The following is a 113,155-nucleotide window of genomic DNA, read 5'->3' on the forward strand; positions in this document are numbered from 1 at the left end:
GAAGAGCAATCGCCACTGGCGGCGTTCCTCGGCCACGCCTCGCTGGAGGCCGGGGACACCCAGGCCGACGAGCACGAAGACAGCATTCAGTTGATGACCCTGCACAGCGCCAAGGGCCTGGAATTCCCTTACGTGTTCCTGGTGGGCATGGAAGAAGGCCTGTTTCCGCACAAGATGAGCCTGGAAGAACCCGGTCGCCTTGAAGAAGAGCGCCGTCTGGCCTATGTCGGTATCACCCGGGCGATGCAGAACCTGGTGCTGACGTATGCTGAAACCCGACGTTTGTACGGCAGCGAGACCTACAACAAGGTGTCGCGTTTCGTACGTGAAGTGCCGAAAGGCCTGATCCAGGAAGTGCGACTGTCCAACAGTGTCAGCCGTCCGTTCGGCGGAGGCCAGCAGCAGAGTTCCAGCAGCCTGTTCGGCGGCAGCGAGATCCCGGACACCGGGTTCAGCCTCGGCCAGACTGTGCGGCATTCGGTGTTCGGCGACGGTGTGATCCTGAATTTCGAAGGCGCCGGTGCTCAGGCGCGGGTGCAGGTGAACTTCAGCGAAGGCAGCAAGTGGCTGATGCTGGGTTACGCCAAGCTGGAAGCGATCTAAAACCTGCCAGTGATTTAATGTGGGGGCGAGTCTGCTCGCTCCCACAATGTTCTGTGTTTCAGATTGATCTTATGAAAGGCGCGAATACATGGGCTCGGGTTTCTTTTCTTCCTGGACATTCTGGGCCCTGATGTCGGCGGCATTTGCCGCCATGACCGCGATCTTCGCCAAAATCGGCATCGAAAACGTTAACTCGGACTTCGCCACGCTGCTGCGCACGGTGGTGGTTTTGGTCAGCCTGGCCTTGATTTTGTACGCTACGGGCCAATATCAGTCATTAGGATCGATCTCGGCCAGGAGCTACCTGTTCCTACTGCTGTCGGGACTGGCCACTGGTGCCTCGTGGATCTGCTACTTCCGCGCGCTGAAACTGGGGCCGGCCTCGTTGGTCGCTCCGGTGGACAAACTCAGCGTGGTGCTGGTGGCGGTGCTCGGCGTAATCCTGCTGGGCGAAAAACTCGACCTGCGCCAATGGGGCGGAATCGGCCTGATTACGGCCGGTGTCGTCATGCTGGCGCTGCGGCGCTAAGCATTCTTCCTACAGAAGCTGTCCACTCGTCCTACGGACTAACGCTAACAGGCCTTATTGCGCTGACTGAAGCTGAACACAACCTGTCAGGCAAAAGCCCGAAACACTCTGCCGCTAGCCAGTAACACTTCAGCTGTGCAACATGGCGCGCGTGCCATCCACAAATGGGAATTCCCTTTATGAAACGTTTTCTTAGCATCGCCATGGCGTTGTGCATCGGCCTGACGATGAGCCTGGACGCCAACGCCAAGCGCTTTGGTGGCGGCAAAAGCGCCGGTGCGGCGCCGACTCACCAGACCAGCCAAATGGCTCCTTCTTCTCCTGGCGTGGGCGGTGCAGCCGCCACTGCCGGCGCGGCCGGTGCCGCTGGCGCTGCCGCCAAGGCCGGCGGTGCTTCGCGTTGGCTCGGCCCTCTGGCCGGTATCGCGGCCGGTGGCCTGCTGGCTTCCATGTTCATGGGCGGCGGCTTCCAGGGCATGCAGTTCTTCGACATCCTGATCATGGCGGTCATCGCCTTCCTGGTCTTCCGCTTCATTGCCGCTCGTCGTCGCAAGCAGCAGGAGCATCTGGCTCCGGCCGGCGCGCCTTTGCAACGTGAAGTGTTCGAGCAGAAGCCAGCCATGGGGTCGATCTTCGGCGGTTCGGCTGCACCTGTTGCCCGTCCGGTGATCAATGCTCCGGCCTGGTTCAACGAACAGCGCTTCGTTGAAGCCGCGCGCAACCATTTCCAGTCCCTGCAACAGCACTGGGACGCCAACGAAATGGACAAGATCGCCGAGTTCGTGACCCCGCAATTGCTGGAGTTCCTCAAGCGCGAGCGTGCCGACCTGGGCGACGGCTTCCAGTCGACCTACATCGACAACCTCCAGGTACAACTGGACGGCGTTGATGACCGTGCGGACAAGACTATCGCCACCCTGACCTTCAGCGGCGTGTCGAAAAACTCGCGTTTCGACCAGGGCGAAGTGTTCAGCGAAAGCTGGAACATGGAGCGTCCCCAGGGCGAAAACCAGCCTTGGCTGGTAGCGGGTATCCGCCAGAACGGCTGATACCCCCGCGCTTTCGCATGCTGTAATGAAAACCCCGGCTCTGCCGGGGTTTTCTATTTCACGGTTGCATCTATAGCGAGCTACTGTATAAACCGCCCCAACTAAACCGCGCCATCAAGCAAGAGGATCCCGGACGTGGAAGAAATCATCGAACAACTGCGTGAAGCCAACGAACCGGTACCGGTCCCCTTGGAGTTGCCCGACGAAGATCTGCTGGTAGAAATCGAAGAGCAACTGTTCATCGACATTCCATTCGTATTCAGAGAGTTCCTGCTGACCGTTAGCGATGTGGTCTACGGCAGCCTGGAGCCGGTGACCGTCACCGACCCGCAATCCCACACCTACCTGCCGGACGTTGCCGCCAACGCCTGGGACGCTGGTGTTGATCGCAGCCTGATCCCGATCTGCCAGGACGGTGACAACTACTACTGCGTCGAAGAAGACGGCACCGTGGTGTTGTGGCTGGCCGAAGAAGAGTTACTCGCCGAAGAAACCTGGGAATCGGTCTGGCACTGGGCACGGGACGTCTGGCTGGAAAGCTGATTTACCCCTGCACGACTGTCAGTGGCTTGAGGAGTCCTTGTGGTTGTCCAGGGTTTCCAGCAAGGCCACCTGCATCCGCGTATGCACGCGGATGAACCAGCGCCAGAGCAGCGCCGCTACCGCAGCCGCGACCACGACAATCAGCACCAGCAACTTGTTGGTCGGCAGAATACTGGCCGACAAGGCTGCCAGCAGCAGGAAAATCACCAGCAGCGAGAGGATCGGGATCATTTCGGCGATCACCCGCCGCACTCGCTGCGTGTGGCGGCCGGCCATCTCCGGCTTCACCCCCATTTCTGCCAGCAGCATCGACAGCGCCTTGAGCTTGCGATAGGCGGCGATCAGGAACGGCAGCGACAACAGCAACGCCCCACCCCAGATCAACGCTTTCTGCCAGCTCGGGTCGCTGATCCAGTCTTGCAGGTAAACGGACATGCGCTCGGCGAAGAAGGCGCCCGATAAAAAGATCGCAACCACCAGCGCCAGATTGACCCCCACCTGCAACAGAATCCGCCGAATCATCGACGCCAACAGCGCGCCCTCGCCCTGAGGCTGGATGCTGCGCAGCCATTCGCCATACATCCCCAGCACACGAGCCAGGCGCTGCGGCATCACGGTAGCAAGCTTGATCGACAGCGGATCGGCCGCGCGGATCAGATAGGGCGTCAACAGCGTGGTGATCACCGAGACGGCCACAGCCACCGGATAGAGAAAGCTGCTGGTGACCTGCAGCGTCATGCCCAGCGCGGCGATGATGAAAGAGAATTCGCCAATCTGTGAAAGCCCCATTCCCACGCGCAGTGAGGTGCGTCCGTCATTGCCAGCGATAAACGCGCCGAGGCCACAGGACAGCATCTTGCCCAGCACCACGGCGACGGTGATCACCGCGATCGGCCAGGCGTATTGCAACAGGATCATCGGGTCGAGCATCAGGCCGATGGCGACGAAGAAGATCGCACTGAACAGGTCGCGAACCGGCTCGATCAACTGCTCGATCTTTAGCAGTTGGCGTGATTCGGCCATGATCGCGCCGATCAGGAACGCGCCGAGAACCATGCTGTATTCAAGCTTGACCACCAGCAGGCAGAAACCGAAACACAGGCCCAGCACGGTAATCAGCAACATCTCGTTGCTTTCGAATTTCGCCACATAGGCGAGTAGTCGCGGCACCAGCAGAATGCCGATGACCAGTGCGACAATCATGAACAGTGAAAGCTTGCCGACGGTGGAAAAGACCTCGCCGGAGCTGACTGTGCCGCTGACCGCGATGCTCGACAGCAAGGCGATGATGCCGATACCGAGGATGTCCTCGACGATCAGTACGCCGAAGATCAACTGCGCAAAACGCTCGTTCTTCATCTTCAGGTCGTTGAGCGCCTTGACGATGATGGTGGTCGAGGAAATCGCCAGGATCGCGCCGAGGAACAGCGAATCCATGGTATTCCAGTCGAACCAGCGGCCGATTTCGTAGCCGATCCAGATCATCAGGACGATTTCCAGGAAGGCCGCGATAAACGCCGTGGCGCCGACCTTGAACAGCTTGCGCAGGCTGAACTCCAGCCCCAGGCAGAACATCAGGAAAATCACCCCTAGCTCGGCGAGGGTCTTGATGGTTTCTTCGTCGTGGATCAGGCCGAAGGGTGGCGTATGCGGGCCGATAATGAAACCGGCGACGATGTAGCCGAGCACCACCGGTTGTTTGAGACGATGAAAGAGCACGGTCACCACGCCCGCGATCAACATGATCACTGCCAGATCCTGAATGAAACTGATGGCATGCATGGTGTGTGGCTCCTTCGGGGGTGGGCTTTTGAAGGGTAACACCACGACTTCCGGCGCAAAGACGGTGCAATATATGGAAACAGATCGCTTCGGGCGTGACGGCACCTCCCCGCCCGGCGTCCCGATAACTGTTGGTTTGAAAAACACCGACAAGCACCCACAGAGGTGTAACCCCCAAACCCTGCCTTGAACCCGTGAGTACGTTATGGAACCCGGAAACGCCCAGCTGTCGATGACGGTATTGATGACCCCCGACATGGCCAACTTCTCTGGCAATGTCCACGGCGGCACCCTGCTCAAATACCTCGATGAAGTGGCCTACGCTTGCGCCAGCCGGTATGCCGGTCGTTACGTAGTGACCTTGTCGGTGGATCAGGTGATCTTCCGCGAGCCGATTCATGTCGGTGAGCTGGTGACCTTTCTGGCCTCGGTCAACTACACCGGTAATACCTCGATGGAAGTGGGCATCAAGGTCGTGACCGAGAACATTCGCGAGCGCTCGGTGCGCCACACCAACAGCTGCTTCTTCACCATGGTCGCGGTGGATGACCAGCGTAAACCGGCCTCCGTCCCGCCACTGCAACCGCAGAACAGCGAAGACAAGCGTCGGTACATGCAGGCCCAGCAGCGCCGGCAGATACGTCAGGAACTGGAAAAGCGCTATCAGGAAATCAAGGGCGACGCTTAAAGCAAAAGATCGCAGCCTGCGGCAGCGCCCACAGACGCGCGGGAGCTGCCGAAGGCTGCGATCTTTTCTACCGCCACACCATTACAAACTGATCGCTACCGCCTCGAACCGCACCCGGGGATGGGCGATCCGGTCCTGCGCCCGCACCAGTTCCAGCTCATAGCTGGCACACGCCTGGGTTTCCAGCAGCACTTCATGCACCGCCGCCGCGGTGAATTCGAAGGCGCTCAGCAGACTGTCACCCAGCAGCACACGCGCCAGGAACAGCCCGGAAGTCAGATCACCAACGCCCACCGGCTGACGCGGGAACGCCAGCAACGGCCGACGCAAGTGCCAGCTGCCTTCAGCGGTCACCAGTAACATCTCGAAGCCATCCGCCAGTTTGCCGGGATAGTCGAGATGCTTGACCAACACCGCCTTCGGACCGCGCGCCAGCAGCGCCCGCGCCATGGCCAGGCAATCGAACAGTGACTGCGCCTTGCGCCCCGAGAAGCTGTTCAGCTCCAGCTGATTCGGGCACATGAAGTCGGCTAACGCCGCCGCCTCTTCCAGCAGGAAATCGCTGACTTCGGCTGGAACGCTGCAGCCCTTCTCCGGATGGCCCATCACCGGATCGCAGAGGTACAAGGCTTTGGGATTGATCGATTTGATTCGCTCCACTCCCGCCAGAATCGCCCGCCCCTGGGCCGCGCTGCCGAGGTAGCCGGACAACACGGCATCGCAGTTGCCCAGTTCGCCAATCGCCGCGATGCCTTCCACCAATTCCGGAATCTGATGCGGGGCCAGCACTTCCCCGGCCCACTGGCCATATTGCGTGTGGTTGGAGAACTGCACGGTATTGAGTGGCCAGACGTTCACCCCGACCCGCTGCATCGGGAAAACCGCGGCGCTGTTGCCAGCGTGGCCGAACACCACATGGGACTGGATGGCGAGCAGATGGGGCGTACGTTTCATGCGGTGAGTTTTCCATAAACCGATTGAAATTCGAGCCGCGCAGTATGCGACTAAACGCAGCCTGTACGACAGACCAGAGACGCAGTTAAGCTGGCACTATCTTGTTGGAGCACTCTGTTGATGCTGACCTTAGGAAATATCTTTGTGCTGATGCTGCTCGCCACCGGTGGCGCGTGGCTGTGGCACAACCACGGCTTGCGCGAACGTGCGCTGGAGCGGGTTCAGCAGCATTGCGCCAAGCTGCGGATCGAGCTGCTGGACGGCAACGTAGCCTTGAAAAAGATCGCTTTCATTAAAGACGCCAACGGCCGTCGGCGCCTGGCCCGTGTGTATAACTTCGAGTTCACCGTGACCGGCGAAACCCGCCACAACGGCACCATCACTCAGTTCGGCGCCCATAGCGCACAGATCGAGCTCGCACCCTACCCAATGCCGTTCGATGACACGCCACCGGTGGTCGAAGTCGCAAAACCCAGCGCCGAGGTGATTGAATTGAGCCAGTGGCGGCAAGAACACACCAAGTGGCGTCCCTGAAGATCAAAAGATCGCAGCCTGCGATTTTTTGATCTTCAAACCGACCGGCAATCGGCCAGATCTCTTTGCAGCGACTCAACATCCTGCACCTCACTGAAAATCAGCTCGATGCGCGAATCCCGTCTCCATTCGCTGGGTTGCCAATCCAGTAACGAGTTATCCAGTGCGTTGGCCGACACCCAACCCTCGACGCTGTGGATAACCAGCTTCGCCCGCAACCATTCAAGGCTCTCAAGCCACTTTCCGACAAGCACGGCATCGAACGTCTGACTCGGATGCCAGCGCCAGCCGACGCTCCAGCCACCCTCTTGCGCCTGACTCAAGCAAATCGGCTGCGCAGGGTCAGTCCAGATGGCCGGCATCTGTGCCAGCCCCTTGGGCACGATAAAGTTATCCACACCCACGACAGCCTGAGCCTTGAGGCCCGGTAACTCGCTCAACGGCAAGACAGCTTGCTGCGTCCAGTACAAAGGACGCGACGGCAACTGTGCGACAACTCGCTGGCGATCACTGTCGTCGAGGCTTTCCGCCTTGTTCAGCAACAGCAACCCGGCACTGTCCAAGGCTTGCTGTTGCGCCGCTGGCAGCGGTTTTCCGGCCGCGAGTGCCCGGGCGTCCAGTACCAGCACGCAAGGCTGCACCGCCAGGACGCCTTGCCACGGCGCCTCGCTCAATTGCCTGAGCAACTGAGCCGGATGCCCCAGTCCGGAGGGCTCGATGAACAGTCGATCCGGTCGTGCCTTGCGCAGCAACCGTCCGAGGCCGACCTGAAACGGCGCACCATTGACGCAACACAAACACCCCCCGGCCACTTCCCCCAGTGCGATACCATCGACGTCCTGGGTCAGCAGCGCAGCATCCAGGCCGATCTGGCCGAATTCGTTGATCAGCACCGCCCAGCGCTCACCGGCCGGCCGTTGCGCCAGCAGGTGCTTGATCAGGCTGGTCTTGCCGGCACCCAGCGGGCCGGCGATGACGTGGGTGGGAATGTTCTGCAACATGGTCGAGGTTTTCTGAGGAGGTAAAGGATGCGGTTGATGGGATGGTCGTTGCTTCTGGCGCTTATGTCGGGTGAAGCGCTGGCCCAGGCCTGCGTGGTACATAGTACGGCTGCGCGGCTCGACGTGAAGGTCTGCCAGCAGAACCGCAACATCCCGGAAAAACTGTTCGCCGACGGCTTCTGCCAGCCGAATCTGGCCGGGCAGAAAGTCGAGGTGCAGTACGTCGACCAATGCCCCACCGGCGCGTTCGGGGTGTGCAGCAACGCTCAAGTCGCCAATATGCCTTACCGGCAGGATATTCACTATTACGGCGTGGCCACCGATGCGGCGTATTTGCAGCCGTTTTGCGAAGCCCAGAGCCAGGGAACCTGGCTCAAACCTTGAGCCGCTAGCTCAGCCAATCGAGGGTCAGGATCAAACGACGCTCCCCCGGTGCCGGCTGCGGCGAACGGTGAATCAGACCGAAACCTTCGTTGCCGTGCCACTTCTCTCCTTTGAGCATCGCCACTTCGCCACTGGTGATTTGCTGGATCAGCGAATCATCCTGCGGTTCGGCGTCAGGTTTGCCTAATTGGCGGCGATCCATCGCCCCTTCTTTCAGCCATTGGCTGCCGGCCCCTGCGTAGGTGGTGATCAACCGCACTGGAACATGATCGACGTGGAAACGCGGGCACATGGCTTTGTCCAGAACCCGCAGGCGCAGGCCGATGCGTTGGGCGCCCAACAGGCAGGCGAACGCGCTGACCAGCCAGGAAACGTCGGCGATAAAGCCTTCGTAACCTTCAAGGTCGCTGAAGCCTGAGGCTAAACCGTGGAGGTTGGGTTCAGCGTCATCATTGGCCATTTCCAGGGACAGCGACTCAGCCAGCGGCTCGTTCAGGGACAACAGCAAGCGACCGAAATCGGCAATGTGCGCCGGCAGTTGGCGCTGCCAAAGGGCAAGGTTCACACCGTCGTCCAGAATCCCGGTCAGCACTTTTGGCGTATCACCTTGAACCTGAGCAATGACCGGTCGCAACTTCAGACTGGGCGCCGACATCAGGCCGCCGCCTCTTCGTGCCAGGGACCGAACGGATCAGACAACAACCGCCAACCCTCGACACCCAAGGCCATTTCAACATCCGTCAGCAGGCAGTTATCGAGTTCGGCGGTGAGTTGCGCAAAGTCGATGTTCTGGCCGATAAACACCAGTTCCTGCCGACAATCGCCGGTGGCGGCCGTCCAGTTTTCCATGATCCCCGCGGTGCTTTCTTCGTCTTGCGGCCACTGGTTTTTCGGCACGAAACGCCACCAGCGCCCGGCAAATCCATGGCGCATCAAGCCGCCGGCCTGGGACCAACTGCCGGCGTCCATATGTTTACTGGCCAGCCAGAAAAAGCCCTTGGAACGCAGCAGTTTGCCATTCACCCACGGGCGGTCGATGAAGCTAAAGAAGCGTTGTGGATGAAACGGACGCCGCGCCCGATAAGCCGTGGAGGCAATGCCGTACTCCTCGGTTTCCGGTACGTGTTCACCGCGCAGTTCCTGTAACCATCCCGGCGCCTGAGCGGCCTTCTCGAAGTCGAAACGCCCGGTATTGAGAATTTTCTTGAGCGGTACTTCACCCATGACCATCGGAATGATTTCGGCCTGGGAATTGAGCCGTTCGAGGATCGCGATCAACTCCTGGCGCTCGCGACTGCTGATCAAATCGATCTTGCTGATCAGGATCACGTCGGCAAATTCGATCTGCTCGATCAACAGGTCAGTGATCGAGCGTTCATCCTCCTCGCCCAGGGTTTCACCACGGGAAGCGAGGCTTTCGGCGGCCTGGTAGTCGAGCAGGAAGTTCATGCCGTCGACCACGGTGACCATGGTGTCGAGCCGCGCAATGTCGGCCAGGCTCTGCCCTTCTTCATCGCGAAACGTGAAGGTTTCCGCCACGGGCAGCGGCTCGGAAATGCCGGTGGACTCGATCAACAGGTAATCGAAACGACCGTCCTTGGCGAGTTTGCTGACTTCTTCGAGCAGGTCTTCGCGCAACGTACAGCAAATGCAGCCGTTGCTCATTTCCACGAGTTTTTCTTCGGCACGGTTCAGGCTGACATCGCGTTGAACTTCACTGCCATCAATATTGATCTCGCTCATGTCGTTGACGATCACCGCGACCCGCAGATTATCGCGATTACGTAGTACGTAATTAAGCAGTGTACTTTTTCCGGCGCCGAGAAAGCCCGACAGGACGGTCACAGGGAGACGATTGGGCATCAGGTATTCCTCACAGGGATGCCCGGTCGCAATGTCGGGCTTAATTTATGTTATAGTATAACAACACAATCAAGCCACTCCCCCCTTGCTCGTCACGATAAAGGGCACAATGCTTTAACCCGTCCGCCCCTTGAGAAATGCCATGGGAAACGCCCTGAGATTCTCGCTGTTGAGCCTTTCGCTGCTGATCGCGGTCAACGCCTGGGGACAGATCCCCAGCCTGGCCAAATGCACCCGCAGCGCCAATCTGCTGGCCTGCGTGGATGCCGACGGCAATGCCTACAGCGTTAACACCGTCGGTAGCACGATCTACTTGCGTGGCTTTGAAGTGGCCGGTAAACGCCATTGGGCGCAGACCAATAGCCGCTACGGGCAACTGACGTTCTTTACCGGCATCGCGTCCGATGGCGAAGCCTGGGTTGGCTACAACCGTCGGGTTGGCTGGACAACCATCAATCGGTTCTCCAGTTCCGGGGGCAGCAGCGCGAAGTTCACCTGTAGCCGGATGACGGGTTGCTAGGCCTGTGCCTTTTTCTGCTCCTGCTGCCACGCGATGTAGCTGTTCATCGGCGGATTCTTCTGGAAATAACGCTGCAAGCCTTCGAATAAACCATCCGCCACCGCCTGCTGATGCCGCGCCGTCACCAGTCGCTGGCTGTCGCGGGCGTTCGAGATAAAGCCGGTTTCCACCAGAATCGATGGCACATCCGGCGACTTCAACACGGCGAAACCCGCCTGTTCCACACGCTTCTGATGCAGCGTGGTAATGCCCGCCAGACTGCCGAGCACCGTGTTGCCCAACTGCAAACTGGCGGCGATGGTGGCGTTCATCGACATGTCGAGAATCACCCCGGCGAGCATCGGATCCTTGTCCTTGAGATTGAGCAGGCTGGTGGCGCCCAACAGGTCCGCGCCGTTCTCACGTTGCGCCATGAAGCGCGCCGTGGCCGAGGTCGCGCCGCCTTCGGACAGGCAGTACACCGACGCACCTGAAGCAGTGAGACGCGGCGCTGCGTCCGCATGGACCGAGATGAACATGTCGGCCTTGTGCTTGCGGGCGATCTCCACGCGTTTGCGCAGCGGGACGAAGAAGTCATCGTTACGCACCAGTTTCACGTCGAAGCCCTTTTCACGCTTCAGCCTCTTGGCCAACAGCTGGGCGATCGATAGCACCACGTCTTTCTCCCGCTCACCTTTGGCGCCGACCGCGCCCGGGTCTTTGCCGCCGTGACCAGGGTCGACCACCACAATGATGTCGCGCTTGGGATGAGCCTTGTCGATGATGGGCTCACGTTTGTCCGACGGCGCCGCCGCGATCTGTAGCGGAGCAATGGCCTTCAGATCGAGCACCAATCGATGCCCCTGCCCATCCTGTGGCGGCAACAGGAAGCTGTTGAGCTGCACCGGACCGCTGAGGTCGAGGACGATCCGTGTATCGCCCTGACCGAAATGCCCGGAACGGATCGCACGAATCACCGAGTTGTCGAGTGCCAGCTGACTGAAGTCGCCACTGAAGTTTGCGCCACTCAGATCGATGATCAGCCGCTCCGGAGCACTCAGGGAAAAAGTTTTGTACTGCACCGGCCCGCTCAGATCGAACACCAGTCGCAGCTTGTCGTCCGAACGCCACAGTCGTGCATTGCGAATTTGCGTGGCCGACACACCAAAAGGTAACGCGAAGGCCGCGCTGGCCAGAATCAGGTTGAGCAAGTGACGTCTGTGCATGATGAAAGCTCGTTCACGAAAAAGGCATCGTCGATTTGATTGTTATAATATAACATGCCAAATCAACTCCCACGATGGACCTGCTCATGAATGCGCTGACTCTGCCGGATATCGCCGCGCAGGCCTCACGCCAAGCCCTGCCACTCGATTGGGTGGGCATGTGCGGCATTGCTCTTCCTGTTTTATTCGATGGCCAGCGATTGAGCGCAAAGGCCGACGCTGGCGTTAGCCTCGACGATGGAGAGGCGCGTGGTATCCACATGTCGCGGCTGTATCTGGCGCTGGAAATGCTTGAGCAGGAAAACCTTTCACCCGCGTTGTTGCGGCGAGTCTTGCGGAGTTTTCTCGAGACTCATGAAGGACTTTCCAGCAACGCTTACCTAAAAATTCATACCGATCTACTGCTCAAAAGACCCGCGCTCGTCAGTCCGTTGGCCGGTTGGAAAACTTATCCGGTGAGCGTCGAAGCGAGTCTGAAAAACGCGATGTTCCACGTGGAACTAAAAATCGACGTGCCTTATTCCTCAACCTGTCCTTGCTCAGCAGCCCTTTCGAGGCAGTTGATTCAGCAGCAATTCGTTGACGACTTCGCCAATCGGCCATTGCAACACGCTGACGTTCTGGCTTGGCTCGGCTCCACGAAAGGCATCGTCGCGACGCCGCATAGCCAACGCAGCAATGCGCAATTGCGGCTGCGTCTGGATGATTATCTGGATGACCTGCCGCTGATCGCCGCGATCAACGACGCGGAAGCGGCCCTCGGCACCGCTGTGCAAACCGCCGTGAAACGCGCCGACGAACAAGCTTTCGCCCTCGCCAATGGTCAGAACCTGATGTTCTGCGAAGACGCCGCGCGACGCTTGAACCTGGCACTGAAACGCTCCCCGGGCATCAACGCCTTTCACGTGCGAGTCGTCCACGCCGAAAGTCTTCACGCCCACGATGCTGTCGCCGAAAGCCGCTGGAACTGGGAGGCCGCATGATCCGATGCCAAGCCTTGCGCTGGGGCGCACCCGGTCAGCCGCTCACTCCAGCGGTTGATTTCGAATTACCCAAGGGGAGTCTGACCGCCGTCATCGGCGCCAACGGGTCGGGCAAAAGCAGCCTGCTGAAAGTCATCGCCGGCCTGCAAAAGCCACTGGCCGGCAACATCGTCATTGATGTTCCACGCAAGGGCGGCCTTTCGTTCCTGCCTCAGCAACAACACCTGGACCGACAATTCCCCATCAGTCTGCAAGAGTTAGTGGCTGCCGGTTTCTGGGGCAACAAACAAGCGCCAGAGATACGCAGCCAGCGCCTCAAGTCTGCACTGGAAGACTGGTGCCTGACCGGTCTGGAGCACCGCCCGTTGATGGCCCTCTCCGGAGGTGAATTACAGCGTGCCCTACTCGCCCGATTGAGCCTCGCCGAAGCGCCCTTGCTGCTGCTCGACGAACCCCACGCCGCACTCGACGAACTCGGCCAGGCGCTGCTCTGGAAACACATCCACGCCTGGCATGCCGAAGGCCGAACCCTGGTCGTGGTGTGTCATGACTTGGCCGCCGTGCGCCAACAGATTCCACAAGCGCTACTGATCAAAAGCAGCGGCTGCGTCCTCGGTCCCAGTACCGAGCTGATTCGCCAACAACCTCAGACGCAGGTGGCTTGATGATCGCCGCTGCTCACCTTTGGCAACCGTTTCACGAATTCGTATTCATGCGTCGGGCACTGCTGGGTGGCCTTGTTCTGGCCTGCAGCACGGCGCCGCTTGGGGTGTTTCTGATTCTGCGGCGAATGAGTCTGATCGGCGATGCAGTGGCTCACGGCATCTTGCCCGGCGCCGCATTGGGCTTCTGGTACGCAGGGTTGAGCCTGCCCGCGCTGACTATTGGCGGCCTCGGTGCCGGCCTGAGCATGGCCGGACTGGCCGCCTGGATTACCCGTCGCACCGGCTTGCGGGAGGACGCGAGCCTGGCCGCGATTTACCCGATATCGCTGGCCAGCGGCGTGCTGATCCTCGGCATCGCCGGCAAGCGGCTGGACCTGTTGCACCTGTTATTCGGTTCGGCGCTGGCGGTCGATGGCCCGACCTTGACCGGCATGCTGTGGGTCTCGGGCTTCAGCCTGATCGCCATGGCCCTGATCTACAAACCACTGTTGCTGGACACCCTCGACCCGCTCTTTCTGCAAACCGTCAGCCGTCTCGGGCCGCTGGCTCACGGGGTATTTCTGACGTTGGTGGTGCTGAACCTGGTGATCGGTTTCCAGGCTATCGGCGCGCTGATGGTGGTCGGTTTGATGATGCTGCCGGCCGCCGCTTCTCGCTTCTGGAGTCGTCGTTTGCCGGTGCTGATCATCATCGCCGCGTTGCTCGCCAGCCTCTCGGTCTGGCTCGGATTGTTGCTGTCGTTCTACTACTCGCTGCCCAGCGGCCCGGCAATCGTGCTGGTGGCTGGCGGTTGGTATCTGCTGTCCGTGGTGTTCGGTCCGGTACACGGTTTGCTGCGCCGCCCGCCTTTGCTCACATCCCAATGAGGTGTAACCCGATGCGCGCTTTACTCGTGCTGTTCAGTCTGATGCTGTCGATGTCGCTGTCTGCCGCGGAAAAACTCCAGGTAGTCACCAGCTTCAGCATCCTCGCCGACATGACCCATCAGGTCGGCGGCGACCATATTCAGATCACCAACATGGTCGGTCCGGACGCCGATGCCCACACCTACGAACCGACGCCGGACGATGCAAAGGCATTGCTCAACACCAGACTGATCATCAAGAACGGGCTGGGTTTCGAGCCATGGCTGGACCGCCTGGTGACCAGCACCGGAACCAAAGCCCCGGTCATCAGCGCCAGCCACGGTGTCATTCCGCGCTCGCTGGATGAAGACGGCGAAACCATTCCCGACCCGCACGCCTGGCACAACCTGGCGAACACCGAGTTGTACATCAGCAACATCACCAAAGCGCTGATCGCCGCCGACCCTGCAAACAAAGCCGACTATGAACACAACAGCCAGGCCTATCTGAAAAAGATCTACGCCTTGCTCGCCGAGGCTAAAGCCAAGCTCGGTTCGCTGCCGCCGGGTAATCGCAAAATCGTCACCTCCCATGATGCCTTCGGCTATCTCGGTCAGGCTTACGGCATCAACTTCATGGCGCCGCAAGGTCTGTCCACAGAACGCGAACCTTCGGCCGCCGAAGTCGCTGCGCTGATCACACAGATCCGTCAGGCCAAGGTCAAAGCGGTGTTCATGGAAAACATCAAGGACACGCGCCTGCTCAAGCAAATCGCTGATGAAAGCGGCGCGCATATCGGTGGCACGTTGTACTCCGATGCCCTCGCTGCAACTGGCCCGGCCAGCACCTTCACCGGGCTGTTCGAATACAACCTCAACACCTTGTACGAGGCATTGAGCAAGCCATGATCCGCAAGAATCCTTCAGGTGATCTGCCGTTGATTGCAGAGTCGGCGTACGTGGATAAAACCGCAATCATCTGCGGCAAAGTGGTGATCGGCGAGAACGTCTTCGTCGGCCCCTACGCGGTGATTCGCGCCGATGAAGTGGACGACTCGGGCGAGATGGAAGCAATCACCATCGGTGCCAATTCGAACATCCAGGACGGCGTGGTGATCCACTCCAAGTCCGGCGCGGCGGTGACCATCGGCGAGTTCAGCTCCATCGCCCACCGCTCCATCGTCCATGGCCCCTGCAGCGTCGGTAATCGCGTGTTCATCGGTTTCAACAGCGTGCTGTTCAACTGCGCGGTGGGCGACGGTTGCGTGGTGCGGCACAACTCGGTAGTCGATGGTCGTGACTTGCCTGACGCCTTCTACGTGCCCTCCACCACACGCATCGGCCCCAACACCGACCTGTCGCAGTTCCCACCCGTCAGCGTCAGCGCCTCGGAGTTTTCCGAAGACGTGGCGCGCACCAACGTTGATTTAGTCCGCGGCTACAAAGCCCTGCAGAACGAGTTCTGACCATGAGCAGCGTACTGATTCGCAACGCCCGGCTGGTGAACGAAGGTCGGGAATTCGACGGTGATCTGCTGGTAAGCCACGGTCGCATCGTCAAGATCGCCAGCAGCATCGAAGGCGAAAAAGCCGCCGTGGAAATCGATGCCGACGGCCAATGGCTACTGCCAGGCATGATCGACGACCAAGTGCATTTCCGTGATCCCGGAGCACCGGACAAGGGCAGCTTCCATACCGAATCCCGGGCGGCGGTGGCGGGCGGCATCACCAGTTTCATGGACATGCCCAATACCTCTCCTGCCACCCTGAGCCTCGCCGCATTGGCTGACAAGAAGCGTCGAGCAGCAACCCATTCAGTGGCCAACTACGGCTTTCATTTCGGTGTGAGCAACGACAATCTCGACACCGTCGCCGCCCTCAATCCTTGTGAAGTGGCCGGGGTCAAAGTGTTCATGGGCGCCTCCACGGGCAACATGCTGGTGGACGATCCACGAATTCTTGAGCGACTCTTCGCCGAGGTGCCAACCCTTTTGTTGGCCCACTGCGAACACACGCCCAGCATTGAAGCCAACGCGGCGAACCTGCGAGAACTGTTCGGTGAGCACCTTCCACCCGCTGCTCACCCGCTGATCCGCAATGCCGAAGCGTGCTTTCGATCCTCCTCAATGGCCGTCGATCTGGCCAAGCGATATGGCACCCGTCTGCACGTTTTGCACCTGACTACCGCCCGCGAACTGGCACTGTTCGAAGACAAGCCGCTGGCACAGAAACGCATCACTGCCGAGGTCTGCCTGCATCACTTGCTGTTCGACGACCGCGACTACCCGAACCTCGGCAACCTGATCAAATGCAACCCGGCGATCAAGACCCAGGCCGACCGCGATGCCTTGCGCAAAGCACTGTCGAGCAATCGACTGGACGTGATCGGCAGCGATCACGCGCCTCACACCTGGGCCGAAAAACAGCGGCCCTATAACCAGGCGCCGTCCGGTTTGCCATTGGTGCAACACGCCCTGCCCGCGCTGCTGGAACTGGTGGCTGATGAGATCCTGCCGATCACCACCCTTGTGGCCAAAACCAGTCACCGGGTCGCCGATCTATTTGCCATCCCCGACCGCGGCTACCTGCGCGAAGGGTATTGGGCCGACCTGGTGTTGATCAAACACGAGCCTGATGGCATTGCCGTTTCCAGGCAACCGGTCCTCTCGAAATGCGGCTGGACCCCCTTCGCCCGGCATCGCTTTCGCCACAGCGTCAGCACCACCGTCGTGTCGGGGCAAATTGCCTGGCACGCCAATCGTCTACATGACAGCTGCCAGGGTTTACCCCTGCGGTTCATGCGCTAGCGCACGTCTAGAAGCCCTCGAGAACACCGATATGATCCACATCACCCTGCCCGATGGCTCCTTGCGTGAATACGATCAGCCGCTGTCTGTGTATGAGGTTGCCGCGAGTATCAGCCTCGGCCTGGCTAATGCGGCGGTCGCGGGTCGGGTGGACGGCGTGCTGGTGGACTGTGGATTCCTGATCGAGTGCGATGCACGGGTCAGTATCGTTACGTCCCAGGAACCCGACGGTCTGGAGGTCCTTCGGCGTTCCTGTGCGCTGATGCTGGCCATGGCCGTCAAACAGCTGCATCCCAATGCGCAGTTGCGGGCCGGATCGGTGCTGGGTGACGGTTTCTTTTATGAGTTTGCTTTCCAGCGATCCCTAACCCTGGCCGCGCTGCCAGTGATCGAAGCGCGCATGCGTGCACTGGCAGCGACCAACCATTCGATCCGCCGGCGGGAGCAAACGCCAACCGAACGGCTATCGCTGTATCGCCTGGGGGACTTCGAGGGTTTCGCGGCAGGCCCGCACGCTCCCACCACCAAGGTATTGCAGGCCTTCGCACTGGACCACATCACCGGTACGTTACAGCAACGAATCTATGGCACGTGCTGGTCCAGCCAACAAGAACTGGAGAGCTGGCGAGTGCCGCCCCAGATCGTGGTTGTGAATATCGATGAGCGTCAGAGCGACTATGCGCACTCGGTGACCGAAGCGCTGCGCCGTCGCGGACTGCGCGCCAACTCGGATCTGCGTCACGAGAATATCAGCCGCAAGATTCGCCAGCACTGCCAGAAAGTGCCGTATCTGTTGGTGGTCGGAGAGAAGGAAAAGGACGGTGGGTTTGTCAGCATGCGCAGTGGCAGCGGAGAGGATTTCGGGGAGAAAGGGATTGAGGCGGTGTGTGATTTGTTGGGTCCGCCAAAGACTGGAGGCGTCTGAGCGGGCGCCTTCGCGGCAAGCCCGCTCCCACAGGGATCACATATGACCTGGTGGGAACGAGCCTACCCGCAAAGCTTTTAAGCCCGCGGTTTAACGGTCCCGCAATCCTGGCCCAACCACACAGCGCGGGTATCGAGGCTACCCTTCTGCTGAATGCCGGTGGCGTTGAAGGTGCCGTTGACCTTGGTGGTGAACTCACGATCACTCATAAAAGTGGCCACTCCGCTGCCCTGGGCTTTCGGACAGCTGAATCGGAATTTCCACTGGTTACCGGTACGCTCGGTGATTTCCTGCTTGCAGCCCGATTGCGGGTCCGTCAGCGGAATGTTGTCGGTCTTCACCTGTTCAGGCGTCAGGCACGCCCGAATCCCTTTGCCGCCCATGGTGATGCCTTGCTTCTCCAGCATGGCCCGTTGTTGGGGGGTAATCTGGTTTTGTAGCTGGCCGAGGATCAATTGCAGATCGGGCATGTTCTGGTCATCGACCTTCATGTTACTTGAGGTCAACTCCCACAAGCCCGGTTGCAGCATCTGTGCCTGAGCGGCCACAGGAAGTGCCAAACCAAATGCCATGGCCAAACCCAGCAGACGAACGTTCATCGAGTAACTCCTGATCATTAGTGGCCGTTAGACGTCGGCCACGGGCTTCGGTTCATGGGCCAATTAAATAGCGACATTCTGCCCGGAACATGGTCTGTTAAGCATTGAATCTTCAAGGAGCAAGGCTGCCCCATGGATTATTTCGGACCGCATGTATTCGGTTATCTGATCGCACTGTTGCACACACTGGGCTCGATCGCCGCCATCCATGCCGTGTTGACCGTTCGGACCGCTCAGGGCTCGATCGCCTGGGCCCTGTCACTGCTGTTCATTCCCTACCTCACGCTGATCCCTTATCTGGTCTTCGGCCGCAGCACCTTCGATGGTTACATCAAGGCCAGGCGACAAGCCAACGAGGAAATGCGCAAGGCCATCTCCGAACTGAACTGGCGCCCCTGGGTAGAAGAGGCACTGGCTGCGCGTGCCTCCAGCGCTTACGCGTCTTTGCGGGCCATGCCGAAGCTGGGGCGCATGCCATGCCTGGCAAACAACGATGTGCGCTTGTTGATCGACGGCCAAGCCACGTTCGATGCAATTTTCGACGCCATCAGCAACGCCCGTAAAGCGGTGCTTATCCAGTTTTTCATTATCCACGATGACCGCCTCGGCCAACGCCTGCACACCCTGCTGACGAAGAAAGCCGCCGAGGGCGTGGCGATTTACTTGCTCTACGACCGCATCGGCAGCCACTCCCTGCCCCACGATTACGTGCAACCGTTGCGTGATGCCGGCGTCGAGGTCAAAGCCTTCGCCACCCGCAGCGGCTGGCTCAACCGCTTCCAGGTGAATTTCCGTAACCACCGCAAGATCGTCGTGGTCGACGGGCTTGTCGGTTTTGTCGGCGGGCACAACGTCGGCGACGAATACATGGGCGAGAAACCACCCCTGGCGCCTTGGCGCGATACCCATGTGCAAGTTCGCGGGCCGGTGGTGGCCTGCATGCAGGAGTCCTTCGCCGAAGACTGGTTCTGGGCAGCCCGCTCGCTGCCCCCGCTGATCCTGCCAGACGTTTATCCAGATGACGGCGTGCTCTGCCAATTACTGGCCAGCGGCCCGGCGGATTCCTACGAAACCTGTTCGCTATTCTTCGTCGAAGCCATCCATGCGGCGACGGAAAGGGTGTGGATCACCAGCCCTTACTTCATCCCCGATGAAGCCGTATTCGCTGCATTACGGCTGGCAGTGTTGCGCGGCATGGATGTACGGATCCTGTTGCCGTCGCGGCCGGATCATCGGATCGTCTACGCCGCGTCCAGCCTTTATGCCTTCGAAGCCGTACGCGCCGGGGTACGCGTGTTCCGTTATCAACCCGGCTTCCTGCATCAGAAAGTGGTACTGATCGACGACGAGATCAGCGCCATCGGCAGTGCCAACATGGACAACCGTTCGTTCCGGCTGAATTTCGAAGTGATGCTGCTGACGGTCGACAGCGGGTTTGCCGCCGAAGTGGAGCAGATGCTCAACAACGACTTCGCCCAGGCTCACGAAATCGCCAAAGAAGAAAGCCGGGAGACCCACCGCCTGCAACAGGTCGGCATGCGGATCGCCCGGCTTATTTCGCCGATTCTCTAGTTGTAGATGTCGTCGCGGGTCCACGGCAGTTCATGGCTGCCATCGGGATGGGCTTTCACCGCGAGGATTTGATGCAGGTTGATCCAGCCTCTGGCGAAGGCATAGGCGCATCCCGCCAGGTACAACCGCCAGATCCGTAGTGCCTGCTCCGGCACCAGTTTGGCGGCGGCTTCCAGATTGTCTTCCAGGCGTTCGCTCCAGTGGTCCAGGGTCCGCGCGTAATGCAGGCGCAGGCTCTCGACGTCGACAATCTCCAGCCCCGCTTCACTGATCTCGGCGGAGATCATCGACAGGTGCGGCAGCTCGCCGTTGGGAAACACATACTTCTCGATGAACTCACCAGCACCGCGCCCGACCGGACGACCGTCGGTGTGTTTGGCGGTAATCCCGTGGTTCATCACCAGCCCGCCCTCTTTCACCGCGCCGAACAAGGTTTGGCAGTATTCGGCAAGATTGGCGTGGCCGACGTGTTCGAACATGCCGACGCTGACCACCTTGTCGAAACGCCCGTCCTGAGGCAGATCGCGGTAGTCGAGCAGTTGCAGTTCGATCTGATCTTCCAGGCCTTCGGCTTTCACCCGCTCACGAGCCAAATCCAATTGCGCTTGACTGAGCGTGATCCCGAACACCTTCGCGCCGAACTCCCGCGCGGCATACCGCGCCAACCCGCCCCAGCCGCAACCGACATCCAGCAGATACTCCCCTGGCTGCAAGCGCAACTTGCGGCACAGGTGGCGAAACTTGGCTTGTTGAGCCTGCTCGAGGGTTTCACTGCCGGTCTCGAAGTAGGCGCAGGAATACGCCATGTCGCTGTCGAGCCACAGCTGATAAAACTCGTTGGAAAGGTCGTAGTGGTAGGAGATAGCTTTGGCGTCGGTTTCCTTGTCGTGAACCAGGCGCACCGGTTGCGCATCGTCGTCTTCGTTGAGCAGCGCCTGACTCCATTCATCGCAGACACGAATCACGTCGCTGATGGAGCCTTCCAGCTCCAGTTTGCCTTCGACGAACGCCGCCCCCAGCGCGTCCAGGCTCGGATGGGTGAACTGGGTAACCATGTGCGGGTCCTTGACCACAATGGTGACGCTGGGCGTCGGCCCCAGGTTGAACTCATGGCCGTCCCAGAGTCGCAAGCGAAGCGGTAACTGCAGATTCTGTAAGGCCGGTGGAAGTTGCGCGAGCATGGATAATCCCCCTGATTTTCAGACGTCTGATTTGAGGGTAGTCCATCCTTGAAAAATAGCCGGCTATCGATTTAATAGCTGCTCTCTATGATTCGAGGCTGCAACCAACCGTCCTGAACCCACTGTTTCAGCCATGTAACAGCCTGAAGGGGTGCATCCTCACCACAGATGACTGCTAATTCGGAGCACAGTTCAGCGAAATCCCAGTCGCCCTGAAACAAGCCGTTTAGAGCTGCCGCCTCCGCAGGTTCCAGGCTGCGGTAATGACAAACCAGCCCCGCCCTCCAGATCACCAATACTTGGGGCGCCCCTAACGCTGCACTACCGGGGAACCCGGTTTCATCCTTCACTGCCCGCCACAACGCAACACTGTTGAAAGCACACTCAAGCCATTGCACAGAGGGGCTGGGGCTGACCCGCAACGTCGGCCAGTCTTCAGGCTTCAGGGCGGCCATGTCCTGTATCGTCAGCGGCGCGCCTTCAGGCGCGTCGAACGCCAGCGTGAATGCCCACTCAAGTGCCGCCAACTCCCCCAGCGCTGCACTTTGCTCTGGTACTAAATGCTGTCGAATAAACGACTCGAACCCTTCACCCAGCCACCTCAGGCTGTAATGAGCAGACGGACACTGGCGAATGTAAGCCGCCGCGAGCAGCTCGAATTCATCGTCACCCAGCCAATGCCAAATGACCGGATAGTCGCCGCGCAGGACTTCCTGAAGCCTTGCCTGATAGGCGTTGTGATAGATCGCCAGCCCGGTGCTCACATCCAGTGTCGGCCCCCCCATAAGACTCGCGCCTAGCGCGGTATCGGCTGCTGTCTGCTCACCCAGCAGATACGTTTCAAAGGCCAGCTGCCAGTCGTTCAGGCGCATCTCAGTCTCCGGGTCAACACGCTAGCACCCAATGCCCGGGCCTTTTGCAACTCGGTAAGTAGCTCTTCAAAAGGCGGGAAATGATCATCGCGTTCCAGCAGTGTCGCGACTGGCCCGAGGTGTTCCAGGGTTTGTTGATAGAGCGCCCAGACCGGATCACTCACCGGCTGGTCATGGGTGTCGATCACGTAATCGCCGTGGTCGCTGTGGCCGGCCAGGTGCAACTGTCGAACCTTTTCGGCCGGCAGCCCTTGAATGAATGTCCACGGATCGAAGCCATGATTGCGGGAGCTGACATAGACGTTGTTGATGTCCAGCAACAGCTCGCAGTCGCTCAACCGGCTGAGCGCATCAAGAAACTCCCATTCGCTGAATTCGTCGCCAGCGCTGCGCACGTAACTGGAGACGTTTTCCAGTACCAGCGGACGCTGCAAGACGTCCTGAACCTGCCGCACTCGGCCGGCCACGTAATAAAGACTTTCTTCGGTGTAGGGCAGCGGCAACAAATCATGGAGTTGATGGGCGTTGCCACGGCTCCAGCACAAGTGATCGGAGATCCATGCCGGTTCAACTCGCTCCGCCAGAAGTTTCAGCTGTTGCAGATACTGCGGATCGAGGGCATGAGGACCGCCAATAGACAGCGATACGCCATGCATCACCACGGGATACCGTTCGGCAATGGCGTCCAGGTAGTACAGGGCCTTGCCGCCCTGGACCATGAAATTTTCCGAGACCACTTCAAACCAGTCCACGGCTGGCGACTGTTCAAGAATCTGTTGGTAGTAGGCACTGCGCAAACCCAGGCCGTAGCCCAGACAAGAAAGGGAAGCAGACATTTTGCGGACTCCTCGCAAAGTGCCGCAGTGGCAAGAGAGCCACCGCGACGGCATTCGGCAGTCAGTTATTCGCCGACTTTTCCATCTGCCTTCATGCATTCGGCCTGAGTCATTGCCTTGAAGCCATGCCCTTTGCAGACAGCCTGACCTTTGCAGGCGTTTTCGGCTGTCTTGCAGTCATTCATGCCTTTGCACGATGTCACGCCGTAGCAGTGAACTTGTGCAGCGTCGGCGGCCTGAGCCTGAGTGGCAACACCTGCGAACATTGTTGCAGCGGCGAAGGCGAGAGCGGCACCGGCGGTGGCGTTTTTGAAGTTCATTTGTATATCCTCAGTAATCGTCAGGGGTGTCGGCTGGAAGGTTGTTCAGTCCCGACACAGCACTAGAGAGCGCTGCCCTGACGGCGTTACAGAGGCGATGAAAAAACTTTTCGCCTCGCTCAAACCTCATCTTTGAGCTTGAGCAAAGGCTCCTGAAAACGCAGCAAACGCCCGGCATTACCGAGCACCAATAACGTACTCAAGTTGTGCAACAGTGCGGCAATCATCGCCCCTGCCACGCCAAGCCAGCCGAATGCGGCGAAGGCGACAATCGCCAGGGTCCAGCCCAGACCGATGATTACGTTCACCTGTAAAGTCTGCCGGCATTGGCGACTCAGGCGCACACAGGTTCCGAGCCGGCGCAGGTCGCTGCCGATCAGTACGATATCGGCCGAGGCCAGCGCGATGTCCGCGCCGCCCGCGCCCATGGCCACGCCGACCACACCGGCCTTCAGCGCCAGGGAATCGTTGATGCCGTCTCCCACCACCATCGGCCGGAAACCGCTGTCGATTTCTTTCAACACGCGATTGAGTTTGTCCTCGGGCAAGGCCTGGGCTTCGACATCGCTGATGCCCACATCCCGGGCCAGCGTATGAGCCACGCTTTGTCGATCCCCGGTCAACAACAACTGACGACCCAGGCCGAGTTCACGCAACTCGCCCAGGGCAAACCGCGCCTCGGGTTTGACGCTGTCGGCGAGCAACAGCCAAGCGAGAAATTCACCGTTGAGTGCCAGCCCCGCAATCGGGCCATCGTGTTCGGGAACAGCTGAGGTGACGATGCCCAATTGCGCGAACAGCTCCGGACGACCGAGGGCCGCTTCGCCCTGCTCGGTCATCGCCACGACACCCAGCCCCTGACGCTCGCGGATGTCAGAGAGCAGCAGGAAATGTTCCTGGGTGACCAACCCGGCCAACGCGCGGCTGACCGGGTGGCTGCTGGCAGAGCCAAGGCTGGCGGCGAGTTTCAGTACGTGACTGCGATCTTTCAGCGGACTGTCGATCGATTGCAGGCGCAAGGTGCCGAACGTCAGGGTTCCGGTCTTGTCGACCACCAACGACGTCAGGTCAGCCAATTCTTCGAGGAACGCCGAGCTGCGAATCAGAATCCCGTGCCGGGCCGCCACCGCCACCCCGGCAATCGCCGTGGCCGGTGCCGACAACACCAGCGCGCAAGGACAGGCCGCCACCAATACCGCAAGCATCGCCTGGGCATCGTTGGTGACGAACCAGGTTACGGCCGCCAGCAGCAACACCAGCACCATGTAGCTACCGGCGTAGCGTTCGAGCAAACGCGTGATCGGTGGCTTGGAGCGTTCGGCGTTTTGCATCAGCGCGATGACTTTACCCAGTGTCGACTCGTGACCGGTGCGGGTCACTTCAATGCGCAACAGGCCATCGAGGTTGATCGCCCCGCCGAACACCGGCATGCCCACAACGGCCTCTATGGGCACCGACTCACCGGTGATCGATGCCGTGTCGAGGCTTGCCTGACCGGACAACACCCGGCCATCGGCCGGCACGCGATCACCGGCGCGCACTTCAACGAGGTCGCCAGACTTGAGTGTGCTGTTATCGACTTCGACGATCGCGCCGTCAGCCTGAATCTTGCGCGCATGGCTGCGCGTCAGTTTGCCGAGGGCATGAATCGCTTCCTGGGAGCCGATCACGCTGCGCTCTTCCAGCACATGGCCGAAGATCATGATGATCGGCAGCAGTGCCGCAGTAAGCAGATCGCCAGTAGCCCAAGCGCCGAGCATGGCCAGGGCGATCAACTGATCGGTGATCCCGTGCAGGCTCGGATAACGCAGGCTGTACCACGCCGAGCGCATGACCGGCACGGCCACCAGCAGCGAGGCAAAACCCAGCAGCAATTGGCTGACCCCGGTCTGCTCCGGCAACGACCAGCGCCAGATCAGGCCGAGCGCAAGCAACCCGAGCGCAAGCATGGCCAGGGTCAACTGGCGCGCGGCGCTACGTTGTTCAGCCGAGGACAACATGCTCGGCGCGGCGGCGGTTTGGGCAGTCATTGCGCAGCTCCCTGAATGATCAGGCGGGAATCGTCTTTCGGATCGACCGTCGTCACCGAGCCGGCCTGCCCGAGAATTTTCGGCATCCGCTCACGGTAAATACGCAGCAGCATTTGCGGGTCGGTGCCCTGCTGTTGCGCCTTGGCCAAACTCAACACCGTGGCGGTGTCGGTGGAGGCTTTGGCCAGGCGTTCGCTGGCCTGGGCGTGAGCCACTTGCAGCGTGCGGTCGGCTTGTTCGTTGGCGGACTGAGTCAGCTTCTCGGCTTCCGTGCGCGCATTGGCCACGGCCTTGTCAGCTTGCTGGCTGGCGGTTAACACGGCGTTGAACGCGCTCACCGCCGGGCCGGGCAGACTCGATTGCACATCGACCCGCGCCACTTCAATACCCAAGTCCTGCCCGGTCGCTGTCAGCTCGGCCAAGCGTTGATTGATGCCCCGCACCAAATCGCCGCGTAGACGTTCGCGACGTTCGGCTGCCTGATTATCGGCGCCGATCAGTTCCGGTCGAGCCACCAGAATGGTGTCCAGGTCTCGCGCCGCGGTGAGTGCCACGGCACTGCGCGTCACCAGTCGATCCAGAGCCGGCAACACATGCTCACCCTGAAGAACGAAGGCATAGGGCTCAGTGACTTTGTAGAACACCCGCACATCCAGCTGCACCACGCCCGCGTCACCGGTCAGCAGATAACCGGAGCCGGCGAGCGCATCGCTGATAGGTGTGGCGAAGCTCGCCACCCGGTCGGCCTGCAATGCGGCATCGGTGCGCAGCAGATTTTCCACCCGACGCTCGATCACCCGGTCCGCAGCCGGCAACAAAATCACCTGCTCAAACGGTCGCGGCCACGCCAACAGCAAACCGGCATTTTGAATGCGATCCACAGCGCCGAAGTGCAGCACCACGGCACGATTCTGCGGGTCGATCTGCCGCACATTGGAAAATGCCCACGCCAAAGCAGCCAGCACGGTCACCGCGTAAAGCGCGAGAAAAGCCAAGCGCCCGGCCTGAATCCAGGGGCTGCTCAATTCATTTGTTCCACGTGGAACCAAACTCATGGCTGCGACCCGGACTTGTTTTCGAGCGTCGGTGGGCCGTCAACCAACACCCGGAACGGCGCCGCATCGGTGCGCAAAATCAGTTTGGTGCCCGGTGCAACGATGGTGCCCAAGGTGTCGAGCGAACGCAGCAAATTGTAGAGCTGCGGTGAGCCTGCGTAAGCCCGGCCGTAAATCTGCGCGGCTTCGACGCGGGATTGGGCTTCGATGTCTGCAGCTTTCACCGTCGCATCGGCTTGCACGATTCGCGCGTCACGCTCAGCCGCGGAGCGGATTTGCGCGGCTTCGCGTTTACCGATGGCCGTGCGTTCAGTGGCGATTGTTTCACGCTCGGCGCGCATACGATCGACCGTCGCGGTGAGAGTCACCGACGGCAGGGTCAAACGCTCGATGCCGACTTGCAGCACTCGCACGCCATAGGTGGTGAGCAACTGCTGATCGATCTGCTGACGCAGCTGCGCTTCGAAATCGGCGATGTGCACCTGGTTGGCGTCGGTGTTCACCAGGTTGGCCAGGTCGAAACTGCTGGCAGTGGTTTCCAGCGCCGAGCCGACAAAGGTACGAATCTGCCGCGCGGCTTCATCGGGTTGATTCTGTACAGCGCGCATAAAGCGTTGCACGTTGTCCGGGTCGCCCTGTACCTGCCAGGCCACGTAGGCTTGCACGATGATGCGCAGACCGTCGCGCGTGCCCACATCCTGCAAACCGCTGGAGGTGGTGCGCAGCCGCAGATCCACCGGGATCGCCGCCTCGAATGGCGCCGGCCAACGCCAGCCAAGCCCCGGCTCCAGCAACACCCGCGATGGATTGCCGAAGCGCGTAATCACCGTGGCCTCCCCCGAGCGCACTTGCACAAGGCTTGCCGCCGCAACGGCAAAGGCCATCAGCAGCGCCGCCCAGCCCATTCGCCGCCATGGAAAAGGGCCAGCTTCGTGCGGATCACCATGGTGGTGATGGTGATGATGACCGTGGTGATGCCCGCCATGGCCGTGATCGTGGCCGGCGTGGTCATCATGGTCGTGATGATCGTGAGTAGACGTCGACTGGCTCAATGGGCGGCTCCTGGCTGAGCGGTATTACGCGGCGGCGCAGGGTCAGCCGGCAGCGTGAATGTACGTAGGTCGATGGTCGGCGCATTGCTGCTGCCGCCCAGGCGATGATCGAGAACCAGCAGCTTGGCATTAGCCAAACCCTGGGTCAGTTGGCTGAGGTATTGCTCCAGTACAAAAGCCTGGCCGGCGCTGGCATAAGCCTTTCGCTCGGCGGCAAATTTCAGGTCGGCGGCCTGAGCGCTCGAGTTGATTTCATGCGCACTGGCCGTGGCTTGATCGCGAGCAATGCTGGCCTGCAATTGCGCCTGGTTGGTCGCCTCTGCCGCTGCACCGCGCTCACGGGAGATCAATGCCTGGGCGCCAATCTGCGCTGCTTGCACGCCGTGATAGGCATTGGCCGCCCCTGCTGGCGGATGAATGGCCTCAACCACCGTGGCGAGAATTTCCACGCCGCTGTCGAGTTTTTGCAGATCCGCTTGCACAGCGCGGCCGATTTCTTCGGCGAGCCCTACCCTGTCTTCACCGAGCAAACCGTCGAGGGTACGCGAGGCGAAGTCATGAACCAGAATCCGGCTAGCGGTGCTGCGAATCAGCGTCGGCACGTCGGCGCTGTTGTACGTCGCGGCCAGAGCCGCTTGATCGCTCAGGCCGATGCGATAGACGAAGCGCACGTCCATGTTGACGATCTGAAAGCTCTGCTTGTCGGCACGGCTGCTGGCAATAACCTGGGACTTGTCATTCACATGGCTGGCGTCCCACAAGCGATTGGCAATGGCCGGTGCCGGGCCTTCGGCAGGTTCGGCTGCGACCGGGGCCGATGCTTCGCCCACACTGGTGGCCAACTCATGGACCACGCCGTTCTCGACGCTCAGCACGCGACCCAGCGGCCACGGCAAACCGGCGTGCAAACCGGGCCCAAACACTTCCACCGGTTTGCCGAAACGTTCGTAGATGCCCCGCCCCTGTAGCGGTATTTCATGAATGCCGGTGAGCGACCAACCGACGATTGCCACCACCGCCAGCACCGGCAAAAACGCCCGGCGCATGTAGGTGAAGGCCCAGATTTGTCGCAGGTCGATACCGAAGCGATTGTGCAACTCGTGCTGCAATGCGAGCAGGGGCTGTGGCGGCCAGCGCAACATATCGGCGACGAAGCTTCGTGCCAGCAAGGTCGGTTCAAGCTGTTCACGACGGGGGCTGAACAGTGACAACACGGCGCGCAGCAACAACTCGATGGCGACCAGCCCCGGCAACAAGCCGATCAGCACCGCCAGACGCACCGGCCAGACGGCTGTTTCGCTACCGAACAACAGACACAAGGCGCTGAGCACCAGGCCAATAATCGCGACCCGCGTCAGCTGCGCCAACGACCCGGCTTCAGGCCATTGGGCGACATTTTCCTGCGCCAGTTGCCGCTCCAGCACCAGCAAACCGAACGCCAGCAGCAACGACAACGCCGCGCCGACACTGGCCGATAATCCCAACGCAGCGGGTGGCAAAGCGAGGTTCCAGACCTGCTCGATGCTGTACAAACTCAACAACGCCCAGCCGCCAAGCCAGAGCGTCGGTGCACCGATCTGCCCCAGCAAGCGCAGCCAACGCTGACTGATGCCGTCCAGCAACCGCTCGTACCAGCCTTCGGCGACAACGACTTCTTCGGTGATAGCCACCGGCACCAACTCGGCCGGATTCATCGCTCGTGCACGCCACTGCGTTACCCACCAGGCCGACTGCAGACCGGCGACCAACACCAGCAAACCGGCACTCTGATTGGCCAGCAACGCGGGCCAGAGCGACTGCGGTGCAAACAGCCCGACAAAAAACGCCAGCACCAGCCCTGCGGCCGCCAAGGCACCCAAACCGATTGCCCATTGGCGCAATCGACGTCCTTGAACGACCGCCTGCTGGAAGCGCGGCAGCCCTGCTATCTGTGCTCCATCGCCATCGAGATCGACTTGCATACCACCCCAGCCATTGCTCACATCACAATTCGTTACGATATAACGAAAATGGTGAAATTTTCGTCCTGAATCGTTCTATCTAAAAGCGCTGAACCTGTCGCCAAGCTGAAGCCTTGACCGAAATGGTGAGAAACGCACATATTACGTTCGTAATTTTTTATTGAAGACTACTTTTTATCGATCCCGCCTCTCTCAATCCAGGAGTTGCACCATGAGCACTTATGACGTCGTGATTCTGGGCGCCGGCCCCGGCGGTTATAACGCAGCGATCCGCGCCGGGCAGTTGGGCTTGAAAGCGGCATGCGTGGAAGGCCGCGCCACCCTCGGCGGGACCTGCCTGAATATCGGTTGCATGCCGTCCAAGGCATTGCTGCATGCCTCCGAGCTCTACGACGCGGCCATGGGGGCGGAATTCGCCAACCTCGGGATCGAGGTCAAACCTGTGCTCAACCTGGCTCAGATGATGAAACAGAAGGATGAAAGCGTCACAGGCCTGACCAAGGGCGTCGAGTTTCTGTTTCGCAAAAACAAGGTCGACTGGATCAAGGGATGGGGCCACATCGACGGGCCGGGCAGCGTCACGGTGACCGACGATCAGGGTGGCAAGACCCGGCTGAGCGCCAAAGACATCATCATCGCCACCGGTTCCGAACCCACTCCCCTGCCGGGCGTGGACATCGACAACCAACGCATCCTCGACTCCACGGGCGCGCTGTCGCTGACTGAAGTGCCGAAGCACCTGGTGGTGATCGGCGCTGGGGTGATCGGCCTGGAACTGGGTTCGGTATGGCGGCGCCTGGGTGCTCAGGTGACGGTCGTCGAATTTCTCGACCGGATCTGCCCGGGTGTGGATGCTGAAGCCGGTAAAACCCTTCAGCGCTCATTGAGCAAGCAAGGCATCCGCTTCAAGTTGAGCTCGAAAGTCACCAGCGCCACCTCCTCGGCGAGCGGTGTTCAACTCAGTGTCGAACCGGCCGCAGGTGGCACCGCCGAGCTGCTGGAAGCCGACTACGTGCTGGTGGCTATCGGTCGTCGTCCTTACACCCAAGGCCTGGGCCTGGAGAACGTCGGCCTCGCCACCGACAAACGCGGCATGCTCGCCAACAAGGGCCACCGCACCGAAGCCGCGGGGGTCTGGGTGATCGGTGACGTCACCTCAGGACCGATGCTCGCCCACAAGGCCGAAGACGAAGCAATGGCCTGCATCGAGCAGATCGTCGGCAAGGCTGGCGAGGTCAATTACGAGCTGATCCCCAGCGTGATCTACACCAAACCGGAGCTGGCCAGCGTCGGCAAGACCGAAGAACAGCTGAAGGCCGAAGGTCGCGCCTACAAGGTCGGCAAATTCCCCTTCACCGCCAACAGCCGGGCGAAGATCAACCACGAAACCGAAGGCTTCGCCAAGGTACTGGCCGATGAGCGCACCGACGAAGTCCTCGGCGTGCACCTTGTGGGCCCGAGCGTCAGCGAAATGATTGGCGAATATTGCGTAGCCATGGAGTTCAGCGCCTCGGCCGAAGACATCGCCCTGACCTGCCATCCACACCCGACCCGCTCCGAGGCCTTGCGCCAGGCGGCGATGAATGTGGAAGGGATGGCGACGCAGATTTAGAAAGACCAAAGACCAAAGACCAAGATCAAAAGATCGCAGCCTTCGGCAGCTCCTACGCGCCTGTGAGCGCTGCGATCTTTTCGCTTTTTCAGCCAGGCAAATGCCCTAACGGCAGCGCCCCCGGCGTCTTCACCGTGTGAATCGCAAAATTGCTGCGGATATCGCTCACACCGGGCAATTTCAGCAATCGCCCTGTAAGGAAACGGTCATAGGCGCGCAAATCCGGCACCACCACTTGCAGTAAAAAGTCCGACTCCCCTGACACCAGAAACGCAGAAATCACCTCAGGCAATGCCGTCACGGCCAGGCGAAACGCTTCGGCTTGTTCATCGTTATGCCGTTCGACCTTGACCCCGACAAACACCGTCAGCCCAAGTCCCACTTCATCTCGATCGAGGTTGGCCTGATAACCGCGAATCACACCGGCCTCTTCCAGCATCCGCACCCGACGCAAACAGGGCGAGGCCGACAAGCCGATCTCATCGGCCAGTTGTACGTTACTCAGGCGCCCGTCCCGTTGCAGCGCCGTGAGGATTTTGCGGTCGTAGGCGTCCAGTTTCATGCTTTGGCAGATCCTGATGGTTCGATCATCATAAACTGGCAGGTTATGCCAAATATCGAAGCTTTAGAAGCTGACTACGCAACCACCTGCCCTGCCCCTCGGCCGTAGACTGACCCCACCAAATCGACAACGAATGGGGGCAACATGACAGAACTCTGGCTGTTTTTCATGGCATTGACAGTGGTGTACCTGTTGCCGGGCCCGGACATGATTCTGCTGTTGCAGACCGGCGCTCGTCAGGGCAAAGGCGCGGCGCTGGCCACGGCATTGGGGCTGGGCGTGGCGCGCGGTTGTCATGTGGCATTGGCGGCATTGGGTTTGGCGACGCTGTTCAGGACTGCGCCCTGGACCTTCGACGTGGTGCGCCTGGCCGGCGCCGCGTACCTGCTCTGGATCGGCATTCAGTGCCTGCGCACCACGATGCTGCCGAGCTTGAACGGTGCAGACGCAACGACTGCTAAACCACGGTGGCCGGAGGCGATCCAGCGCGGTTTGCTGACTAACCTGCTCAACCCCAAGGCGCTGCTGTTTTGCTCGGTGCTGCTGCCGCAGTTCATCAACCCTCAAGCCGGACCGGTGCTCGCGCAATTTGCGACCCTGGGCATGATGCTGGTCGGCGTCGGCTTGCTGTTCGACAGCGCCTACGCGCTGGTCGGCGCGGCGCTGGGCCGTTGGCTGCAACGCAGTCCGTCGGCCCAGCGGGTACAGCAGTGGTTGTTTGGCAGCCTGTTGATTGGTTTTGCAGTGCGGCTGACCTTTGTTCAACAAGCCTGATGACTATCGTGCATTGCGCCGGCGTCGGTTGATCAACACCAGCGCAATCGCGGTAAACACCACCACGCTGCCCATCTGCAGCCACTTTTTATATGGTCGCAATGCCGAGCGGACCGGGCTCAACACCTGAGTAACGTAACGCTTATCTGCATTCTGGAAATCCGGATAAGGACATCGGTGACCGAAGTTCACCGCCCAATCCACGTACGGCCCTTCCTTCACATAGCGTTGATAGAAGGCGCTTTCTTCTTCAAGGCTGGTGTTCCACCCCGCCGCCGCACACAGAACGGCCGCAAAAGCCTGACTGGTATGGGGCAAATTATCGGCAGCGCGGCTGGCCAACGCCGTGGCGACATAACGATAGTGGTAACGCTGATCGGGCTGTGCAGCGCTGGCCTGCTGACGTTTTACTTCATCTTCAGCCACTAATGGCCCCACCTTGAGCTCGCTGCTCTCAAGGCTGTAATTACCGCCGAACGTGGCGTAATCCGGCGCCATTTCGTAGCCGAGAATTTCCATCCCCCACTCGCGCGTCAGCCAACCCGCGTTAAATAGAGCAGCAGCACGCTTGGTCGGCCACCAGGCAGCATCCGCCTCCTGACGCAATTGCCCATACGCCTTGGCCTTGTTCTGCAAATCGACGTTGTCGAAGTAAGCCGGAGCCTCATCGTAGCGCTCTTCACGCAACAAACGCCGCCCGAGCAGATTGCGCAGGCTCGCGGCCACCGGCAATGGCACATAATTGTCGCGATCCTGCTGGCTGAGCGGTGGCGGTGCCGGCACCTGGGTGTCGACGTACTGCTTGAGTTCATCGAGGGTCAGCACCCGCTCGGCCACGGTGGCCGCGTCGAACCAGTAGATGCCCTGGCTGCGATAGAGCTGATCGAAGGCCTGCAGGTAATCCCCGCGTTGCAGGGCCAGAATCGCGCTTTCACCCTCGACCCGGCACTTGGGCTGGAGTGTTTCGTAATCCCAGTCGGGCGTGCGCCGCTCGCCCCAGGATTCGTTCTGCGGGAAGGCCTGGGCGGCTTTGGCATAGGCCGCTGCGGCGGCGTTTTTGTCGCCATCACGCACCGCCAGCTTCGCCCGCAACCACCACGCAAGGCCACCGTCACCAGCCTGTTCGAGGAAGGCTTTGGCGCTGGCGTAATCGCCCTGTTGATAATTCATCGCCGCCAGGCGATCGGCATTATCCAGACTGCCACGGGTGCTGCTTTGCAGCAGTTTGATCAGTTTCTGTTCGTTCGGCGGTTGATCACCGAATGACCAGCCCAGCCGACTGATCAACGACGCCGTCACCAGTTGCTGCACCGTTTTGCCCTTGAGCAACCCGGCCAGTTGCTCGTCGGGCATCGCGGCCAGATCAGCCATCAACAGCTTCAGCGAGGTGTAGCCCACCGCCGAGCCGTGAAGGTTCTGCGTGGCGTAGAGTTGGATGGCGTTGTCCCAGTCACCCGCAGTGCGGGCCACTCGCGCTTCTTCGCCGAGGCTGGCGACACCCAGTTCCAATGGGTCGCTGAAGCCGTCGATGCTCAATTGACGGGTCTGCTCGAAGGCCTTGCGGGACTGAGCCAACAGGTCAGGGGTCGCGCCTGCTTCTGAACTCATGGCAAACAGCGACCGGCCCAACGAGTACGCCGCCCAGGTGCTACGCAACGGGCGTTGTTCCGCCGGCAACGCCAGCACTTTCTGGAAGTAGTCGGCGGCCAGGCCATGGTCACCGGCGTTGAACGCCACGGCGCCAGCCAGATAGAGCCTGTGCTCGGGCGGCAGATTCGCGCCTTGCTCTTCAACCTGACGGGCATCGGTCAGGCTGCGCAGCTGTTTCACCAGCGCTTGCTGTTCAGGCGTCAGACCGGCCTGCTCAGCGGTATCGCGCTGATGGATGTAATCAGGCGCATCGCCGTAACCGTCCCCCGGAATGTTGGTGGCGGCGGTGACATTTTTCAGTCCCGCGATGGCATGCCCGAGGCGGTTGATCTCAAGGTTGAAGTTGCCTTCCGGCAGTTCCGCCAGCGACTGGCCACGGTTGTCCAGCAGACGCATGGGGAAGTCCGGCCCGCAGGCCAGCGCCGAACCCAATGGCAGGCTGAGGCTCAGGCAAAGCACATGGCGGGGCCAGTTACGGGTAAACATTCGAACCTCCTTGATCAATGTGTGCGCAGCGAGCCCAACCGATAGCGCGCTGCCCGCCGGCCGGGATTCGACCGTCACGCAGGCGGGTGAAGGTAAGCAGATCCGGGCGCTGTTGCAACGCATAACCGGCCAGCGCATCGGCGCCCTCGCAGCCCTGCACCGCCAGCGTCAGGCGTTCGGGCCAGGCGCTGTCGAGGTTGCCTTGGTTGCTGAGGCTGATGTCGTAGAGGCCGTCCTGCGCCGAGAGTTTCAACCCCACATGACTGTCGAGCGTATCGCCGCGCGCCACAGCGCCCAGCGTCGTCAGGCTCCAGGCCCTGCGATCATTGGCCAGGGGCAGGCGAAACCAGATCAACCCGGCCAGATGGGCCGGTGGATCGGCGCGCAACTCGGCGCCGAGCTTACTCAACTGCTGCGGGTCCGCCAGCAACTCCCGACGTTCGCCGCCTCGCTCGATGGGCACTTCGCTTTCCACGACCGGCGCGCCCCCGGCCCCCGGCAACAGCGCCACGCCATAAGCCGGCAGCGCCAGATAAAACGGTTTCGATGTGTTGCGACTCCAGGCCCTGGCCCACTGCCGTGCCTGAGCCGGATCGAACAGCCCACGCCGCGGATCGCTCACCGCGTGCACCTGCAACACGCTGCTGTCGACCGTCGCCAGCAACGCCGGCAACTCAGGGCTGTCGAGCCAGGCCGGCAACGCGGTGATGCTCAGCGGTAGGTACGCCGGTAGAACGCCACGCAAATGGGTGAGGAACTCGCGGTAGGCCGGTAACCGGGCGTTGCCCGCATCGTGGTCGATTTCCACGCCGGACAGGGTCAGCCCCTGCCCTCGCCAATCGCTGAGCACCTGCTGGATCTGCGCCGTGACCTCGTCCCGGTCCAGCCCATTGAGCTGGCCATCCAGACGAACCACCGCAATCAGCGGTCGGCCATCACGCTTGAGCAGCGCCGGATCGATCCGCGCCCGGCTCCAGCCAGACTGTGGAAATGCCTGCAAGGCCAGCACGCGCAAGGTCGAGAAATCTGTGCGGCTGTCGCGCAGCGCGGCGTCATGGGCCGGCGTCCATTGCCGTTGCCAGACATAGAGTTGCTGATCGAGCGGCGGCGCGTCCGGTTGCTTGCAACCGTTGAGCAACATCAATGCGCCAAGCAAGGCCGACAAGCGAATGAAAAACACAATGCCCACCCTCATCCTCTGTGGCGAGGGAGCTTGCTCCCGCTCGACTGCGCAGCAGTCGCAAAATGCAGCCCATGTGGTGTGTCTGATGATATGAAGGGGCTGCTTCGCAGCCCAGCGGGAGCAAGCTCCCTCGCCACAATTGATCGGTTACGAATTCCCGGCAGCCTACTCAGCTATCGGCTTGCGGGCAATGATCACCTGATTTTTCGCCACTACCGCTCCCACATCAAATCAGCTGTGTGGCGCAGGTTTTGGTATGGCGACGTTATCCAGCATCCGGTTCACCGCCAGTTCCGCCAGCATGACGATCTGTTGAATCGCCATCGCCGTATGCCGGTGCGGCCCTTGCAGATACCCCGCAAAATCACTCGCCATCACACTGGCCTGGGCCAACGATTCACAGGTGTGGGCCAACAGGTCTTCGTCTTTGATATCCGGCGCAACCATAAACATCGTGCTCGGCTTGCGGGCGACCGGTGCTTTGAGGGCCGAGGGGTTGAGGTAGTGATCGAGCGCGCGCTCGGCGGCTTCGTTGAGCTTTTTTGAATTGGGGGATTCGTAAGGGGAAGTGCTGTCCGCTTCGGGCGGATTTGGTGTCGGCTTAAACATGGCAAAGATCCTTAAAGAGATGGAGCTGCCATTTTTCGTTTTCCAGACGAAAGGGGTGGCAGCTGTACGCGGACTGGAAAAACCGGTGAAGGATCAAACCCGGCAGACCCGAAGGTCTCCCACGCACAGCCGCCATAACTGCAGAGCTGAAAAAGCGCCGCATTATGTCACCTGCTGTGATCCTATACTTCGGGTTTTCCAGGCCCGATCGCTGGATTGCCAGCGACCCCCAAAGCCTATCCACCCCATTTCCGACCGACAACCGTCAAAACTTGTCGGAAACATTCCCCCCAAAATCATCGTCTGTAGGACTGCCTGAAGATCAAAAGATCGCCGCCTTCGGCAGCACCTACGCAGGATTCGTTTGCACCCTGTAGGAACTGCCGAAGGCAGCGATCTTTTTCTAAAGGTCGAGCACCAACGGCTGCGAACCCTGCGCCGGCACCGCACAACAAATCAGCACCTCACCCGCATCGGGAACCTCCGCCGGAGGCTGTGGATAATTCACCTCTCCGCTGATCAACCGGGTTTTGCAGGTCCCGCAGGAACCGCCGCGGCAACTGAATTCCGGGCGCAAGCCACGGCTCTCCGCCAACTCCAGCAAACTGCCGCCGTCCGGCTGCCAACGCGCTTCTTTGGCAGAGCGCTGGAACACGACGGGCACCGAAACGGTGGCGGCCGGCAATTGCTCGATGACCACCGCGTCCGGGTCCGGCTTGCGACGCAGCGTCGACGGGCCAAAGGTTTCGGCATGAATCCTTGAATCAGGGACATCCAGATCCCGCAGGCTGTCGTACAGCCCCTGGGTAAAACTTCCCGGACCGCACAGGACAAAATCCACTTGGTCGTAGTCCTCCACCTCAAGAGTGGTCTTGAGCAAGTCGGCTTCGATGCGCCCTGTCAGGTCGTAATCTTCACCCTCACGGGCATCGGACTCCGGCTGACTGAGCAAACGCAGCACCCGCACCTCATCACCGAGGCCGTCGAGCAGGCGATCCAGCTCAGGGCGAAACGGTTGATCGGCCAATGTCCGCGAGCTCTGGAAGAACCACACAGGACGGATGCGCCGCGTGCGCAGGCCTTGATAAACCACCTCCCGCAGCATCGACAGCAGCGGCGTGATCCCCACGCCGGCAGCCAATAGCACCAGCGGCCGACGCTCATTCGGCGCCACGGTGAAATGCCCTTGAGGCGAGCGGGCTTCAAGCACATCGCCGACACGAATCTGCTCATGCAGGTGCGAGGACACCAGGCCTTCACGCTTCACGCTGATGCGGAAAAAGTCATCGGATGGCGCGCTCGACAGGCTGTACGTGCGGATGTGCACATCGCCTGCGATGTTGAACCGCAAGGGCAAATGTTGCCCGGCTTGAAACACCGGCAACCCGGCGCCATCGGCAGGCTCCAGATAGATCGAACGGATGTTGTGGCTCTCCCGCTCGATGCGCGTCACTCGCAGCGGCCGCCAGCGATTCCCCAGCGCCTGGGCTTGCAGGCGTGCATTCGCCTGCGCCCAGGTGCCGGTCAGCAGACTGGTGGGCGACACGCCGTCAAAGCGCCAGCGCAAGGCCAGCGCCGCGGGCCGACGCACCGCGTGCTCCACCTCGAATGTCCACAGCCGCTCAGCCCCTTGAAAGGCTTCGATCTGCGGGCCTTCAAGGATGACTTGCGTGCGACCGCTGAGGTGCAGCAAATCGCCCGAATCGAAATCGATGAACAGCAAACCGGCCCGAGGGTTGATCAGCAGGTTGCCCAAGGTATTGAAGAACAGGTTGCCGGCGAAGTCCGGGATGGTCAGGCGATTGCCTTCTATCTGGACGAAACCGGCCTGGCCACCCCGATGAGAAACGTCCACCGAGCGTTGGCCATCGACGTCCACATAGCTGGCGACAAAGAATGTATCGGCGCTGGTAATCAAGGCTTTGGCCGCGTCATCCAGCCCATTGAGATGCTGCGCGATACGGGTCTCCGGATCCGCCAATGGCACCGAGCGAAACTGGCGCAATTGAATGTATTGCGGGCAATTGCCGAAGGATTGCTCCACCGTCACCTCGAAGCCGCTCGCCGTTACAGCGCCGACTCGACCATTGAGACGATTGCGACGCCGGGTGTGCAGCTCGATACCGAGCAGACCGATCGCCGCCCCGTCTTGCAGTTGTGCAGGGTCGTCGCGACCGGGCAGGCTGCCGAACTGCAACAGCCTGGGCTCGGGAGACTTCGCAAAGCCCGGCGCCCCTTCAAGAATGCTCGCCCAAGGGTTGCCGTCGGCATCCACCGCGCCGTACAGCATGAACGGCAGTTGCTGATAGAACGTGCGGTGCTGGTCCGGCATCTCGCCGCGAATCACCCTACGGCCCAATGCGTCCATTCGATCGACGACACCCACATGGGCCTGCAATTTTTTCTCGCCTGCGTGCCAAGGTGAACGTTCCATAACGGCTTCTCCCCTGCGCTCATTGCGCAACAAGAACGGCCCGACTGAATAGGGCCGTGAACATCAGGCAGTTTTTTGCAAACCGGCGATGGTGCGCGGCATGCCGACAAACCCTGGCAAGGCTTCAACGCGCGCCAGCCAGGCCCGGATGTTGGCGTAGTCGTCCAGCGACACATTGCCTTCCGGAGCATGGGCGATGTAGCTGTAGGCGGCGATGTCGGCGATGGTCGGCTCGCTACCGGCCAGATAGGCCGTCGCGCCCAGTTCCTGATCGATCACTTTGAGCCAGGTGTGAGAATAGGCGATCACCTCTTCAGCGTTGTAAGGCGCACCGAATACAGTGATCAGCCTTGCCCTGCCGGGACCAAAGGCAATCGGCCCGGCGGCGACCGACAACCAGCGCTGAACCTTGGCTGCACCGACCGGATCGGTTGGCAGCCAGCGACCGTTGCCATATTTTTGCGCAAGGTAGACCAGGATCGCGTTGGAGTCGGCCAGCACCATGCCTTGATCCTCAATTACCGGGACCTGGCCAAACGGGTTGAGCGCAAGAAAATCCGCTTGTTTGTGTGCGCCCTTGGCCAGATCGACGAAGATCAGCTCGGTCGGCAGTTGCAACAACGACAGCATCAGCTCTACACGGTGAGCATGGCCGGAACGGGGGAAGTTGTAGAGTTTGATGGCTTGCATGGTCGACTCCGCTGGGTGGTGGCGCCGCTCAGGAAGGATCAGCGCCGATGGAGCGCTATCTTCCATCCACAACCAAAGCAACAGAATAACCAGCAAACGCAATCCATTATTTCATCCAGTGCAATAAACCTTCAGCCGTGCAGGGCCGGGTGTTCGCGCAGCCCCTTCACCGCAAAGTCCACAAAACTGCGAACCCGCGTCGGGGCCTTGCGCCCACCCTGGTAGACCACATGAATGGGCAATGGCGGCAGTTCGAAGTCAGCCAGGACGATTTCCAGCTCACCGGCGGCGATCTTGCTCGCCACTTGATAGGACAGGACTCGGGTCAGTCCCAGGCCCATGGCGGCGGCAGTGATCGCCGCTTGATTGGCCGAGACCACCAGACGTGGCTCCGGACGAACACTGATCGGCTCTCCCGCTTCAAGGAACGGCCAGCTTCTGGGCTGCCCGATGGACGAGGTGGCGATGATTGGGGCGCGGCTCAAGTCTGCCGGATGCCGAGGCCGACCATGATCAGTCAGGAATCCAGGGGAAGCGCAGATCACTCGCCGCACTTCGCCCACTCGAATTGCGTGCTGATTGCTGTCAGGCAATTCACCGATACGCACGGCCACATCGATGCCCTCCTCGACCATGCTCACCACCCGGTCGACCAGCACAGCGTTGATGCTGACTTCAGGAAATTGAGTCAAGTAACCGACCATGAGCGGCGTGACGAACAAATCGCCGAACAATACCGGTGCCGTGATCGTCAGTTGCCCACGGGGCTGGGCATGGCTCCCGGCGGCCGAATCCTCGGCTTCCTGCACCTCGGCGAGAATTCTCCGACAGTCCTCCAGATAACGCTGGCCCGCCTCGCTCAAATGCACGCTACGGGTGGTGCGCGTCAGCAACTGAGTGCCAATGCGCTGCTCAAGCGCCGCCACTGCCCGGGTAACGCTGGCTGCCGACATCCCCAAACGCCGCGCCGCCGCCGAGAAACCCTGGTCCTGGGCGACAGCGGCGAAGACCTGCATTTCCTGGAATCGGTCCATGGGTTAACTCCTGAGCACTGAATAACGCGAGGCCGACAGTTCCCGATTGGGCCTGGATATCGCTGGAAGAGGATGAGCCGTGCAGTTTTACTGGCATTCTGATTATTGTGACGTATAACCCTGATCGTTCACGCTTTCAATTGCTGAGACCGTATCCAGATGCCCTCCATCTACCAACTTAAACCCGCCTTCCAGAATCTGCTGCGACCGTTGGTTCAGCGATTGTTCGATAACGGCACCACCGCCAATCAAATCACCGTGCTGGCCGGCGTCATTTCGGTCGTGACAGGCGTCGGGATTGCCTGTTTCGCCAATCACCTATGGGTATTTCTGCTGATTCCCGTGTGGATGATCCTGCGGATGGCGCTGAACGCCATCGACGGCATGCTGGCCCGGGAATTCGGCCAGCAGTCGCGCCTCGGCGCCTACCTGAATGAACTGTGCGATATCGTTGCCGACAGCGCGCTGATCCTGCCTTTTGCCTTGATTCCCGACGTAAGCGTGTTGATTGTGCTGTTGGTCACGCTGCTGGCGTTGTTCAGCGAGTACAGTGGCGTCCTTGGGCCAATGATCGGCGCGTCGCGGCGTTATGACGGCCCGATGGGCAAGAGCGATCGCGCGTTTGTACTGGGTGTCTTGGCCACCGGCATTGCCATCGACTGGATCAACGCGTTGTGGATTAGCATTGTGTTTGGGGTGGTCGCCGTCCTGCTGGCTTACACCTTGGTCAACCGGGTCCGTCTGGGCCTGAAAGAAGTGCAGGAAAACGCTCCCTCGGCATAAAGCTCCCAAGCATAAGGAAAGTGCAATGCGTGAAACTCAAAATCAGACCTTCACTACCCACGATGGCGTTGAGCTGTTCTACCGTCATTGGCCGGCCACGGCGGGTAATCCGGGCGAACCGCGCAAGGCTGTGCTGCTGTTTCATCGCGGCCATGAACACTCAGGGCGTATCGCCCACCTGGTGGATGAACTGGACCTGCCAGCGTTCGACTTCTTTGCCTGGGACGCGCGCGGCCATGGTCAGTCGCCAGGCGCTCGCGGCGACAGCCCGAGTTTCGCCACCAGCGTGCGCGACGTACAGACCTTTTGCGATCACCTGAACGCGACCCACCAGATCGACGAAGAGAACATGGCCGTGATCGCCCAAAGCGTCGGCGCGGTGATTGCCTCGACCTGGGTCCACGACTATGCACCGCGCATCCGCTCGCTGGTGCTCGCGTCGCCCGCATTCAAGGTCAAGCTCTACGTACCTTTCGCCCGTCCGGGCCTGGCGCTGATGCGCAAGTTTCGCGGCAACTTTTTCGTCAACAGCTACGTCAAGGCCAAGTTCCTCAGCCACGACCCGGAACGCGTCGCCTCCTACGACAGCGATCCGCTGATCACCAAGGCGATTTCGGTGAATGTGCTGCTCGGCTTGTATGAAGCCGCCGACCGTGTGGTGGCCGATGCGCAGGCGATTCAAGCGCCGACCCAGTTGCTGATTTCCGGCTCGGATTTCGTGGTCCACCGCAAACCCCAGGAACAGTTTTTCGAACGCCTGGGCAGCCTGAAAAAGGAAAAACACATTCTCCCGGGCTTCTTCCACGACACGCTTGGGGAACGTGATCGCGCCGTGGCCGTAGCCAGCGCCAAACGCTTTATCCTGCAAAACTTTGAATACCCGCTGGACCGGGCCTCATTGCTTGATGCCGACAAGATCGGCCTGACCTGCGCCGAATCCGAATCCCTCGCCGCTCCGCTGCCGAACAACTCGTTGCGCGACCTGTACTGGCGCATGACCCGCGCCAGCATGCGCCTGGGCAGCCAGCTGTCAGACGGGGTGAAGCTGGGCTTCGATACCGGGTTCGATTCCGGCAGCACCCTGGACTATGTGTACCGCAACCAGTCCACCGGCAAGGGCGGGCTCGGGCGGATGATTGATCAGAACTACCTGAATTCCATCGGCTGGCGCGGCATCCGCCAACGCAAACTCAACGTCGAAGAACTGCTGCGCCTGACCATGGCCAAACTGCGCGAAGAAGGCCGACCGGTGCGCATCGTCGACATTGCCGCCGGTCACGGCCGCTACATTCTCGAAGCCTTGCAAGGCGTCAGCCCGCTACCGGAGTCGATACTGTTGCGCGATTACAGCGACATCAATGTGCGTGACGGTGGTGCGCTGATTCGCGATAAAGGCCTTGGAGACATCGCGCAGTTCGTGAAAGGTGACGCGTTCGACCGCGCCGACCTGGCGGCACTGGACCCAAAACCGACACTGGCGGTGGTGTCCGGGTTGTATGAACTGTTTGCCGACAATGCACTGGTCGGCGGCTCTCTGGCGGGCTTGGCCGAGGCCGTGGAGCCCGGTGGTTATCTGGTCTACACCGGTCAGCCCTGGCACCCGCAGCTGGAACTGATCGCCCGCGCCCTCACCAGTCATCGCCAAGGCCAGGCTTGGGTGATGCGTCGGCGCAGCCAGGCGGAAATGGATCAACTGGTGGAAGCAGCAGGTTTTCGCAAAATCACCCAACGAGTGGATGAATGGGGGATCTTCACCGTGTCCCTCGCGCAACGGGTGCAATGATGGGGGCAGCCTCGAGAGAGCCGGGTTTGCTCAAACCCGCCGTGCTCTGGTTGCTGGTGCTGGCGCCTCTGTTTTTCGCCAGCTACGGCTTTGCCACGTGGGTCACGGCCCAGCGCAGCGATGTCGACACCTTCGTTTTCGATTGGGAAACCGCCATGCCCTTCTGGGCCTGGACCATTGTCCCCTACTGGACGATTGATCTGCTGTACGGTTTTTCGCTGCTACTGCCCGATAGTCGCCATGAGCTCAAGCGCCACGCCTTGCGCCTGCTGAGTGCTCAAGTGATCTCTGTTAGTTGTTTCCTGTTATGGCCACTGCGCTTCACGTTCGAACGGCCTGAACTGGACGGAGTGTTCGGCTGGCTGTTCGCGGTGCTGGCCGGGTTCGACAAACCGTTCAATCAGGCGCCATCGCTGCACATCGCCCTGCTGGTGATTTTGTGGGTGATGTACCAACGGCACACGCAAGGCCTGTGGCGCTGGCTGGTGCATGGCTGGTTCGCATTGATAGGGATTTCGGTACTGACCACTTATCAACATCACTTTATTGACTTACCCACAGGCGCCCTCGCCGGCTGGCTGTGCGTATGGTTGTGGCCGCTGGATCGGCCCAGCCCCTTGAATAGCCTGCGGTTGGCCAAGGACCCGAAACGCTGGCGCCTGGCTCTGCGTTATGTCATCGGTGCGGCAATATTCGCCATTCCAGCTTTCGGCCTGGGTGGCGGATGGCTGTGGCTGATTTGGCCCGCCGTGGCGTTGCTGTTGGTGGCGCTCAACTACACGCTGCTGGACGCCGCCGGGTTTCAGAAACGCGTCGACGGCCGCCTTAGCCCGGCCGCCCGTTGGTTATTCGCGCCTTACGTGGCAGCGGCGTGGATCAATTCACGGCTTTGGACCCGCAAACATCCGCAGCCCAATGAGGTTGTGGATAACGTTTGGCTCGGCAGGCTTCCCGACGCTGATCAGTTGGCGCCGTTCAAAGCTGTGGTTGATCTATGCGCTGAGCTGCCGCTCAACCCGAGAGGCCGCGCCTATCAAAGCATTCCGATACTCGACCTGACCGCGCCCAGCGCTGAGCAATGCCTCGCCGCTGCCCAAGCCATTGAACACCTGCGCCAGCAAGGCCCACTGCTGGTCTGCTGCGCTTTGGGCTATTCGCGCAGCGCCACCGCTATCGCGGCCTGGTTGCTGCACAGCAGTCGAGCGGCCACTGTCGATGCCGCCGTGGCGATGATCCAAGCCGCACGCCCGCAAGTGGTGCTGCATCCGGCCCATCGCCAAGCCCTGGAGAACGCCTATGCCGGTTGATATGGAACCGCACGTGGTCGCCAGCCTGCTGCACCGGGGCCGCACCCTCGATCAGTTATCCACAGGGCTGACCTTGATGGGTGTGTTGTTCGGCCTGCTGCAACTGCTGCTGATCACCCCGACTGCGCCGTTCTTGATCCTCAGCGCCTGGCTAATCATCCTCGGGCTATGGCAAAAATACTGGGCGCTGCGGGTGGCCTTCGACGCTGACCTGTTTACCCTGATGGCCCGCGACGCCGACGCTTTGTCAGACCGCACTCAAGCCCTCGATCAGGCCCTGCAAAACCTCGGCCTGCAACCGGCCAACCGTGCCGGCCGGCCCTGGGCCGAACGTCAGCGTGGGGGACTTAAACTGCTGCGCAAACAGGCCGTCCTGCTGGCTGCCCAGGTGCTGCCACCCTTGGCTGTCATACTGGCGAGCCCTTGGCTGCCCTTCGCTGGATAAGGAAATCGTTATGTTCGAACCTGTGATCGCCATCCTCATCACCTCCATGGCCCGAACCGTTACTGGCGCCCGCAGCCTGTGGATGGGTTGCGCGCCGGAACCCGTGCAACGCATTTATTTTGCCAACCACAGCAGCCACGGCGACTTCGTGCTGCTGTGGGCCTCGCTTCCTTCCTCCCTGCGCAAACTTACGCGACCGGTGGCCGGCAGCGACTACTGGAACAAGAGCGCCTTGCGCCGTTACATCATCAGCCGAGTGTTCAACGGCGTGCTGATCGACCGCGAGCGCAAGGACCCTGTGGGTAACCCGTTGCAGCCCATGCTCGACGCCCTGGAGAAGGGTAATTCGTTGATCATCTTTCCCGAAGGCACGCGCAATCCGGAAGATGGTTTACTGCCGTTCAAAAGCGGCCTGTATCACTTGGCAAAAAGTTACCCACAGGCCCAGGTGATTCCGGTGTGGATCGCCAACCTCAACCGGGTCATGCCCAAGGGCCGAGTGGTGCCACTGCCGCTGCTGTGTACCACCAGTTTCGGTGCGCCCCTGCAACTGACTGAAGGCGAGAGCAAAGAGCAGTTCCTTTCACGCAGCCGCGACGCACTGCTGGCCCTCGCCCCGGAGCATTCCTGACATGGATAGACAAACCCTGATGCTGTTCGGCGGGATCGGCATGATCCTGGTGCTCGCCTCACTGATTGGCCTGATCCTCAAACTGCGCACCCGGGGCACGCCCAATGCGGTGGTCGAAAACCTCAACGCCCGCATCAACGCCTGGTGGGTGATGGTGGTGGTGATCGGCGTCGCTTTTTGGCTGGGCACCGGCGCGGTGATCCTGCTGTTTTACGCGGTATCGTTTTATGCGCTACGCGAATTCCTCACCCTCACGCCCACCCGACGCAGCGACTACCCGGCGCTGGTGGCAGCGTTTTACCTGGCATTGCCGCTGCAATACCTGCTGATCTATTCCGATTGGTACGGACTGTTCTCGATCTTCATTCCGGTGTACGTGTTTTTGCTGCTGCCGATCCTTGCGTCTCTGGGCGGCGACAGCACGCACTTTCTCGAGCGGGCGTCGAAAGTGCAATGGGGCTTGATGATCGCGGTGTTCTGCGTATCGTTCGTGCCCGCCCTGCTGACTCTGGACATCGTCGGCTATGAAGGCCGCAACCTGTTACTGATCGCGTATCTGGTGATCGTGGTGCAGCTGTCGGACGTGCTGCAGTACGTATGCGGCAAGTTGTTCGGCAAACACAAAATCGCGCCCAATCTGTCACCGTCGAAAACCGTCGAAGGCTTTGTCGGCGGCGTTCTGCTGTCCTCGCTGATTGGTGCAGCCTTGTGGTGGACCACGCCGTTCAACCCGTGGCAGTCGTTCTTTATTGCACTGCTGATCAACCTGCTGGGGTTTGCCGGTGGCATCGTGATGTCGGCAATCAAGCGTGATCGGGGCGTGAAGGATTGGGGGCATATGATCGAAGGCCACGGCGGGATGCTGGATCGACTGGATTCAGTGTGTTTTGCGGCGCCTATCTTCTTTCATCTTGTGCGGTATTGGTGGACTTGAAATAGCTGACCTTTTTCCAGACAAAAAAAGACCGCAGCCAACACTGCGGTCTTTTCGTTTTCATTGCTTGTGAAGAACTTATTCCACAGTCACCGACTTCGCCAAGTTACGTGGCTGGTCAACGTCAGTACCTTTCAACACCGCCACGTAGTACGACAACAACTGCAACGGAATGGTGTAGAGGATCGGCGACAGGATGTCGTGGATATGCGGCATGTGCACAACATGGGTGCCTTCACCGTTGGTCATGCCGGCCTGCTCGTCGGCGAAGACGATCAGTTCACCGCCGCGGGCGCGGACTTCCTGGAGGTTGGACTTCAACTTCTCCAGCAATTCGTTGTTCGGTGCCACGGTGACCACAGGCATGTCGTTATCCACAAGCGCCAGCGGGCCATGTTTCAGCTCGCCCGCCGGGTAGGCTTCGGCGTGGATGTAGGAGATTTCCTTGAGCTTGAGCGCCCCTTCCATCGCCACCGGGAATTGCGCACCGCGACCGAGGAACAGGGTGTGGTTCTTCTCGGCGAACAGCTCGGCGATTTTTTCCACAGTGCTGTCCATGGCCAGGGCTTCGCCCAGACGGGTCGGCAGGCGACGCAGTTCTTCCACCAGTGTGGCTTCGACGCCTGCGGCCAATGTGCCGCGAACCTGACCCAGGGCCAGGGTCAGCAACAGCAGGCCCACCAATTGAGTGGTGAAGGCTTTGGTCGAGGCCACGCCAATTTCGCGACCGGCCTGAGTCAGCAGCGTCAGGTCCGATTCACGCACCAGGGAGCTGATGCCGACGTTGCAGATTGCCAGGCTGGAAAGGAAGCCCAGTTCCTTGGCGTTGCGCAGCGCGGCCAACGTGTCGGCGGTTTCACCTGACTGGGAGATGCTCACGAACAGGGTGTCGGGCTGCACCACTACTTTGCGATAACGGAATTCGCTGGCGACTTCGACCTGGCACGGGATGCCGGCCAGTTCTTCGAGCCAGTAACGGGCAACCATGCCGGCGTGATAGCTGGTGCCGCAGGCAACGATCTGTACATTACGCACCTTGGCGAACAGCTCGGCCGCTTGTGGACCAAACGCCTGTACCAGCACCTGATTCTGACTCAGGCGACCTTCAAGCGTGCGTTGCACCACGGCCGGTTGCTCGTGAATTTCCTTGAGCATGTAATGCCGGAACTCGCCTTTGTCAGCGGCTTCGGCACCGTCACGGTACTGAATGCTTTCACGCTCGACGAGCGCGCCATTGATGTCCCAGATCTGCACGCTGTCGCGGCGAATTTCGGCGATATCGCCTTCTTCCAGGTACATGAAGCGGTCAGTGACCTGGCGCAGGGCCAACTGGTCGGAGGCAAGAAAGTTTTCACCCAGGCCCAGACCGATCACCAATGGGCTGCCACTGCGGGCTGCTACCAAGCGATCCGGTTGCCGAGCACTGATCACTGCCAGACCGTATGCGCCGTGCAGTTCTTTGACGGTCGCTTTCAGGGCCGCGGTCAGGTCGGGCTGCTCTTTGAGCTTTTCGTTGAGCAGATGGGCGATGACTTCAGTGTCTGTGTCCGAGGTGAACACATGGCCAAGGGCCTTGAGTTGCTCGCGCAGGGCTTCGTGGTTCTCGATGATGCCGTTGTGCACCACCGCCAGATCGCCCGAAAAATGCGGGTGAGCGTTGCGTTCGCATGGCGCGCCGTGGGTCGCCCAGCGGGTGTGGGCAATGCCCAGACGACCGACCAGAGGCTCTTCGATCAGCGCCTGTTCCAGTTCGCTGACCTTGCCCGGCCGACGCAGGCGCAAGAGTTTTTCATCGTTGGTGTACACCGCCACACCGGCGCTGTCATAACCACGGTATTCCAGACGCTTGAGGCCTTCGAGCAGGATGGCGGTAATGTTCCGTTCTGCGACTGCACCGACAATTCCACACATGCTATTTCTCCTGACTGACAGCGGCGCAAATCACATTGATGCCGCGGGCCTGAATCTGATCGCGGGCCTCAAGCGGCAGGCGATCATCGGTAATAAGGGTATGGATGCTGCTCCAAGGCAGCTCCAGATTGGGAATCTTGCGGCCGATCTTGTCGGCCTCGACCATCACGATCACTTCGCGGGCGACCTCGGCCATGACACGGCTCAGTCCCAGCAATTCATTGAAGGTGGTGGTCCCGCGCACCAGGTCGATGCCATCGGCGCCAATAAATAACTGATCGAAGTCATATGAGCGTAGTACCTGCTCTGCCACCTGACCCTGGAAGGATTCGGAATGCGGATCCCAGGTACCACCGGTCATCAACAGCACCGGTTCGTGCTCGAGTTCTGTCAACGCGTTGGCGACATGCAGGGAGTTGGTCATCACCACCAGGCCCGGTTGCTGGCCGAGTTCCGGGATCATCGCGGCGGTGGTGCTGCCGCTGTCGATGATGATGCGCGCATGCTCGCGAATCCGCGTGACGGCGGCGCGGGCAATGGCCTGCTTGTATTTCGAAACCGGTTGGCCAATGTCGGCGACCAGCTCCTGCGGCATGGTGACCGCGCCGCCATAACGACGCAGCAACAGACCGTTGCTTTCAAGCGCGGCCAGATCCTTGCGAATCGTAACTTCCGAGGTTTCGAAGCGTTTGGCCAGCTCGTCCACACTGACTTCACCCTGCTCATTGAGCAAGGCGAGGATATTGTGGCGGCGTTGGGGCGTGTTGCGCTTTGACATGATTTGGTAAGTTTCGATTCGAAAGATAACGTAATCAATCAAAACCTATCAGCGAAACTTCGTCAAGCCAACGTCAGAAAAAAGATGTGTGGATAACTCAAAAAAAGATCGCAGCCTCCGGCAGCTCCTACAGAGTGAACACGAATTCCCTGTAGGAACTGCCGAAGGCTGCGATCTTTTGATCTGTGGATAACTTAACTCTTCTTGATCTTCTCAGGCCGCTTCCAGCCGTCGATGTTCTTCTGACGAGCCCGGCCTACGGCCAACTGAGCGTTATCCACATTCTGGGTAATAGTCGAACCGGCCGCCGTGGTCGCACCGGAGGAGATATCCACAGGCGCCACCAACGAATTGTTGGAGCCGATGAACACATCTTCACCCAGCACGGTTTTCCACTTGTTGGCACCGTCGTAGTTGCAGGTGATGGTGCCGGCGCCAATGTTGGTGCGCGCACCGATCTCGGCATCGCCCAGATACGTCAAGTGACCGGCCTTGGCACCTTCGCCCATGTGAGCGTTCTTCAGTTCGACGAAGTTACCCACATGCGCGCGGGCTTCCAGCACTGTGCCGGGACGCAAACGAGCGAACGGGCCGGCATCGCTGCCTTCGCCGAGAATCGCGCCTTCGATATGACTGTTGGCCTTGATCACCACGCCTTTGCGCAGGGTGCTGTCCTTGATCACGCAGTTCGGGCCGATCACCACGTCGTCCTCGATGATCACTTTGCCCTCGAGAATCACGTTGATGTCGATCAGGATGTCGCGACCAACGGTAACCTCACCGCGCACATCGAAACGTGTCGGGTCGCGCAGGGTTACGCCTTGAGCCATCAAACGACGAGCGGCGCGCAGTTGATAATGACGCTCCAGCTCGGCCAGTTGTTTGCGATCGTTGGCGCCCTGCACTTCCATGGTGTCATGGGGTTGTTCGGTGGCCACCACCAGACCATCACTGACCGCCATGGCAATCACGTCGGTCAGGTAGTACTCGCCCTGGGCATTGTTGTTGGAGAGGCGCCCCAGCCAATCGCCCAAACGCTGGGAAGGCACCGCCAAAATGCCGGTATTGCCTTCGGTGATCGCACGCTCAACCGTGTTGGCATCTTTCTGCTCGACGATGGCAGTCACTTTGCCGGCGGCATCACGGACAATGCGGCCGTAGCCAGTCGGGTCATCCAGCTCGACAGTCAGCAGACCCAATTGCTGCGGTGCAGCCTGCTTGAGCAGACGTTGCAGGGTCTCGACTTCGATCAACGGCACGTCACCGTAGAGAATCAGCACGGTATCGGACTCGATGAACGGCACAGCCTGGGCCACCGCATGACCGGTACCCAGCTGTTGGTCCTGCAGGACGAAATTCAGGTCATCGGCGGCCAGACGCTCGCGCACCGCTTCGGCACCATGGCCGATCACCACGTGGATGCGCTGTGGATCAAGTTGCCGGGCGCTGTGGATAACATGGCCGAGCATTGAATTACCGGCAATCGGATGCAGAACTTTCGGCAAGGCCGAACGCATGCGAGTGCCTTGGCCGGCAGCGAGGATAACGATTTCAAGGGACATGACTGGCTACCAATCCTGGGTGGTCAGCAACTGCGACCAGATGATGAATATCGAAAAAGAAAAAAGGGTAGCCGAGGCTACCCTTTTTAATCAATCGCGCAACAAGTCGATGGCCGATTAGTGGCCGAACTTCTTGCGGATCTGCTGGACGGTGCGCAGCTGAGCTGCAGCCTCGGCCAGACGTGCGGCAGCAGAACCGTAATCGAATTCCGCGCCTCGCTCATGCAAGGCTTTCTCGGCAGCCTTAACGGCTTCCAGAGCTGCGGCTTCGTCCAGGTCGGCAGCGCGTTGCACGGTGTCGGCAAGAACCTTGACCATGTTCGGCTGAACCTCGAGGAAACCACCGGAGATGTAATACACCTCCTCTTCCCCGCCCTGCTTGACCAGGCGGATCGGACCTGGCTTCAGATTAGTGATCAGCGGCGCGTGACCCAGGGCGATACCAAGATCACCCAGTGCACCGTGCGCAATCACCATCTCGACCAGACCGGAAAAGATTTCTCCTTCCGCGCTGACGATATCGCAATGGACTGTCATAGCCATCTGATTGCCTCAACCTAAATTAGCGCCCGTTGCCGGGCGCCGGGATTACAGTTTCTTGGCTTTCTCGATCGCTTCTTCGATGCCGCCAACCATGTAGAACGCTTGTTCTGGCAGGTGGTCGTAGTCACCGTTGAGGATGCCTTTGAAGCCAGCAATGGTGTCTTTCAGGGAAACGTATTTACCCGATGCACCGGTGAAGACTTCAGCCACGAAGAACGGCTGCGACAAGAAGCGCTGGATCTTACGAGCACGGTTTACCAACTGCTTGTCGGCTTCCGACAGCTCGTCCATACCCAGGATCGCAATGATGTCCTTCAGTTCTTTGTAACGCTGCAGCACGTACTGGACGCCGCGAGCGGTGTCGTAGTGGTCCTGGCCGATTACGTTCGGGTCCAGCTGGCGCGAAGTCGAGTCGAGTGGATCGACCGCTGGGTAGATACCCAGGGAAGCGATGTCACGGGACAGAACGACGGTAGCGTCCAAGTGGGCGAAGGTGGTCGCTGGCGACGGGTCGGTCAAGTCATCCGCAGGTACGTATACCGCTTGGATCGAAGTGATCGAACCTTCCTTGGTCGAAGTGATACGTTCTTGCAGAACGCCCATCTCTTCAGCCAGGGTCGGCTGGTAACCTACTGCCGAAGGCATACGGCCCAGCAGTGCGGATACTTCAGTACCGGCCAGGGTGTAACGGTAGATGTTGTCGACGAACAGCAGAACGTCGTTACCTTCGTCACGGAACTTCTCGGCCATGGTCAGGCCGGTCAGTGCTACGCGCAGACGGTTACCCGGCGGCTCGTTCATCTGACCGTAAACCAGTGCCACTTTGTCCAGAACGTTGGAATCCTTCATCTCGTGGTAGAAGTCGTTACCCTCACGAGTACGCTCACCCACACCGGCGAACACGGAATAACCGCTGTGCTCGATGGCGATGTTACGGATCAGTTCCATCATGTTTACGGTCTTGCCTACACCGGCACCACCGAACAGACCGACTTTACCGCCTTTGGCAAACGGGCAAACCAGGTCGATAACCTTGATGCCGGTTTCCAGCAGGTCGTTGCCGCCTGCCTGTTCAGCGAACGAAGGTGCTGGGCGGTGAATGCCCCAACGCTCTTCGGTGTCGATCGGACCAGCTTCGTCGATCGGGTTACCGAGGACGTCCATGATCCGGCCCAGGGTCGCTTTACCGACCGGTACGGAGATGGCTGCGCCAGAATCGGTAACTTCCAGACCGCGTTTCAGGCCCTCTGTGGAACCCATCGCAATGGTGCGAACCACGCCGTCGCCCAGCTGTTGCTGAACTTCCAGAGTGGTTTCAGCCGCGCTCACTACTTTCAGCGCGTTGTAGATGCTCGGTACGCTGTCGCGTGGAAATTCCACGTCGATAACGGCGCCGATGATTTGAACGATACGTCCGCTACTCATAGCTGGATCCTCTGAATATTTGAACCGTTAAACCGCGGCAGCGCCGCCGACGATTTCCGAGATCTCTTGGGTGATCGCAGCCTGACGCGCCTTGTTGTAGACCAGCTGCAAATCGCTGATCAAATCACCGGCGTTGTCGGTAGCGTTCTTCATCGCGATCATCCGCGCAGCTTGTTCAGCCGCGTTGTTCTCGACCACCGCCTGGTAGACCTGCGACTCCACGTAACGGACCATCAAGCCGTCAAGCAGCTCTTTGGCGTCCGGTTCGTAGAGATAGTCCCAGTGGTGCTTGAGTTCTTGATCCGGGGTTGCCACCAGTGGAATCAACTGCTCCACGGTAGGCTGTTGCGTCATGGTGTTGATGAACTTGTTGGACACCACGGACAGGCGGTCAATACGGCCGTCCAGATAGGCATCCAGCATCACCTTGACGCTGCCAATCAGATCATTGATCGACGGCTCTTCACCCAGGTGGCTGATAGCTGCAACGACGTTACCGCCGAAGTTGCGGAAAAAGGCCGCACCCTTGCTACCAACGACACACAGATCAATCTCGACGCCGTTTTCGCGGTTTACCGCCATGTCCTTGACCAGGGCCTTGAACAGGTTGGTGTTCAAGCCACCACACAGACCACGGTCACTGCTCACTACGACATAACCAACGCGCTTTACTTCACGGTCGATCATGAACGGGTGGCGATATTCCGGGTTAGCGTTGGCCAGATGGCCAATAACCTGGCGGATGCGCTCCGCATAAGGACGGCTAGCAGCCATGCGCATTTGTGCCTTGCGCATTTTGCTGACCGCCACTTTTTCCATGGCGCTGGTAATCTTTTGCGTGCTTTTGATGCTCGCAATCTTACTGCGAATCTCTTTTGCGCCTGCCATGTAACACCTATCAGGTTAGCAAGCGGGAGCCTTGCGGCTCCCGCTGCGGCTTACCAGGTTTGGGTGGCCTTGAACTTCTCGATACCGGCTTTCATGCCAGCGTCGATTTCGTCATTGAAGTCACCTTTCACGTTGATCTTCGCCATCAAGTCGGCGTGATCGCGGTTGAAGAAAGCAATCAGCGCTTGTTCGAAGCTGCCGATCTTGGCGATTTCAACGTCAGTCAGGAACCCACGCTCAGCGGCATACAGCGACAGCGCCATGTCAGCGATCGACATTGGTGCGTATTGCTTCTGCTTCATCAGCTCGGTAACGCGCTGACCATGCTCAAGTTGCTTACGGGTCGCTTCGTCCAGGTCAGAAGCGAACTGGGCGAATGCCGCCAGTTCACGGTACTGAGCCAGAGCGGTACGGATACCACCGGACAGCTTCTTGATGATCTTGGTCTGAGCGGCACCACCCACACGGGATACCGAAACACCGGCGTTCACTGCAGGGCGGATGCCCGAGTTGAACATGGCCGATTCCAGGAAGATCTGACCGTCGGTGATGGAAATCACGTTGGTCGGAACGAACGCGGAAACGTCGCCAGCCTGGGTTTCGATGATCGGCAGTGCGGTCAGGGAACCGGTTTTGCCGGTCACTGCGCCGTTGGTGAACTTCTCTACGTACTCTTCCGAAACGCGGGATGCGCGCTCCAGCAGACGGGAGTGGAGATAGAACACGTCGCCTGGGTAAGCTTCACGGCCTGGTGGACGGCGCAGCAGCAGGGAAATCTGGCGGTAAGCCACTGCTTGCTTGGACAGATCGTCATAAACGATCAGCGCGTCTTCACCGCGGTCGCGGAAGAATTCACCCATGGTGCAACCGGAGTACGGTGCCAGGAATTGCAGCGCAGGAGATTCCGAAGCACTGGCAGCCACGATGATCGTGTTGGCCAGGGCGCCGTTTTCTTCCAGCTTGCGAACCACGTTGGCGATGGTCGATTGCTTCTGACCGATTGCTACGTAGACGCAGAAAATGCCGCTGTCTTTCTGGTTGATGATCGCGTCGATCGCCAGAGCGGTTTTACCGATCTGACGGTCACCGATGATCAGCTCACGCTGGCCACGGCCGACAGGGATCATGGCATCGACAGCCTTGTAGCCAGTCTGTACAGGCTGGTCTACCGACTTACGCCAGATCACGCCTGGAGCAACTTTCTCGACCGCGTCGGTCTCGGTGTTGCCCAGTGGACCTTTGCCGTCAACAGGGTTACCCAGTGCGTCGACTACGCGACCCAGCAGTTCCTTACCAACCGGAACTTCGAGGATGCGGCCAGTGCACTTGGCGCTCATGCCTTCAGCCAGAGACTGGTATGCGCCCAATACAACGGCACCTACGGAGTCTTGCTCCAGGTTGAGGGCCATACCGAAGACGCCGCCCGGAAACTCGATCATCTCGCCGTACATTACGTCGGCCAGACCGTGAATCCGCACGATACCGTCAGATACGCTGACGACAGTGCCTTCGTTACGGGCTTGGGAGGTCACATCGAGCTTGTCGATGCGGCCCTTGATAATTTCACTTATTTCGGAAGGATTGAGTTGCTGCATTGCTCTGCTGCCCCTTCAAACTCAAGATTTCAATGCTTCGGCAAGTTTCGCGATTTTGCCGCGAATCGAGCCATCGATAACCAGGTCGCCGGCGCGGATGACGACACCACCAATAAGGGCAGCGTCCTCCGCAACTTGCAGGCGCACTTCCCGGTTGAGTCGTGCACTGAGAACCTTGGCGAGTTTGTCTTGCTGTTCTTGGTTCAATGCAAAAGCACTGGTTACTTCCACGTCTACCGATTTCTCTTGTTCGGCCTTGTACAGGTCAAACAGAGCGGCGATCTCCGGCAGAAGCGGGAGACGGTCGTTTTCGGCAACGACGTGAATGAAGTTCTGTGCCTTGGCATCAAACTTGTCGCCGCACACGTCAATAAACGTGGCGGCCTTTTCTGCGCTCGTCAGTCGCGGGGCCTTGAGCACGCGCTGCATGGTGTCGTCTTCCGACACCAGTGCTGCCAGGCCGAGCATGGCTGACCAATTGGCCAGTTGCTGGTGGGCCTGAGCGTGCTCGAAGGCCGCCTTAGCGTAAGGTCGGGCCAACGTGGTCAGTTCTGCCATGATCGCCCTCGCTTAGATTTCAGCAGCCAGTTGGTTAACCAGCTCTGCGTGCGCGTTTTGATCGATTGTGGCACCCAGGATCTTCTCGGCGCCGCCGACTGCCAGCAAGCCCACTTGGGCACGCAGCGCGTCTTTGACACTGTTCAGTTCCTGTTCGATCTCGGCCTGAGCCTGAACCTTCACACGGTCAGCGTCGATACGGGCTTTTTCAACAGCCTCTTCGACAATCTGATTACCGCGTTTCTTGGCTTGCTCGATGATTTCAGCTGCCTGAGCTTTCGCTTCGCGCAGTTGCTGACCCGCTTTCTCTTGGGCCAACTCCAGGTCGCGAGCTGCTCGGCTGGCAGCGTCCAGACCATCAGCGATCTTCTTTTGACGTTCGTGCAGAGCCGCAATGACCGGAGGCCATACGAACTTCATGCAGAACAGTACAAAAATCAGGAACGCAACGGACTGGCCAATCAGGGTCGCATTAATGTTCACGCCAACACCTCGCAGTTACGTTGTCCATCACACCAAATTACCCGGAAGATCCGAGTAATTAGCCAGCGATCTGACCAACGAACGGGTTCGCAAAGGTGAAGAACAGAGCGATACCAACACCGATCATGGTTACGGCGTCGAGCAGACCGGCAACGATGAACATTTTAACTTGCAGCATTGGAACCATTTCTGGCTGACGCGCTGCGCCTTCCAGGAACTTGCCGCCCAGCAGGCCGAAACCAATTGCGGTACCCAGTGCGCCCAGGCCGATCAACAGTGCAACAGCGATAGCGGTTAGACCAACTACAGTTTCCATCTTTCCTCCCGACTTTTACGTCGTATGGTTTAGGTTTTTTAGATTTTAAAGCGGTAAAACAAATCGTTTCATAGCCCTGTTAGGGCACCCACCCGTTTGACCGGGTGGGACATCAGACCAGTCGAGACTGGTCTTAATGGTTCTCTTCGTGCGCCATCGACAGGTAAACGATGGTCAGCATCATGAAGATAAATGCCTGCAGGGTGATGATCAGGATGTGGAACACAGCCCACGCCCACTGCAGAACTACGCCCAGGCCGCTAAGCCAGAGCAGACCGCTGCCGAACATCACAGCGATCAGAATGAACACCAACTCACCGGCATACATGTTGCCGAACAGACGCAGAGCCAGGGAGATCGGCTTGGCGATCAGGGTCACGAATTCCAGCAGGAAGTTCACCGGAATCAGCAGCGCCTGAACAAAGATGTTCTTGCTGCCGAACGGGTGCAGGGTCAGCTCGCCAATGAAGCCGCCGAGGCCCTTGATCTTGATGCTGTAGAAAATGATCAGCGCGAATACCGTGAAGGCCATGGCCAGAGTCGCGTTCGGGTCGGTGGTCGACACGGCGCGGAACGGGATGTGGTGGTCGCCGGAGATCAGGATGGCCAGCTGAGGAATCCAGTCGACCGGTACCAGGTCGATGGCGTTCATCAGGAACACCCAGACGAAGATGGTCAGTGCCAGTGGTGCAACCACCGGGCTACGGCCATGGAAGCTGTCTTTCACGCTGCCATCGACGAATTCGACCAATACTTCAACGAAGTTCTGCAAAGCACCAGGTACACCGGTAGTCGCCTTCTTTGCCGCCATGCGGAAAAGAAGAACGAAGATCAGACCCAATGCGACCGACCAGCCGAGGGTATCGACGTGGAAAGCCCAGAAGCCCATTTCCTTGGCTTCTGCTGCGGAGTGGGCAAAGCCCCAGCCGCCGTTGGGTAGCTGACCGAAGGTCAGGTTCTGCAAGTGGTGCTGGATATAGCCCGAAGCGGTTGTTTCTGCCATGGTTGCCTCAAACGCCCTAAGGTCTCGAAAGTCTTGTTCTCATAAGCAGGGGAGCGAACCAGCTGACCAGTTGGGTCAGCACGAAGACGCCGAATACTGCTAACGGCGCCAATGGCTTCACACCTGCAAACGTCAATGCAAACAGCACTGCCGTCAAAATCAGTTTGCCCGCCTCGCCGGCATAAAAAGACCGGACGATGGCTTGAGCTGCTCGGGCGCCGGAAAACCGAAATGCCCTGTGAGCGAAATAAATATTGGGAAGCAAGGCTATCAGGCCTCCGCAAAGTCCTGAGTACCCGGCAACGACTCCATACCATCGCCAGAGCGCCAAAGCGGCAATCAGCAAAACGACAAGTTGAGCCATTAACACCGGAAAAACAGCCAATCGATGGAAAGGCAAGCGGTCTGGCGTGCGGTTTTCCATCACTTTTGCTCCCCAATGGTCGGCTGCCGAAATTCAATAACTTGGCATAATTTGTGCCGACAAAATGCGCGCAGAGTATAGGGGCGGTTCTGCCCCTATTCAACTGTCAGGTAGTGATTTCCGACTTCACGCTACAAGAGGAATTGTTTCAGCGGATGTGTGCGAGCACACCTTGAAGTTCATCAAGAGAGTTGTAGCCGATCACCAACTGCCCCTTACCCTTCTTTCCGTGGCGGATCTGCACCGCAGAGCCTAGGCGCTCGGCCAGGCGCTGCTCGAGCCGGGCGATATCCGGGTCCGGTTTTGCCGGTTCCACAGGCTCCGGTTTGCCACTCAACCACTGGCGAACCAGTGCTTCAGTCTGGCGCACAGTCAGCCCCCGTGCGACAACATGTCGCGCCCCTTCAACCTGTTGGTTTTCCGGTAAACCCAGCAAGGCACGGGCATGACCCATTTCCAGGTCGCCGTGAGACAGCATGGTCTTGATGACTTCCGGCAACGAAATCAGGCGCAACAGGTTGGCCACGGTGACGCGGGACTTACCCACAGCCTCGGCCACTTGTTGCTGAGTCAGCTGGAATTCCTGCTGCAAACGCTGCAAGGCCACCGCTTCTTCGATTGGATTGAGGTCTTCGCGCTGGATGTTCTCGATCAGCGCCATGGCGATGGCGGTTTCATCCGGCACATCGCGAACCATCGCCGGGATGGTTTCCTGGCCAGCCTGCTGGCTGGCGCGCCAGCGGCGTTCGCCGGCGATGATTTCGAAGCGGCCGCTGCCAATCGGGCGAACCACGATCGGCTGCATCACGCCCTGGGCCTTGATCGACTGCGCCAGCTCTTCCAGCGCCTGAGGATCCATGTCCCGACGTGGCTGGTACTTGCCACGCTGGATCAGGTCCAGGGGCAGGTGCTGCAGCTCACGCTGGTCGGCTTGCACCGCTTGTTCTTCCAGCGAGCTGACAGTCGGACCACTCAGCAGTGCATCCAGTCCACGTCCGAGACCTCGTTTCTTGACGGCCATGGGGATTCCTTAAGTTGCCTGGGCAGCGGCGGTGCGTGAATTTTTGCGTTGACGGCGAACCATCTCACCGGCCAATGCCAGGTAGGCAATCGCGCCGCGCGATGATTTATCGTACGCCAGCGCCGGCATGCCATAGCTTGGCGCTTCGGCCAGACGGATGTTGCGCGGAATCACGGTGTCGTAGAGCTGATCGCCAAAGTGTTCCTTGAGCTGCGCCGAGACGTCGTTCATCAGGCTCAGGCGCGGGTCGTACATGGTCCGCAACAGGCCTTCGACTTTCAGGTTCGGGTTCAGCAGTTCGGCAATGCGCTTGATGTTATCCACAAGGTCGCTCAACCCTTCGAGCGCGAAGTACTCACACTGCATGGGGATAATGACCCCGTCGGCGGCAACCAACGCATTGAGCGTGAGCATCGACAGCGATGGCGGGCAGTCGATCAAAATGTAATCGTAGTTTTCACGGATCGGCGCCAACGCGCTGCGCAGGCGGCTTTCCTTCATCTGCATTTCCAGCAGAACGACTTCGGCCGCGGTCAGATCGCGGTTGGCCGGCAACAACTGGTAACCACCGTGTTCGGAATAGTGCATGGCCTGGGCCAGATCACATTCACCGATCAACAGATCGTAGACCGAGTTTTCCAGGCCGTGTTTATCCACACCGCTACCCATGGTGGCGTTGCCCTGTGGATCAAGATCGATCAACAGCACCCGACGCTTGGTAGCGACCAGGGAAGCTGCGAGGTTGATGCAGGTGGTGGTCTTGCCCACACCACCCTTTTGGTTCGCTATCGCGAATACCTTAGCCATTCTTGCTTGTGTTCCCAATCATGCCGTGCGGCGCAGTATCAGCAGATGGCGTTGGCCTTGGCAACCGGGTACGGCCAGGGCGTGTTCGCTATCGAGGTGGAAGTCTGCCGGCAATGCTACCAGCTCATCGGCGGGATGAACGCCCTTCATTGCCAGCCAGCGTGTATCGGCGTCGCCCAAATGGCGAGTCCAGTTGCTGAAGTTCTCCATGCTGCTGAACGCCCGGGAAATGATCCCGTTGAATGGCAGTTCAGGCTGGAAGGCTTCGACGCGACTGTGGATAACTTGCAGGTTATCCAGTTTGAGTTCGAGTTTGACCTGGGTCAGGAAGCGGGTTTTCTTGCCGTTGCTGTCCAGACAGGTCACCTGGGACTCTGGAAACAGGATCGCCAAAGGAATACCCGGCATACCGCCGCCGCTGCCAACGTCGAGCCAGCGACCGTTTTCGACGAACGACATCACGCTCAAGCTATCGAGCAGGTGACGGGAGACCATTTCGTCCGGATCGCGCACGGCGGTCAGGTTGTAAGCCTTGTTCCATTTGATCAACAAGGCCAGATAACCCAGCAGCTGAGCGTGCTGGGCTTCCGTCAGTGTGACACCGAGCTGGCGAGCACCTGTGGATAACTCTTCTGCATGTTGCGAGGTAACCAACGAACTCAAGCGCTTTGCTCCAACTGACGGCCCGCGCCGCGTTTTTTCAAATGAATCATCAACAGCGAAATCGCCGCAGGGGTCACGCCCGGAATCCGCGACGCCTGGCCCAAAGTCTCTGGACGGGTCGCACCGAGCTTGCTCTGGATCTCCTTGGAGAGACCGGAGATGTTCGTGTAATCGATATCCACAGGCAGTTTGGTGTCTTCGCTGGCCCGCAGGCGTGCGATTTCATCCTGTTGACGGTCGATGTAACCGGCGTATTTGGTCTTGATTTCGACCTGTTCGGCGACCTGTGGATCTTCTGCGCCCCCGCCAGTCACGGCGATCAGACCAGCGTAGTCGATTTCCGGACGGCTCAGCAGGTTGAGCAAATTGTATTCGTGGGTCAGCGGCGTGCCGAACTTCTCGGCAATCGCATCGCCCTGTTCGGTGCCCGGGCGGACCCAGGTACTTTTCAGGCGTTGTTCTTCCAGATCGATGCTTTCGCGTTTTTTGCAGAAAGCCGCCCAACGCACGTCATCCACCAGACCCAGTTCGCGACCTTTTTCGGTCAGGCGCAGGTCGGCGTTGTCTTCGCGCAGAATCAAGCGGTATTCGGCGCGGGATGTGAACATCCGATACGGTTCCTGGGTACCGAGGGTAATCAGGTCGTCAACCAAAACGCCGATGTACGCTTCATCGCGACGCGGGCACCAGGCTTCTTTGCCCTGGGCTCGCAGTGCGGCGTTGGCTCCGGCCAGCAAACCCTGGGCGCCGGCTTCTTCGTAACCGGTGGTGCCGTTGATCTGCCCGGCGAAGAACAAACCGGCGATCACTTTGGTTTCCAGGCTGTATTTCAGGTCACGCGGGTCGAAGTAGTCGTACTCGATGGCGTAGCCCGGACGCACGATGTGCGCGTTTTCCATGCCGCGGATCGATTGCACGATCTGCAATTGCACGTCGAACGGCAAGGATGTGGATATCCCGTTCGGGTACAGCTCGTGAGTGGTCAAACCTTCCGGTTCGATGAAGACCTGGTGGCTTTCCTTGTCGGCAAAGCGGTGGATCTTGTCTTCGATCGATGGGCAATAACGTGGGCCGATGCCTTCGATCAACCCGGCATCGGAATACATCGGCGAACGGTCGAGGTTGGCGGCAATGATTTCGTGGGTCCGGGCGTTGGTGTGGGTGATCCAGCAGCTGACCTGTTTCGGGTGCTGTTCTTTGGAGCCCATGAACGACATTACCGGGATCGGCGTATCACCGGCTTGCTCGGTCATGACCGAGAAATCCACAGACCGACCGTCGATACGCGGCGGAGTACCGGTTTTCAGGCGACCGACACGCAACGGCAGTTCACGCAGACGATGAGACAGGGCAATCGAAGGCGGATCACCGGCGCGACCGCCGGAATAATTCTGCATGCCGATGTGGATAAGTCCACCGAGGAAGGTGCCCGTCGTCAGCACCACGGAGTCGGCGAAGAAACGCAGGCCCATTTGGGTGACAACGCCGCGCACTTGTTCCTGTTCGACGATCAGGTCGTCCGCGGCCTGTTGAAATATCCACAGGTTCGGCTGGTTTTCCAAAGCTTCGCGGACAGCGGCCTTGTACAGCACTCGATCTGCCTGGGCGCGAGTGGCACGCACGGCTGGGCCTTTGCGGCTGTTCAATACGCGAAATTGAATACCGCCTTTATCGGTAGCCATGGCCATCGCGCCGCCCAGGGCATCGATTTCCTTGACCAGATGGCTTTTGCCGATCCCACCAATGGCGGGGTTGCAGCTCATGGCACCGAGGGTTTCCACGTTATGCGTCAGCAACAGGGTTTTTGCCCCCATACGTGCTGATGCAAGTGCTGCCTCGGTACCGGCATGACCGCCGCCGATGACGATCACTTCAAAACGGGAAGGGAAATCCACCACGCACCTCGTGCCTGCTTTAGTCAGGTAATCCGGAATAGTTTGAGCTCAGGTTCTTGGACCTGGTCGGCAAGTATAGGGACTTCGCCCTTCCTAAAGAACCCTTTGCACAAAATTTAACCAGCTGTGGAGAAGTCGGGGTTATAGAAATTAAAAAGAGAGAAATTTATTAAATCTTTGTTTTTATGTTTATTTCTACTGACCCACCTTTCTGTGGATAGATTCATACAGGCCTTTATTTTCAATGTGTACAGAGATTCAAAACCCTGTGGTCATGTGCCGAGGAGGCCCTTGGATAACCGGTGTAAGCCTGTGGATGAAAGGGGTTGTTATCCACAGCGGCGGTTATCTTCAGTTTTGAGGCCTTGTTATCAACTGCCCTTAGCGGCAGTTATTCACAGGGCTTAATCCACAGAAAAGGGCTGACCGGGCAAATCCCGGGCACGGAAAATCCGCGCGAACAGAAAAATCTGCTCGGGAGCGGAGGGCTATTTCAGAAGAAGGGGAGCAGACAGGCCAGAACGGCCTGTCTGTGGGTAACGCAGAAGGATTATTTACCGATGCAGAAGCTGGAGAAGATCCTGCCCAGCAGATCATCGGAGCTGAATGCCCCGGTGATCTCGCCCAAGGACTGCTGGGCTTGCCGCAAATCTTCGGCCAGCAGTTCACCGGCACCCGCTAACGTCAGCTGTGCGCGGCCGTGTTCGAGGGACGCACTCGCATGGCGCAGTGCCTCCAAGTGACGCCTGCGAGCACTGAAGCTGCTTTCAGAGGTCTGCTCGTAACCCATGCAAGCCTTGAGATGCTCGCGCAACAACTCCAGGCCTTCGCCGGCGGACCTGGCACTGAGACTGATCGTTACGTGGCCATCGTTACTGACTTCCAGGGCAATTGCTTCGCCCGTCAGGTCTGCCTTGTTACGAATCAGCGTCACTTTTGCAGGATCCGGGCGGGTTTCAAGGAATTCAGGCCACAAGGCAAATGGATCAAGGGCCTCGGGAGCGGTGGCATCGACCACCAGCAACACCCGATCCGCTTCGCCGATGGCTTTCAATGCCCGTTCAACGCCGATTTTTTCCACCTGATCATCGGTATCCCGCAGCCCGGCAGTGTCGACCACATGTAACGGCATGCCATCGATGTGGATATGTTCGCGAAGAATGTCCCGGGTCGTGCCGGCAATCTCGGTCACGATCGCGGCTTCACGTCCGGCCAAGGCATTCAGAAGGCTGGACTTGCCGGCATTCGGCCGACCGGCGATGACTACCGTCATGCCGTCACGCAGCAAGGCCCCCTGCCCGGCTTCCCGAAGCACTGTGGATAATTCGTCGCGCACTTTATCCAGCATACTCAGTACATGGCCATCGGCGAGGAAGTCGATTTCTTCTTCAGGGAAGTCGATGGCCGCTTCGACGTAAATGCGCAGGCCTATCAGTTGCTCGGTAAGGTTATGCACACGCTGGGAAAACGCTCCTTGCAACGAACGCAGCGCATTTCGTGCTGCCTGTGCAGAACTCGCCTCGATCAGGTCGGCAATAGCTTCGGCCTGAGCCAGGTCAAGCTTGTCATTGAGGAAGGCGCGTTCGCTGAATTCACCCGGCCGGGCCAGACGGCAGCCCAGTTCCAGGCAGCGTTTGAGCAACATATCCAGGACGATTGGTCCGCCGTGGCCCTGCAGCTCCAGCACATCTTCGCCGGTGAACGAATTCGGTCCCGGGAAATACAGCGCGATGCCTTCGTCCAGCACCTCTTCATTTTCACTGAGGAACGGGCCGTAATGGGCGAACCGCGGTTTCAGTTCGCGGCCGCTGATGGCTTTGGCCGCCACACTCGCCAGCGGCCCGGAAATACGGACGATGCCCACACCGCCGCGACCTTGAGCGGTGGCGACGGCTGCGATGGTTTCACGAGGAACGCTCATAAACCGGTATCCAGACAAAAGTGACAGATAGCAAAACGCCCCACTAGGGGGCGTTTTGAGTGGTTATCCACAGTGTAAATCAGGCAGCTGCTTTGGTAGCCGCTTCGATCTTACGAGTGATGTACCACTGTTGGGCGATCGACAGGCAGTTGTTCACTACCCAGTACAGTACCAGACCGGCCGGGAACCACAGGAAGAAGAAGGTGAAGATGATTGGCATCAGCTTCATCACCTTGGCCTGCATCGGATCCGGAGGCGTCGGGTTCAACTGCTGCTGGATGAACATGGTTGCGCCCATGATGATCGGCAGAATGAAGAACGGATCCTTGATCGACAGGTCAGTAATCCACAGCATGAATGGCGCCTGGCGCATTTCCACGCTTTCCAGCAGAACCCAGTACAGCGAAAGGAAAACCGGCATCTGCACCAGGATTGGCAAGCAGCCACCCAGTGGATTGATCTTCTCTTTCTTGTACAGCTCCATCATGGCTTGCGACATTTTCTGCCGGTCTTCGCCATGTTGCTCTTTCAGCGCGGCCAGTTTCGGTGCCACTGCACGCATGCGTGCCATGGATTTGTAGCTGGCGGCCGACAGCGGGAAGAAAATCCCCTTGATCAGCATGGTCAGGAAGATGATCGAGAAGCCCCAATTACCAACCAGCGCGTGGATATGTTGCAGCAACCAGAAGATTGGCTGGGCAATGAACCACAGAATGCCGTAGTCGACGGTCAGTTCCAGGCCTGGGGACAACTGTTTCAGCACAGCCTGGCTTTTTGGACCTGCGTACAGAACGGCGCTGGTTTCAACCTTGGCACCTGGCGCAGCGGTCAGAGAAGGACCGGTGTAGCCAATGATGTAGTTGCCTTTGCTGTCTTTACGGGTCTGGACGACGTTGTTTTCGCCCTTGGCCGGAATCCACGCGGTCACGAAGTAATGCTGCAACCAGGCAACCCAGCCACCGCTGACGGTTTCTTTCAGCTGAGCCTTGTCCATGTCCTTCATCGACACTTTCTTGTACGGCTCGTTACTTGTCCACAGGGCGGCGCCCAGGTAAGTCGCGGTGCCGGTGGCAGTGCTGGAAGAAGGATCGGAACTGGCATCACGCTTCAGTTGCGCGAACATTGCACCGGACCAGGGCTGAGCGCTCTGGTTGTCGATCAGGTAGGAAACGGTTACGTCATACAGGCCACGTTTCAGGGTGAAACGCTTGATGTAGTTGACGCCGTCCTTGCTGAACTTCAGGTCCACGACCAATTGGTCCTGACCGTCAGCCAGTTGATAAATCTTCTTCTCGGAGGAGTAAACCGGACGACCGGCAGGACTTGCGTCCGGACCGTTGGTGCCGATCAGGCCGCTCTGAGCCAGATAAGTCCGCTCGTTGCCGTTATCGAACAGCTGGAATGGAATTTCCGGATGGTCCTGGCGACGTGGATACAGCGGCAGCGTCAACTGGGCAACATCACCACCTTGTGGATCGATAGCCAGGTTGAGCACATCCGTTTTGATCTGGATGAGGTCTTTGCTTGCAGCCACTGGCGTTTCAGCAGGTGCAGTTGCACTGGTATCGCTTGCGGCGCGCGGGATGTCGTCACTGGCGGAAGCATTATTGCCAGTCGCCGTATCCGGTAGACCCGGTGCGGTAGTACTGGAAGCAACATTCTGAGTCGGCAGGGCAGCCTGGCCATAGTCCTGGTTCCATTTAAGAACCATAACGTAGGACACGATTGCCAGGGCGACGATCAGGATCGTGCGTTTGATATCCATGATTACTCGGCCATCGAAGAAGAACGGGAGGTAGGGATAGGTGGAACCGGGTCATAACCACCGGGATTCCACGGATGACAGCGACCTAAACGACGAAAGGTCAGCCAGCCACCGCGCAGAAGGCCATGATTTTCTATGGCTTCTAACGCGTAGCAGGAACAACTGGGGTAGAAACGACAGTGATTGGCCATCAGGGGACTAATGGCATAGCGATAAAACTGGATCGGAACGAGTGCCAGTTTACGCATCGGGACTGTCTACCCCTACAGTTTCGGCTTTGACTGCTGGTACCGGCTTGCTGCGTGCCAGACGTTTCCAGAGTTTGCCGAAATGCTGAATCAATTCGGGGTTTTCTACGTCACCCAAACCTTTGCGCGCGACGATAACAATGTCCCAACCGACCAGTGAATCCTGGTTCAGGCGAAACGATTCGCGCATCAGACGTTTGAGGCGATTGCGCTCGACGGAGAGCTTTACGCTCTTTTTCCCGATAACCAGCCCGAGACGGGGGTGATCAAGATCGTTATTGCGCGCAAGGAGCAGGAGATTTTTCCCCGGAACCTTGCCGGTAGGGGAGTCAAAGACTGCCTTGAAATGCCGGGGAGTAAGCAGACGCTTATCCCGACTGAAGTCCTGACTCACCTCCAGTGCCGGATTATCAAACTGCCAGACGCGCACGACCTTTGGCGCGACGACGCGACAGGACGGCACGACCGTTCTTGGTAGCCATGCGAGCACGGAAACCGTGGGTACGAGCGCGTTTGATAGTGCTTGGTTGGAAAGTACGTTTCATTGTCGTGTTACCTGGTTCGTCCACAACGGGCCGGAATGGCCCCCGTTTTAAGAGACCGGGGATTCTAGAGAAAGCAAGCCTCTAGGTCAATTTCCAACCAACGTTTCCTTATAAATAGATCTCCAGAGGATTTGCTCGTCCGCAGGTCGTTCGCTAGATATAGAAATAAAGAAGGGAATTATTTAAAGCTTTTCTGTAAAGCTTGTAAAAGCTAGGCACGCGATCATCTGTGGATAACTGCCTTAAGCCCTTAAAAACCGTGATGTACAGAGAATGACAACTACAGTGGAAAACGGTGATCAGCCTGTGCTGTGCTATCGGATAAGCTGTGTGTGGAAAGATCAGTTATCCACAGGCAGGTTATCCACCGAGTTTCGCCTCCACTTGTCCAGTGCCCTCATGGGCGGTTATCCACAGAGCTTATGCACATACCGTTGGTCTTCTTTTTGAGGGTTAACGCGTTGATAATTCATGCCCTGCGCGCAACCTGCATGTGGATAAGTGGGCGTCTGGCCGCTACAATGACCGCTTGTTTTTGCCTCACCGGCTTTCAACTTAGGGGATATCCGTGTCAGTGGAACTTTGGCAGCAGTGCGTGGAGCTTTTGCGCGATGAGCTGCCTGCCCAACAATTCAACACTTGGATCCGCCCGCTACAGGTCGAAGCCGAAGGCGACGAGTTGCGTGTCTACGCACCGAATCGTTTTGTTCTCGACTGGGTAAACGAAAAGTACCTGGGCCGCGTCCTTGAACTGCTGGATGAGCACGGCAATGGCATGGCGCCGGCGCTTTCCTTATTAATAGGCAGCAAACGCAGTTCGGCACCGCGTGCGGCACCCAATGCCCCGTTGGCCGCTGCGGCGTCCCAGGCTCAGGCGGCGGCCGCACCGGTCAGCGCTCCTGCTCCGGCACCGGCACCGACCAAGCGTTCGACGCAAAAAGTTGCCGAGGTCAGTGAAGAGCCGTCCCGCGACAGCTTCGACCCTATGGCCGGCGCCAGTTCGCAACAGGCCCCGGTTCGTTCCGAGCAGCGCACGGTGCAGGTCGAAGGTGCGCTCAAGCACACCAGCTACCTGAACCGCACATTCACCTTCGAGAACTTCGTCGAAGGTAAGTCCAACCAACTGGCACGGGCTGCGGCCTGGCAGGTGGCGGACAACCCTAAACACGGTTACAACCCACTCTTCCTTTATGGCGGCGTCGGTTTGGGTAAAACCCACTTGATGCACGCTGTGGGTAACCACCTATTAAAGAAGAACCCGAATGCCAAGGTCGTGTACCTGCATTCGGAGCGTTTCGTGGCCGACATGGTCAAGGCGCTGCAGCTGAACGCGATCAACGAGTTCAAGCGCTTCTACCGTTCGGTGGATGCGTTGCTGATCGATGACATTCAGTTCTTCGCTCGCAAGGAACGTTCGCAGGAAGAGTTTTTCCACACCTTCAACGCCCTGCTCGAAGGTGGCCAGCAGGTCATTCTCACCAGTGACCGCTATCCGAAAGAAATCGAAGGCCTTGAAGAACGCCTCAAATCCCGCTTTGGCTGGGGCCTGACGGTTGCCGTCGAGCCGCCGGAGCTGGAAACCCGCGTAGCGATCCTGATGAAAAAGGCCGACCAGGCCAAAGTCGATCTGCCACACGACGCGGCATTCTTCATTGCCCAGCGTATTCGCTCCAACGTCCGTGAGCTGGAAGGCGCGCTTAAACGCGTGATCGCCCACTCGCACTTCATGGGCCGCGACATCACCATCGAGTTGATTCGCGAATCCCTGAAAGACTTGTTGGCGTTGCAAGATAAACTGGTCTCTGTGGATAACATTCAGCGCACCGTCGCTGAGTATTACAAGATCAAGATCTCCGACCTGCTGTCCAAGCGTCGTTCACGCTCGGTAGCACGTCCGCGTCAGGTCGCTATGGCGTTGTCCAAGGAATTGACCAACCACAGCCTGCCGGAAATCGGCGATGTGTTTGGCGGCCGCGACCACACGACTGTTTTGCACGCCTGCCGCAAGATCAACGAGCTTAAGGAATCCGACGCGGACATCCGCGAGGACTACAAGAACCTGCTGCGTACACTGACCACTTGATGAACACCAGCGCAGCTTATTAAGGCAAGGGACTAGACCATGCATTTCACCATTCAACGCGAAGCCCTGTTGAAACCCCTGCAACTGGTCGCAGGCGTCGTCGAGCGCCGACAGACCTTGCCGGTGCTTTCCAACGTGCTGCTGGTTGTCGAAGGCCAGCAACTGTCGCTGACCGGTACCGACCTGGAAGTCGAGCTGGTCGGTCGTGTGCAACTCGAAGAGCCTGCAGACCCGGGTTCCATCACTGTGCCTGCGCGCAAGCTGATGGACATCTGCAAGAGCTTGCCGAACGATGCGCTGATCGACATCAAGGTCGACGAGCAGAAGCTTGTGGTGAAGGCCGGCCGTAGCCGCTTCACCCTGTCGACCCTGCCGGCCAATGACTTCCCGACGGTGGAAGAAGGCCCGGGTTCGCTGACCTGCAGCCTGGAGCAAAGCAAACTGCGTCGCCTGATCGAACGCACCAGCTTCGCCATGGCGCAGCAGGACGTGCGTTACTACCTCAACGGCATGCTGCTGGAAGTCTCGGCCGGGATCATCCGCGCCGTGGCGACCGACGGTCACCGTCTGGCCATGTGCTCGATGCAGGCCGATATCGGTCAGCCGGATCGTCATCAGGTCATCGTGCCACGCAAAGGTATTCTGGAACTGGCGCGTCTGCTGACCGAGCCGGATGGCAACGTCAGCATCGTGCTGGGCCAGCACCACATCCGTGCCACCACCGGCGAGTTCACCTTCACCTCGAAACTGGTCGACGGTAAATTCCCTGACTACGAGCGCGTTCTGCCTAAAGGTGGCGACAAGCTGGTACTCGGCGATCGCCAAGCCTTGCGTGAAGCGTTCAGCCGTACCGCGATTCTGTCCAACGAGAAGTACCGCGGCATCCGTCTGCAACTGGCCAACGGTCAGCTGAAGATCCAGGCGAACAACCCGGAGCAGGAGGAAGCGGAAGAAGAAGTGGGCGTTGAGTACAACGGCGGCTCTCTGGAAATCGGCTTCAACGTGAGCTACCTGCTCGACGTATTGGGCGTGATGACCACCGAGCAGGTTCGCCTGATCCTGTCCGACTCCAACAGCAGTGCGCTGGTGCAAGAGTCCGACAACGACGACTCGGCTTACGTTGTCATGCCGATGCGTCTGTAATCATGCTCAGCAGAAGCTAGATGTCCTTAAGTCGCGTCTCGGTCACCGCGGTGCGCAATCTGCACCCGGTGACCTTCTCCCCCTCCCCCCGAATCAACATTCTTTACGGCGCCAACGGCAGCGGCAAAACCAGTGTTCTGGAAGCCATTCATCTGCTGGGGCTTGCCCGTTCGTTTCGTAGCACCCGCCTGTTGCCGGTCATTCAGTACGAGCAATTGGCGTGCACGGTATTTGGCCAGGTCGAGTTGGCCGAGGGCGGGCACAGCGCATTGGGGATATCTCGCGATCGTCAGGGAGAGTTCCAGATCCGTATCGACGGGCAGAACGCCCGTAGTGCGGCACAACTGGCGGAGATCCTGCCGCTGCAGTTGATCAACCCGGACAGCTTCCGCCTGCTGGAAGGCGCGCCGAAGATTCGCCGGCAGTTTCTCGACTGGGGTGTGTTCCACGTGGAACCGCGATTTATGTCTACGTGGCAGCGCTTGCAGAAGGCCTTGCGCCAGAGAAACTCTTGGCTGCGGCATGGTACACTTGACGCCGTTTCGCAAGCGGTTTGGGACAGGGAACTGTGCCAGGCCAGCGATGAAATAGATGAATACCGCCGCGCTTACATCAAAGCCTTGAAACCAGTCTTTGAACAGACCTTGAGCGAACTGGTTGAGCTTGAGGGCTTGACGCTCAGCTATTACCGAGGCTGGGACAAAGACCGTGAGTTGAGTGCAGTGCTCGCTGGATCCCTTCAGCGGGATCAGCAAATGGGTCATACCCAGGCCGGACCACAACGGGCTGATTTGCGTCTCCGATTAGGCGCACATAACGCCGCGGACATCTTGTCCCGTGGTCAGCAGAAGTTGGTGGTCTGTGCATTGCGGATTGCCCAAGGGCACTTGGTCAGCCAGGCCCGACGCGGCCAGTGTATTTATCTGGTGGATGACTTGCCGTCCGAACTGGACGAGCACCACCGTCGCGCGCTTTGTCGCTTGCTGGAAGACTTACGCTGCCAGGTTTTTATCACCTGTGTAGATCACGAATTATTGAGGGAAGGCTGGCAGACGGAAACGCCAGTCGCTTTGTTCCACGTGGAACAGGGCCGTATCACCCAGACCCACGACCATCGGGAGTGAAGGCATTGAGCGAAGAAAATACGTACGACTCAACGAGCATTAAAGTGCTGAAAGGCCTGGATGCCGTACGCAAACGTCCCGGTATGTACATTGGTGACACCGACGATGGCAGCGGTCTGCACCATATGGTGTTCGAGGTGGTCGATAACTCGATCGACGAAGCTTTGGCCGGCCACTGCGACGACATCAGCATCATTATCCACCCGGATGAATCCATCACCGTTCGCGACAACGGTCGTGGCATCCCGGTAGACGTGCACAAAGAAGAAGGCGTCTCGGCGGCCGAGGTCATCATGACCGTACTGCACGCCGGCGGTAAGTTCGACGACAACTCCTACAAAGTATCCGGCGGTCTGCACGGTGTAGGTGTATCGGTGGTTAACGCCCTGTCCGAAGAACTGGTCCTGACCGTTCGCCGCAGCGGCAAGATCTGGGAACAGACTTACGTCCACGGTGTTCCGCAAGAACCGATGAAAATCGTTGGCGACAGCGAGTCCACCGGTACCCAGATTCACTTCAAGCCTTCGGCTGACACCTTCAAGAACATCCACTTCAGCTGGGACATCCTGGCCAAGCGGATTCGCGAACTGTCCTTCCTCAACTCCGGTGTCGGCATCGTCCTCAAGGACGAGCGCAGCGGCAAGGAAGAGTTGTTCAAGTACGAAGGTGGTCTGCGTGCGTTCGTTGAATACCTGAACACCAACAAGACTGCGGTCAACCAGGTGTTCCACTTCAACATCCAGCGTGAAGACGGCATCGGCGTGGAAATCGCCCTGCAGTGGAACGACAGCTTCAACGAGAACCTGTTGTGCTTCACCAACAACATTCCGCAGCGCGATGGCGGTACTCACCTGGTGGGTTTCCGTTCGGCACTGACGCGTAACCTGAACACCTACATCGAAGCGGAAGGCCTGGCGAAGAAGCATAAAGTCGCCACCACCGGTGACGATGCCCGCGAAGGCCTGACGGCGATCATTTCGGTGAAAGTGCCGGATCCGAAGTTCAGCTCCCAGACCAAAGACAAGCTGGTGTCTTCCGAAGTGAAGACCGCGGTCGAACAGGAAATGGGCAAGTACTTCTCCGACTTCCTGCTGGAAAACCCGAACGAAGCCAAACTGGTCGTTGGCAAGATGATCGATGCGGCGCGTGCCCGTGAAGCGGCGCGTAAGGCTCGTGAGATGACCCGCCGCAAAGGTGCGCTGGACATCGCCGGCCTGCCGGGCAAACTGGCGGACTGCCAGGAAAAAGACCCTGCTCTTTCCGAACTGTACCTCGTGGAAGGTGACTCTGCTGGCGGCTCCGCCAAGCAGGGACGTAACCGCAAGACCCAGGCCATCCTGCCATTGAAGGGCAAGATCCTGAACGTCGAGAAGGCGCGCTTCGACAAGATGATCTCTTCGCAAGAAGTGGGCACCTTGATCACCGCGCTAGGCTGCGGCATCGGTCGCGACGAGTACAACATCGACAAGCTGCGTTATCACAACATCATCATCATGACCGATGCTGACGTCGACGGTTCGCACATCCGTACCCTGCTGCTGACCTTCTTCTTCCGTCAGCTGCCGGAGCTGATCGAGCGTGGCTACATCTACATCGCTCAGCCGCCGCTGTACAAAGTGAAGAAAGGCAAGCAAGAGCAATACATCAAAGACGACGACGCCATGGAAGAGTACATGACGCAGTCGGCCCTGGAAGATGCGAGCCTGCACCTGAACGAAGAAGCCCCGGGTATCTCCGGTGAAGCCCTCGAGCGTCTGGTGAATGACTTCCGTCTGGTGATGAAGACCCTCAAGCGCCTGTCGCGCCTGTACCCGCAGGAACTGACCGAGCACTTCATCTACCTGCCAGCCGTGAGCATGGAGCAACTGTCCGATCACGCAGCGATGCAGGATTGGCTGGCTCAGTACGAAGTTCGCCTGCGCACCGTCGAGAAGTCCGGCCTGGTCTACAAGGCCAGCTTGCGCGAAGACCGTGAACGTAACGTCTGGCTGCCAGAGGTCGAACTGATCTCCCACGGCCTGTCGAACTACGTCACCTTCAACCGCGACTTCTTCGGCAGCAACGATTATAAGACCGTCGTCTCCCTGGGCGCTCAACTGAGCACCCTGCTGGACGATGGCGCTTATATCCAGCGTGGTGAACGCAAGAAAGCCGTCACCGAGTTCAAGGAAGCCCTTGAATGGTTGATGGCCGAAAGCACCAAGCGTCATACCATCCAGCGATACAAAGGTCTGGGTGAGATGAACCCAGATCAGCTGTGGGAAACCACCATGGATCCGGGCTCGCGCCGCATGCTCAAAGTGACCATCGAAGACGCCATCGGCGCCGACCAGATCTTCAACACCCTGATGGGTGATGCGGTCGAACCTCGCCGTGACTTCATCGAAAGCAACGCCCTGGCGGTGTCCAACCTGGACTTCTGATCCCGCAGGACCGCTACAACGAAAAAGGCCAACGCTAAGCGTTGGCCTTTTTTATTGATCGAAGGAATGTAACAGCTGTTCACTCGCTGGCAGTCGCTACGCTCTCAAGCCGATACCCATACCCGTAAATCGTCAGCAGTTGCCAACCGCGATCAGCCGTCAGCCCCAGTTTGTTGCGCAGGCGATAAATATGAGTATCCAGGGGCCGGGAGGACACGATTTCTTCATGGGTCCAAAAGCGCTCATACAAGTATTCACGGGATAAAGGTCGACCCAGATTGGCGAACAGGCAGCGGGCGAGACGGTATTCCCGTTCGGTCAGGCTGATGGGGGTGGAGGCACGGGTGACAGTGAGTTCGGCGTCGTCGAATTCGAGGTCATTGAATGTGAGTATTTCGGTGGCTGCCGCGCGTTGCAGTCCATGCCGACGAAGCACGGCGCTCACCCGAGCCATCAGCTCGTTAGGACGAAACGGTTTGCTCACGTAATCGTCGGCTCCGGCGTTCAAGGCCTGGACGATATCGCTTTCAGTATCGCGACTGGTGAGCATGATCGCGGCCGGTGGTGAGTCCATGTGTTCCCGGGTCCAGCGCAACAACGACAGACCGCTGATGTCGGGCAATTGCCAGTCGAGGATCAGCAGATCGAAAGTTTCCCGGCGAAGTTGCCGTAACAGGTCCTCTCCCCGCTCGAAACTGTGCAACGTCCACGTCTGCTCCCCCGTGACGGGGATCTGTCGCAGTGTCTGTTCCACCCGGCGGAGTTCGGCGGGTTCGTCATCCAGTATTGCGACACGCATGCCGAGTGCTTCCTTCATCTCGTAAGTGCAACGGTTAAGAAAATTCCTGCGGGAGTTTAGGCTGATTGATTGAATCTGAACAATTGTGGCGAATTGCTGTGAACTTCCCAAGTGTGGATACGCTGATATCACTTAGCCGGTAGGCGATGAATTGTCGGCAGAATGCTCCAGAGGGACTGTGGGAAAAAAATGCGTCTAAAGATTATCTTTAACGGGTTTACAAGATTAACAGCGTTGATGTTGGCCGCGGGTCTCGGATTGGGATGCACCACGGTCCAGTCAATATCTGTCATCGAGCAGAATGTTGCACCGCGTTACTTCGGCCCGGCAGAGACGAACACGGTGATGGGCGACTCGCCAGGCTTTGCCCCGGTGCACTCCGCACAGGTGGAAGCCGCCCAGCTCGACATTCGCTCGGCGCGACAACGTTGGGTGTTTTAGGCGCCTTCAGTCAATTCTGAACAAATATTGAGAATGACCGCGCAAGGTCGCTTATGCCGGTAAATTCGTTTTCGCTGAGCGGCACAGGGGCATTGGGATGTGCTCCGACGCAGGGAGCGTCAATGCCAAACTGCAGGACCGTCGATCGCCGGTTTTCGGCGGGTCTGCAGTTCAGGGGAAAAACACATGGAGTGCCTGCTCGGTTCCGACACAGGGATGTGTCATCTCATTTCCTTTGCGCCCATGGCTATCTGCCAGAGCATCCGGTCAGGTATCGTGCGTCAGCGCGGGCGTTTCCCGGCATGATTTGTATAAGAGCATAAAAGCCAATCCATGAACCTCATGACCTTATTGCTCCCACGCCGTTCTGGCGTTTGTCTTTTACTGGTTGCCGGGTTGATGGAATTGTTCACCCAGAGTGCATCGGCGGCTGCCGCCTCGGCAAAACGTCTGCCTTATATCGATGATAATCAACAATGTCGCGGCCAACCGCTGCCCGCGACTGTCGAGCACCTGACCGGCGAAGCCTGGAAGCTGGATGCCAAAGGTAAACAGACGCCACTGCAGGAAGGCATGCCGATCGACGAGCAGGATGGCATCAAGACCTCGCCTTCGGCGTTTGTCAGCCTGTCCCTGGGAGATGGCTCGCGGGTAGTGCTGCCCTCCAGCTCCCACATCACGCTGCACCTCAATGAAGAACATTCGATCCCTCAGGTTATCCTCGAGCAGGGCCAGGTCGAGTCGTATGTGATCAAGCGTGCCAGCGACCATGATCGTTTTCAGATCGTCACGCCGGTCGGTGTACTGGGCGTACGGGGTACGCACTTCCGGGTGCGCAACGATGATGGTGGCCAGGCATTACTGGAAGTGCTGAACGGGCAAGTGGCGGTCAATCGTGATGAGGAACTGTCGCGCCCCCGCTCTGCCCGCTCCACTGCCAAACGGACTCAGGGCCCTGAGGATGATGAAGTCCAGGTCATGGCCCGTCAGGGTTTGCGTATTCAGAAACAAGGCACATTGACGCCAATCGACTTGTTACCTGCCCCACGTTTGTTGGGGCAGGCCGGTCAAACGGGTAATGTGCCTGTCTGGCAATTGATCATGAAGCCCATCGAAGGCGCCACGCGTTATCGGGCGCAAGTGGCCACCGACGCGGCCTTTCTGGACATCAAGCAAGAGCAGTTTTCCAGCACGCCCGAGGTCAAATTCAGCGGGTTGAAAGCGTTGTTCTACCATGTTCGCCTGTCGGCGTATGACGCTCAGGGGTTAGAAGGAGAGACCGGGGTGTATGACATTTTCTATTACCCCAGGACCACGCGTGTCCAATAGCGCCCTGGCCGACGACCGATGAAGGGCCGCCCAAGGAAGGACGGTCGCGAGCCGACCCAGGCTCAGCGGCTGTTTCGGCGAATGGTCCGCGAGTGGCTGTGGGTCAGCCTGATCCTGTTGCCGTTGACGGCAGTGCTGTCCATGACCCATGGCCTGGTCTTGAGCAATCTGCTGTACGACAACCTGCGTCGGCTGAGCCCGCTGCCGGTGGACCCACGAATACTCATCGTCACGATCGATGACTATAGCTTGCAGCAGCTAGGCAAATGGCCTTGGTCGCGGGCCATGCACGCGCAGTTGCTTGATCGGCTAGGCGCTGCGAACGCCAAAGGCATTCTGTTCGACGTGATTTTCAGCGAGCCCGATAGCCATCCCGGCAACGATCAGCTTCTGGCCCAGGCGGCCTGCCGTGCCGGAAATGTCTTCGTGCCGTTGCTGCGTGAAGGCGTGGCGCGTTATGGACAGCCTTTGGGGGAAATTGAACCGGTGGCGCCACTGAGCCATTGCGTCAAAGGCATCGGGCACATCAATGCCCAAGCGGATGCCGACGGGATCGTTCGCAGTGTGTACTTAAGCGAAGGACCGGCACAACAAACACGCGCGCAACTGGCCTGGATGCTGTACGAACAGACCCTTGCCGACAAGGTAAATGTACCGATGCCCGGGACCCCGGCCCTGCCGTCGACGCAAGGCTGGCAGCGAGCCCACAAAATACGGATTCCTTTCATCCGTTCCGATGCGGGTTTTCCCAGTGTGCCCTACGTCAGCGTCTTGCGCGGTGAAGTCCCGCCCGAATTGCTGCGCGATCGCTTGATCCTGATCGGCTCCACCGCTCCAGGTTTGGGGGACCGTTACGTGACACCGCAATCGGCGAGCATGGGCACCACCCCGGGCATCGAAATTCAGGCAAATATCCTCAATGGGTTGCTGCAACAGCGCAACATTGTGGCTCTCGATGAACGTTTGGCGGCGTTGTTATCGGTGGTGATTGTCGGTGAGTTGCTGGGCCTGATGTTGGTGCGTCCGCGTCGCGCGTTATGGCTGACCCTGGGGGCAATGGCGGTCGCACTGCTGGGTTCGAGCCTGCTGTTACGTCTTGGCTGGTGGTGGTCACCGGCCGCGAGTCTGCTGGGTATGCTGTTGGGTTACCTGATCTGGAATTGGCGAAGGCTGAATGCGGTGCTCGCCTATTTCGGCTGGGAACTGGCGCGTCTGGACAGCGAGCCGAAAGTGTTTCCCGAACGCCGCCGTACCCCGGCCCCGGCTGGCGATGTGCTGCAAGGGCAAATCGTCGCGCTGGAACAGGCCATGAGCCGGACACGTGACACCCGGCGTTTCATTGCTGATGGCCTTGAGTACTTGCCGGTGGCGACGCTGATCAGCGATCCGAACGGGCGCATTCTGTTGGCCAACCGTAAGGCTCGGGAGATATTTTCCAGCAGCCTTGTGGGCGAGGAGATGCTCGAGCAACTGAGCGAGTTGGGTTACCCGGTGCCGTCCGATGGAACGCTGCCGGCGTTGTCGACCCTGGAGCTGCTGGAGTTTCGTGACACTCAGGCACGCAGCCTGCGTCTGGACCTGGCGCCGCTGTTGCCGGCCGAGGGCGACTCGGTGATTGGCTGGTTACTGAGCCTCACTGACTTGAGCGTCGAACGGGACGCCGAGGAGCAGCGGGCCGTGTTGCTGCGTTTTCTGTCTCATGACCTGAGGGCCCCCCACTCGGCGATTCTGGCTTTGCTCGACGTTCAGCGGCATCAGGTGTCTGGCGACACTCAAGTGTTCAGTCAGATCGAGTTACAAGTGCGCAAGGCGCTGAACCTGACCGAGGCCTTTGTACAGTTGGCAAAGGCTGAATCCGAGGCCTATCAGTTTCAGCCGAGTATGTTCGCGATGTTGCTGCTCGATACCTTCGACCAGGCCTCGAGCATCGCTCATCTGAAGAACATTCAGTTGCTGCATGACCTCGACGAAGATGCTGAAGCGCTGGTCCTGGCCGATCAGTCGTTACTGACACGGGCACTGTTCAACCTGCTGGAAAACGCCATCAAGTACAGTCCGGCGGGTTCGCGGATCACCGTGCGGGTGAGTTGTACCGAGGGTTGGTTAACGTGCGAGATCGCCGACCAGGGCCGAGGGATTGCCGTCGAAGAGCTTCCCGAGCTGTTCAGTCAGTATCGACGCTTTGCATCGGCTCACGGCAGTGACGGCCTGGGGTTGGGGTTGTCCATGGTCAAGGCGGTGGTGGATCGTCACGGCGGGCGGATTTCCTGTCATAGCGTGGTAGGACAAGGCACGACGTTCAGTGTCCAGCTACCCCTTTTGAGCGAGTGAGCCTGATCATTTTTACAGGCATAAAAAAACCGGCTATATCAGCCGGTTTTTTTACGTCCGAAAAAAACTTATGCACGTTTTCCGAAGTTTTATTTGCTTAAGAAATATGTATAAAAATCAAAAGCTTAAAAACTAAATACAGCGATTTTCAACGAAACGGTACACAGGTTATCCACAGAACTTCAGACAGTCACTTGGTCGGTCGCACTCGGTGCTGCCGGGGCTGCTGGCAGCGAACCCATTTCGCGCTGCATCTGTTCGTTCCAGGCCTGCACCCGGTCATTCAGGTCGGCGATGGCCCGTGGCCCGCTACCCTCGGCGTACATCGGCGCGCCGATGATCACGGTGATCACGCCCTGCTTTTTGGCCCAACCGGTTTTTGGCCAGAACTTGCCGGCATTGTGTGCAATTGGCAGCACGGGCAATGACGCATTGACGGCCAACGCGGTGCCGCCTCGGGAGAACTTGCCGATGGTGCCGTAGGGAACGCGAGTCCCTTCCGGGAAAATCAGCACCCAGACATTGTCCTTGAGCAGTTCATCGCCCTTTTTCGCCACATGCTTGAGCGCGGCTTTCGGGTTGTCACGGTCGATGGCGATCGGCCGCAGCATGGCCATGGCCCAGCCGAAGAACGGCACGTAGAGCAGTTCGCGCTTGAGCACCTGGCTCAACGGTTCGAAGTAGGCCGAGAGAAAGAACGTCTCCCAGGTGCTCTGGTGGTTCGACTGAATCACGCAGGGCTGCTCAGGCACGTTCTCGGCGCCCTTCACTTCGTAGCGAATACCCAGAAAGACTTTGCTCAGCCACAAGGCGCAGCGGCACCAATACACGTTGATAAAGCGATAACGCGCCTTGAACGGCAGAAACGGCGCGATAAAAAAGCTCAGGGTGCACCAGAGCAACGAACTGGTGCCCAGCAGCAGGTAAAAGAGGAAAGTTCTGATGGCCTGCAGTATCGACATGGCGACATTTACCGTTGCGGGCACTGCCCGCCTATTCAAGCGCACTCCTGATCAGTCCTTGGCCAGGATGTCAGAAGAGCCTTAGTTGTGGATAAGTTCTGCGGCAATCGCCGCCAGATCGTCAAAAATCAAGGTGCCTGCCGGTAGGGTCTTGCCCTGAGTCTTTTCGCCTTTCCCGGTCTTTACCAAAACTGGCTGACAGTCGACGGCTTTGGCGGCCTCCAGGTCACCGAGAGTATCGCCGACGAACCATAGATTCGTCAGCGAAACGTTGTAGTGTGCGGCGATGGTTTTCAACATCCCGGGTTTTGGCTTGCGGCAATCGCAGCCATCGTCTGGCCCGTGCGGGCAATAGACGATCAGCCCGACTTCGCCGCCCTGCTCCGCCACCAACTCGCGCAAGCGAGCATGCATGGCCTCCAGGGTGGCGATGTCGTAATAGCCGCGAGCGATGCCCGACTGGTTGGTGGCGACCGCCACCGTCCAGCCGGCCTTGCTCAACTGCGCGATCGCTTCGATCGAACCGGGGAGTGGAATCCACTCCTCCACCGACTTGATGTACGCGTCGGAGTCGTAATTGATTACCCCGTCCCGATCGAGAATCAGCAGTTTCAACAGCAGCTCCTCAGCCCAGCAACGAAATATCGGCGACGCCGAGGAACAACCCACGCAGACGCGCCAGCAGCGCATAGCGGTTAGCTCGCACCTTGGCGTCTTCGGCGTTGACCATCACGGCTTCGAAGAACGCATCCACCGGTTCGCGCAATGCGGCCAGACGCGCCAGCGATTCGCTGTACTGACGGGCAGCGGCCATTGGCTGCACAGCCTGGTCCGCCTGCTGGATCGCCGAATACAGTGAGAACTCGTTGGCGTTGTCGAAGTACTTGGCTTCAACGACCGTCGGCACGGAGCCTTCGACCTTGCTCAGCAGGTTCGACACGCGCTTGTTCACGGCGGCCAGAGCAGCGGCTTCCGGCAATTTGCGGAACGCTTCTACCGCTTGTACGCGCTGGTCGAAGTCCAGGGCCGAACCCGGCTTCAGGGCACGTACCGACAGGTAGGTTGCGACATCCACGCCTTCGTCTTCGTAACGGGCACGCAGACGGTCGAAGATGAACTCCAGCACGGCGTCATTAAGGCCGGCAGCCTTGACCTTGGCACCGAACGCATTCACGGCGAAGGCCACGGCGTCGTTCAGGTCGAGGTCGAGCTTCTTGTCGATCAGGATCCGCAACACACCCAGCGCGGCACGGCGCAGGGCATACGGGTCTTTGCTACCGGTCGGCAGCATGCCGATACCGAAAATGCCCACCAGGGTGTCGAGCTTGTCGGCGATGGCCACGGCCGCACCGGTCAGGGTGGTCGGCAGTTCAGCGCCGGCACCGCGCGGCATGTACTGCTCGTTCAGCGCCAGGGCGACGTCTTCCGGCTCGCCGTCGTTGAGGGCGTAGTAGTAACCGGCGACACCTTGCATCTCCGGGAACTCACCGACCATCTCGGTCGCCAGGTCGCACTTGGACAGCAGGCCGGCACGCGCCGCCCAGGAAGCATTGCCGCCGATGCGAGCGGCGATGTAGGCCGCCAGCTTCGACACGCGCTCGGCCTTGTCGTAGACGCTGCCGAGTTTTTCCTGGAACACCACGTTCTGCAGACGCAGATTGAATTCTTCGAGTTTTTGCTTCTTGTCTTGCTTGAAGAAGAACTCGGCGTCGGTCAGGCGTGGGCGAACCACTTTCTCGTTACCGGCGATGATCTGCTGTGGATCCTTGCTTTCGATGTTGGCCACGGTAATGAAACGAGGCAGCAACTTGCCGTCGGCATCCAGCAGGCAGAAGTACTTCTGGTTGTCCTGCATGGTGGTGATCAGCGCTTCTTGCGGCACGTCGAGGAAACGTTCTTCGAACGAGCACACCAGCGGCACCGGCCATTCAACCAGCGCGGTCACTTCGTCGAGCAGGTTTGGCGGCACGATGGCCGTACCTTCCTGCATCGTCGCCAGTTCTTCGGTGCGCTTGCTGATCAGCTCGCGACGCTCGTTGGCGTCGGCCAGTACATAAGCAGCACGCAGATCGTTCAGGTAGTTGGCCGGCGAGGTGATGCGCACGCTTTCCGGATGGTGGAAGCGGTGACCACGGGAATCGCGGCCGGCCTTCTGGGCGAGGATGGTGCAGTCGATGACGTGGTCACCGAGCAGCATCACCAACCATTGGGTCGGACGAACGAATTCTTCCTTGCGAGCACCCCAGCGCATGCGCTTGGGGATCGGCAGGTCGTTCAGGGAATCTTCGACGATGGTCGGCATCAAGCTCGCGGTCGGCTTGCCGGCGATGCTTTGGCTGTAGCGCAGCTTCGGGCCGCTCTGATCGATTTCGCTCAGCTCGACGCCGCACTTCTTGGCAAAGCCCAGGGCTGCTTGAGTCGGGTTGCCTTCGGCATCGAACGCGGCCTGACGTGGCGGGCCATCGAGGTTGATGCTGCGATCCGGCTGCTGGGTCGCCAGCGCGGTGATCAGCACGGCCAGACGACGCGGCGCGGCGTAGACGGTTTTGCTCTCGTAGCTCAGGCCAGCGGCTTGCAGGCCTTTGTCGATACCGGCCAGGAATGCTTCGGCCAGGGTGTTCAGGGCTTTGGGTGGCAGTTCTTCGGTGCCCAGTTCAACCAGAAAATCTTGAGCACTCATTGTGCAGCCTCCAGCTTGGCCAGTACTTCATCACGCAGGTCCGGGGTCGCCATCGGGAAGCCGAGCTTGGCGCGAGCCAGCAGGTAGGCTTGCGCGACGGAACGCGCCAGGGTGCGTACACGCAGAATGTATTGCTGACGCGCGGTCACCGAGATCGCCCGGCGCGCATCCAGCAGGTTGAAGGTGTGGGAAGCCTTCAACACCATTTCATAGCTCGGCAACGGCAGCGGCTGGTCGAGTTCGATCAGGCGCTTGGCTTCGCTTTCATAGAAGTCGAACAGTTCGAACAGCTTCTCGACGTTGGCGTGTTCGAAGTTGTAGGTCGACTGCTCCACTTCGTTCTGGTGGAACACGTCGCCGTAGGTCACCTTGCCGAACGGACCGTCAGCCCAGACCAGGTCGTAGACCGAGTCCACGCCTTGCAGGTACATGGCCAGACGCTCCAGACCGTAAGTGATCTCGCCGGTCACCGGGTAGCACTCGATGCCGCCCGCTTGCTGGAAGTAAGTGAACTGCGTCACTTCCATGCCGTTGAGCCAGACTTCCCAGCCCAGACCCCAGGCACCCAGCGTTGGCGACTCCCAGTTGTCTTCGACGAAACGGATGTCATGCACCAGCGGGTCCAGACCCACGTGCTTGAGGGAGCCCAGGTACAGTTCCTGGAAGTTGTCCGGGTTCGGCTTCAGCACTACCTGGAACTGATAGTAGTGCTGCAGACGGTTCGGGTTTTCACCGTAGCGGCCGTCAGTCGGGCGACGACTGGGCTGCACATAAGCGGCGTTCCAGGTTTCCGGGCCGATGGCGCGCAGGAACGTGGCAGTGTGGAAAGTGCCGGCGCCTACTTCCATATCGTAGGGCTGAAGTACCACACAACCTTGCTCGGCCCAGTATTGCTGGAGGGCGAGGATCAAGTCTTGGAAGGTACGCACGGCTGGCGTAGGCTGGCTCACGAAATTCACCTGTTTCTTGGGCTGCGATTTAAAGAGCGGGAGTATACCCGATTCGGTCCTGCGCACGCCCCCTGGAGCCTTATGCCACGCTGCTTTTGGTGTACCGAAGATCCGCTGTACATGGCTTATCACGATCAGGAGTGGGGCACGCCGCTACGCGATGCGCAGGGATTGTTCGAGTTGCTTTTGCTCGAAGGGTTCCAGGCCGGGCTTTCCTGGATCACTGTATTGCGCAAGCGGGAGCGTTATCGCGAGGTGCTGTTCGGCTTCGACGTGCAGCGCGTGGCGCAGATGAGCGACGCGGAAATCGATGAACTGATGCTCGATCCGGGGATCATCCGCAATCGTCTCAAACTCAACGCCGCCCGGCGCAATGCCCAGGCCTGGCTGGAGCTGGAAGACCCGGTGGCGTTTCTCTGGTCGTTCGTCGGCGGTACGCCGGTGATCAATCATTTCAAGGATCGCAGTGAAGTCCCGGCGGTGACACCGGCCGCCATCGAGATGAGCAAAGGCCTGAAAAAAGCCGGCTTCACGTTCGTCGGCCCGACCATTTGTTACGCGCTGATGCAGGCTTCAGGCATGGTCATGGACCACACTCTGGATTGCGATCGCTACGCCACCTTGGCGAACGGCGGTTAGAATAGCCGCCTCGCGCACAGCACAAGATCAGGAGTGACCTGTGGATAAGTTTAAAGGCGCCTTGCTGGTAGGCGCTCTGCGGCTGTTTGCCCTACTGCCATGGCGGGCAGTGCAGGCGGTGGGTTCGGCGATTGGCTGGATCATGTGGAAAACCCCCAACCGTTCCCGCGACGTGGTGCGGATCAACCTCGCCAAGTGCTTCCCGCAGATGGACCCGGCCGAGCGTGAGCGTCTGGTGGGTCAAAGCCTGAAAGACATCGGCAAGTCTCTGACTGAAAGCGCCTGCGCGTGGATCTGGCCGGCCCAGCGTTCCATTGAACTGGTGCGCGAAGTCGAAGGCCTCGACGTTTTGAAAGAGGCGTTGGCGTCCGGCAAAGGTGTGGTTGGCATCACCAGCCACCTGGGCAACTGGGAAGTGTTGAACCACTTCTATTGCAGCCAGTGCAAACCGATCATTTTCTACCGCCCGCCAAAACTGAAAGCGGTGGATGAGTTGCTGCGCAAGCAGCGAGTGCAATTGGGGAACCGGGTGGCCGCTTCCACCAAGGAAGGCATCCTCAGCGTGATCAAGGAAGTGCGCAAGGGTGGCGCGGTGGGCATTCCGGCTGACCCGGAACCGGCCGAATCCGCCGGGATCTTCGTGCCGTTCTTCGCCACTCAGGCCCTGACCAGCAAATTCGTGCCGAACATGCTCGCCGGTGGCAAAGCGGTCGGCGTGTTCCTGCATGCCCTGCGCCTGCCGGACGGTTCGGGTTACAAAGTGATTCTCGAAGCCGCGCCAGAGGCCATGTACAGCACCGATACCGAAACCTCCTGCGCGGCCATGAGCCAGGTAGTCGAGCGCTACGTGCGGGCTTATCCGAGCCAGTACATGTGGAGCATGAAGCGCTTCAAGAAGCGTCCACCGGGTGAAGAACGCTGGTATTGAGGTTGCTGTGGATAACTCCGCAGGCTGCGATCTATTGATCTTGGCCTGCGTTACCGCTGATCAGTGCGCCTGACGCTCAAGCTTTTTCAGAAACACAGTCATTTCCTTCTCCGCCTGCTTGTCGCCATGGGCGCGGGCAGCTTCCAGACCCTGCTCCCAGGCCTGCCGCGCCGCCGCGTAATCCGCCAGCGCCAGATGGGCCTTGCCCAAGAGCTTCCAGGCCGCCGAATACTTCGGATCGAACTCGACGCAGCGCTGGAAATGCTCTGCGGCCTTGGCGTTTTCCCCAAGATCCAGATAACCCTTGCCCAGGCCGAAGCGCAGCAATGAGTTATCCACACCCTTGGCGAGCATTTTTTCCAGGGACTCGATCATCGGCGGACTCCTTTAACGCGATTGAAGCGAAGATCAAAAGATCGCAGCCTACGGCAGCTCCTACGCCGATCTCTGTAGGAGCTGCCGAAGGCTGCGATCTTGGCGATTGATGCCGCAGCATGTATTGCTGATCAGAAGAAGCTGAGCCCCACATGGAACAGCTTCTCCACATCCCGAATATGCTTCTTATCCACAAGGAACAGAATCACATGGTCGCCGGTTTCGATCACGGTGTCGTCGTGGGCGATAATCACTTCTTCGTCGCGGATGATCGCGCCGATGGTGGTGCCCGGTGGCAGGCCGATGTTTTCGATGGCCTTGCCGATCACTTTGCTCGACTTCGCATCGCCGTGGGCAATCGCCTCGATGGCTTCCGCCGCGCCCCGGCGCAATGAGTGCACGCTGACGATGTCCCCGCGCCGGACGTGGGCCAGCAAGGTGCCGATGGTCGCCAGTTGCGGACTGATGGCGATGTCGATGTCGCCGCCCTGGATAAGGTCGACGTAGGCCGGGTTGTTGATGATCGTCATCACTTTCTTCGCGCCCAGGCGCTTGGCCAGCAGCGAAGACATGATGTTGGCTTCGTCATCGTTGGTCAGGGCCAGGAAAATATCGGCGTCGGCGATGTTCTCTTCCAGCAGCAGATCCCGATCCGAAGCACTGCCCTGCAACACCACGGTGCTGTCGAGGTTGTCCGAGAGGTAGCGGCAGCGGGCCGGGTTCATCTCGATGATCTTCACCTGGTAACGGCTTTCGATGGCCTCGGCCAGGCGTTCACCGATCTGCCCGCCACCGGCGATGACGATGCGTTTGTAGCTTTCATCGAGGCGGCGCATTTCGCTCATCACTGCACGAATGTTCGCTTTGGCGGCGATGAAAAACACTTCGTCGTCAGCCTCGATCACTGTATCGCCCTGGGGCAGGATCGGCCGGTCACGACGGAAAATCGCCGCGACGCGGGTTTCGACATTCGGCATGTGTTCGCGTAACTGGCGCAATTGCTGGCCCACCAGCGGCCCGCCGTAGTACGCCTTGACCGCTACCAGCTGCGCTTTGCCTTCGGCGAAGTCGATCACCTGCAATGCGCCCGGATGCTGGATCAGGCGCTTGATGTAATTGGTGACTACCTGTTCCGGACTGATCAGCACGTCGACCGGAATCGCTTCATTGTCGAACAGTTCGGTACGGGTCAGGTACGCGGCTTCGCGGACCCGGGCGATCTTGGTGGGGGTGTGGAACAGGGTGTGGGCGACCTGGCAGGCGACCATGTTGGTTTCGTCACTGTTGGTCACGGCCACCAGCATGTCGGCGTCGTCGGCACCGGCCTGCCGCAGCACGGTCGGCAGCGAACCGCGGCCCTGAACGGTGCGGATGTCCAGTCGATCGCCGAGGTCGCGCAGGCGTTCGCCATCGGTGTCGACCACGGTGATGTCGTTGGCCTCGCTGGCCAAGTGTTCTGCCAGCGAACCGCCGACCTGCCCTGCGCCGAGGATGATGATCTTCATCCAGTCACTCCCTTAAACCCGGTTAACCGCGCGCGGCGGCAATCTTGATCAGCTTGGCGTAGTAGAACCCGTCGTGGCCGCCTTCCTGGGCCAGCAACTGGCGACCGTGGGGCTGTTTGATACCGGCCGCCGTGGCGAGGTCCAGTTCACGGGCGCCCGGCGTGCGGGCGAGGAACGCTTCGATGACTTCGGTGTTTTCGGTCGGCAGCGTGGAACAGGTGGCGTAAAGCAGAATGCCGCCCACTTCCAGAGTTATCCACATGGCGTCGAGCAGTTCGCCCTGAAGCACCGCCAGTGCGGCGATGTCGTCGGGTTGGCGGGTCAGTTTGATATCCGGGTGACGGCGGATCACCCCGGTGGCCGAGCATGGCGCGTCGAGCAGAATGCGCTGGAACGGTTTGCCGTCCCACCAGGTGGCGGTGTCGCGACCGTCGGCGGCAATCAATTCTGCGCTCAGGCCCAGGCGTGCGAGGTTTTCCCGCACCCGCACCAGACGCTTGGCTTCCAGATCCACAGCCACCACGCCGGCCAGTTTGGGCTCGGCCTCAAGGATGTGGCAGGTCTTGCCGCCCGGTGCGCAGCAGGCGTCCAGCACCCGTTGGCCCGGCGCGAGGTCCAGCAGATCGGCGGCCAATTGAGCGGCTTCGTCCTGCACGCTGATCCAGCCTTCAGCGAACCCAGGCAGGCTGCGTACGTCGGCGGCGGCGTCGAGAATGATGCCGTCGCGACTATAAATACAGGGCTTGGCGGCCACGCCAGCGTCACTCAGCAAGCCAAGGTAAGCGTCGCGAGTGTGATGACGACGGTTGACCCGCAGAATCATCGGCGGGTGCGCGTTGTTCGCTGCGCAAATGGCTTCCCATTGTTCAGGCCAGAAGGCCTTGAGGGATTTTTGCAGCCAGCGCGGGTGGGCGGTGCGCACCACCGGGTCGCGTTCCAGCTCGGCCAGCAGCGCTTCGCTTTCCCGTTGGGCGCGGCGCAGTACGGCGTTGAGCAAGGCTTTGGCCCACGGCTTTTTCAGTTTGTCGGCGCAACCGACGGTTTCGCCGATGGCGGCGTGAGCCGGGACGCGGGTATAGAGCAGTTGATAAAGCCCCACCAGCAACAGCGCCTCGACATCGGCATCAGCCGCCTTGAACGGCTTTTGCAGCAGCTTGGCCGCCAACGCCGACAAGCGCGGCTGCCAGCGAGCCGTGCCGAACGCCAGGTCCTGGGTGAAGCCGCGATCGCGGTCTTCGACCTTGTCCATTTGTGTCGGCAGAGAACTGTTGAGTGAGGCTTTTCCGTTAAGAACTGCAGCAAGTGCCTTGGCGGCGGCCAGACGTGGGTTCATTGAGCGTCTGCCGTTTGACCGAGGACGGTGCCGACGGCGAACTTCTCACGACGGCTGTTGAACAAGTCGCTGAAGTTCAGTGCCTTGCCGCCAGGTAATTGCAGACGGGTCAGGCACAGCGCCTGTTCACCGCAGGCAACGATCAAGCCGTCTTTGCTGGCGCTGAGGATTTCTCCCGGTGCGCCCTGCCCTTCGGCCAGGCTTGCGGCCAACACTTTCAGCGCTTCGCCGTTCAGCGTGCTGTGGCAGATCGGCCATGGATTGAAGGCGCGAACCAGACGCTCCAGCTCAACCGCCGGGCGGTTCCAGTCGATGCGCGCTTCGTCCTTGTTCAATTTGTGTGCATAGGTGGCGAGGCTATCGTCCTGCACTTCGCCTTGCAGTGTTCCCGCAGCCAGGCCGGCAATTGCCTGAATCACGGCTGGTGGGCCCATCTCTGCGAGGCGATCGTGAAGGCTGCCGCCAGTGTCTTCGGCGCTGATTGGCGTGGTGACCTTGAGCAGCATCGGCCCGGTATCGAGGCCGGCTTCCATGCGCATCACGGTCACGCCGCTTTCGCTGTCGCCCGCTTCAACGGCACGCTGGATCGGCGCCGCACCGCGCCAGCGTGGCAGCAAGGAGGCGTGGCTGTTGATGCAACCCAGGCGTGGGATATCCAGCACCACTTGCGGCAGGATCAGGCCATAGGCGACCACCACCATCAGATCCGGTTTCAGCGCCGCCAGTTCCGCCTGAGCGTCTTCGTTGCGCAGGGTTGGCGGTTGCAACACCTGGATGTTGTGCTCCAGCGCCAGCTGCTTGACCGGGCTTGGCATCAGCTTCTGCCCACGGCCCGCCGGACGGTCCGGTTGGGTGTAGACCGCAACGATCTCGTAAGGACTGCCCAGCAGGGCCTTGAGGTGTTCGGCGGCGAATTCCGGGGTGCCGGCAAAGACAATGCGCAGTGGCTCAGTCATGGAAGCTCTCAATTGCAAAGCATCTTGAAAAGAAAAAGGCTTGCCGCGGCAAGCCTTTGAAAGAAGGGCATCAAGCGTTCTGGCGGTGGAGCTTTTCCAGTTTCTTCTTGATCCGGTCGCGTTTGAGCGTGGACAGGTAATCGACGAACAACTTGCCGTTGAGGTGGTCGCATTCATGCTGGATGCACACGGCGAGCAGGCCTTCGGCGATCAGTTCGTAAGGCTGGCCGTCGCGGTCCAGGGCCTTGATCTTGACCTTTTGCGGGCGATCGACGTTTTCGTAGAAGCCCGGCACCGAGAGGCAGCCTTCCTGGTACTGGCCCATCTCGTCGGTCAGGGTTTCGAACTCGGGGTTGATGAACACCCGCGGTTCGCTGCGGTCTTCGGAGAGGTCCATCACGACGATACGTTTGTGCACGTTGACCTGGGTAGCGGCGAGGCCGATGCCTGGCGCTTCATACATTGTTTCAAACATGTCATCGACCAACTGACGCACTTCGTCGTCCACTACGGCCACTGGTTTGGCGATAGTGCGCAGGCGCGAATCGGGGAATTCGAGGATGTCTAAAATGGCCATAAGCTTAATTGCTGCACGTGTGAGGTAAAGTCGGGTCGATGGCCTGGCGAGTCCGAAGATGCAGGCTACCGTTGTGAACGTAGCTTCCGGCTTTTCAATAATGAGCCGGAGGCGAGCCACGAGGGCTCTGGCGTTTCACGCGAACGTACATAATAAAGGGATTCACCGCATGAGGAAATCACTACTCGCCTTGCTCCTTCTGGCCTCGGCCGGTTTTGCGCATGGGCAAGTGCAACTCAGGGAAGGTTTTCCACAGCAATACACCGTGGTGGCAGGGGACACACTCTGGGACATTTCCGGCAAATACCTGCGTGAGCCGTGGCAGTGGCCGCAGCTTTGGCAAGCCAATCCACAGATTGAAAACCCCAATCTCATCTATCCCGGCGATACGCTGTCGCTGGTCTACGTCAACGGTCAGCCACGCCTGACCCTCAACCGCGGCGCTTCCCGGGGCACCATCAAGCTGTCGCCACGAGTCCGCAGTTCACCGGTGGCCGACGCCATCCCGAGCATTCCGCTGAAGTCGATCAACAGTTTTCTGTTGAGCAATCGCATCGTCGACAAGGTCGAGGATTTCGACAAGGCGCCCTACATCGTTGCCGGAGATGCCGAACGGGTGCTCAGCGGCACCGGCGATCGAATCTTCGCGCGTGGCCATTTCGATCCGGCACAACCGGTCTACGGCATCTTTCGTCAGGGCAAGGTCTACACCGATCCGCAGAGCAAGGAGTTCCTGGGGATCAACGCAGACGACATCGGTGGCGGCGAAATCATTGCCACTGAAGGTGACGTCGCCACCCTGGCCCTGCAACGCACCACTCAGGAGGTGCGACTCGGCGACCGGTTGTTCAGTGGCGAAGAACGCTCGATCAATTCGACCTTCATGCCCAGTGCGCCCACCACCGATATCAATGGCCTGATTATCGATGTACCGCGTGGGGTCACCCAGATTGGCGCGCTGGATGTCGTCACGCTGAACAAAGGACAGCGCGATGGCCTGGCCGAAGGCAATGTGCTGGTGGTGATGAAAACCGGTGAAACCGTGCGTGACCGGATCACCGGTCAGCCTTTGAAAATCCCCGACGAACGGGCCGGTCTGCTGATGGTATTCCGCACCTACGACAAGCTCAGCTACGGGCTGGTGCTTAACGCATCGCGCTCTCTGGCGGTGATGGACAAGGTGCGAAATCCGTAAGCCTGCTCACAAGTTACCAACAGAGTTATCCACAGCTTATTCCCGATTCGACGGGACCTTATAACGATCAAGGATGATCCATGCCGCTGTCTGCCTGTACGTCCGTTTCCCCTGCGGAACTGGAAGCCCGTTTACGCCTGCACCTTTTGCCCGAGCTCGGTCCGGCACGTTTCAAGAAGTTGCTGGAGGCTTTCAGTTCTGCCTCCAAAGCCATCAGCGCACCGGCCAGTGCCTGGCGCGCGTTGGGCCTGCCCCTCGCTTGCGCGGAGGCCCGGCGCTGCAGTGAAATTCGTGATGGCGCCAGCCACGCATTGGCCTGGCTAGAGCGTTCTGGCCAGCATTTACTGATGTGGGACCAACCTGACTACCCCGCGCTGCTGGCGCAAATCAGCGATGCGCCACCGCTGTTATTCGTCGCGGGCGATCCGGGCATTCTGGAAAAGCCGCAGTTGGCGATGGTCGGCAGCCGTCGCGCATCGCGACCGGGCATGGATACCGCCAGTGCGTTTTCCCGCAGTCTGGCCGGCGCCGGTTTTGTCATCACCAGCGGTCTGGCCCTGGGCATTGATGCCGCCGCGCATCAGGCGGCTCTGGACGTTGGCGGGCAAACGGTCGGGGTGCTTGGCACGGGGCTGGAAAATTTTTATCCACAGCGCAATCGTCGACTGGCGGACGCCATGATCGCCTCGGGAAGCGCGGTCCTTTCGGAGTTCCCGCTGAACGCCGGCCCTTTCCCCAGTAATTTCCCACGGCGCAATCGAATCATCAGCGGTTTGTCCCTCGGCGTGCTGGTGGTCGAGGCGAGTATCGCCAGCGGTTCATTGATCACCGCGAGGCTCGCGGCGGAACAGGGGCGTGAGGTGTATGCGATTCCAGGGTCGATCCATCACCCCGGCGCAAAGGGTTGCCATCAACTTATCCGCGACGGTGCGGTGCTGGTGGAAACCATCGAACACATCCTTGAGGCCTTGCGCGGCTGGCAACGGCTGCCGTTATCCACAGAAACGCCGCAAAAGACGGTAACTCATCCACTGCTCATGTTGCTCCACGCGGCGCCTCATACCAGCGAAGCCTTGTCGGTCACCAGCGGCTGGGCCTTGTCGAAAGTGCTGGCAGCGCTGACGGAGCTGGAGATGGATGGCCGGGCTGTCTGTGAGAGCGGTCGATGGTTTGCGCGGGTAAACTAGGTTTTATAAGGAAGATCGGTAAACTGCGCAGAGCCTTATTCCGGAGAGTTTTTTCATGGTTAACAGTTGGCGTGTGCAACAAGCCGCACGAGAAATTCGCGCCGGGGCGGTCATTGCCTACCCAACGGAAGCCGTCTGGGGACTGGGTTGCGACCCGTGGAACGAAGAGGCGGTGGATCGTCTGCTGATGATCAAGGGCCGATCTGTGGATAAGGGCCTGATTCTGGTGGCCGACAATATTCGTCAGTTCGACTTCCTGTTCGAAGACTTCCCGGAGTTGTGGATGGACCGCATGGCCAGCACCTGGCCGGGCCCCAACACCTGGCTGGTGCCGCATCAGAATCTGTTGCCCCAGTGGATTACCGGTGTGCATGAAACGGTGGCGTTGCGGGTCAGCGACCACCCTCTGGTGCGGGACTTGTGTGCGGTGGTCGGCCCGCTGGTGTCGACCTCGGCTAACCCTCAAGGGCGACCGGCGGCACGGACGCGGATTCGCGTGGAGCAGTATTTCCGGGGGCAGGTTGATTATGTACTCGGTGGCAATCTGGGCGGGCGCAAGAATCCGAGCGTGATTCGCGATCTGGCGACGGGGCATGTGGTGCGCCCGGATTAATGTGGCGAGGGGGCTTGCCCCCGTTCGGGTGCGAAGCGCCCGCCAATGAGCGATTCGTTCTAACTGGCAGACCGCATCATCTGGTTGGGGACTGCTGCGCAGTCCAACGGGGCGGTGCGGCGTTCCGACAAGCCCCCTCACCACAGTCTGGTGTCAGGGCAACAGAATCGTCGAACCAGTCGTACGCCGCGCCGACAACTCGGTCTGCGCCTTCGCTGCATCAGCCAGTGGATACCGCTGGCTGATGTCCACCTTCAGCTCGCCGCTGATGATCATCTCGAACAGTTCATCAGCCATGCGTTGCAGGTTTTCAGCATTGTTGGCGTAGGTCGCCAGCGTCGGCCGGGTCACGTACAGCGAACCCTTGGCCGCGAGAATCCCCAGATTCACCCCGTCGACTGCGCCTGAAGCATTACCAAAGCTCACCACCAGCCCTCGCGGCGCAACGCTGTCGAGCGATGTCAGCCAGGTATCCTTGCCTACACCGTCGTACACCACCGGGACTTTTTTACCGTCAGTCAATTCCAGCACGCGTTGTGCGACGTTTTCATGGCTGTAATCGATGGTCGCCCAGGCACCATGGGCTTTCGCCAGGGCGGCCTTTTCCGCTGAACTGACCGTGCCGATCAGCTTCACCCCCAAGGCCTTGGCCCATTGGCAGGCCAGAGACCCGACGCCGCCGGCCGCAGCGTGAAACAGAATGGTTTCGCCGCCCTTGAGTTCATACGTCTGACGCAGCAGGTATTGCACGGTCAGGCCTTTGAGCATCACGCCGGCGGCTTGTTCGAAGCTGATGGCGTCCGGCAGGTGCACCAGGTTGGCTTCCGGCAAGACATGCACGTCGCTGTAGGCGCCCAACGGGCCACTGCCATAAGCCACGCGATCGCCAACCTTGAAGCGGGTGACTTCGCTACCGACTGCGTCGACCACGCCCGCGCCTTCGGCGCCCAGGCCCGATGGCAGGGCTGGCGGCGCATAAAGGCCGCTGCGGTAATAGGTGTCGATGAAGTTCAGGCCGATGGCCTTGTTGGTCACGCGTACCTGTTGCGGGCCGGGCTCGGCGGGTTGGTAATCCACGTATTCGAGCACTTCGGGGCCGCCATGGACGCGGAACTGGATACGCTTTGCCATCTGCTCTCTCCTTAGGTCTTTGGCTTCTAGAGTCGTAGCGCCAAGCGCCCTATCGAACTCCCAAGCTTGATCTTCGTCAACTGCGGCAGGCTCGCCTGCGATGTTATGCTACGGACCCATTTGCGCCGGCCCCCCGCTCTGATGGAGCGCCGCGTAGCTTTGCCCGATTCAAGGTGATGCCATGACTACCCGCACCGAGGCCGTAAAAGCCTACCTGCTCGACCTGCAAGACCGTATTTGCGCTGCCCTGGAAGCCGAAGACGGCGGCGCGCGTTTCGTCGAAGACGCCTGGACCCGGCCTGCCGGCGGCGGTGGTCGCACCCGGGTGATTGAGAACGGCGCAGTCATCGAAAAGGGCGGCGTCAACTATTCCCACGTGTTTGGCAGCGGTCTCCCACCGTCCGCCAGTGCTCATAGGCCGGAATTGGCCGGTCGAGGCTTCGAAGCCTTGGGCGTGTCGTTGGTGATTCACCCGCATAACCCCCATGTGCCAACGTCCCACGCCAATGTGCGCTTTTTCATCGCTGAAAAAGAAGGTGAAGAGCCGGTCTGGTGGTTCGGTGGCGGCTTTGACCTGACCCCTTATTACGGCAATGAAGAAGACTGCGTGCACTGGCACCACGTCGCCGAACAGGCCTGCGCACCGTTCGGCCCGGACGTTTACCCGCGCTATAAGGCCTGGTGCGACAGTTACTTCCACATCAAGCATCGTCACGAGCCACGGGGCATCGGTGGCCTGTTTTTCGATGACTTGAACGAGTGGGATTTCGACACCAGCTTCGCCTTCATGCGCGCCATCGGCGATGCGTTCATCGACGCGTACCTGCCGATCGTGCAACGCCGCAAAAATGATGCATTCACCGCCAAACAGCGTGAGTTCCAGGAGTTTCGCCGTGGTCGTTACGTTGAATTCAACCTGGTCTATGACCGCGGCACGCTGTTCGGCCTGCAATCGGGCGGGCGTACCGAGTCGATTCTGATGTCGCTGCCGCCGCAAGTACGCTGGGCCTACGACTGGAAGGCCGAGCCGGGCAGTGAAGAAGCGCGCCTGACCGAATACTTCCTGCAAGACCGCGATTGGTTGGCCAAGGCCTGAACGAGGAATTCTGATGGACCGTTATGTCGTATTCGGTAACCCGATCGGCCACAGCAAGTCGCCGCTGATCCACCGTCTGTTCGCCGAGCAGACCGGGCAGAAACTGGACTACAGCACCTTGCTGGCGCCCCTCGACGATTTTTCCGGCTGTGCGCTGGAATTTTTCCGCGAAGGCCGTGGGGCGAATGTGACAGTGCCGTTCAAGGAAGACGCCTATCGCCTGGCGAACAGCTTGACCCAACGGGCGCAGCGGGCCGGCGCGGTGAATACCCTGAGCAAACTGGCCGATGGCAGTCTGCTGGGCGACAACACCGATGGTGCCGGGCTGGTACGGGATCTGACGGTCAACGCCGGATTCAGCCTCGCGGGCAAACGCATCCTGCTGCTGGGGGCCGGTGGCGCGGTGCGCGGCGCGCTGGAGCCGCTGCTGGCGGAGCAACCGGCGTCGGTGATCATTGCCAACCGCACCGTGGAAAAAGCCGAATTGCTGGCGCAATTGTTTGCCGATCTGGGGCCGGTGTCGGCCAGCGGTTTCGATTGGCTGCGCGAGCCAGTGGACCTGATCATCAACGCCACGTCCGCCAGTCTGTCAGGCGATGTACCGCCGATTGCCGGCAGTTTGATCGAGCCGGGCAAGACGGTTTGCTACGACATGATGTACGGCAAGGACCCAACCTCGTTCTGCCGTTGGGCCAGTGAGCATGGGGCTGGCGTGTCGATGGATGGCTTGGGCATGTTGGCCGAGCAGGCGGCGGAAGCTTTCTATCTGTGGCGCGGTGTGCGCCCGGATACGGCGCCGGTGCTGGCCGAACTTCGCCGGCAACTGGCGCTGTAGTTCTTTGTGGCGAGGGAGCTTGCTCCCGCTGGGTTGCGAAGCAGCCCCAAAATCTGCGGGCGCTTCGCACCCGAACGGGAGCAAGCTCCCTCGCCACAGGTTATCTGTTTGTCATAGCAGTGGCGTTTAGTCCTCAAACCGGATCGGGCATTTCTCCGCGCCTTCCAGCTTTCTCAATTCCTCCACCACCTGCGGCCGTGCCTGCCGCAGAGTCAGGCTGCGATCCTGACGCAGCAGCCGTCGTGCTTCCTGGTGCAGCATTTCCACGCCCGAGTAGTCGATGAAGTTGATCTGTTGTGCCTCGATCACCACTCGCGGGCCTTGCATCCGTTGCAGGCGCACTTGCAGGTAATGGCTGGCGCCGAAAAAGATCGAGCCGCCGACCCTCAGGATGTCTTCGTCACCATTGCGCCAGTGCTGCACCCGTGGCTGTGAGGTGCGTTTGAGGTAGAAGAACAGTGACGCCAGCACCCCGGCGTAGATCGCCGTCTGCAACTCGAGCAACAGGGTGGCGACACAGGTCAGCGTCATGACCAGGAATTCGGCATGGCTGACCCGCAACAAGGCACGAATGCCGCGATGATCCACCAATCCCCAAGCGATCAAAAGGATGCTGCCAGCCATGGCCGGGATCGGGATGTGCGCAATCAATGCCGCACCGAATATCGCGAACAGTGCCACCCACAGCGCCGAAAAAAACCCGGCCAGCGGTGAACAGGCGCCGGCATCGTAGCTCAGGCCCGAGCGAGTGAAGGAACCGGCGGACAGCGAACCGGAAAAAAACGCCCCGACCATGTTCGAGAAACCCTGGGCGCGAACTTCCTGATTGGCATCGAGCAACTGCTGCGAGCGGGCCGACAGGGAGCGGGCAATCGACAGGCTCGTCACCAGCCCGAGCATGCCGACCGCCACCGCACTGGGCAGCAGGCGCAATATCAGGTCCAGATCCAGCGGCAGCGGGCTGAAGGGCGGCAGCCGCCCGACAAACGCGCTGACCAGCTTCACATGACCGAACATCGCTGGCCACAGCCATACCAGCAATCCGCTCAGGGCCAGAGCGATCAACAGCGTCGGCCAGCGCGGCACCAGCAGTTTCAGCACGATGCCAACCGCGACCGTGGCCAGGCCCAGCAGCAGCGAGGGTTTGTCCACTTCGCCGAGATGATTGAGCAGCATCATCAAGCTGTTGAGCGCCGTGGCCTGGTTGGGCACATCCAGCCCCAGCAGGTTCGGCAGCTGCCCGATGGCAATTACCACTGCCGCGCCAAGGGTGAAGCCCAGCACCACCGAGTGAGAGACGAAATTCACCAGGGCGCCGAACCGCAGCAGCCCCAGCAACCACTGGAAAATGCCCGCAAGGAGCGTAAGAAGCAGGATCAGCGTGACGTAGTCCTGAGACTCTGGGACGGCCAGAGGACTGACGCTGGCGTACAGGACGATGGAAATGGCCGCCGTAGGGCCGCAGATCAAATGCCACGACGAACCCCAGAGACAGGCAATCAGCACCGGGATGATGGCGGCGTACAGACCATATTCCGGTGGGAGACCGGCGATCAGGGCGTAGGCAATCGATTGTGGCAACGCGAGAATCGCGCCGCTCAGGCCGACGATCAGGTCACGACCGACGCTGGCGCGGGTTTGCCGGGGCAACCAGGTCAGGAAGGGAAAGAGTGAATGGCGGCTGGGGAAGGCCATGGGTCCTCTCGGTACGGGGTAAATCATCAGGGTAAAGCATTGGCTCGTAGTGGGCAGATCATTGTGGCGAGGGAGCTTGCTCCCGCTCGGCTGCGCAGCAGTCGCAAATCCGGACAACTCGGTGAGGCTGATAAACCGGGTTTGCCGAAATGGGAGTGCTACGCCCTCCAGCGGGAGCAAGCTCCCTCGCCACAGGGAAACCTTACAACTTGGCTTTGACCGCCGGCAGAGCATCCTTGCCGTCCACGGTCTTCACGCCCTCCAGCCATTTATCCAGCACCACCGGGTTGGCCTTGATCCACGCTTTGGCCGCGTCGGCATTGCTGACCTTTTTGTTCACCACTTCGGCCATGATGCTGTTCTCCATTTCCTGGGTAAAACTCAGGTTGGTGAGCAGTTTGCCCACGTTCGGGCAGGCCTGTGCATAACCTTTGCGGGTCAGTGTATAAACGCTGCCGGTGTCACCGAAGTACTTCTCGCCGCCCTTCAGATAATGCATTTTCAACTGCACGTTCATCGGGTGTGGCGTCCAGCCGAGGAAGGTCACGAATTTCTGTTTCTTCACCGCGCGGGACACTTCGGCCAGCATTGCTTGCTCGCTGGATTCGATCAGTTTCCATTGACCCATGTCGAAGTCGTTCTTCTTGATGATCTCTTGCAGCGAAATGTTCGCCGGGGCGCCGGAGCCGATGCCATAGATCTTCTTGTCGAACTTGTCAGAGAATTTGTTCAAGTCGTTAAAGTTATGCACACCTGCGTCCCAGACGTAATCCGGGACCGCCAGGGTGAACTCGGTGCCGTCGAGGTTCTTCGCCAGCTGCGTGACATCGCCGTTGGCCACGAACTTGTCGTAAAAACCTTGCTGCGCCGGCATCCAGTTGCCGAGGAAGACGTCCACCTGGCCATCCTTCAGACCTCCAAAGGTGATCGGCACCGCCAGCGTGTCGACCTTGGCCTTGTAGCCCATGCCGTCCAGTAGAATCCCGGTGATGGCGTTGGTGGCGGCGATGTCGCTCCAGCCAGGGTCGGCCATCTTCACCGTTTCGCAGCTTTGCTCGGCGTAGGCCGAGGTGCTGCCCAGAGCCAGAAGCCCGACTGTCAGTACTGTGGATAACTGTTGCATGGACGTCCCCTTAACATTATTGGTTTTGGCAGGGTTGTGGATAACGGGCTTTACGCTCCAGATCGTCGAGGTCGATGTGGTTGCGCATGTACTGCTGACTGGCATCTACCAGCGGCTGGTGGTCCCAGCTCTTCAGCTTGCCGATGGTCAGGGCGTCGGCGACGAAACGCCGGCGTCGCTGACTGGCGAGCACCTGTTGGTGGATCGCCGGGATATTCCATTTGGCCCGTGCTTCGGCGAGAAAATCCTCGAACAGCTGATGATGTTGCGGCGAATGGCTGAGTTCTTCCTGTTCACGCGGGTCGTTATGCACATCGAAGAGCAGGCAAGGGTCGTCTTCGCTGTAGATGAATTTGTAGGCGCCGCGACGAATCATCATCAACGGGCTGATGGTGCCTTCGGCCATGTATTCACCGAACACCTCGTCGTGACCGCCCTGCCCTTGCAGGTGTGAAACCAGCGAGCGGCCGTCCAGCGGCAGGCCTGGCTCCAATGAGCCGCCGGCCAGTTCCACAAAGGTCGGCAGCAGATCGGCGGTGGATACCGCCGCGCTGACCCGTCCGGCGCCGAATTGCCCCGGCGCGCTGATCAGCAGCGGTACGCGGGCGGCCATTTCGTACCAGTGCATCTTGTACCAGAGGCCGCGCTCGCCGAGCATGTCGCCGTGGTCACCAGAGAACACGATGATGGTGTCATCGATCAGCCCGGTTTCCTCGAGTGTTTGCAGGAGTTTACCGACGTTGCTGTCGATATAGCTGCACGCACCAAAGTAGGCACGGCGCGCGTCGCGAATCTTATCCACAGGCAGCGGCTTGTCCCACAGGTCATAGACTTTGAGCAGGCGCTGGGAGTGAGGATCGAGTTCATCCTGTGCGGGTGTTTCCGGCAAAGGGATGTCGGCGTCGTCGTACAGATCCCAGAACGCCTTGGGAATCGTGTACGGGTCGTGTGGGTGAGTCATCGACACGGTCAGGCAGAACGGCTGATCGCCATCTTCGCGGATGTGATCGAACAGGTATTGTTGGGCCTTGAACACCACCTCTTCGTCGAAATCCAGCTGATTGGTGCGCACGCAGGGCCCGGCTTGCAGCACCGACGACATGTTGTGGTACCAAGTCGGCCGCACGTCCGGCTCGTCCCAGTTCACCGCCCAACCGTAGTCGGCCGGGTAGATGTCACTGGTGAGACGTTCTTCATAGCCGTGCAACTGGTCCGGGCCGCAGAAGTGCATCTTTCCCGACAGCGCGGTGCGGTAACCGAGGCGCCGCAGGTAGTGGGCATAGGTCGGAACGTCGGCGGGGAAATCGGCCGCGTTGTCGTAGGCGCCGATCTTGCTCGGCAACTGACCGCTGACCAGGGTGAAACGTGACGGCGCGCAGAGCGGACTGTTGCAGTACGCGGCGTCGAACACCACACCTTCGGCGGCGAGGCGGCTCAGATTCGGCAGTTTGATGGGCGAAGGGCCGTAGAACGGCAACATTGGCGCGGCCATTTGATCGGCCATGATGAAAAGAATATTTTTGCGCTTCATGTGATCGCGGCATTCCATAGTGGATATTTATGCGAGAGTGCTGTGATCGAGCATGCAACCCATGGAATTTGTGGTAAAGCCCACGCCAGGCAATGACTAGGATAAGCACAGCTTATGTATGAAGCCCTCGGTGATTTGTCTCTGGACCTGTTGCGCGCCTTTGAAGCCGCGGCCCGCCAGCGCAGTTTCACTGCCGCTGCAGTGGAGCTCGGCACCACGCAACCGGCCATCAGTCAGCAGATCAAGCGATTGGAAGAGCAGCTCGCTACACGATTGTTTGATCGCATTTATCGCGGTATCGAACTGACCGAGGCTGGCGCGATTCTGTTTGAGCAAGTTCAGCTCGGTTTACAGAATATCGACGCCGGATTGAGCGCGATCAGTGCACAGCAGCAACACGAAGTGTTGCAGGTGGCCACCGACTTCGCCTTCGCCGCGTACTGGCTGATGCCGCGTCTGCACCGCTTCCATACCGCCAATCCTCAAGTGGACGTCAGCCTGGTCACCAGCGAACGCAGCCACAACATGCTGCGCACGGATATAGATGTGGCGGTGCTGTTCGGCGATGGCCGGTTCAAGCAAGGCGAGAGCCATTGGTTGTTCAGTGAAGAAGTGTTTCCGGTGTGCAGCCCGCTGCTCTTGAAGGATCGTCCCCTGCCCTTGCCGGCTCAGTCATTGCTGGAGTTTCCGCTTTTGCATCTGCGTGGCGAACACAGCAGCAACTGGTTCGACTGGAGCGGCGTGTTTCGCGAACTGGGGATCACGTCGGCGCCAGCGCCGGGGCAACTGCGCTTCGACAATTACACCTTGCTGATTCAAGCGGCGATTGGCGGCCAGGGCGTTGCGATCGGTTGGCGGCACCTTGTGGATAACTTGCTGGCGCAAGGTCTGTTGTGTCGACCGATTGCCGAGACAGTGATTTCCAGGCTGGGTTATTACGTGGTCCTGCCCCAGCGCAAACGGCGCGGGGCGTTGATTCAAACATTTGTGGATTGGTTGATGGCGGAACAGGCCAGCAGTGCGCAATCGCTTAATGGCCTTCCTTTGCCATCGATTGCGGTATGAGGGCTTTACGGTTCCGAAGTCGGGACAAAATTCACATGCTGACCGACATGCAAATTCAGCCATAACTCATCGGCAATCCCGATGGCAACTCGGTTCAGCCGTTCCAGCGGTTCGGCCAGGCCAGGTTCCAGGCTCGTGCTGACGTGACTGAAATGCTCGATGGACAGTCCCGGTACGCCGCGTGGGGCATTCACCAGGGTCCAGTGCAATGGACTGCTTTGCAGCGCCTCGCGGATTTCTTCGGCGGCGTGGCGTTGCAAAGGGTCGTCTATCTCCGGATCGTCCAGCACATCGAAATCACCCACCAGAAACAGCCGGGAGATGCCCGCGGCCTGCATGCCGTCAATCAGCGCATCCACTGCCAGCACTTGCTCGACCGGGCCAGGTACGATGGATTTTTCGATGTGTTCGCTGTTCATCGGCAACCCCGGTGCATCCAGCAGGCAGATCACCGCCGAACAGCCGGCCACGCTCTGCTTGACCCGCTGGGCATCGAACAGGTCGCCGGCCTTGGTGCGCAATCCGGGGCGTGGTGCGAGCGCCGTCAGGTCATCGAGAATCGCGATCACTTCATGTTGGCGCCGCAGCATCTCAGCCATCAGCGCACTGCCCAGGCTACTCATGGCACCATAAAGCACTACCTTCACTACCGGGGTTTCGGCATTTTTCATGGCTGTGCTCCGAACGTCCTGCCTATATAACGTAAGACCTGTGGGGAACGGTGTGGGTTCGACCAGGTTCAAAGGGGTTTCAGATGCAACAGATCAAGGGCTACCACGCCCATGTCTATTTCGACGCCAACACCCTCCCGCAGGCCCGGGCCTTGTGCGAGCAGGCCGCGCAATTGTTTCCACTGAAGATGGGCCGCGTGCATGAACGCCTGGTTGGCCCGCACCCGGACTGGAGCTGCCAATTGGCTTTCGAGCCGCAATACCTTGGCGAGGTGTTGCCGTGGCTGGCGCTCAATCGCAAGGGGTTGGTGGTGTTCCTGCACCCGGAGACCGGCAACGATCTGCTCGACCACACTGAACACGCGATCTGGATGGGGGCAATCCGGCCACTGGATCTGTCTGTTTTCTGATCAGAGTTGTTCTTCGGCCTCGCCAGGCAAATGTTCGTCCAGATGCAGCCAGGGCAACCGACTGTCCGTCCAGATATGCCGCTCGGCCGGCGCCTGCTCAGGGTGGTCGAGGGTGGCGATGGTCACGTCGATGCTTTCGGGGCTGAGCGTTGTCACCAACGCCAGTTGCGCCCCGCAGTTGGGGCAGAAATACCGCGCGCAAGTGGATGAAGAGTCATACCGGGACGGCGTACCCGCCACCCAGGCAAATGCTGAGGCAGGCACGGTGATCCAGGTGGTCACGATCCCGCCGCTGACCCGCCGGCAAATCGAGCAGTGGCAGTGGGCGATATCCTGCAACGGCCCGCCGAATTGATAGCGGATTTGTCCGCAGTGGCAGCCGCCAGTGTGAAGTTCGCCCATGTTTTTTCCTCCTGAGCCCTTGTTTACGGACTTTCAACCCGGCCGACGACCGGTCGTACATTCGGTCAATGCTTTCATCCGCGAAAGCTGGCTGAAAGCTTCCCCGATTAGGATCGCCTCACTGCCGGCAACAGACCGGTTGGCCAACGCGAGTGTTTCATTGCCCGCCCGGCCCATTTAACAACAACAATGGTGATTCTGATGTCCGCTCCTATCCGCCTCTTCGCTGCACCTCCGCCCGTACGTTTCGTGCTTCCCGTTCTGCGCTGACCTCATCGGTTCGCCCATTCCCTAGCCGCGCTACGCCTGGAGTATTCCTATGCTGACTTTCCTTGGCTTTGCCATGGTCATCACGTTCATGTTCCTGATCATGACCAAGCGCCTGTCCGCGCTGATCGCCCTGATTATCATCCCGATCATCTTCGCCCTGTTCGGCGGTTTCTCGCCGAAGATCGGCCCGATGATGCTCGAAGGCATCACCAAGCTCGCGCCGACCGGCGTGATGCTGATGTTCGCCATCCTCTATTTCGCCCTGATGATCGACTCCGGCCTGTTTGACCCGGCCGTGCGCAAGATCCTCAAACTGGTCAAGGGCGACCCGTTGAAAGTGTCGGTCGGTACCGCCGTGCTGGCGCTGATCGTGTCCATGGACGGTGATGGCGCCACCACTTACATGATCTGCGTGGCCGCCATGCTGCCGCTCTACAGCCGCATCGGCATGAGCCCGCGGATCATGGCCGGTCTGATCATCCTCGCCGGTGGCGTGATGAACATGACCCCTTGGGGCGGTCCGACCGCTCGTGCGGCCAGTGCGCTGCACGTGGACCCGTCCGCGATCTTCGTGCCGATGATTCCGGCAATGCTGGCCGGTGTGGTGGCGATTCTGGCGATTGCCTACTTCTACGGTAAACGCGAGCGTGCGCGTCTGGGTGAGTTGCATTTGGTCGGTGATGAAATCGACCATAGCGAAATCAGCGTTTCGCAGTTCCCGGACGCCCGTCGTCCAAAACTGATCTGGTTCAACGGCGCGCTGACCCTGGCACTGATGGGCACCTTGATCGCCGGCCTGTTGCCGCTGCCGGTGCTATTCATGGTGGCGTTCAGTATCGCGATGATCGTCAACTATCCTTGCCTGCAACAGCAGAAGGACCGCGTTGCGGCCCACGCCGGTAGCGTGTTGGCGGTGGTCGGGTTGATCTTTGCCGCGGGTATCTTCACCGGTATCCTGACGGGCACCGGCATGGTCGACGCCATGTCCAAGAGCCTGCTGGCGGTCATCCCGGATTTCCTCGGCCCGTACCTGGCCGTGATCACTGCGCTGGTGAGCATGCCGTTCACGTTCTTCATGTCGAACGACGCATTTTATTACGGCGTGTTACCGGTACTTGCCGAAGCCGCCAGTCATTACGGTATAACCGCGGTAGAAATGGCACGTGCCTCGATCGTCGGTCAGCCCGTCCACTTGCTGAGCCCGCTGGTACCATCGACCTATCTGTTGGTGGCCCTGGCCGGTATCGAATTCGGTGACCATCAGCGGTTCACCCTGAAGTGGGCAGTGCTGGTTTGCCTGTGCATACTGGCGGCAGCCTTGCTGATGGGGATCTTTCCGCTGTTCAGCACGCTATAAGCCCAAGACTCACCATGACGGGTCCAGGCTTTGCTGTTTGAAGCCTGGGCCCTTCGTGGTTTAACACATCCACAAAGGAATACACATGGAATGGCTGACCAACCCTGAAATCTGGGTTGCCTTCTTCACTCTGACTGCCCTGGAGATCGTCCTGGGTATCGACAACATCATCATGATCTCGATCCTGGTCAGCCGCATGCCCAAGCACATGCAGGCGCGCACCCGGATCTTCGGCCTGGCGCTGGCCATGGTCACGCGGATTCTGTTGCTGCTTTCGATCACCTGGGTCATGCGTCTCACCGCGGACCTGTTCGAAGTGTTCGGCCAGGGTATTTCCGGGCGTGACCTGATCCTGTTCTTCGGTGGTCTGTTCCTGCTGTGGAAAAGCTCGCAAGAGATGTATCACGCGCTGGAAGGCGAGGATGAAACCAGCGACGAGCCAAGTGGCAAGGGCGGTAACTTCCTCTACACCATTATCCAGATCGCGATCATCGACATCGTGTTCTCGCTGGACTCCGTCATCACTGCCGTTGGCATGGTGTCCCACGTACCGGTCATGGTCGCGGCAATCATCGTCGCAGTGCTGGTGATGATGTGGGCTTCCGGCACCATCAGCGAGTTCATCGACAGGCACCCGTCGCTGAAAATGCTGGCGCTGTCTTTCCTGTTGATCGTCGGTACCGTGCTGATTGCCGAATCCTTCGATGTGCATGTGCCGAAAGGCTACGTCTACTTCGCCATGGCGTTCTCGCTGGCAGTGGAAGCAATCAACATCAGGATGCGCACCGCGATTGCGAAAAAACGCACACAGCAAGAGCCGGTGAAACTGCGCAAGGATGTTCCGGGCCAGTAATTGGTCTAGATGGGACCTCTGTGGCGAGGGAGCTTGCTCCCGCTGGGCCGCGAAGCGGCCCTGAAACCAGTCACCGCGATTAGGCAGTAAAACCACGTATGCCTTTGCGGCTGCTTCGCAACCGAACGGGAGCAAGCTCCCTCGCCACAAGAACAAAGGGCCTGACGGCCCTTTGTTCGTTTCTGCATCAAACTGTTTTCATGACAGTTTTATTTCAATCGCTTCTTTAGCTATGCGATGCTGGCGTCCAGACCGTTAGCCAACTACAGCTTAAGTACAGAACGTAGAAAAACGCGCGGCACCGTTAACTTGCCCCGCTGGGGCGCTACCACCACAGGGGGCCTGTATGCTCACCCTGCTCAATTTGTTATCGGCCGTGGCCTTGCTGATCTGGGGCACGCACATCGTCCGAACCGGCATCCTGCGGGTTTATGGCTCCAACTTGCGCCATGTGATCGGGCAGAACATGGCCAGGCGCTGGCTGGCGTTTATCGCCGGGATCATGGTGACCGCCATGGTCCAGAGCAGCAACGCCACCGCCATGCTCGTCACTTCGTTTGTCGGTCAGGGCCTGATGGCGCTGACCCCGGCCCTGGCGACCATGCTCGGTGCCGACGTCGGTACCGCACTCATGGCGCGGGTACTGACCCTCGACCTGTCGTGGCTGTCACCGCTGCTGATCTTCCTCGGGGTGATTTTCTTTCTGTCGCGCAAGCAGACCCGGGTCGGGCAGATGGGCCGGGTCAGTATCGGTCTGGGGCTGATCATTCTGGCGCTGCAACTGATCGTCGAGGCCGCCGCCCCGATCACGCATGCTCAGGGGGTGAAGGTCATTTTCGCCTCACTGACCGGTGACATCCTGCTCGATGCGTTGGTCGGTGCGTTGTTCGCGATGATTTCCTACTCTAGCCTCGCCGCGGTCCTGCTGACTGCGACCCTCGCCGGTGCCAATGTGATCAGTCTGCCAGTGGCGATCGGCCTGGTGATTGGCGCCAACATCGGCAGCGGCATTCTCGCTTTCCTCAGCACCAGCATGCAGAACGCCGCTGGCCGTCAGGTGGCGTTGGGTAGCCTGTTGTACAAACTGATTGGTCTGCTGCTGATCATTCCGGTGCTTGACCCACTGGTGCACTGGATCGACAGCTTCGATTTCAGCGCTCAGGAAATGGTCATCGGCTTCCACCTGCTCTACAACACCACGCGTTGCCTGATCCTGTTGCCCAGCGTCGGGCTGATGGCCAGGCTCTGTGCGTGGCTGCTGCCGGAGCGGCCGGACATCAACGGCACGGCCAAGCCGCGGCACCTTGACCCGACGGCTTTGGTGACCCCTAGCCTGGCGCTGGCCAATGCCGCCCGGGAAACCCTGCGCATCGGTGATCTGGTCGACAGCATGCTCGAAGCCATGCTCGCCGTACTACGCGGCAAACAGACCGCCGTTACCCAGGAAATCCGGCGTCTGACCGATGATGTCGAAGCGCTCTATAGCGCCATCAAACTCTATCTGGCGCAAATGCCTCGGGAAGACCTCAGCGAGCAGGACAGCAAGCGTTGGGCGGAAATCATCGAGCTGGCGATTAACCTGAAACTGGCCAGCGACGTGATCGAACGCATGCTGCGCAAGGTTCAGCAGCAGAAAACCTCGCAGCGCCGGTCGTTTTCCGAGGTCGGTCTGGAGGAGTTGGCGGGTCTGCACAGCCAACTGATTGCCAACCTGCGCCTGGGGTTGTCGGTGTTCCTCAGTTCCGACCCGGAAAGTGCTCGCCAGTTACTGCGTGAGAAACGTCGCTTTCGCGCACAGGAACGCCGCCTGGCCCACGCTCATGTCAGTCGTTTGCACCGTAAGATTGTGCAAAGCATCGAGACCAGTTCGCTGCATCTGGAGCTGATCGCTGACATGCGGCGCCTCAATTCGCTGTTTTGCAGCAGTGCCTATGCGGTATTGGGCACTTCGGACACCGGTGCTCTGGCGGTCGACGATATGGCTGACATTACTCATTCACCCTGAACGTCCACAGTTGCCTGAAGTCTGTTGTACTTACGCTGGTCGTACGGAAACTCGTTATGCGTTGTCTGCTGTTCGCTTGTCTGTTGCTTGGCGCCCTGCCTTCATTCGCCCTGGATCGCTTTCAGGTCGAGGGCTATACGCTGCCCAACGGCCTGCAGTTGGTCCTCAAACCGGGCACCGAGCGCGGGCATGTGGCGATTCGGCTGGTGGTCGGCGTGGGTCTGGATGATTTCAGCTGCGCCGACAAGGAGCTGCCGCATCTGCTCGAACACTTGCTGTTCAGCGGCATCGACGCCACCGGCGAAGGTGGTCTGGAGGAGCGCATGCAGGCCCTGGGGGGGGAGTGGAACGCTTACACCAGCAACGCCGACACCACGTTCGTCATCGAAGTACCGGCGAAAAACCAGCGTAAGGCCCTCGATCTGTTGTTGGCGCTGCTGACCCAGACCCGTATCGACGACAACGCTATCAAGGTCGCCAAGCAGGTGGTCGAGCGCGAAGACGGTGGCCATTATTCGCACCTGCAACGCTGGATGGATCGCCAGGACCTGGGCCACACCGCCAGTAATCAGTTGGCGGTGGAGCTGGGCCTCAAATGCCCAGAGCGTGCGCAAGTCGATCACCTGACCCGCGAGCAACTGGAGGCAGTGCGCAAAGCCTGGTACGCGCCCAACAACATGACCCTGATCGTGGTCGGCGAGCTCGACCGCCTGCTGCCAGCCTATCTGGAGCGGGCGTATGGCGCGCTCGTAGCCGTCGAGCCTGCCGATCACCTGCCCTTGCCGACAATCCAGGCCAGTGCGGCCCACGAGCGCACTCTGAGCCACGGTTTTGTCGGTGGCGGCGCCAAGTTGCACTGGCTGGTGCCGGAACCGGTGCAGGAAGACCAGCCCGACGAAACGTTCGATCTGCTCAAGGACTACCTGGACTGGGCGCTTTATCGCCAACTGCGCCTGGTCCATGGGTTGTCCTATGGGCCCTCGGCCGAGCGTGAGGTGTTTGGCGGAGTGGGCTTCATGAGCCTGAACGCCGACCTTGAACGCGGCGACGTGCCGGCAGCTGAACAGGTGCTGGATGAGCTCAAAGCCGATTTGCTCAAGAACGGTCTCGACACCACCACTTTCGCCCGCCTCAAGCAGGCCGCCATCGCCCGTCAGGCCTGGGCCGTGCAAGGCAACAGCGCCCTGGCGGATTACTACTGGAGCGCCCTTGGGGACTACGAGGATGGCCATTTCACCAACCCGGCCAAGGCACTGCAAGAAGTGACGCTGGTCGAGGCAAACAAGGCGATGCGTGAGTTGCTGCTGCAACCGGGGTATTTGCGGATCGAGAAGCCGCTGATGAGTTATGACCAGTTGATGTGGGCGATTGCCGGGGGATTTGGATTGATGGTGCTTGGGGCATTGGGGTGGCGTGTTCACCGCAGAAAGTAGTTATTTCCCTGTGGCAACGGGTTTTGTGTGGCGAGGGGGCTTGCCCCCGTTGGGCTGCGAAGCGGCCCCAAAAAGGGTACCTCGATTTATCCGGCACACACACCGGCCAATTTTGCGACTGCTGCGCAGCCGAACGGGGGCAAGCCCCCTCGCCACAGGACCCCTCGGACGGTACCCTGTCGGGGATTTTTCCCACGACGATTGTGAACCGCCGAATGCCGACTCTGACCCTGTACATACAGCGCATCCTGGAATTGATGAAGCGCTACCCCGGGGTCATCGCGCTCGGCGGTTTCATTTCCGGGGTCGGCAGCTTCATCTTGGTGGATCGCCAACAAAGCCTGGCGACCTGGATCACCACCATCATGCTGGTCAGCTGGGTCTGGTTGATGCTGGAAAACAGCCTCACTGAGTTGTTCGCCAAGGTCTTCAAGCGCGAAATACCCCAGCCCCTGCTGCGTTATGCGACGCAGATGATCCATCAGGAAAGCCTGTTCTTCGTCCTGCCGTTCTTTTTCATCACCACCACCTGGAACAGCGGCCAGCTGTTTTTTACGGGGTTGTTGGGCATGGCGGCGCTGATCTCGATCACCGACCCGCTCTACTACAAATGGCTGGCGCCGCGCCGCTGGGCGTTCCTGGCGCTGCATACCCTGACCCTGTTCGCCGCCTTGTTGACCGCCCTGCCCGTCATCCTGCACCTGACCACCTCCCAGAGCTTCAAACTGGCGCTGGGCATTGCCATGGTGCTGTCATTCCCGAGTCTGGCGTCGATCTTCCCGATTCGGACCGTGCGCAATGCGTTGGCGATCCTCAGCATCACCGTGGGCATCGGCGCTGTCGGCTGGGTGCTGCGTTCCTGGGTTCCGCCGGCCACCCTGTGGATGACCGATGTGGCGATCAGCACCCAAATGCAGGACCGCACCCCCGGCAAGAGCCTGGAAGAAGTCAGCGCCGAGCAGATTCGTGGCGACGGTTTGTACGCCTACACCGCGATCAATGCCCCACGGGGGCTGGACGAGCGGATTTATCACGTCTGGATATTCAACGGTAAAGAGGTCGACCGCATCCCTCTGGATATCCACGGCGGGCGCAAGGAAGGCTACCGCGCCTGGACCCACAAGCAGAATTTCCCCGGCAATCCCGCGGGTAAATGGCAAGTTCGGGTGCTCACCGAAGACGGCCAGTTGATCGGCGTGCTGCGCTTCAAGGTCATGGGCAGCACACCCATCAAAGATAAGTAACGCGGTTCGTGCTATTAATCTGGTCTGCGCAATTGCCGAACAAGCAGGAGCTTATGACCAGCAGCACAACGCCTGGCAGTGTCCGACTGGATACCTCGCACATCCCTGCCCTGCTGCGGGTCACGGGTGACTGGACGCTCGCTCATTACGCCGATCTCAGCCACTTGAGCGAAAAGCTCCGTGGCCAATACGACAACAACACCCCCATCGACCTCAACGGCCTCGGTGCCCTGGACACGGCGGGTGCATCGCTGTTGGTGGAGTTGCTGGGTTCCGAGCGTCTGGGCAAGTCCGCCGAACACCCTGATTGCACCCTTTCCTCTGCCGATCGCGCCTTGCTGCAGACGGTGTATTGCTCGCTGACTGATTTCTGCGTACCGATCAAAGAGCCGGAAATCAGCGTCGGCATTCAACTGCTGACCCGTATCGGCCGCGCAGTCGATGCGATCTGGCAGGACACCCTGCAGGTGCTGGGTTTTGTCGGCCTGATCCTGCAAACCATCGCGCGCGGGCTGTTTTGTCCCAAGCGCTGGCGCCTCACGCCGATGATCGCCCACATTGAGCAGACCGGCCTCGACGCCGCTCCCATCGTCGCCCTGCTGACCTTTATGGTGGGCGCCGTGGTAGCGTTTCTCGGTGCGACTGTGCTGGCGAGCTTCGGCGCGAGCATTTTTACCGTGGACCTGGTGGCGTTTTCTTTTTTGCGGGAATTCGGCGTGTTGCTCACCGCGATCCTGATGGCCGGCCGCACCGCCAGCGCGTTTACCGCGCAGATCGGCTCGATGAAGGCCAACGAAGAAATCGACGCGATCCGCACCCTCGGCCTCGACCCGATGGAGTTGCTGGTGGTGCCGCGGGTATTGGCGTTGCTGGTGGCGCTGCCGATGCTGACCTTCCTGGCGATGTTGTCGGGGATTGTCGGTGGTGGCGTGGTGTGTGCGCTGTCGCTGGATATATCGCCGGCGATGTTCCTGTCGCTGCTGCAATCGGACATCGGCGTTCAGCACTTTCTGGTGGGGATCGTCAAAGCGCCGATTTTTGCGTTCCTGATCGCCGCCATCGGCTGTCTTGAAGGCTTCAAGGTCAGCGGCAGCGCCGAGTCCGTCGGCGCGCACACCACGTCGAGTGTGGTGCAGTCGATTTTCGTGGTGATCGTCCTTGACGCTGTGGCCGCATTGTTTTTCATGGAGATGGGCTGGTGAGTCGTCTACCCCGAGCGCCTTCCGAGGCGGTGATCGAAGTCCGTGGGCTGTGCAATCGCTTCGGCCGCCAGAGCGTGCACGAGAACCTCGACCTGGATTTGTACAAAGGCGAAATTCTTGCGGTGGTCGGCGGTTCCGGCAGCGGCAAGTCGGTGCTGTTGCGCAGCATCGTCGGCTTGCGCCAGCCCAGCGAAGGGCTGGTGAAGGTCTTCGGCAAGAACTTGCCGAGCCTGTCAGAGCATGAGCGCTCGCTGGTCGAGCGACGCTTCGGTGTGTTGTTCCAGAAAGGCGCCCTGTTCTCTTCGCTGACGGTGACCGAGAACGTCGCCCTGCCCCTTATAGAACACGCCGGCCTAAGCCGTACCGACGCCGAGCATCTGGCAGCGGTGAAACTGGCATTGGCCGGATTGCCGTTGTCGGCGGCCGACAAGTACCCTGCTTCACTGTCTGGCGGCATGATCAAGCGCGCCGCCCTGGCCCGGGCGCTGGCGCTGGACCCGGACATTCTATTTCTCGACGAGCCCACCGCTGGCCTCGACCCGATTGGCGCGGCGGCGTTCGATCAATTGATTCTGACCCTGCGCGACGCGTTGGGTTTGAGTGTGTTTCTGGTCACCCACGACCTCGACACGCTCTACACCATCACCGACCGGGTGGCGGTGCTGGCGCAAAAGAAAGTACTGGTGGCGGACGCCATCGACAAGGTTTCGGAAACCGACGACGCGTGGATTCACGAATACTTCCATGGCCCTCGCGGCCGCGCGGCGCTGACGGCCGCTAACCAGCTCAACGAGGTCTGACATGGAAACCCGAGCTCATCACGTATTGATCGGCCTGTTCACCGTCATAGTGGTGGCAGGCGCCCTGCTCTTCGGTCTGTGGCTGGCCAAGTCCAGCGTCGACACCGAATTCAAGGATTACGAAATCGTCTTCAACGAGGCGGTCAGCGGTTTGTCCAAGGGCAGCGCCGTGCAGTACAGCGGGATCAAGGTCGGCGACGTAGTGACGCTGCGCCTGGATCCGAATGATCCGCGCCGGGTGTTGGCGCGGATCCGCCTGGGCGGCGATACCCCGATCAAGGAAGACACCCAGGCCAAACTGGCGCTGACCGGGATCACTGGCACCTCGATCATTCAGCTCAGCGGTGGTACACCGCAAAGTCCGACGCTCAAGGGCAAGGGCGGCAATTTGCCGACCATCGTGGCAGCGCCCTCGCCCATCGCCCGACTGCTGAACGACAGTAACGACCTGATGACCGGCGTGAACGTGTTGATGCAGAACGCCAATCAGATGTTTTCTTCGGAAAACGTCGAGCGCATCAGCAAGACCCTTGAGCATCTGGAGCAAACCACCGGCACCATCGCCGACCAGCGCGGCGACATCGGTCAGGCCATGCAGCAACTGGCGTCGGTCGGTAACCAGGCTTCCGCCACACTTGAACAAACCGCTGCGTTGATGCGCAACGCCAACGGCCTGCTCAACGATCAGGGCAAGCAGATGTTCGGCAGTGCCGAGCAAGCCATGAAGTCCCTGGAACAGAGCAGCGCGACCATCAACTCATTGCTCACCACTAATCAGGATTCCCTCAACAACGGCATGCAGGGCCTCAATGGCCTGGCACCGGCGGTGCGTGAGTTGCGCGATACCTTGAGCTCGCTGCGCACCATTTCCCAGCGGCTTGAGGCCAATCCCAGCGGTTACCTGCTGGGCAGTGACAAGAACAAGGAGTTCACGCCATGAAGCTGATCCCGTTAGCCTTGGCTGTCGGTTTTGCGCTGACCAGTGCCTGCTCGATTCTGCCCAAGTCCGAGCCATCCGATGTCTACCGGTTGCCCTCGGCCCAGAGCGGCGCACCGGCCAATCACAGCACGGCGCTGCACTGGTCGCTGCGACTGGCCAAGCCGCAGACCAGCGAAGCCTTGAACAACCCGAAGATCGCCGTGATCCCTCAGGGTGACCTGATCAGCAGCTACAAGGCTTCCCGCTGGAGCGACCCGGCGCCGGTGCTGCTGCGCAATCGTCTGCTCGATGGTTTCCAGCGTGACGGTCGGGTGCCGTTGCTCAGCACCGACGACAGCAATCTCCAGGCGGACCTGGAGCTGGGCGGCAACCTGCAAGCGTTCCAGACCGAATACCAGGGCACGACGGCGAGCGTGGTCGTGCGGCTGGATGCATTGCTGGTGCGTGGGTATGACCAGCGCATCCTCGCCAGTCGGCGCTTTGAAGTGCGCCAGCCGTTGAGCGATGTGAAGGTGCCGGCGGTGGTCGCCGGGTTCGGCCAGGCCAGCGACCAGTTGACGGCGCAGGTGGTGGCCTGGACGGTGGAGCAAGGTCAGAAAGTCGTGCCGCCGCTGAGGCCCTGAAGCCACCGCTGAAAGGAGCGGGCTTGCCCGCTCCCACAGGGTTTTCGTTTAGCCGAAGAACCAGTAGCAAACCCCGATGGCCCCCAGCACCCCGCCAAGCTCCGCCAGCAGCGCACAGCCCACCGCATGCCGTGCACGCTGGATGCCCACCGCGCCGAAATACACCGCCAAGACATAGAAGGTCGTTTCGGTACTGCCCTGGATCGTTGCCGCCACCAGCGCCGGGAAGCTGTCCACCCCCTCGGTCTTCATGGTTTCGATCAGCATTGCCC

109 protein-coding genes (2 of these 109 only partly in view) are annotated in these 113,155 nt (G+C 59.7%); 49 read left to right on the top strand and 60 right to left on the bottom strand.

Features of this window, described 5'->3' with window-relative positions:
• The 4 genes from uvrD to ACCC96_RS05645 form a co-directional block, all read left to right on the top strand.
• Positions 1 to 603: the 3' portion of a DNA helicase II gene (gene uvrD, locus ACCC96_RS05630; RefSeq protein ID WP_007934438.1), read on the top strand. Its footprint begins 1,581 nt before the window's first position; only the last 603 of its 2,184 coding nucleotides appear in the window; its start codon lies off the left edge, out of view; its stop codon occupies positions 601 to 603.
• 88 nt (positions 604 to 691) lie between these two features.
• Complete coding sequence (locus ACCC96_RS05635) at positions 692 to 1,132, top strand: EamA family transporter (RefSeq protein ID WP_007934436.1); 441 nt, start codon at positions 692 to 694, stop codon at positions 1,130 to 1,132.
• Positions 1,133 to 1,311: 179 nt separating this feature from the next.
• Positions 1,312 to 2,181, top strand: coding sequence for a Tim44 domain-containing protein (locus ACCC96_RS05640; RefSeq protein ID WP_413695179.1), 870 nt, complete (start codon positions 1,312 to 1,314; stop codon positions 2,179 to 2,181).
• Positions 2,182 to 2,316: 135 nt separating this feature from the next.
• On the top strand, positions 2,317 to 2,724 hold the full coding sequence (locus tag ACCC96_RS05645; RefSeq protein WP_007934432.1) for an SMI1/KNR4 family protein: 408 nt from the start codon (positions 2,317 to 2,319) through the stop codon (positions 2,722 to 2,724).
• A gap of 18 nt (positions 2,725 to 2,742) precedes the next feature.
• On the opposite strand, the gene ACCC96_RS05650 is transcribed toward ACCC96_RS05645, so the two are convergent.
• Positions 2,743 to 4,506: a cation:proton antiporter gene (locus tag ACCC96_RS05650; RefSeq protein ID WP_413695180.1), complete on the bottom strand. Its 1,764-nt coding sequence runs from the start codon at positions 4,504 to 4,506 to the stop codon at positions 2,743 to 2,745.
• 205 nt (positions 4,507 to 4,711) lie between these two features.
• Between ACCC96_RS05650 and ACCC96_RS05655 the strand changes: the two genes are divergently transcribed.
• Positions 4,712 to 5,194 (top strand): acyl-CoA thioesterase, encoded by a 483-nt coding sequence (locus tag ACCC96_RS05655; protein ID WP_007934430.1) that lies wholly within the window; start codon positions 4,712 to 4,714, stop codon positions 5,192 to 5,194.
• An 81-nt stretch (positions 5,195 to 5,275) separates the two neighbouring features.
• Here ACCC96_RS05655 and pdxY read toward each other — a convergent pair whose 3' ends face one another.
• The gene (gene pdxY, locus ACCC96_RS05660; protein WP_413695181.1) at positions 5,276 to 6,148 is read right to left on the bottom strand and encodes a pyridoxal kinase PdxY; all 873 of its coding nucleotides are present in this window, start codon (positions 6,146 to 6,148) and stop codon (positions 5,276 to 5,278) included.
• Positions 6,149 to 6,268: 120 nt separating this feature from the next.
• Here pdxY and ACCC96_RS05665 point away from each other — a divergent pair, with 120 nt between their 5' ends.
• On the top strand, positions 6,269 to 6,682 hold the full coding sequence (locus tag ACCC96_RS05665; protein ID WP_138866545.1) for a DUF3301 domain-containing protein: 414 nt from the start codon (positions 6,269 to 6,271) through the stop codon (positions 6,680 to 6,682).
• Between the two features lie 35 nt (positions 6,683 to 6,717).
• Here the strand turns inward: ACCC96_RS05665 and ACCC96_RS05670 are convergent, their stop codons facing one another.
• Positions 6,718 to 7,683 carry a CobW family GTP-binding protein gene (locus ACCC96_RS05670; protein WP_413695182.1) on the bottom strand — a complete coding sequence of 322 codons (966 nt, stop codon included), beginning with the start codon at positions 7,681 to 7,683 and terminating at the stop codon, positions 6,718 to 6,720.
• Positions 7,684 to 7,710: 27 nt separating this feature from the next.
• Between ACCC96_RS05670 and ACCC96_RS05675 the strand changes: the two genes are divergently transcribed.
• The gene (locus ACCC96_RS05675; protein WP_413695183.1) at positions 7,711 to 8,067 is read left to right on the top strand and encodes an NADH:ubiquinone oxidoreductase; all 357 of its coding nucleotides are present in this window, start codon (positions 7,711 to 7,713) and stop codon (positions 8,065 to 8,067) included.
• A 4-nt stretch (positions 8,068 to 8,071) separates the two neighbouring features.
• Here the strand turns inward: ACCC96_RS05675 and ACCC96_RS05680 are convergent, their stop codons facing one another.
• Both ACCC96_RS05680 and zigA read right to left on the bottom strand, forming a co-directional pair.
• The gene (locus ACCC96_RS05680) at positions 8,072 to 8,722 is read right to left on the bottom strand and encodes a DUF1826 domain-containing protein (protein ID WP_413695184.1); all 651 of its coding nucleotides are present in this window, start codon (positions 8,720 to 8,722) and stop codon (positions 8,072 to 8,074) included.
• Positions 8,722 to 9,930, bottom strand: a complete 1,209-nt coding sequence (zigA, locus tag ACCC96_RS05685) for a zinc metallochaperone GTPase ZigA (protein WP_413695185.1) — start codon at positions 9,928 to 9,930, stop codon at positions 8,722 to 8,724. The genes ACCC96_RS05680 and zigA overlap by 1 nt, the downstream gene beginning before the upstream one ends.
• A 142-nt stretch (positions 9,931 to 10,072) precedes the next feature.
• Here zigA and ACCC96_RS05690 point away from each other — a divergent pair, with 142 nt between their 5' ends.
• A complete protein-coding gene (locus ACCC96_RS05690) occupies positions 10,073 to 10,450 on the top strand; it encodes a glutamine synthetase (protein WP_413695186.1) in 378 nt (125 codons plus the stop codon).
• Here ACCC96_RS05690 and ACCC96_RS05695 read toward each other — a convergent pair.
• On the bottom strand, positions 10,447 to 11,655 hold the full coding sequence (locus tag ACCC96_RS05695) for an N-acetylmuramoyl-L-alanine amidase (protein WP_204124243.1): 1,209 nt from the start codon (positions 11,653 to 11,655) through the stop codon (positions 10,447 to 10,449). The genes ACCC96_RS05690 and ACCC96_RS05695 overlap by 4 nt on opposite strands.
• An 86-nt stretch (positions 11,656 to 11,741) precedes the next feature.
• Between ACCC96_RS05695 and folE2 the strand changes: the two genes are divergently transcribed.
• Genes folE2 through ACCC96_RS05730 form a run of 7 tightly spaced genes read left to right on the top strand, consistent with a single transcriptional unit; the run spans position 11,742 to position 17,878 of the window.
• A complete protein-coding gene (folE2, locus tag ACCC96_RS05700; RefSeq protein ID WP_019651278.1) occupies positions 11,742 to 12,638 on the top strand; it encodes a GTP cyclohydrolase FolE2 in 897 nt (298 codons plus the stop codon).
• On the top strand, positions 12,635 to 13,303 hold the full coding sequence (locus ACCC96_RS05705) for a metal ABC transporter ATP-binding protein (RefSeq protein ID WP_413695187.1): 669 nt from the start codon (positions 12,635 to 12,637) through the stop codon (positions 13,301 to 13,303). Before folE2 ends, ACCC96_RS05705 begins: the two co-directional genes overlap by 4 nt.
• Positions 13,303 to 14,169 (top strand): metal ABC transporter permease, encoded by an 867-nt coding sequence (locus tag ACCC96_RS05710; protein WP_413695188.1) that lies wholly within the window; start codon positions 13,303 to 13,305, stop codon positions 14,167 to 14,169. Before ACCC96_RS05705 ends, ACCC96_RS05710 begins: the two co-directional genes overlap by 1 nt.
• Positions 14,170 to 14,180: 11 nt before the next feature.
• Entirely contained in the window at positions 14,181 to 15,056 is an 876-nt protein-coding gene (locus ACCC96_RS05715) for a metal ABC transporter substrate-binding protein (protein WP_413695189.1), read from the top strand.
• Positions 15,053 to 15,613 (top strand): DapH/DapD/GlmU-related protein, encoded by a 561-nt coding sequence (locus ACCC96_RS05720; protein WP_019580363.1) that lies wholly within the window; start codon positions 15,053 to 15,055, stop codon positions 15,611 to 15,613. Before ACCC96_RS05715 ends, ACCC96_RS05720 begins: the two co-directional genes overlap by 4 nt.
• Before the next feature lie 2 nt (positions 15,614 to 15,615).
• Positions 15,616 to 16,953: a dihydroorotase gene (locus ACCC96_RS05725; protein WP_413695190.1), complete on the top strand. Its 1,338-nt coding sequence runs from the start codon at positions 15,616 to 15,618 to the stop codon at positions 16,951 to 16,953.
• 31 nt (positions 16,954 to 16,984) lie between these two features.
• Positions 16,985 to 17,878, top strand: coding sequence for a His/Gly/Thr/Pro-type tRNA ligase C-terminal domain-containing protein (locus ACCC96_RS05730; RefSeq protein WP_413695191.1), 894 nt, complete (start codon positions 16,985 to 16,987; stop codon positions 17,876 to 17,878).
• A 77-nt stretch (positions 17,879 to 17,955) separates the two neighbouring features.
• Here the strand turns inward: ACCC96_RS05730 and ACCC96_RS05735 are convergent, their stop codons facing one another.
• A complete protein-coding gene (locus ACCC96_RS05735; protein WP_413695192.1) occupies positions 17,956 to 18,477 on the bottom strand; it encodes a DUF3617 domain-containing protein in 522 nt (173 codons plus the stop codon).
• Between the two features lie 132 nt (positions 18,478 to 18,609).
• Here ACCC96_RS05735 and cls point away from each other — a divergent pair, with 132 nt between their 5' ends.
• Positions 18,610 to 20,049, top strand: a complete 1,440-nt coding sequence (gene cls, locus ACCC96_RS05740; RefSeq protein WP_413695193.1) for a cardiolipin synthase — start codon at positions 18,610 to 18,612, stop codon at positions 20,047 to 20,049.
• Here cls and cfaB read toward each other — a convergent pair.
• From cfaB to hflK (ACCC96_RS05780), 8 genes are all read right to left on the bottom strand, one after another.
• Entirely contained in the window at positions 20,046 to 21,230 is a 1,185-nt protein-coding gene (cfaB, locus tag ACCC96_RS05745; RefSeq protein ID WP_019651270.1) for a C17 cyclopropane fatty acid synthase CfaB, read from the bottom strand. The two genes, cls and cfaB, sit on opposite strands and share 4 nt — an antisense overlap.
• 71 nt (positions 21,231 to 21,301) lie before the next feature.
• The gene (locus tag ACCC96_RS05750) at positions 21,302 to 22,102 is read right to left on the bottom strand and encodes a putative DNA-binding domain-containing protein (RefSeq protein ID WP_413695194.1); all 801 of its coding nucleotides are present in this window, start codon (positions 22,100 to 22,102) and stop codon (positions 21,302 to 21,304) included.
• A complete protein-coding gene (locus ACCC96_RS05755) occupies positions 22,093 to 22,938 on the bottom strand; it encodes a DUF692 domain-containing protein (RefSeq protein ID WP_413695195.1) in 846 nt (281 codons plus the stop codon). Before ACCC96_RS05755 ends, ACCC96_RS05750 begins: the two co-directional genes overlap by 10 nt.
• 65 nt (positions 22,939 to 23,003) lie before the next feature.
• Positions 23,004 to 23,258 carry a membrane protein gene (locus ACCC96_RS05760; protein WP_019651267.1) on the bottom strand — a complete coding sequence of 85 codons (255 nt, stop codon included), beginning with the start codon at positions 23,256 to 23,258 and terminating at the stop codon, positions 23,004 to 23,006.
• A 119-nt stretch (positions 23,259 to 23,377) separates the two neighbouring features.
• Positions 23,378 to 25,288, bottom strand: a complete 1,911-nt coding sequence (locus ACCC96_RS05765; protein WP_413695196.1) for a cation-translocating P-type ATPase — start codon at positions 25,286 to 25,288, stop codon at positions 23,378 to 23,380.
• Positions 25,285 to 26,343, bottom strand: a complete 1,059-nt coding sequence (gene hflK / locus ACCC96_RS05770; protein ID WP_413695197.1) for a protease modulator HflK — start codon at positions 26,341 to 26,343, stop codon at positions 25,285 to 25,287. The genes ACCC96_RS05765 and hflK (ACCC96_RS05770) overlap by 4 nt, the downstream gene beginning before the upstream one ends.
• Complete coding sequence (gene hflC, locus ACCC96_RS05775; RefSeq protein ID WP_413695198.1) at positions 26,340 to 27,395, bottom strand: protease modulator HflC; 1,056 nt, start codon at positions 27,393 to 27,395, stop codon at positions 26,340 to 26,342. The genes hflK (ACCC96_RS05770) and hflC overlap by 4 nt, the downstream gene beginning before the upstream one ends.
• Positions 27,392 to 29,356 carry a protease modulator HflK gene (gene hflK, locus ACCC96_RS05780; protein ID WP_413695246.1) on the bottom strand — a complete coding sequence of 655 codons (1,965 nt, stop codon included), beginning with the start codon at positions 29,354 to 29,356 and terminating at the stop codon, positions 27,392 to 27,394. Before hflK (ACCC96_RS05780) ends, hflC begins: the two co-directional genes overlap by 4 nt.
• Before the next feature lie 211 nt (positions 29,357 to 29,567).
• Here hflK (ACCC96_RS05780) and lpdA point away from each other — a divergent pair, with 211 nt between their 5' ends.
• Positions 29,568 to 30,968 carry a dihydrolipoyl dehydrogenase gene (lpdA, locus tag ACCC96_RS05785; protein ID WP_413695199.1) on the top strand — a complete coding sequence of 467 codons (1,401 nt, stop codon included), beginning with the start codon at positions 29,568 to 29,570 and terminating at the stop codon, positions 30,966 to 30,968.
• An 88-nt stretch (positions 30,969 to 31,056) separates the two neighbouring features.
• Here lpdA and ACCC96_RS05790 read toward each other — a convergent pair whose 3' ends face one another.
• Positions 31,057 to 31,530, bottom strand: coding sequence for an Lrp/AsnC family transcriptional regulator (locus ACCC96_RS05790; RefSeq protein WP_413695200.1), 474 nt, complete (start codon positions 31,528 to 31,530; stop codon positions 31,057 to 31,059).
• 144 nt (positions 31,531 to 31,674) lie between these two features.
• Between ACCC96_RS05790 and ACCC96_RS05795 the strand changes: the two genes are divergently transcribed.
• Complete coding sequence (locus ACCC96_RS05795) at positions 31,675 to 32,304, top strand: LysE family translocator (RefSeq protein ID WP_019651261.1); 630 nt, start codon at positions 31,675 to 31,677, stop codon at positions 32,302 to 32,304.
• Between the two features lie 3 nt (positions 32,305 to 32,307).
• On the opposite strand, the gene ACCC96_RS05800 is transcribed toward ACCC96_RS05795, so the two are convergent.
• The 6 genes from ACCC96_RS05800 to ACCC96_RS05825 form a co-directional block, all read right to left on the bottom strand.
• Positions 32,308 to 34,440, bottom strand: a complete 2,133-nt coding sequence (locus ACCC96_RS05800) for a hypothetical protein (protein WP_413695201.1) — start codon at positions 34,438 to 34,440, stop codon at positions 32,308 to 32,310.
• Positions 34,427 to 35,623, bottom strand: coding sequence for a DUF3142 domain-containing protein (locus ACCC96_RS05805; protein WP_413695247.1), 1,197 nt, complete (start codon positions 35,621 to 35,623; stop codon positions 34,427 to 34,429). The genes ACCC96_RS05800 and ACCC96_RS05805 overlap by 14 nt, the downstream gene beginning before the upstream one ends.
• A gap of 231 nt (positions 35,624 to 35,854) precedes the next feature.
• The gene (locus tag ACCC96_RS05810) at positions 35,855 to 36,232 is read right to left on the bottom strand and encodes a DUF6124 family protein (protein WP_007934367.1); all 378 of its coding nucleotides are present in this window, start codon (positions 36,230 to 36,232) and stop codon (positions 35,855 to 35,857) included.
• Positions 36,233 to 36,635: 403 nt separating this feature from the next.
• The gene (locus tag ACCC96_RS05815; protein WP_413695202.1) at positions 36,636 to 38,666 is read right to left on the bottom strand and encodes a pyridoxamine 5'-phosphate oxidase family protein; all 2,031 of its coding nucleotides are present in this window, start codon (positions 38,664 to 38,666) and stop codon (positions 36,636 to 36,638) included.
• Positions 38,667 to 38,729: 63 nt separating this feature from the next.
• On the bottom strand, positions 38,730 to 39,356 hold the full coding sequence (locus ACCC96_RS05820) for a glutathione S-transferase family protein (RefSeq protein ID WP_018927332.1): 627 nt from the start codon (positions 39,354 to 39,356) through the stop codon (positions 38,730 to 38,732).
• Positions 39,357 to 39,487: 131 nt separating this feature from the next.
• Positions 39,488 to 40,390, bottom strand: coding sequence for a LysR family transcriptional regulator (locus tag ACCC96_RS05825; protein WP_111453111.1), 903 nt, complete (start codon positions 40,388 to 40,390; stop codon positions 39,488 to 39,490).
• 159 nt (positions 40,391 to 40,549) lie between these two features.
• On the opposite strand from ACCC96_RS05825, the gene ACCC96_RS05830 reads away from it, so the two are divergent.
• The 6 genes from ACCC96_RS05830 to ACCC96_RS05855 are packed head-to-tail and all read left to right on the top strand — an operon-like array spanning position 40,550 to position 46,273.
• Positions 40,550 to 41,173 (top strand): CDP-alcohol phosphatidyltransferase family protein, encoded by a 624-nt coding sequence (locus ACCC96_RS05830; protein WP_413695203.1) that lies wholly within the window; start codon positions 40,550 to 40,552, stop codon positions 41,171 to 41,173.
• A gap of 25 nt (positions 41,174 to 41,198) precedes the next feature.
• A complete protein-coding gene (locus ACCC96_RS05835; RefSeq protein ID WP_413695204.1) occupies positions 41,199 to 42,956 on the top strand; it encodes a bifunctional alpha/beta hydrolase/class I SAM-dependent methyltransferase in 1,758 nt (585 codons plus the stop codon).
• A complete protein-coding gene (locus ACCC96_RS05840) occupies positions 42,953 to 44,263 on the top strand; it encodes a phosphatase PAP2/dual specificity phosphatase family protein (protein WP_413695248.1) in 1,311 nt (436 codons plus the stop codon). Before ACCC96_RS05835 ends, ACCC96_RS05840 begins: the two co-directional genes overlap by 4 nt.
• Complete coding sequence (locus ACCC96_RS05845; protein ID WP_413695205.1) at positions 44,253 to 44,708, top strand: hypothetical protein; 456 nt, start codon at positions 44,253 to 44,255, stop codon at positions 44,706 to 44,708. Before ACCC96_RS05840 ends, ACCC96_RS05845 begins: the two co-directional genes overlap by 11 nt.
• Positions 44,709 to 44,718: 10 nt before the next feature.
• Positions 44,719 to 45,339, top strand: coding sequence for a lysophospholipid acyltransferase family protein (locus tag ACCC96_RS05850; RefSeq protein ID WP_019651251.1), 621 nt, complete (start codon positions 44,719 to 44,721; stop codon positions 45,337 to 45,339).
• Position 45,340: 1 nt separating this feature from the next.
• Entirely contained in the window at positions 45,341 to 46,273 is a 933-nt protein-coding gene (locus tag ACCC96_RS05855; protein WP_258671739.1) for a phosphatidate cytidylyltransferase, read from the top strand.
• A gap of 78 nt (positions 46,274 to 46,351) precedes the next feature.
• On the opposite strand, the gene glmS is transcribed toward ACCC96_RS05855, so the two are convergent.
• The 21 genes from glmS to rpmH form a co-directional block, all read right to left on the bottom strand.
• Positions 46,352 to 48,184, bottom strand: coding sequence for a glutamine--fructose-6-phosphate transaminase (isomerizing) (gene glmS, locus ACCC96_RS05860; protein ID WP_019651249.1), 1,833 nt, complete (start codon positions 48,182 to 48,184; stop codon positions 46,352 to 46,354).
• Position 48,185: 1 nt separating this feature from the next.
• The gene (locus tag ACCC96_RS05865; RefSeq protein ID WP_413695249.1) at positions 48,186 to 48,965 is read right to left on the bottom strand and encodes a DeoR/GlpR family DNA-binding transcription regulator; all 780 of its coding nucleotides are present in this window, start codon (positions 48,963 to 48,965) and stop codon (positions 48,186 to 48,188) included.
• A 191-nt stretch (positions 48,966 to 49,156) separates the two neighbouring features.
• Positions 49,157 to 50,524 (bottom strand): bifunctional UDP-N-acetylglucosamine diphosphorylase/glucosamine-1-phosphate N-acetyltransferase GlmU, encoded by a 1,368-nt coding sequence (glmU, locus tag ACCC96_RS05870; protein ID WP_413695206.1) that lies wholly within the window; start codon positions 50,522 to 50,524, stop codon positions 49,157 to 49,159.
• Positions 50,525 to 50,641: 117 nt separating this feature from the next.
• Positions 50,642 to 51,067 (bottom strand): F0F1 ATP synthase subunit epsilon, encoded by a 426-nt coding sequence (locus tag ACCC96_RS05875; RefSeq protein ID WP_007985046.1) that lies wholly within the window; start codon positions 51,065 to 51,067, stop codon positions 50,642 to 50,644.
• A 45-nt stretch (positions 51,068 to 51,112) separates the two neighbouring features.
• Positions 51,113 to 52,492 (bottom strand): F0F1 ATP synthase subunit beta, encoded by a 1,380-nt coding sequence (gene atpD, locus ACCC96_RS05880; RefSeq protein WP_007911961.1) that lies wholly within the window; start codon positions 52,490 to 52,492, stop codon positions 51,113 to 51,115.
• 27 nt (positions 52,493 to 52,519) lie between these two features.
• Positions 52,520 to 53,380, bottom strand: coding sequence for a F0F1 ATP synthase subunit gamma (atpG, locus tag ACCC96_RS05885; protein ID WP_007934344.1), 861 nt, complete (start codon positions 53,378 to 53,380; stop codon positions 52,520 to 52,522).
• A gap of 50 nt (positions 53,381 to 53,430) precedes the next feature.
• Positions 53,431 to 54,975: a F0F1 ATP synthase subunit alpha gene (gene atpA, locus ACCC96_RS05890; protein ID WP_007934342.1), complete on the bottom strand. Its 1,545-nt coding sequence runs from the start codon at positions 54,973 to 54,975 to the stop codon at positions 53,431 to 53,433.
• A gap of 21 nt (positions 54,976 to 54,996) precedes the next feature.
• Positions 54,997 to 55,533: a F0F1 ATP synthase subunit delta gene (locus ACCC96_RS05895; protein WP_019580345.1), complete on the bottom strand. Its 537-nt coding sequence runs from the start codon at positions 55,531 to 55,533 to the stop codon at positions 54,997 to 54,999.
• 12 nt (positions 55,534 to 55,545) lie between these two features.
• Positions 55,546 to 56,016: a F0F1 ATP synthase subunit B gene (locus ACCC96_RS05900; protein ID WP_008064601.1), complete on the bottom strand. Its 471-nt coding sequence runs from the start codon at positions 56,014 to 56,016 to the stop codon at positions 55,546 to 55,548.
• 58 nt (positions 56,017 to 56,074) lie between these two features.
• Positions 56,075 to 56,332 carry a F0F1 ATP synthase subunit C gene (gene atpE / locus ACCC96_RS05905; protein WP_003097235.1) on the bottom strand — a complete coding sequence of 86 codons (258 nt, stop codon included), beginning with the start codon at positions 56,330 to 56,332 and terminating at the stop codon, positions 56,075 to 56,077.
• Positions 56,333 to 56,465: 133 nt separating this feature from the next.
• Entirely contained in the window at positions 56,466 to 57,335 is an 870-nt protein-coding gene (gene atpB, locus ACCC96_RS05910; RefSeq protein WP_007934337.1) for a F0F1 ATP synthase subunit A, read from the bottom strand.
• A gap of 16 nt (positions 57,336 to 57,351) precedes the next feature.
• Positions 57,352 to 57,759: a F0F1 ATP synthase subunit I gene (locus ACCC96_RS05915; RefSeq protein ID WP_007934335.1), complete on the bottom strand. Its 408-nt coding sequence runs from the start codon at positions 57,757 to 57,759 to the stop codon at positions 57,352 to 57,354.
• Between the two features lie 148 nt (positions 57,760 to 57,907).
• Positions 57,908 to 58,780: a ParB/RepB/Spo0J family partition protein gene (locus ACCC96_RS05920; RefSeq protein WP_007934333.1), complete on the bottom strand. Its 873-nt coding sequence runs from the start codon at positions 58,778 to 58,780 to the stop codon at positions 57,908 to 57,910.
• A 9-nt stretch (positions 58,781 to 58,789) separates the two neighbouring features.
• Positions 58,790 to 59,587 (bottom strand): ParA family protein, encoded by a 798-nt coding sequence (locus tag ACCC96_RS05925; protein WP_007934331.1) that lies wholly within the window; start codon positions 59,585 to 59,587, stop codon positions 58,790 to 58,792.
• A gap of 18 nt (positions 59,588 to 59,605) precedes the next feature.
• Positions 59,606 to 60,250 (bottom strand): 16S rRNA (guanine(527)-N(7))-methyltransferase RsmG, encoded by a 645-nt coding sequence (gene rsmG / locus ACCC96_RS05930; RefSeq protein WP_007934329.1) that lies wholly within the window; start codon positions 60,248 to 60,250, stop codon positions 59,606 to 59,608.
• Positions 60,247 to 62,145 (bottom strand): tRNA uridine-5-carboxymethylaminomethyl(34) synthesis enzyme MnmG, encoded by a 1,899-nt coding sequence (mnmG, locus tag ACCC96_RS05935; RefSeq protein ID WP_413695207.1) that lies wholly within the window; start codon positions 62,143 to 62,145, stop codon positions 60,247 to 60,249. Before mnmG ends, rsmG begins: the two co-directional genes overlap by 4 nt.
• A 550-nt stretch (positions 62,146 to 62,695) precedes the next feature.
• Positions 62,696 to 64,066 (bottom strand): tRNA uridine-5-carboxymethylaminomethyl(34) synthesis GTPase MnmE, encoded by a 1,371-nt coding sequence (gene mnmE, locus ACCC96_RS05940; RefSeq protein ID WP_018927324.1) that lies wholly within the window; start codon positions 64,064 to 64,066, stop codon positions 62,696 to 62,698.
• Between the two features lie 79 nt (positions 64,067 to 64,145).
• The gene (gene yidC / locus ACCC96_RS05945; RefSeq protein WP_018927323.1) at positions 64,146 to 65,831 is read right to left on the bottom strand and encodes a membrane protein insertase YidC; all 1,686 of its coding nucleotides are present in this window, start codon (positions 65,829 to 65,831) and stop codon (positions 64,146 to 64,148) included.
• Positions 65,832 to 65,833: 2 nt separating this feature from the next.
• Positions 65,834 to 66,079 (bottom strand): membrane protein insertion efficiency factor YidD, encoded by a 246-nt coding sequence (gene yidD, locus ACCC96_RS05950; RefSeq protein WP_003213574.1) that lies wholly within the window; start codon positions 66,077 to 66,079, stop codon positions 65,834 to 65,836.
• A complete protein-coding gene (gene rnpA, locus ACCC96_RS05955) occupies positions 66,072 to 66,473 on the bottom strand; it encodes a ribonuclease P protein component (protein WP_026286513.1) in 402 nt (133 codons plus the stop codon). Before rnpA ends, yidD begins: the two co-directional genes overlap by 8 nt.
• 16 nt (positions 66,474 to 66,489) lie before the next feature.
• Positions 66,490 to 66,624 carry a 50S ribosomal protein L34 gene (rpmH, locus tag ACCC96_RS05960; RefSeq protein WP_003213577.1) on the bottom strand — a complete coding sequence of 45 codons (135 nt, stop codon included), beginning with the start codon at positions 66,622 to 66,624 and terminating at the stop codon, positions 66,490 to 66,492.
• Positions 66,625 to 67,192: 568 nt separating this feature from the next.
• Between rpmH and dnaA the strand changes: the two genes are divergently transcribed.
• From dnaA to gyrB, 4 genes are read left to right on the top strand one after another with little or no spacing between them, the layout of a single operon-like run.
• The gene (gene dnaA / locus ACCC96_RS05965) at positions 67,193 to 68,707 is read left to right on the top strand and encodes a chromosomal replication initiator protein DnaA (RefSeq protein ID WP_026346036.1); all 1,515 of its coding nucleotides are present in this window, start codon (positions 67,193 to 67,195) and stop codon (positions 68,705 to 68,707) included.
• Between the two features lie 39 nt (positions 68,708 to 68,746).
• Positions 68,747 to 69,850, top strand: coding sequence for a DNA polymerase III subunit beta (gene dnaN, locus ACCC96_RS05970; protein WP_007903001.1), 1,104 nt, complete (start codon positions 68,747 to 68,749; stop codon positions 69,848 to 69,850).
• Between the two features lie 20 nt (positions 69,851 to 69,870).
• Positions 69,871 to 70,974, top strand: a complete 1,104-nt coding sequence (gene recF, locus ACCC96_RS05975; RefSeq protein WP_018927321.1) for a DNA replication/repair protein RecF — start codon at positions 69,871 to 69,873, stop codon at positions 70,972 to 70,974.
• A 5-nt stretch (positions 70,975 to 70,979) separates the two neighbouring features.
• The gene (gene gyrB / locus ACCC96_RS05980; protein WP_007934319.1) at positions 70,980 to 73,397 is read left to right on the top strand and encodes a DNA topoisomerase (ATP-hydrolyzing) subunit B; all 2,418 of its coding nucleotides are present in this window, start codon (positions 70,980 to 70,982) and stop codon (positions 73,395 to 73,397) included.
• A gap of 79 nt (positions 73,398 to 73,476) precedes the next feature.
• Here gyrB and ACCC96_RS05985 read toward each other — a convergent pair whose 3' ends face one another.
• Complete coding sequence (locus ACCC96_RS05985) at positions 73,477 to 74,196, bottom strand: response regulator transcription factor (protein ID WP_026286512.1); 720 nt, start codon at positions 74,194 to 74,196, stop codon at positions 73,477 to 73,479.
• A 237-nt stretch (positions 74,197 to 74,433) separates the two neighbouring features.
• Here ACCC96_RS05985 and ACCC96_RS05990 point away from each other — a divergent pair, with 237 nt between their 5' ends.
• From ACCC96_RS05990 to ACCC96_RS06000, 3 genes are all read left to right on the top strand, one after another.
• Positions 74,434 to 74,637, top strand: coding sequence for a hypothetical protein (locus ACCC96_RS05990; RefSeq protein WP_413695208.1), 204 nt, complete (start codon positions 74,434 to 74,436; stop codon positions 74,635 to 74,637).
• Between the two features lie 342 nt (positions 74,638 to 74,979).
• The gene (locus ACCC96_RS05995; RefSeq protein WP_413695250.1) at positions 74,980 to 75,966 is read left to right on the top strand and encodes a FecR domain-containing protein; all 987 of its coding nucleotides are present in this window, start codon (positions 74,980 to 74,982) and stop codon (positions 75,964 to 75,966) included.
• An 18-nt stretch (positions 75,967 to 75,984) separates the two neighbouring features.
• The gene (locus ACCC96_RS06000; RefSeq protein WP_413695209.1) at positions 75,985 to 78,297 is read left to right on the top strand and encodes a CHASE2 domain-containing protein; all 2,313 of its coding nucleotides are present in this window, start codon (positions 75,985 to 75,987) and stop codon (positions 78,295 to 78,297) included.
• Between the two features lie 182 nt (positions 78,298 to 78,479).
• On the opposite strand, the gene ACCC96_RS06005 is transcribed toward ACCC96_RS06000, so the two are convergent.
• From ACCC96_RS06005 to glyQ, 4 genes are all read right to left on the bottom strand, one after another.
• On the bottom strand, positions 78,480 to 79,259 hold the full coding sequence (locus tag ACCC96_RS06005) for a lysophospholipid acyltransferase family protein (protein ID WP_018927315.1): 780 nt from the start codon (positions 79,257 to 79,259) through the stop codon (positions 78,480 to 78,482).
• Between the two features lie 81 nt (positions 79,260 to 79,340).
• A complete protein-coding gene (gene gmhB / locus ACCC96_RS06010) occupies positions 79,341 to 79,880 on the bottom strand; it encodes a D-glycero-beta-D-manno-heptose 1,7-bisphosphate 7-phosphatase (protein WP_177324973.1) in 540 nt (179 codons plus the stop codon).
• A 4-nt stretch (positions 79,881 to 79,884) separates the two neighbouring features.
• The gene (glyS, locus tag ACCC96_RS06015) at positions 79,885 to 81,939 is read right to left on the bottom strand and encodes a glycine--tRNA ligase subunit beta (protein ID WP_413695210.1); all 2,055 of its coding nucleotides are present in this window, start codon (positions 81,937 to 81,939) and stop codon (positions 79,885 to 79,887) included.
• The gene (glyQ, locus tag ACCC96_RS06020) at positions 81,936 to 82,889 is read right to left on the bottom strand and encodes a glycine--tRNA ligase subunit alpha (protein ID WP_003213601.1); all 954 of its coding nucleotides are present in this window, start codon (positions 82,887 to 82,889) and stop codon (positions 81,936 to 81,938) included. The genes glyS and glyQ overlap by 4 nt, the downstream gene beginning before the upstream one ends.
• An 81-nt stretch (positions 82,890 to 82,970) precedes the next feature.
• Between glyQ and tag the strand changes: the two genes are divergently transcribed.
• Together tag and ACCC96_RS06030 are read left to right on the top strand one after the other, a co-directional pair.
• Positions 82,971 to 83,528 (top strand): DNA-3-methyladenine glycosylase I, encoded by a 558-nt coding sequence (gene tag, locus ACCC96_RS06025; protein WP_019580331.1) that lies wholly within the window; start codon positions 82,971 to 82,973, stop codon positions 83,526 to 83,528.
• Between the two features lie 40 nt (positions 83,529 to 83,568).
• Entirely contained in the window at positions 83,569 to 84,456 is an 888-nt protein-coding gene (locus ACCC96_RS06030; RefSeq protein ID WP_018927311.1) for a lysophospholipid acyltransferase, read from the top strand.
• Between the two features lie 60 nt (positions 84,457 to 84,516).
• Here ACCC96_RS06030 and ACCC96_RS06035 read toward each other — a convergent pair whose 3' ends face one another.
• The 5 genes from ACCC96_RS06035 to def form a co-directional block, all read right to left on the bottom strand.
• Complete coding sequence (locus ACCC96_RS06035; RefSeq protein ID WP_018927310.1) at positions 84,517 to 84,831, bottom strand: tetratricopeptide repeat protein; 315 nt, start codon at positions 84,829 to 84,831, stop codon at positions 84,517 to 84,519.
• A gap of 131 nt (positions 84,832 to 84,962) precedes the next feature.
• Positions 84,963 to 86,336, bottom strand: a complete 1,374-nt coding sequence (gene trkA / locus ACCC96_RS06040; RefSeq protein WP_007941504.1) for a Trk system potassium transporter TrkA — start codon at positions 86,334 to 86,336, stop codon at positions 84,963 to 84,965.
• A 22-nt stretch (positions 86,337 to 86,358) separates the two neighbouring features.
• Positions 86,359 to 87,669 carry a 16S rRNA (cytosine(967)-C(5))-methyltransferase RsmB gene (gene rsmB / locus ACCC96_RS06045; RefSeq protein WP_019580328.1) on the bottom strand — a complete coding sequence of 437 codons (1,311 nt, stop codon included), beginning with the start codon at positions 87,667 to 87,669 and terminating at the stop codon, positions 86,359 to 86,361.
• Positions 87,666 to 88,625 (bottom strand): methionyl-tRNA formyltransferase, encoded by a 960-nt coding sequence (gene fmt, locus ACCC96_RS06050; protein ID WP_413695211.1) that lies wholly within the window; start codon positions 88,623 to 88,625, stop codon positions 87,666 to 87,668. The genes rsmB and fmt overlap by 4 nt, the downstream gene beginning before the upstream one ends.
• A 70-nt stretch (positions 88,626 to 88,695) precedes the next feature.
• Positions 88,696 to 89,202, bottom strand: a complete 507-nt coding sequence (gene def / locus ACCC96_RS06055; protein WP_007941507.1) for a peptide deformylase — start codon at positions 89,200 to 89,202, stop codon at positions 88,696 to 88,698.
• A gap of 169 nt (positions 89,203 to 89,371) precedes the next feature.
• Here def and ACCC96_RS06060 point away from each other — a divergent pair, with 169 nt between their 5' ends.
• The 3 genes from ACCC96_RS06060 (at position 89,372) to ACCC96_RS06070 (ending at position 92,197) form a co-directional block, all read left to right on the top strand.
• Entirely contained in the window at positions 89,372 to 90,397 is a 1,026-nt protein-coding gene (locus ACCC96_RS06060) for a LysM peptidoglycan-binding domain-containing protein (RefSeq protein ID WP_413695212.1), read from the top strand.
• Positions 90,398 to 90,477: 80 nt separating this feature from the next.
• Positions 90,478 to 91,584: a DNA-processing protein DprA gene (gene dprA, locus ACCC96_RS06065; protein WP_413695213.1), complete on the top strand. Its 1,107-nt coding sequence runs from the start codon at positions 90,478 to 90,480 to the stop codon at positions 91,582 to 91,584.
• A 55-nt stretch (positions 91,585 to 91,639) separates the two neighbouring features.
• On the top strand, positions 91,640 to 92,197 hold the full coding sequence (locus ACCC96_RS06070; protein WP_018927304.1) for an L-threonylcarbamoyladenylate synthase: 558 nt from the start codon (positions 91,640 to 91,642) through the stop codon (positions 92,195 to 92,197).
• 153 nt (positions 92,198 to 92,350) lie between these two features.
• Here the strand turns inward: ACCC96_RS06070 and ACCC96_RS06075 are convergent, their stop codons facing one another.
• The gene (locus ACCC96_RS06075) at positions 92,351 to 93,328 is read right to left on the bottom strand and encodes an NADPH:quinone reductase (RefSeq protein WP_413695214.1); all 978 of its coding nucleotides are present in this window, start codon (positions 93,326 to 93,328) and stop codon (positions 92,351 to 92,353) included.
• Positions 93,329 to 93,509: 181 nt separating this feature from the next.
• On the opposite strand from ACCC96_RS06075, the gene hemF reads away from it, so the two are divergent.
• Both hemF and aroE read left to right on the top strand, forming a co-directional pair.
• Positions 93,510 to 94,424 (top strand): oxygen-dependent coproporphyrinogen oxidase, encoded by a 915-nt coding sequence (gene hemF / locus ACCC96_RS06080; RefSeq protein ID WP_413695215.1) that lies wholly within the window; start codon positions 93,510 to 93,512, stop codon positions 94,422 to 94,424.
• Between the two features lie 13 nt (positions 94,425 to 94,437).
• Positions 94,438 to 95,259 (top strand): shikimate dehydrogenase, encoded by an 822-nt coding sequence (gene aroE, locus ACCC96_RS06085; RefSeq protein ID WP_018927301.1) that lies wholly within the window; start codon positions 94,438 to 94,440, stop codon positions 95,257 to 95,259.
• A 126-nt stretch (positions 95,260 to 95,385) separates the two neighbouring features.
• Here the strand turns inward: aroE and ACCC96_RS06090 are convergent, their stop codons facing one another.
• The 3 genes from ACCC96_RS06090 to betC form a co-directional block, all read right to left on the bottom strand.
• Complete coding sequence (locus tag ACCC96_RS06090; RefSeq protein WP_413695216.1) at positions 95,386 to 96,954, bottom strand: SulP family inorganic anion transporter; 1,569 nt, start codon at positions 96,952 to 96,954, stop codon at positions 95,386 to 95,388.
• Positions 96,955 to 97,156: 202 nt separating this feature from the next.
• A complete protein-coding gene (gene choX / locus ACCC96_RS06095; RefSeq protein WP_413695217.1) occupies positions 97,157 to 98,077 on the bottom strand; it encodes a choline ABC transporter substrate-binding protein in 921 nt (306 codons plus the stop codon).
• Between the two features lie 16 nt (positions 98,078 to 98,093).
• A complete protein-coding gene (gene betC / locus ACCC96_RS06100; protein ID WP_019651230.1) occupies positions 98,094 to 99,608 on the bottom strand; it encodes a choline-sulfatase in 1,515 nt (504 codons plus the stop codon).
• Positions 99,609 to 99,722: 114 nt separating this feature from the next.
• Here betC and ACCC96_RS06105 point away from each other — a divergent pair, with 114 nt between their 5' ends.
• Positions 99,723 to 100,673 carry a choline sulfate utilization transcriptional regulator gene (locus ACCC96_RS06105; protein WP_019651229.1) on the top strand — a complete coding sequence of 317 codons (951 nt, stop codon included), beginning with the start codon at positions 99,723 to 99,725 and terminating at the stop codon, positions 100,671 to 100,673.
• Positions 100,674 to 100,678: 5 nt separating this feature from the next.
• Here the strand turns inward: ACCC96_RS06105 and ACCC96_RS06110 are convergent, their stop codons facing one another.
• On the bottom strand, positions 100,679 to 101,344 hold the full coding sequence (locus ACCC96_RS06110; protein WP_413695218.1) for an NAD(P)-dependent oxidoreductase: 666 nt from the start codon (positions 101,342 to 101,344) through the stop codon (positions 100,679 to 100,681).
• 83 nt (positions 101,345 to 101,427) lie between these two features.
• Between ACCC96_RS06110 and ACCC96_RS06115 the strand changes: the two genes are divergently transcribed.
• On the top strand, positions 101,428 to 101,754 hold the full coding sequence (locus ACCC96_RS06115; protein WP_019580317.1) for a DOPA 4,5-dioxygenase family protein: 327 nt from the start codon (positions 101,428 to 101,430) through the stop codon (positions 101,752 to 101,754).
• Here ACCC96_RS06115 and ACCC96_RS06120 read toward each other — a convergent pair whose 3' ends face one another.
• Entirely contained in the window at positions 101,755 to 102,156 is a 402-nt protein-coding gene (locus ACCC96_RS06120; protein WP_019651227.1) for a GFA family protein, read from the bottom strand.
• A gap of 319 nt (positions 102,157 to 102,475) precedes the next feature.
• Here ACCC96_RS06120 and ACCC96_RS06125 point away from each other — a divergent pair, with 319 nt between their 5' ends.
• From ACCC96_RS06125 to ACCC96_RS06165, 9 genes are all read left to right on the top strand, one after another.
• Positions 102,476 to 103,783, top strand: a complete 1,308-nt coding sequence (locus ACCC96_RS06125) for a CitMHS family transporter (RefSeq protein WP_019651226.1) — start codon at positions 102,476 to 102,478, stop codon at positions 103,781 to 103,783.
• An 85-nt stretch (positions 103,784 to 103,868) separates the two neighbouring features.
• Positions 103,869 to 104,636 (top strand): TerC family protein, encoded by a 768-nt coding sequence (locus ACCC96_RS06130; RefSeq protein ID WP_019580315.1) that lies wholly within the window; start codon positions 103,869 to 103,871, stop codon positions 104,634 to 104,636.
• Positions 104,637 to 104,982: 346 nt separating this feature from the next.
• Positions 104,983 to 106,641 (top strand): Na/Pi cotransporter family protein, encoded by a 1,659-nt coding sequence (locus ACCC96_RS06135; protein ID WP_413695219.1) that lies wholly within the window; start codon positions 104,983 to 104,985, stop codon positions 106,639 to 106,641.
• Between the two features lie 56 nt (positions 106,642 to 106,697).
• Positions 106,698 to 108,074 carry a M16 family metallopeptidase gene (locus ACCC96_RS06140; RefSeq protein ID WP_413695220.1) on the top strand — a complete coding sequence of 459 codons (1,377 nt, stop codon included), beginning with the start codon at positions 106,698 to 106,700 and terminating at the stop codon, positions 108,072 to 108,074.
• Between the two features lie 215 nt (positions 108,075 to 108,289).
• Positions 108,290 to 109,318, top strand: coding sequence for a DUF5924 family protein (locus ACCC96_RS06145; RefSeq protein WP_413695221.1), 1,029 nt, complete (start codon positions 108,290 to 108,292; stop codon positions 109,316 to 109,318).
• Between the two features lie 53 nt (positions 109,319 to 109,371).
• On the top strand, positions 109,372 to 110,520 hold the full coding sequence (locus ACCC96_RS06150) for an MlaE family ABC transporter permease (protein ID WP_019651221.1): 1,149 nt from the start codon (positions 109,372 to 109,374) through the stop codon (positions 110,518 to 110,520).
• Positions 110,517 to 111,320, top strand: coding sequence for an ABC transporter ATP-binding protein (locus ACCC96_RS06155; protein WP_018927288.1), 804 nt, complete (start codon positions 110,517 to 110,519; stop codon positions 111,318 to 111,320). Before ACCC96_RS06150 ends, ACCC96_RS06155 begins: the two co-directional genes overlap by 4 nt.
• A gap of 1 nt (position 111,321) precedes the next feature.
• A complete protein-coding gene (locus ACCC96_RS06160; RefSeq protein ID WP_413695222.1) occupies positions 111,322 to 112,260 on the top strand; it encodes an MlaD family protein in 939 nt (312 codons plus the stop codon).
• A complete protein-coding gene (locus tag ACCC96_RS06165) occupies positions 112,257 to 112,883 on the top strand; it encodes an ABC-type transport auxiliary lipoprotein family protein (protein WP_019651219.1) in 627 nt (208 codons plus the stop codon). Before ACCC96_RS06160 ends, ACCC96_RS06165 begins: the two co-directional genes overlap by 4 nt.
• Before the next feature lie 48 nt (positions 112,884 to 112,931).
• Here the strand turns inward: ACCC96_RS06165 and ACCC96_RS06170 are convergent, their stop codons facing one another.
• Positions 112,932 to 113,155, bottom strand: partial view of a nucleoside recognition domain-containing protein gene (locus tag ACCC96_RS06170; protein WP_258671806.1) — the final stretch only. 1,006 nt of this gene lie beyond the right edge of the window; 224 of the gene's 1,230 nt are visible here — the last part of the coding sequence; the start codon falls outside the window, past its right edge; its stop codon occupies positions 112,932 to 112,934.

Source organism: Pseudomonas sp. Pseusp11 (assembly GCF_047304405.1).
Taxonomy (GTDB): domain Bacteria; phylum Pseudomonadota; class Gammaproteobacteria; order Pseudomonadales; family Pseudomonadaceae; genus Aquipseudomonas.

Excerpts from the sequence above, each read along its gene's own strand:
- ACCC96_RS05635 (WP_007934436.1), top strand. The coding sequence starts at position 692 with ATGGGCTCGGGTTTCTTTTCTTCCTGGACATTCTGGGCCCTGATGTCG.
- ACCC96_RS05640 (WP_413695179.1), top strand. The coding sequence starts at position 1,312 with ATGAAACGTTTTCTTAGCATCGCCATGGCGTTGTGCATCGGCCTGACG.
- ACCC96_RS05650 (WP_413695180.1), bottom strand. The coding sequence starts at position 4,506 with ATGCATGCCATCAGTTTCATTCAGGATCTGGCAGTGATCATGTTGATC.
- ACCC96_RS05655 (WP_007934430.1), top strand. The coding sequence starts at position 4,712 with ATGGAACCCGGAAACGCCCAGCTGTCGATGACGGTATTGATGACCCCC.
- pdxY (WP_413695181.1), bottom strand. The coding sequence starts at position 6,148 with ATGAAACGTACGCCCCATCTGCTCGCCATCCAGTCCCATGTGGTGTTC.
- ACCC96_RS05665 (WP_138866545.1), top strand. The coding sequence starts at position 6,269 with ATGCTGACCTTAGGAAATATCTTTGTGCTGATGCTGCTCGCCACCGGT.
- ACCC96_RS05670 (WP_413695182.1), bottom strand. The coding sequence starts at position 7,683 with ATGTTGCAGAACATTCCCACCCACGTCATCGCCGGCCCGCTGGGTGCC.
- ACCC96_RS05675 (WP_413695183.1), top strand. The coding sequence starts at position 7,711 with ATGCGGTTGATGGGATGGTCGTTGCTTCTGGCGCTTATGTCGGGTGAA.
- ACCC96_RS05680 (WP_413695184.1), bottom strand. The coding sequence starts at position 8,722 with ATGTCGGCGCCCAGTCTGAAGTTGCGACCGGTCATTGCTCAGGTTCAA.
- zigA (WP_413695185.1), bottom strand. The coding sequence starts at position 9,930 with ATGCCCAATCGTCTCCCTGTGACCGTCCTGTCGGGCTTTCTCGGCGCC.
- ACCC96_RS05690 (WP_413695186.1), top strand. The coding sequence starts at position 10,073 with ATGGGAAACGCCCTGAGATTCTCGCTGTTGAGCCTTTCGCTGCTGATC.
- ACCC96_RS05695 (WP_204124243.1), bottom strand. The coding sequence starts at position 11,655 with ATGCACAGACGTCACTTGCTCAACCTGATTCTGGCCAGCGCGGCCTTC.
- folE2 (WP_019651278.1), top strand. The coding sequence starts at position 11,742 with ATGAATGCGCTGACTCTGCCGGATATCGCCGCGCAGGCCTCACGCCAA.
- ACCC96_RS05705 (WP_413695187.1), top strand. The coding sequence starts at position 12,635 with ATGATCCGATGCCAAGCCTTGCGCTGGGGCGCACCCGGTCAGCCGCTC.
- ACCC96_RS05710 (WP_413695188.1), top strand. The coding sequence starts at position 13,303 with ATGATCGCCGCTGCTCACCTTTGGCAACCGTTTCACGAATTCGTATTC.
- ACCC96_RS05715 (WP_413695189.1), top strand. The coding sequence starts at position 14,181 with ATGCGCGCTTTACTCGTGCTGTTCAGTCTGATGCTGTCGATGTCGCTG.
- ACCC96_RS05720 (WP_019580363.1), top strand. The coding sequence starts at position 15,053 with ATGATCCGCAAGAATCCTTCAGGTGATCTGCCGTTGATTGCAGAGTCG.
- ACCC96_RS05725 (WP_413695190.1), top strand. The coding sequence starts at position 15,616 with ATGAGCAGCGTACTGATTCGCAACGCCCGGCTGGTGAACGAAGGTCGG.
- ACCC96_RS05730 (WP_413695191.1), top strand. The coding sequence starts at position 16,985 with ATGATCCACATCACCCTGCCCGATGGCTCCTTGCGTGAATACGATCAG.
- ACCC96_RS05735 (WP_413695192.1), bottom strand. The coding sequence starts at position 18,477 with ATGAACGTTCGTCTGCTGGGTTTGGCCATGGCATTTGGTTTGGCACTT.
- cls (WP_413695193.1), top strand. The coding sequence starts at position 18,610 with ATGGATTATTTCGGACCGCATGTATTCGGTTATCTGATCGCACTGTTG.
- cfaB (WP_019651270.1), bottom strand. The coding sequence starts at position 21,230 with ATGCTCGCGCAACTTCCACCGGCCTTACAGAATCTGCAGTTACCGCTT.
- ACCC96_RS05750 (WP_413695194.1), bottom strand. The coding sequence starts at position 22,102 with ATGCGCCTGAACGACTGGCAGCTGGCCTTTGAAACGTATCTGCTGGGT.
- ACCC96_RS05755 (WP_413695195.1), bottom strand. The coding sequence starts at position 22,938 with ATGTCTGCTTCCCTTTCTTGTCTGGGCTACGGCCTGGGTTTGCGCAGT.
- ACCC96_RS05760 (WP_019651267.1), bottom strand. The coding sequence starts at position 23,258 with ATGAACTTCAAAAACGCCACCGCCGGTGCCGCTCTCGCCTTCGCCGCT.
- ACCC96_RS05765 (WP_413695196.1), bottom strand. The coding sequence starts at position 25,288 with ATGACTGCCCAAACCGCCGCCGCGCCGAGCATGTTGTCCTCGGCTGAA.
- hflK (WP_413695197.1), bottom strand. The coding sequence starts at position 26,343 with ATGAGTTTGGTTCCACGTGGAACAAATGAATTGAGCAGCCCCTGGATT.
- hflK (WP_413695246.1), bottom strand. The coding sequence starts at position 29,356 with ATGCAAGTCGATCTCGATGGCGATGGAGCACAGATAGCAGGGCTGCCG.
- lpdA (WP_413695199.1), top strand. The coding sequence starts at position 29,568 with ATGAGCACTTATGACGTCGTGATTCTGGGCGCCGGCCCCGGCGGTTAT.
- ACCC96_RS05790 (WP_413695200.1), bottom strand. The coding sequence starts at position 31,530 with ATGAAACTGGACGCCTACGACCGCAAAATCCTCACGGCGCTGCAACGG.
- ACCC96_RS05795 (WP_019651261.1), top strand. The coding sequence starts at position 31,675 with ATGACAGAACTCTGGCTGTTTTTCATGGCATTGACAGTGGTGTACCTG.
- ACCC96_RS05800 (WP_413695201.1), bottom strand. The coding sequence starts at position 34,440 with ATGTTTACCCGTAACTGGCCCCGCCATGTGCTTTGCCTGAGCCTCAGC.
- ACCC96_RS05810 (WP_007934367.1), bottom strand. The coding sequence starts at position 36,232 with ATGTTTAAGCCGACACCAAATCCGCCCGAAGCGGACAGCACTTCCCCT.
- ACCC96_RS05815 (WP_413695202.1), bottom strand. The coding sequence starts at position 38,666 with ATGGAACGTTCACCTTGGCACGCAGGCGAGAAAAAATTGCAGGCCCAT.
- ACCC96_RS05820 (WP_018927332.1), bottom strand. The coding sequence starts at position 39,356 with ATGCAAGCCATCAAACTCTACAACTTCCCCCGTTCCGGCCATGCTCAC.
- ACCC96_RS05825 (WP_111453111.1), bottom strand. The coding sequence starts at position 40,390 with ATGGACCGATTCCAGGAAATGCAGGTCTTCGCCGCTGTCGCCCAGGAC.
- ACCC96_RS05830 (WP_413695203.1), top strand. The coding sequence starts at position 40,550 with ATGCCCTCCATCTACCAACTTAAACCCGCCTTCCAGAATCTGCTGCGA.
- ACCC96_RS05835 (WP_413695204.1), top strand. The coding sequence starts at position 41,199 with ATGCGTGAAACTCAAAATCAGACCTTCACTACCCACGATGGCGTTGAG.
- ACCC96_RS05840 (WP_413695248.1), top strand. The coding sequence starts at position 42,953 with ATGATGGGGGCAGCCTCGAGAGAGCCGGGTTTGCTCAAACCCGCCGTG.
- ACCC96_RS05845 (WP_413695205.1), top strand. The coding sequence starts at position 44,253 with ATGCCGGTTGATATGGAACCGCACGTGGTCGCCAGCCTGCTGCACCGG.
- ACCC96_RS05850 (WP_019651251.1), top strand. The coding sequence starts at position 44,719 with ATGTTCGAACCTGTGATCGCCATCCTCATCACCTCCATGGCCCGAACC.
- ACCC96_RS05855 (WP_258671739.1), top strand. The coding sequence starts at position 45,341 with ATGGATAGACAAACCCTGATGCTGTTCGGCGGGATCGGCATGATCCTG.
- glmS (WP_019651249.1), bottom strand. The coding sequence starts at position 48,184 with ATGTGTGGAATTGTCGGTGCAGTCGCAGAACGGAACATTACCGCCATC.
- glmU (WP_413695206.1), bottom strand. The coding sequence starts at position 50,524 with ATGTCCCTTGAAATCGTTATCCTCGCTGCCGGCCAAGGCACTCGCATG.
- ACCC96_RS05875 (WP_007985046.1), bottom strand. The coding sequence starts at position 51,067 with ATGGCTATGACAGTCCATTGCGATATCGTCAGCGCGGAAGGAGAAATC.
- atpD (WP_007911961.1), bottom strand. The coding sequence starts at position 52,492 with ATGAGTAGCGGACGTATCGTTCAAATCATCGGCGCCGTTATCGACGTG.
- atpG (WP_007934344.1), bottom strand. The coding sequence starts at position 53,380 with ATGGCAGGCGCAAAAGAGATTCGCAGTAAGATTGCGAGCATCAAAAGC.
- atpA (WP_007934342.1), bottom strand. The coding sequence starts at position 54,975 with ATGCAGCAACTCAATCCTTCCGAAATAAGTGAAATTATCAAGGGCCGC.
- ACCC96_RS05895 (WP_019580345.1), bottom strand. The coding sequence starts at position 55,533 with ATGGCAGAACTGACCACGTTGGCCCGACCTTACGCTAAGGCGGCCTTC.
- atpE (WP_003097235.1), bottom strand. The coding sequence starts at position 56,332 with ATGGAAACTGTAGTTGGTCTAACCGCTATCGCTGTTGCACTGTTGATC.
- atpB (WP_007934337.1), bottom strand. The coding sequence starts at position 57,335 with ATGGCAGAAACAACCGCTTCGGGCTATATCCAGCACCACTTGCAGAAC.
- ACCC96_RS05915 (WP_007934335.1), bottom strand. The coding sequence starts at position 57,759 with ATGGAAAACCGCACGCCAGACCGCTTGCCTTTCCATCGATTGGCTGTT.
- ACCC96_RS05920 (WP_007934333.1), bottom strand. The coding sequence starts at position 58,780 with ATGGCCGTCAAGAAACGAGGTCTCGGACGTGGACTGGATGCACTGCTG.
- ACCC96_RS05925 (WP_007934331.1), bottom strand. The coding sequence starts at position 59,587 with ATGGCTAAGGTATTCGCGATAGCGAACCAAAAGGGTGGTGTGGGCAAG.
- mnmE (WP_018927324.1), bottom strand. The coding sequence starts at position 64,066 with ATGAGCGTTCCTCGTGAAACCATCGCAGCCGTCGCCACCGCTCAAGGT.
- yidC (WP_018927323.1), bottom strand. The coding sequence starts at position 65,831 with ATGGATATCAAACGCACGATCCTGATCGTCGCCCTGGCAATCGTGTCC.
- yidD (WP_003213574.1), bottom strand. The coding sequence starts at position 66,079 with ATGCGTAAACTGGCACTCGTTCCGATCCAGTTTTATCGCTATGCCATT.
- rpmH (WP_003213577.1), bottom strand. The coding sequence starts at position 66,624 with ATGAAACGTACTTTCCAACCAAGCACTATCAAACGCGCTCGTACCCAC.
- dnaN (WP_007903001.1), top strand. The coding sequence starts at position 68,747 with ATGCATTTCACCATTCAACGCGAAGCCCTGTTGAAACCCCTGCAACTG.
- recF (WP_018927321.1), top strand. The coding sequence starts at position 69,871 with ATGTCCTTAAGTCGCGTCTCGGTCACCGCGGTGCGCAATCTGCACCCG.
- ACCC96_RS05985 (WP_026286512.1), bottom strand. The coding sequence starts at position 74,196 with ATGCGTGTCGCAATACTGGATGACGAACCCGCCGAACTCCGCCGGGTG.
- ACCC96_RS05990 (WP_413695208.1), top strand. The coding sequence starts at position 74,434 with ATGTTGGCCGCGGGTCTCGGATTGGGATGCACCACGGTCCAGTCAATA.
- ACCC96_RS05995 (WP_413695250.1), top strand. The coding sequence starts at position 74,980 with ATGACCTTATTGCTCCCACGCCGTTCTGGCGTTTGTCTTTTACTGGTT.
- ACCC96_RS06000 (WP_413695209.1), top strand. The coding sequence starts at position 75,985 with ATGAAGGGCCGCCCAAGGAAGGACGGTCGCGAGCCGACCCAGGCTCAG.
- ACCC96_RS06005 (WP_018927315.1), bottom strand. The coding sequence starts at position 79,259 with ATGTCGATACTGCAGGCCATCAGAACTTTCCTCTTTTACCTGCTGCTG.
- glyS (WP_413695210.1), bottom strand. The coding sequence starts at position 81,939 with ATGAGTGCTCAAGATTTTCTGGTTGAACTGGGCACCGAAGAACTGCCA.
- tag (WP_019580331.1), top strand. The coding sequence starts at position 82,971 with ATGCCACGCTGCTTTTGGTGTACCGAAGATCCGCTGTACATGGCTTAT.
- ACCC96_RS06035 (WP_018927310.1), bottom strand. The coding sequence starts at position 84,831 with ATGATCGAGTCCCTGGAAAAAATGCTCGCCAAGGGTGTGGATAACTCA.
- trkA (WP_007941504.1), bottom strand. The coding sequence starts at position 86,336 with ATGAAGATCATCATCCTCGGCGCAGGGCAGGTCGGCGGTTCGCTGGCA.
- rsmB (WP_019580328.1), bottom strand. The coding sequence starts at position 87,669 with ATGAACCCACGTCTGGCCGCCGCCAAGGCACTTGCTGCAGTTCTTAAC.
- fmt (WP_413695211.1), bottom strand. The coding sequence starts at position 88,625 with ATGACTGAGCCACTGCGCATTGTCTTTGCCGGCACCCCGGAATTCGCC.
- def (WP_007941507.1), bottom strand. The coding sequence starts at position 89,202 with ATGGCCATTTTAGACATCCTCGAATTCCCCGATTCGCGCCTGCGCACT.
- ACCC96_RS06060 (WP_413695212.1), top strand. The coding sequence starts at position 89,372 with ATGAGGAAATCACTACTCGCCTTGCTCCTTCTGGCCTCGGCCGGTTTT.
- dprA (WP_413695213.1), top strand. The coding sequence starts at position 90,478 with ATGCCGCTGTCTGCCTGTACGTCCGTTTCCCCTGCGGAACTGGAAGCC.
- ACCC96_RS06070 (WP_018927304.1), top strand. The coding sequence starts at position 91,640 with ATGGTTAACAGTTGGCGTGTGCAACAAGCCGCACGAGAAATTCGCGCC.
- ACCC96_RS06075 (WP_413695214.1), bottom strand. The coding sequence starts at position 93,328 with ATGGCAAAGCGTATCCAGTTCCGCGTCCATGGCGGCCCCGAAGTGCTC.
- hemF (WP_413695215.1), top strand. The coding sequence starts at position 93,510 with ATGACTACCCGCACCGAGGCCGTAAAAGCCTACCTGCTCGACCTGCAA.
- aroE (WP_018927301.1), top strand. The coding sequence starts at position 94,438 with ATGGACCGTTATGTCGTATTCGGTAACCCGATCGGCCACAGCAAGTCG.
- ACCC96_RS06090 (WP_413695216.1), bottom strand. The coding sequence starts at position 96,954 with ATGGCCTTCCCCAGCCGCCATTCACTCTTTCCCTTCCTGACCTGGTTG.
- choX (WP_413695217.1), bottom strand. The coding sequence starts at position 98,077 with ATGCAACAGTTATCCACAGTACTGACAGTCGGGCTTCTGGCTCTGGGC.
- betC (WP_019651230.1), bottom strand. The coding sequence starts at position 99,608 with ATGAAGCGCAAAAATATTCTTTTCATCATGGCCGATCAAATGGCCGCG.
- ACCC96_RS06105 (WP_019651229.1), top strand. The coding sequence starts at position 99,723 with ATGTATGAAGCCCTCGGTGATTTGTCTCTGGACCTGTTGCGCGCCTTT.
- ACCC96_RS06110 (WP_413695218.1), bottom strand. The coding sequence starts at position 101,344 with ATGAAAAATGCCGAAACCCCGGTAGTGAAGGTAGTGCTTTATGGTGCC.
- ACCC96_RS06115 (WP_019580317.1), top strand. The coding sequence starts at position 101,428 with ATGCAACAGATCAAGGGCTACCACGCCCATGTCTATTTCGACGCCAAC.
- ACCC96_RS06120 (WP_019651227.1), bottom strand. The coding sequence starts at position 102,156 with ATGGGCGAACTTCACACTGGCGGCTGCCACTGCGGACAAATCCGCTAT.
- ACCC96_RS06125 (WP_019651226.1), top strand. The coding sequence starts at position 102,476 with ATGCTGACTTTCCTTGGCTTTGCCATGGTCATCACGTTCATGTTCCTG.
- ACCC96_RS06130 (WP_019580315.1), top strand. The coding sequence starts at position 103,869 with ATGGAATGGCTGACCAACCCTGAAATCTGGGTTGCCTTCTTCACTCTG.
- ACCC96_RS06135 (WP_413695219.1), top strand. The coding sequence starts at position 104,983 with ATGCTCACCCTGCTCAATTTGTTATCGGCCGTGGCCTTGCTGATCTGG.
- ACCC96_RS06140 (WP_413695220.1), top strand. The coding sequence starts at position 106,698 with ATGCGTTGTCTGCTGTTCGCTTGTCTGTTGCTTGGCGCCCTGCCTTCA.
- ACCC96_RS06145 (WP_413695221.1), top strand. The coding sequence starts at position 108,290 with ATGCCGACTCTGACCCTGTACATACAGCGCATCCTGGAATTGATGAAG.
- ACCC96_RS06150 (WP_019651221.1), top strand. The coding sequence starts at position 109,372 with ATGACCAGCAGCACAACGCCTGGCAGTGTCCGACTGGATACCTCGCAC.
- ACCC96_RS06160 (WP_413695222.1), top strand. The coding sequence starts at position 111,322 with ATGGAAACCCGAGCTCATCACGTATTGATCGGCCTGTTCACCGTCATA.
- ACCC96_RS06165 (WP_019651219.1), top strand. The coding sequence starts at position 112,257 with ATGAAGCTGATCCCGTTAGCCTTGGCTGTCGGTTTTGCGCTGACCAGT.